This is a genomic window from Methylobacterium sp. (genome assembly GCF_019745455.1).
Lineage (GTDB): Bacteria > Pseudomonadota > Alphaproteobacteria > Rhizobiales > Beijerinckiaceae > Methylobacterium.
In genome coordinates, this window is sequence record NZ_JAIETD010000040.1 from 1 (window position 1) to 114,272 (window position 114,272).

Below are 114,272 nucleotides of genomic sequence, written 5' to 3' on the forward strand. Positions count from 1 at the left end.
TCGGTGGAGCCGAACACCGCCTTGGTGTCCTGGAAGAGCGGCTTCGTCAGGGACGGGAAGTCGACCGAGCGATGGTCGTCTACCGCATCAACATGCGCGACCCCAACAGCCTGTTCCTCACCCAGGCCTTCCGCATGCGGAACCGCGACCTCGTCTACGTCTCAAACGCTCCCTTCACCGAAGTCCAAAAAGTCCTCTCCGTGTTCTCGACGGTGACGGCACCGGTCTCGGCCGCGGCCTCGGTCTACTCCGTCTCTCGCTGAGCCGGTTCAGACCGGCGGCGCCGCCAATGTCATCGGCCGCGATGTCGTCGACCAGGACGTCGCGGGCTTTGTCTCTTGCGTTCTGGCATGCCATCCCTCAGGGGACCGGCGACCGAACGTGCCGCGCGGTCGGTCGCCATGAGCTCCTCTGGCATCTCAGGATGTCAGGCGGCGGATCGTGGGGCTTTCGGACAGGACGGTGATACGGGGCGACATGATCAGACGGGGAGCTCCTCTTCTCGCATTGGCAGGATTGCTCGCCGGTGTCCTATCCAGCGCGGCCAGGGCCGAGGTGGTGATCGGCGTCGCGGTGCCGCGCTCGGGCGCCTATGTCGGGGTCGGCGAACAGGTGCTGCGCGGGGTCGAGGCGGCGGCGCGCGATTTCAACGCCAAGGGCGGACTCGACGGGCAACCCATACGCCTCGATGTCCAGGACGACGCCTGCGACTCGAACAAGGCGGTGGCGGTGGCCAATCACTACGCCAACAGCGGCGTCCGGCTCGTGGTCGGTCACGTCTGCTCGAACGCATCGATCGCCGCCTCCGAAATCTATGCCGCCAACGGCACCACGATGATCACGGCGGCCTCGGTGTCGTCCCGCCTCACCGATCGGGGATTGCCGACCATCTTCCGCGTCTGCGGCCGTGACGACGACCAGGCCAAGCTCTCGGCGACGGTGTTGGCCGAGAGATTCCGGGATCGCAAGATCGCGATCCTGAGCGACCAGACGCCCGGTGCCCGCAACCTCGCGGCCGCCACCAAGGAGAACCTCAACCGCATCGGCACCAACGAGGCGATCAGCACGCAGTTCACGCCCAGCGACGGCGATGACGCGGCGCTCGCCGACCGTCTCAAGGAGGCAGGGATCGCGGTGGTCTATTACGGCGGCGATGCCCGCGAGATGGGCCGCCTCGTGCGGATCTCGGCCGAGCGCGGGTTCAAGCCGCAATGGTTCGGCACGTCCGCCATCGCCACCCAGGAATTCGCCACCTTCGCCGGCCCGGCCAGCAACGGCGCCCTGATGACATTCTACCTCGATCCGCGCCGCAAGCCCGAGGCGGCGCAGGTCGTCCAGGCCTTCAAGGCCGAGGGTACCGAGCCGGAAGGGTCGACCATCTACGGATATGCCGCACTCCAGGCCCTCGTCGCCGCCGGCAACTTCGCCCGCAGCGTGGATTCCCGGCGCATCGCCGCGACGCTGCATTCCGAGCGTTTCGACCTCGTCCTCGGACCCGTCGGCTTCGACGCGAAGGGCGACGTCACAGCGCAGGGCTACGTCCTCTACGTCTGGAAGGACGGCACCTTCACCTACGCCAACTGAGGGACTCACCGGACCCGCTTCAGGGGATCGAATCCGGCCCTGTTCCGTTCGTAATCGGCGCCTTAAGCGTGCAGGAGACCGATCTCCTCGCCACTTTCCGCCCCGACACGTCCCACGGAGTCAGGACAAGCATGACCCCATCGTTCCCGCGACGCGGAGTTCTCGGTGCCGGACTGGCAGGAGCCGCAGCCACCCTGGCGGCACCGGCCGTCGCCCAGCCTGCCCCCGAAATCCGCTGGCGCCTCAGCAGCGGATACCCCAAGGGGCTCGACATCCTGTTCGGTGCCGCTGAGGCCCTGACCCGCATCGTCTCCGAGGCTACCGACAGCCGATTTCAGATTCAGCTCCAGGGTCCGGGCGAGCCCATCGGTCCCGATGCCCTGATCGAGTCGGTGGCCTCGGGCGCCGTCGAGATGGGATACGGGCCGGCCACGCTCTCCAAGGACCCGGTCTTCGCCCTTGCCACTGCCCTGCCCTTCGGCCTCAACGCCCGCGGCCAGAACGCATGGTGGCTCCAAGGCGGGGCGGCCGACCTCTTCGGTGAGGTCTTCGCCAAGCAGGGACTGGTGGCCTTGCCCGCGGGCAATACCGGCGCGCAGATGGGCGGCTGGTTCCGGCGTGAGATCAAGGCGGTCGCGGACCTTCAGGGATTGAAGCTCAGGGTCGGCGGCCTTGGCGCGGGCGTCCTCTCCCGCCTCGGCGTTGTGCCGCAGGCCACGCCGGGTCCGGAGATCTACGGTGCCCTGGAGGCGAGGACGATCGACGCCGCCGAATGGATCGGTCCCTACGATGACGAGAAGCTCGGGCTGCAGAAGGTCGCCCCGATCTATCACTATCCCGGTTTCTGGGAGGGCGGATCGCTGCTCTTCGCCTGGATCAACGCCGAGCGCTGGAAGGCCTTGCCGAAAGCCTATCGCGCGATTCTGCAGGCGGCGGCCGCACAGATCCATGCCGATGTGCAGGCGAGATACGATGCGCGCAATCCCACCGCCCTGCGTCGGCTGGTGGCCGGCGGCGCGCAACTTCGCCCGTTTCCACAGGATGTGATGGAGGCGGCTCTCAAGAACGCCAACGAGTTCTACGTCGAGACCGCGGCGAAGAATGCCGACTTCAAACGTATCCACGACGCTCTCAAGACTTTCCGCAACGAGGAATATCTCTGGTTCCAGGTCGCGGAATACACCTACGACAACTTCATGATCCGCGCCCGCGCCAGAAGCTGAATACGCGCCGGGGGAAGAAAGAAAAAAGGCCGCTCCGAAGAGCGGCCCGAAGTCTAGGGAGGAAACGCCCAAGGAGGGCAGCAGGACCGCGACGCCATCGCGCTCCCGCATCGCACAATCTGATACAGCGCGTAAAAATTGCAAGGGATGTGGGGCAGGACGACTGACGCTTTTTTCGCAGACCAGCTCATTGCCGTCGTCATGTAACCAAAATGTCGCAGGCTCGCTTGAGCAATGTACACAGGACGAGCGGTTGTATTGACGGCAGCTGCCCGAGGTAACGATCGGTTATCATGATGATTTCGCCGGCGGTAGCTGATGCTGCCTGAGCGGCGCGCTACCTTGTTGGCGTTGAATCCGCGGGCTGCACTCCCGATCGCAATGCCTCCCGTCGCCAAGTTCGAGAAGCGCCCGACGAATCGCTGACCTCCTTTCATCGGGACGTTTGCCAGCCCGTGACCAAATCCCGCGCCGGCTGCCCATGGCGATCCGGTATGGGTTCGGTCAGACCCGCCATCGCGCATCGCCGCATGCGGTGTCGCGAGCGAGAATCCTCGATGACGATCCCGGCCCAGCGCATCCGCCTCCTTGCCGACCACCCTCCTCGGCCGAAGGGCGAATACGTCCTCTACCTGATGCAGCAATCCCAGCGCGCGGGCTTCAACCCCGCTTTGGAATTCGCCGTCGAGGAAGGCAATCGGCTCGGGTGCCCGGTGGTGGTCGCCTTCGGACTCCTGGATGGTGCCAGCGGCTTTCCCGAGGCGAACGCCCGGCACTACGCGTTCATGCTTCAGGGTCTGAGCGACGCCAAGGAGGCAGTTGAGGAACGCGGCATCGCCTTCGTGGTCCGCAAGGCCTCTCCCGCCGACCTTGCTCGGGCCCTGTCCGAACGGGCCACCCTCCTCGTCCTCGACCGAGGCTATCTCGCGATCCAGAAACGCTGGTACGACGAGATCGCGGTGATCGAGGGTTTGCGCATCCTGCAGGTCGAGGGCGACGTCGTGGTTCCGGTGGAGACCGCATCGAACAAGCATGAATTCGCTGCCCGCACGCTCCGGCCGAAGATCCAGCGGCTGATGGACGATTACATCGCTCCGCTGGAAGCCCGGGCGGTGACGCATCTGGCCGGCGATCTCGGGCTTTGGAGCGAGGTCGACCTTAGCAACCCGGCCTCGGTTCTCGCGGGTTTGAGCCTCGACCGGTCGGTCGCGCCGGTAAAGCGGTTCAAGGGGGGGCGGGTCGAGGCCTTGAGGCGCCTCGAGGCTTATCTCGCCGGCCCCTTCGGCCGCTACGGCACCGAGCGCAACCGGCCGGAGGCGGGGGCCGCCTCGCACATGAGTCCCTATCTGCATTTCGGGCAGGTCTCGCCCGTCGAAATCGCCCTCGCGGTGAGGACGGCCCAGGCCGGTGGCCCCGAGGACAAGGCGTCGTATCTCGAGGAACTCGTCGTCCGGCGCGAATTGGCGATGAACCATGTCCACTTCACGCCTCGCTACGACAGCTACGAGGGTGCCCTCCCCGACTGGGCGAAGGCGGCGCTTGCCGAGCATGCCGGCGATCCGCGTCCCTACGATTACAGTGAGGAGGACCTCGCCGAGGGTCGCACGCACGACATCTACTGGAACGCGGCACAGGCCGAGATGAGGGTGACGGGCTACATGCACAACCACCTGCGCATGTACTGGGGCAAGAAGATCCTCGAATGGTCGCCGAGCCCCGAGGAGGGTTTCGCCCGGACGCTGAGGCTCAACAACCGCTACTTCCTCGACGGGCGCGACCCGAACTCCTTCACCAACGTCGCCTGGGTCTACGGCCTCCACGACCGTCCCTGGGCCAGGCGCAAGGTGTTCGGAACCATCCGATACCAGAGCGAGAACTCGCTAAAGAAAATCGACGCCAAGGCCTATCTGGCCGAGGTCGGGCGGCTCTGCCGGGCGGAGGGCTGACGGCACTCAAGGGCCGCGGCGAATTACAAGCTTGGCGGAACGCTTTCCCGGCGGGGTTGTTGTCGCTCGTTCGCATCTTCGGAACCCGATCCATGACCTTGCTGAAATGGGCCCTCATCTGCTTCGTGGTTTCGCTGATCGCCGGCGGACTCGGCTTTACCGGGATCGCGTCGGGCGCGGGCTCGCTCGCCCGCATCCTGTTCGGGCTGTTCCTGCTCCTCGCCATCGTCATCGTCGTGATCGCCTTCGCGATCGGCCAGGCGATCTTTTGAGCCGATGAGCGGCGCGGCTACGTCGATGGGAGGAATGACGTGTCTCGTCACCGGTGCCACCTCGGGCATCGGCTACGAGACGGCGCTCGGCCTCGCGCGCGCCGGTGCCAGGGTCGGGATCGTCGGACGAGATCCCCGGAAGGTCTTGGCTTCCGCGGCCTCGATCCGCGAGGCCGTTCCCGGCGCAGGCATCGACGATTTCGTGGCGGACCTGTCGTCGCAAGCCGAGACGAGGCGCCTGATCGACGAGGTCCGCGCCGCCTACGATCGCCTCGACGTCCTCGTGAACAATGCCGGCGCGATCTTCGACCGTCACCAGACTACGGTGGACGGCATCGAGCGGACATGGGCCCTCGACCACCTCGCCTACATGCAGGTGACCCTCGGCCTCCTCGATCTCCTCAAGGCGAGCGCTCCGGCCCGGGTCGTCAACGTCGCCTCTAGGGTGCATATGAACGGCGCCATCGATCTCGACGACATCGATTTGACCCGGTCCTACTCGCCGTTGAAGGCCTATTCCCAAGCCAAGCTCGGCAACGTGGTTTTTACCGCCGCTCTCGCGCGGCGCCTGGCCGGGAGCGGAGTCACCGCCAATTCGCTCCATCCCGGGGTGGTCGCCACCGGTTTTGCCGGGGATACCGGAGGCTGGTTCGGCTTCGGCTGGAAGCTGATTCGCCCCTTCCTTATCGCGCCCTCCGACGGCGCGGCGACGTCGCTGCACCTCGCGACCTCCCCGCAGGTCGACGGCATCTCCGGCCGCTACTTCGCCAAATGCCGTCCGGTCCAGCCCTCGGCAGCGGCCCGCGACGAGGCGCTGCAGGAGAAGGTCTGGGCGCTCAGTCTGCGTCAGCTCGGGCTCGCGGACGCGGCGTGATGCACTGGTCTCGCTGCTACCCGGCCAACTCGGCCACGAAAGCCCCCGACAGCGCCTGAGCGATCAGCGCCCGTGTCTCGGCGACTCCGTAGAGCGCGACGAAGGAGCCGAAGCGCGGCCCGCGCGCCTCGCCGAACAGCACGTTGTAGATCGTAGTGAACCAAGCCTGCGACACGCCGGGCCGCCCGTCCGGGCTCTTCGCCTTGCCCGACAGGTCGGGAAAATGACGGCGGCCGACTTCGTAGACGATGGCCTGCAGCCCCTCCGGATCGGTCGAGCCCTCGTGTCCCGCCAGGGTCTCAGAAAGGTCGGCCAGGGCCGCCCTCTCCTCATCCGTGGGCGCGCGATAGGTCTTGGCCGGCCGCACGAGGTCGCGAAAATAGGCGAGGGCATGGCCGACCAGCCGGTCGAGCACCGGATGGGTCGAAGGACCGACCTCGGGATCGTAGCGGCGGATGAAGCCCCACAGCACGGCCGGGTCCTCGGTATTCGCCACTGCCGCGAGGTTGAGGAGCATCGCGAAGGTCAGCGCACCTCCCTTGCCCACCGCCTCGGCCGCGGGCGGATGGCCGGCATGAAGGTGGAAGACCGGATTGCCGAGCTTCTGCGCCGGTTCCTGGCCCGGATACTTCTCGAGGAAGCTCAGGTAGTCGTCGACCTGCCGCGGGATCATCTCGACGAACAAGCGCTTGGCCTCGCGCGGCTTGTTGTACATGAACAGGGCGAGGCTGTCGGCGGTGCCGTAGACGAGCCAGTCGTCGATCGAGAGGCCGTTGCCCTTCGACTTCGAGATCTTCCGGCCCTCCTTGTCGAGGAAGAGCTCGTAGTTGAAGCCCTCCGGCGGCTCGCCGCCGAGGGCGTGGGCGATCTCGCCCGAGAGCTTCACGGAATCGATAAGATCCTTGCCGGCCATCTCGTAATCGACGCCGAGCGCCACCCAGCGCATCGCCCAGTCGGGCTTCCATTGCAGCTTGGCATGGCCGCCTGTTACCGGCGTCTCGTAGCCCTCGCCCGTCTTCGGGTCGCGCCAGACCAGTGTGCCCTTCGACGGCCTGACCTCGTCGATGGTCACCTGCATCACCTCGCCGGTGGCCGGGTGGAGCGGCAGGAACGGCGAGTAGCTCGCCGAGCGCTCGGCGCGGAGCGAGGGCAGCATGATCGCCATCACCGCCTCATAGCGGTCGAGCACGGTCATCAGCGCATCGTCGAACAGGCCCGAGCGGTAGCAATCGGTTGCCGAGCGGAACTCGTATTCGAACCCGAAGGCGTCGAGGAAGCGGCGAAGCTCCGCATTGTTGTGCGCGCCGAAACTGTCATGGGTGCCGAAGGGGTCGGGCACCTTCGTCAGAGGCTGGTTCAGCGCGCCGATCAGCATCTCCTTGTTCGGGACGTTGTCCGGCACCTTCCTGAGGCCGTCCATGTCGTCCGAGAAAGCGATGAGCCGTGTCGGCACGCTGTCGTTGGTGAGGACGCGGAAGGCGTGGCGCACCATCGAGGTGCGTGCGACCTCGCCGAAGGTGCCGATATGCGGCAGCCCAGAGGGGCCGTAGCCGGTCTCGAACAGAACCTCGTCCTTGGGCTTGCGCTCAAGCCGCGCCACCAGTTTGCGCGCCTCCTCGAACGGCCAGGCGGTGGCCTTGGCGGCGGCCGCGATGAGGTCTGGGTCGAGAGCAAGGGGGGACGGCATGATCTTTAGGAACGCAAGTCTGTCGAGTGTCTTGGAGGACCGGCACCGTACGGAGGGGGGCGGTGCCGGTCAACGCGAAGCGGGACGGCTCTGAATTTTGCTCCGTCTTCTCAGAACGGGCTCACCGGAAAGAACCGCAGGTACAGCTCGGTGTATTTTCCCTCGTCCCAGATACGCTGGAGCGCGTCGTCCAGCGCCCGCGAGAGGGCGGCATCCTCGGGGCGGGTGACGAAGCCGATACCCTCGCCGAAATAGCGGTTCTCGAGATAGTCGCCGCCGATCAGCGCGCAGCAGCCCTCGGATTCGGTGCCGCCGACCCAGAGGGCGAGGTTGAGCCCGTCGGCGAAGACGTAGTCGGTCTCGCCGCGCTTCAGCGCTCCCTCGGCGGCCGCGAGGTCGGTAAACTCGCGTCCCAGCGCTTTGGGGAAGAACGCCTTCAGATACGCCGCGTGGGCGCTTCCGGTGATAACGCCCACAGCCTTCCCGGCCAAGGCCTCGGCCGAGGGCGGCGGCAGGCCTTTTTCCGTGCGCGCGACGAAACGCGCCGGCCAACGAAAATAGGGCCGGGTCGCGAGGAACCGGCTCCGCAGGGTCGCCGTGAGCGGGATCGCCGCCGCGACGACGTCGCCCTGCCGCTCGGCCAGGGCGTCGAGCAGGGTGTCGAAGCGGCGGGCCTGAACCGTGCAGGTGATCGACAGGCGCTCGCAGACGAGGCGGGCCAGCTCCACCGAGAAGCCGGTCGGCGTGCCGTCCGGCCCGGCGAAGTGCAGGGGCGGGAATTCGTCGTCGGTCAGGAAGCGGACCGCCCGTCCGGTCTGAGGCGCCTCCACACGCTCCCCGCGGCTGCGAGGATTCCAGAAGTTCGGAATCGTAACCCCCTGCCCCGGCTGCGCGAGGCTGGGTTCGACCAAGATCATCAGGGCGAGCGCGACGAAAACTGCGCGCAACCCATGCGAGCATATTGACGAATCGGTTGCAGTGATGGCGCGCTGCTGAGGTATGGTGGTGGTTTGGCTCACGCCATTCCCCTAGCACGATCCGCGGCCGCTGGGAGCCGGAGCCGTTGTCGATCCTCGGACTTAGATGGTCGCCGAGCGAGGCCCGTGCGCTCCCTTTGGAGATCGGCTTCCTTGTGGCGCATGGCTTTGCCGCCGCGACCCTGGAAAGGGCCGCCGCACTGGCCGAGGCCAGTGGCACCGACGCTGCGACGGCGCTGATGATGATGGGCCTCGTCGGCGAAGCCAGCTATTACCGGGCACTGGCCCGCGCCCTCGATGCGCCGTTCCTCGAGGCGGCGCTGCCGCTCGGAGCCGGCACGCGATATCCCGAGAGCCTCGTCGCCGGGTTCGCGCCGCTGGCGCCGGGCGCCTGCGCGGCCTTCGTCTTCGCCCCTCGCGGCGGCGCCATCCGGGAACTACTCGCCGGCCGCAACCCGAACGGCCGGATGCCGGCGATCACAACGCCGACCGCTCTACGCCTGGCTGTCTTCGCCGAACATCCAACGGGTATCGCCGCCCATGCGGCCGACGAGCTTATGGTTCGCCGGCCGGACTGGGCCCTGAAGACCCGTCCTGGTTCCCCGGTTTTCGCTTGCGCAGGATTGAGGGTCTGGGCCGCCGTGATCGGCTATGCCAGCCTCCCGGCTTCGCTCCTCACGGCCCTCTGGACGACGCTACAGTTCGGGATCCTCGCCCTCGTGACGTTTCGGGTGGCGGCCGTATCGGTCGATCCGGCGAGCCCGCGGGCGGATCGGGACCTGCCGGATGGCGACCTGCCCATCTACACGGTCCTCGTCGCCCTCCACCGCGAGGCCGCGGTCGTGCCTCGACTGGTCGGGGCGTTGAGCCGGCTCGACTACCCGGCCGCCAAGCTCGACATCAAGTTCCTGATCGAGGCGCATGACGTCGAGACCGCCGCCGCCCTCGCCGTCATTCCGATGCCCGCGCGGTTCGAGACTGTCGTCGTGCCGGAAGGCCTGCCCCGCACGAAGCCGCGGGCGCTCAACGCGGCCCTTCCCCTCGCCCGCGGCGAGCACCTGGTCGTCTACGATGCCGAGGACGTCCCCGATCCCCGGCAGTTGCGCGACGCGGCCGCCATGTTCTCGCGGTCCTCCTCAACCACCGCCTGCCTGCAGGGCCGGCTCGTCATCGACAACGCTCGCGACTCCTTGCTGACGCGCTTCTTCGCCCTCGAATATGCAGCCCTCTTCGATGTGCTCGGGCCGGCTTTGGCCGCCTGGAGGCTGCCGACGCCGCTGGGCGGAACCTCCACCCATTTCCGCACCGCGACCTTGCGCGCGGTCCACGGGTGGGATGCCTGGAACGTCACCGAGGATTGCGACCTCGGCATCCGCCTGGCGCGGGCCGGCTACCATGTCGGCGATTTGCCCAGCGACACGATCGAAGAGGTTCCTGCCCGCCTCGGCGCCTGGCTTGGCCAGCGAACCCGCTGGATGAAGGGTTTCCTTCAGACCAGTCTCACCCACGGCCGGCATCCGATGAAGACCTTTCGCGACCTCGGAATGCTGGGCAGCCTCTGCACGCTTGCCCTGGTACCCGGCACGGTCCTCTCCGCCCTCGCCTATCCGTTCCTGATGCTCCCGGCTCTGGTCGCGCTCTGGCCGAGCCGCCTTGAATCGGCGGGCGGGTTCTGGTCCAACTTGCCGACCGGGACGGCTGTGGTCGTTCTCCTGTCGGGCCTGCTCGCCATGCTTCTTCCCGCCACCCTCGGCGCGATGCGAAGGGGCTGGTGGGACCTCCTGCCCTTCGTGCCGTTGCTGCCCGCCTACTTTTTGCTCATGAGCCTTGCCGCCTGGCTTGGCCTGATCGAACTCGTGACCGCTCCCGACCGCTGGAACAAGACCGAGCACGGCCTCTCGCGAACCTCGCGCAGCGGGGCACTCGGACCGGTCGGGCCTCAAAGGAACTTGGCGAGTTCGGCCGCGCTCTGCTCCGGCGGCCGCGTCAGGTTGAGGGCAGTCACGAAGCGGTTCTTCGCATCCATGATGTAGACCAAAGCCGTGTGGTCCATGGTATAGTCGTCGCCCTTGGTCGGCACCTTGCGGACATAGGCTCGGTAAGCCTTCACCGCCGCGTTCACCTCCTCGGGCGTTCCGGTCAGCCCGACGATGCGCGGGTCGAAGCTCGCGAGATAGGCTTTGAGCGCCTCCGGCGTGTCGCGCTCGGGGTCGACGGCGATGAACAGCGCCTTGGTGTCCCGGCCCTTGTTCCCGAGAGCCTTCAGCACGTCGCCGATCTGCTGAAGGGTCGTCGGGCAGATATCGGGGCAATGGGTGAAGCCGAAGAAGACGAGGTGGGCGGATCCGGTGAAATCGCGTTCGGTGACGCGCTTGCCGTCCTGCGTGGTTAGCGTGAACGGCCCGCCGACGCTGCTCGTCGCGGTCTGCTGTGCACCGGGCACGAGGATGAGTACGGCGGCGGCGACGAGGCCGACGAGGCCGAGCGCGAAGGCGATGAGGGGAAGCGCGCGGCGCAGGGACATCTCTCTCGATCCTAACCCCGAGCCCCGAGGGCCCGTATCGTGCGGGGCCAGACCATATGGCGGCCGTATCGGCAATCCGGCAAACCGTCGCCCACGATCCTATCACCCGGGAACGATACTCGGGACGCGGTCACAGGGATGCCGTAGCGATCCCCTAGACCTCTGATCCATGCCTGCCTTGTCCACCCTCGCGGCGGCGCCCGCCATCGGCCGTGCCGAGATCCTCTCGACGCGCCTCCTCTTCCTCATCGTCGGCTTCGGCGTCGCCGCCTGGGCGCCGCTGGTGCCGTTCGTGAAGGCAAGGGCCGGCCTCGACGACGGCGGGCTCGGCCTCCTTCTTCTGTGCCTCGGTGTCGGCTCGATCGCGGCGATGCCGGTGGCCGGCGTCCTGATCGCGCGGTTGGGATCCCGCCTGGTCCTCCTCACCGCCGTCGCCGCGATCGTCGTCACGCTCCCGATCCTTTCGCTCGCCTCGGACGTGGTGCTGCTCGCCGCCTCCCTGCTCCTGTTCGGGGCCGGGATGGGCGGTCTCGATTGCCTGATGAACCTTCAGGCGGTGGCGGTGGAGCGCTTCTCGGGGCGGCCGATGATGTCGGGCTTCCATGGGCTCTACAGCCTCGGCTGCATCGTCGGCGCCGCCGGCTTCAGCGCGATGCTGAGCCTCGGGGCCTCGCCCTCGACGGCGGCTGTCGCGGTGGTCGCCTGCATCCTTGCCGCCTTGGCCGCCGCCCTGCCCGGCCTCCTTCCCGGCGAAAGGCGCGGCGGCCCCGCCTTCGCGATCCCGCGCGGCCGCGTGCTCGTCCTCGGCCTCCTCTGCTTCGCCGTGTTCCTGACCGAGGGGGCCGCCCTCGACTGGAGCGCGGTGTTCCTGATCCAGGAGCGGGGCCTCGGCGCCTCCCAGGCCGGCCTCGGCTATGCCGCCTTCTCGCTGACCATGACGGTCGGCCGGCTGACGGGCGATGCCATCGTGCGCGAGGTCGGCCGAACCCGCATCGTGGCTCTGGGCGGCCTCATCGCCGCCGCCGGCCTCGTGATCGCGACCCTGGTGCCCTCCTGGCAGGCAACGCTTCTCGGCTACGCGCTGGTCGGGGCAGGCTGCGCGAACATCGTGCCGGTGTTGTTCACGGCGGTCGGGCGCCAGCGGGTCATGCCGGAGCGGCTCGCGATCCCGGCCGTCACCACGCTCGGCTATGCCGGCGTACTCGCGGGGCCGGCGGCGATCGGCTTTGTCGCCCATGCCACCAGCCTGTCGACGGCGCTCCTGATGGTCGCCGCCCTGCTCCTGGGCGTGGCAGCGAGCGCCCGGATGGTTCGGTCCTGAGGCTCAGACCGCGACCTGCCCGAGCTCGCTCGTCTCGGCCGTCGCCTCGGCCTGGCCACGGCTCAGCGCTTCGCCGACCATCAGCAGGGCCGGCCCCTCGAGCCCGGACGCCTCGACCCTGTCGGCGAGGTCTGCGGCCGTGCCGCTGACCACGGCCTGGTCGGGGCGCGTCGCCTTGAAAACGAGGAGCGCGGTCGTCGTCGGCGCCAGCCCTTCGGCCACGGCGCGCTCCAGGAGAACCCGCAGGGTCTTCTTCGGCATGTAGACCACGGTGGTGACGCTCGGATCGGCGAACGCCCCCCAGTTCAGGTCCTCCGGCAGGGCGCCGCGGCGGTCGTGGCCGGTGACGAATTGCAGGCGACGCGCCGCGTCGCGATTGGTCAGCGAGACGGTCAGGGAAGCCGCCGCCCCTTGAGCCGCCGAGATGCCCGGCACGACGCTGACCGGAATGCCGGCTTGGTGGCAAGCGTCGATCTCCTCGCCGGCCCGCCCGAAGACGAGCGGATCGCCGGATTTGAGCCGCACCACCTGCTTGCCGGATCTGGCCAGCGACACCATCAGCGCGTTGATGTCGTCCTGGCGGCAGGACGGGCCGTGGCCGGTCTTGCCGACCAGCATGGTCCGCGCCTCGCGGCGGGCGTAATCGAGGATCTCCGGCGCCACGAGGTCGTCGTAGAGGATGACGTCGGCATTGCGTAGTGCCCTCAGCGCCTTGAGGGTGAGGAGCTCGGCGTCGCCCGGCCCGGCGCCGACGAGCGTCACCGCGCCGCCCTTGGGTGCGGCCTCGGTCTGGCCGAGCAACTCGGCGAGATCGGTCTCGGTCGGTGTCCGGTCGGGCTCCGCGAAGGCGCGATCTGTGAAGCGTTCCCAGAAGGCGCGGCGGTCGGAGAAGGCGTGGAACCGGCCCGTCACCTCCTCGCGCCAGTCGCGGGCGGCGCCGATCCAGGCCTTGAACCCGCGCGGCAGCATGCCCTCGATCCTGGCCCGCACGGTCTGCCCGAAGACCGGAGCGGCACCCTCCGTCGAGATGCCGACCACCATCGGCGAGCGGTTGACGATGGCGCCGAACTTCACGTCGCAGAGATGCGGCCTATCGACGGCGTTGACGATGGCGCCGGCCCTGCGCGCGGCGGCGACGAACTCGATGCAATCGGTCTCGTCCTCCATCGCGCCGATGCAGAAGGCGGCGCCCTTCAGGTCGGCCGGATGCCATTGGCGCTCGTGCAGGGTGACGCTACCGGCGACGATCTCGCCGGGCACGGCACGCAGCTCCTCGCTCGGCTCCGGGGCGTAGACGTCCACATCGGCGCCGGCGGCGGCCAGGAGCTTCACCTTCCAGGGTGCGCCGCCATTGGAGCCCGCGAGCACCGCGCGCTTGCCCTGGAGAGGCACGAAGACCGGCAGGACGGCGAGCGGCTCGAGCCCGGCGACCTCGGCGGTGCGGCCGGTCCCGGCGGCGCGGGTTTCTCGGGGCTGACGGGGTGTACTCATGGCAACGCTCTGGTGTTCAACCCTCTCGCGTCATCCCGGTCTTGCTTCGCGGCAACAGAATGACGGAGGGTCGTCCTTGAAGAACGGATCTCGTTCTTCCGCAAACTGGCCCTAGGCCGCGTCGCGCGCAAGCGCGGCGGGGAGCAGCTTGCGGATCTCCGGGATGCACGAGCCGCAATTCGTGCCCGCCTTGCAGGCCGCGCCCACCGCCTCGACGCTCCCCGCCCCGGCGGCGACCGTCGCCGTGATGATGTCGAGACCGACGCCGTGGCAGGCGCAGACCGTCGGCCCGGCCGAGGCTGTCTCGGCCCTGCCTGAGAGGAGTGCGCGGCGGGCGCTCGCCTCCAGCTCCGGCAGAGCGAAATAGGCCTTCTCGGCCTCCCCGTTCGGCCGAACGGCGCTCGGAGCGAGTGCCAGACAGGCGACGAGGCGGCCCTGGTCGTAAACGGCGCACCGATAATGGCCGCGGCCATGGTCGGCATATTCGGCGAGATCGAGCCCCTGGAACAGGCCGCGCATCATCAGCGCCACTTCGCGCGAACTCTCCTGCGTGGCGAATTGAAGGCCCGAGCCGCCCTGGACCGTCGCCCTGGCCCACCACCAGCCCTCGGGCAAGTTGAGCGCATCGCGGGTCAGGATGAAGCCGCGATTGCGGTAGGGCACGGGGGCGATCGAGGCCGGCGTCGCCTTGAGTTCGGGCTGGCCCGACACGGGGTCCGGCACGCCGCGGACCAGGGCGCCAACGCGGGCATCCGAGGCGGTGGCGTCGCTCCAGTGGAAGGCGGCGAAGAGGGAGCCGGGGCGGATGCCCTCGGTGACCATGGCTTCGAGGATCGCCCTTCCATGGGCGGTCGTGACCTGGGCAAGATCGCCATGCGCGACGCCCATCGCCGACGCGTCGTCCGGATGGATCTCGACGAAGGGGACGGCGCGGTGTGCCGAGAGCCGCTGGCTTTTTCCCGTCCGCGTCATGGTGTGCCAGTGGTCGCGCACACGCCCGGTATTGAGGATGAAGGGCTGCTCGGCGGATGTCGCCAGGGCCAGGGCCGGCGGCGCCACGGCGACGAAGCGGGCGCGCCGGTCCGGCGTGAAGAAGCGGCCGTCGGCGAAGAGGCGGGCGTCCCCGACGGCGCTCTCGCGCATCGGCCATTGCAGCGGCCGCGTCACCGCGTAGGCGCCGTCGCTGATCGCGCTGATGCCGGTGAGGTCGAAATCGCGGCTGCCGTTATTCTCGAAGCCCGAGAGGGAGGCGTGCTCGCGAAACACGGCAGCAGGCCCGTCGAAGGCGAAGGCATGCCCATGCCCGAGCCTGCGTCCGACCTCGCTCAGGACCGCCCAATCCGCCCGCGCTTCGCCCGGAGCTTTCAGGAAGGCGCGCTGGCGCGAGATCCGGCGCTCGGAATTCGTCACCGTGCCGTCCTTCTCACCCCAGGCCAGGGCCGGGAGCAGGACGGTGGTCCGGCCCGTGGCCCTGACGGTGTCGCTGTCGTCGACCGCCTCCGAGACGACATAGAGGTCGAGCTTGGCGATGGCCGATTTCACGCGGTCGGCCCGCGGCATCGAGACGACGGGGTTGGTGCCCATCACCCAGAGCGCCTTGATCGTCCCGGCCTCGATCGCCTCGAACAGGGCGACGGCCTTCCTGCCCTCCCCCGTCACGATGGAGGGCGCGTCCCAGAACCGGCGGACGCGGTCGACCTCTGGGGGAGAGAAATTCATGTGGGCGGCGAGCATGTTGGCGAGCCCGCCGACCTCACGCCCGCCCATGGCGTTGGGCTGGCCCGTGAGAGAGAACGGCCCGGCGCCCGGCTTGCCGATCCGCCCGGTGGCAAGGTGGCAGTTGATGATCGCATTGCCCTTGTCGGTGCCCTGCGCCGACTGGTTGACCCCTTGCGAGAAGGCCGTGACCACCCGCCCGGTCCGGGCGAACAGGTCGAAGAATTCGGCCACATCCGCGGGCGCGAGGCCGGTCGCCTCGGCGGTCGCGGCGATGCTGGGCGCGATGGCGCGGGCGCGCTCCAGTGCTGTCCCGAAGTCGGCCGTGTGTTCGGCGATGAAGTTCCCGTCGAGGGTGCCGGTCTCGGCGAGATGGACGAGGAGGCCTGAGAACAGGGCCGCGTCGGTGCCGGGCTTCAACCCGAGGAAGAGGTCGGCCTCCTCCCCGGTCTGGGTGCGACGGGGATCGACGACGACGAGCTTCGTGCCGCGCTTGCTCCGCGCATCGACCATGCGGCGGAACAGGATCGGGTGGCACCAGGCGGTATTGGAGCCGACGAGCACCATGACGTCGGCCTCGTCGAGGTCCTCATAGCAGCCCGGCACCGTGTCCGAGCCGAAGGCGCGCTTGTGCGCGGCGACCGCGCTCGACATGCAGAGGCGGGAATTGGTGTCGACGTTGGGCGTGCCGATGAAGCCTTTGGCGAGTTTGTTGGCGACGTAATAATCCTCCGTCAGCAACTGGCCCGAGAGGTAGAAGGCAACCGCCTCGGGGCCGTGTTCCCTGACGACCCTGGCGAAGCCCTGCGCCACCGTATCGAGCGCCAGGTCCCAGCTCGCCCGCGCGCCGTCCACCTCCGGATGCAGCAGACGTCCGTCGAGGGACAGCGTCTCGCCGAGGGCGGATCCCTTGGAGCAGAGTCGGCCGAAATTGGCCGGATGCGTAGGGTCGCCCGCGATCTCTGCACCACCCTGCCCGTCAGGCGACGCGAGCACGCCGCAGCCGACGCCGCAATACGGGCAGGTGGTCTTCACGGTGACCGGCGTCGGGTCCGGGACGTGCGCGTCCATGGCGTGATCCTCGGGTTCTTTCTGATCCCTCCCCCGAAGAGGGGGGAGGGTCAGGGGCTAGTACACGTCGGCCTGATAGCGCCCGGTCTTCTTGAGGTGGCCGAGATAGGCGACCGCCTCGTCGGGGTTCTTGCCGCCATGGGCCGCGGCGACGTCGATGATCGCGCGCTCGACGTCCTTGGCCATGCGCTTGGCATCGCCGCAGACGTAGAAATGCGCGCCCTCCTCGAGCCACTTCCACAGCTCGGCGCCGTTCTCGCGCATGCGGTCCTGGACGTAGGTCTTCTCGGTGCCGTCGCGGGACCAGGCCAGCGACAGGCGGGTGAGCACCTTGTCGTCCTTCAGCTGGTTCAGCTCGTCCTTGTAGAAGAAGTCGCTGGCCTGCCGCTGGTGGCCGTAGAACAGCCAGTTGCGGCCGGGCGCCTTGGTGGCGGCGCGCTCGCGCAGGAAGGCCCGGAACGGCGCGATGCCGGTGCCGGGGCCGCACATGATCACGTCCTTCGACAGGTCCTCCGGCAACGCGAAGCCGTGGGCCTTCTGAAGGTAGACCTTGACCTTTGTCGTCTCGGAAATGCGCTCGCCCAGATGGGTCGATGCGACGCCGAGCCGTAGACGCGAGCGGTGGGTGTAGCGGACCGCATCGACGGTGAGAGAGACCCGGCCAGGATCGGCCTTGGGGCTCGACGAGATCGAGTAGAGCCGCGGCTGCAACTCGTCGAGCGCTTCCAAGAAGACTTCGGCATCGGGCCGGGCGCCCGGGAACTTGTGGAGCGCACCGAGTACGTCGAGATAGGCGGCGTCGCCGTCCGGGTCCTCGCCGGCGGCGAGCGCCTGCGCCTTCTTGCGCGCCTCGCCCGAGGTGAGGAGCGAGAGGAGCTGATAGAGGCCGTCCGGCGCGCCGCCCAGGGCGTAATCGGTGAGCAGGCGCTGGCGCAGGGTCTTGCCGCGGATCATCCTCTCGGGCCGGGTGCCGAGCTCGGCGATCACCGCGTCGACGAGGGCGGGAGCGTTCGAGGGAAACAGCCCGAGGGAATCGCCGACCACGTATTCGATCGGCGTATCTGTCAGGTCGATCTCGATATGCCAGGTTTCCTTCTCGCCGCCCGGCGCGTTGAGGCGGCGGCGGAACAGGAAGGTCGCCTCGACCGGATTCTCGCGGCAAAGCCCAAGCGGCCCAAGCTCGGGCTCCTTCTTCGGCGCTGCCTCGCCGGCATCAGCTTTTTTCGTGGCGGCACCGCCACTTACGCCGAACTCCTCCTCCAGTTTCTTGAGCATCCGGAGCGTGTCCTTGCCGCCGGGCTGGCAGAGGTTCAGGCGCTCCTCGTTCTTGAGGAAGATCGCGTTGGCATAGTCCGCGCAATTGTAGCCGCACTGGCCGCAATCCTGCTGGGCCATGGCGGCCATCAGCTTCTGCGGCTCGGTCCGGTCCTTGGCCATCTCCATGCGGTCGGGCAGCGGCAGCGACGGGTCGTGCCAGGGCGCGTCGTCGTTGTCCGCGAGCTTCGGGCCGCCCGGCATCTCGCCCGGGGCGAGCGCCGTGGCGCCCTCGACGGCGGGGCCGAGGAGGGCGGCGAAGTAGCCCGACAGCCAGGAGCGCTGGTCGGCGGAGAACGGCGCGGTCTCGGGGATAAGGATGAGGGGGGGCGTGACGTGCTCGCTCATGCGGCAGCCTTCAGGACGGGTTGCTCTTCGGCAAGGTTGCGTAGGGATTCGGGGCCGGTGCGGGCGGTAAAGGCCTGGAAGCTCTCGGTCATGCCCTGGCGGCTGGCGAGATAGGCGCGGAGCAGCGCCTCGATCCGGCCGGGACAATCCTCGGCCTTGACCGCCTTCCAGATCTCGGTGCCGATCTTCGGATTGTCGCCGAATCCGCCGCCGACGACGATGTCGTAGCCCTCGACGGTATCGCCCTCCTCCGAGACGACGACCTTGGCGCCGATGAGCCCGATATCGCCGATGTAATGCTGGGCGCAGCTATGGTGGCAGCCGGTGAGGTGGACGTTCACCGGCACGTCGAGCTCCTTCAGGTTCGCCTCGATGTAGTCGGCGATCTGGAGCGCATGGCCCTTCGTGTCTGAGGCGGCGAACTTGCAGCCGCGGCTGCCCGTGCAGGCGACCAGGCCGGCGCGGATGCTCGAAGCCTGCGTGGTCAGCCCCAGCGCCTCGACGCGGGCCTCGACCTCCGACACCTTCGCGTCGGGCACCCCGGAGAACAGGAAGTTCTGCCAGACGGTGAGGCGGATGGCGCCGTCGCCGCACTCGGACGCAATCCTGGCGAGCCCCCGCATCTGGTCGCTGGTCATCTTGCCGACGGGCAGGATCACGCCGACCCAGTTGTGACCGGGCTGGACCTGGGCATGCACGCCGACATGGGCGAAGCGTTCCATGGGCTTGCGCGGGGCGACATGGGCCGGATCGACCCGGTCCAGCTTGTAGCCGAGCTCGTCCTCGACGGCGGCGAGGTACTTGTCGAAGCCCCAGGCGTCGAGGACGTACTTCATCCGGCTCTTATTGCGGTTGGTGCGGTCGCCGTTCTTGATGAAGACGCGCAGGATCGCATCGGCGACCTTGTTGCAATCCTCGGGCTTGAGTACGACGCCGGTGTCGCGGGCGAGATCGCGGTGGCCCGAGATGCCGCCCAGAACGAGGCGCATCCAGACGCCCGGCGCCACGGCCGCGCCTTCGAGAACCTCGACCGCCTGGAAGCCGATATCGTTGGTCTCCTCCAGCACCGGCATGACGCCGCCGCCGTCGAAGGCGACGTTGAACTTGCGCGGCAGGCCGTAGAGCGAGCGGTCGTTGAGGATCCAGCTGTGCCAGGATCTGGCGAGCGGGCGCGTGTCGAGGAGTTCCTGCGCGTCGATGCCGGCCACCGGCGAGCCGGTGACGTTGCGGATGTTGTCGGCGCCCGAGCCGCGGGCGGTCAGCCCGAGATCGATCAAGCCGTCGAGGAAGGGCTGGCCGTGCTCGACCCTGATCTCGCGGACCTGGAGGTTGGCGCGGGTGGTGACGTGGGAGTAGCCGCCGCCATGGGCATCGGCGAGATCGGCGATGCCGGCGAACTGCCAATGCTGGAGGATGCCGTTGGGAATGCGCAGGCGGCACATGAAGTCGCTGCTCGCCGGCGAGAGCCAGAACAGGCCGTGATAGCGCCAGCGGAAATTGTCCTCGGGCTTGGGCTGCCTGCCCTCCGCCGCCTCCTTGATCAGGCGGTTATGGCCGTCGAACGGGTTCTCGGCGCGCTTCCACTTTTCCTGCTCGGCGAGCTTGCCGCCGGCCTTCACGGCGGCCTCCTGCGCCTTGATGTGGATCGCGTCCGGCCCCACCGGCTCGGCGGCCGGAGCGGATTGGCCGAGGGCGAGCCCGCCGGTGAGCCGGGCGGCGGCGATGCCCGAGGCGAAGCCTTCGAGGTAGCGCTTCTGCTCGGCGTTGAAGTCGTCAGCCATGGAAGCCTCCATCATGCTGCCAGGGGTTGGGCCTGGGGCGCTGGGCGCCCGAACATCAGGTCGTCGCGGAAAGTCGCGATGGATTCGCCAGAGCGGATCAGGCTCTTGCACCAGCCCTGCTCGGCGATGTCGCCGACGAAGACCGCGCCGAGCAGCCTGTCCTCGGCGATGACGAGCTTGCGGTAGAGGCCGAGGCCGGGGTCGGACATCACCACGGTCTCGGCTCCGTCCGGCGCCTCGATCTGGCCCGCGGAGAAGACCGGAAGCCCCGAGACCTTGAGGCTCGTCGAGAGCGCGGTACCGAGATAAGCCGCCTCCTCGCCGATGAGGTGGCGGCTCAAGGTCTCGGCCTGCTCGTAGGCCGGCTCGACGAGGCCGTAGACCATGCCGCGGTGCTCGGCGCATTCGCCCAGCGCGAAGATGCGGTCGTCGGAACTCTGCATCCGGTCGTCGACCTTGATGCCGCGGCCGACCTCGAGGCCCGCGTTCTGAGCCAGCGCCGCGTTCGGCCGGACACCGACCGACATCACGACGAGATCGGCGGGCAGGACGGTGCCGTCCGAGAGGACGAGACGCTCCACCTTGCCGTCGCCCTCGACGGTCGCGGTGTCGGCCTGGAGGAGGACGCGCACTCCGCGCGCCTCCATCGCTTGTCTCACGAGGTCGGCGGCCGCGTGGTCGAGCTGGCGCTCCATCAGGCGGTCCATGACGTGGAGGAGCGTGGTGTCGACCCCGAGCCGGGCAAGGCCGACGGCGGCCTCCAATCCGAGCAACCCGCCGCCGATCACGATGGCCTTGGCTCCGGTAATGGCCGCTCTGCGGATCGCGGCGACGTCGGCGAGATCGCGGAAAGTGAGAATTCCCGGCAGGTCCATCCCGGGCTTCGACAACCGGATCGGCAGCGAACCGGTGGCGAGGACGAGCTTGTCGAAGGGCAGCACATGGGTCTCGCCGACGACCACAAGGGAGTTCTCGCGATCGACCAGCGTCGCCGGGGCGCCGGTGATGAGCCGGATGCCGTGCTCTTCGTACCAGTCGAGGCCCTTGAAGGCGCAGCCGGCCTCGTCGACCTCGCCGCCGAGAAGCGACGAGAGCAGCACACGGTTGTAGGCGGCCACCGGCTCGGCGCCGACCACGGTGACGTCGTAGAGGCCTCGCGCCCTCTCGGTCAGCCGCTCCAGGAACCGCAGGGAGGCCATGCCGTTGCCGATGACGACGAGACGCTCACGCATGACCCTCTCCCGGCTCTCAGGCTCAGGCCGCGATCGCGGGCTTGGCGTGGCGGGCGTAGAGGAACTCGAGCACCTCGGCGCGGGCATGGGTATAGGTCGGGTCCTCGACGAGTTCGAGGCGGCGACGCGGCCGCTCGAGATCGACCTTGAGGATCTCGCCGACCGTGGCCGAGGGGCCGTTCGTCATCATCACGATGCGGTCGGAGAGCAGCACCGCCTCGTCGACGTCGTGGGTGATCATGATGACGGCGTTGCCGAGCCGGCCATGGATCTCCATCAGCGAATCCTGGAGATGGGCGCGGGTGAGGGCGTCGAGGGCGCCGAAAGGTTCGTCGAGGAGCAGCACCTTCGGCTCCATGGCCAGCGCCCTGGCGATGCCGACGCGCTGCTTCATGCCGCCCGAGATCTCGCTGGGGCGCCGCTCGGCGGCATGGGTCATGTTCACGAGGGCGAGGTTGTGGTCGATCCACTCGTTGCGCTCGGCCTTCGTCTTCTTGCCCTTCATCACCTTGTCGACGGCGAGGGAGACGTTCTCGCGCACCGTGAGCCAGGGCAGGAGCGAATGGTTCTGGAACACCACGGCGCGGTCCGGGCCGGGGCTGTTCACTTCCTTGTTCTCGAGGAGCACCGCGCCGGTTGAGGCCTTGAGCAGGCCGGCGACGATATTCAGCACCGTCGACTTGCCGCAGCCGGAATGGCCGATCAGCGAGACGAACTCGCCCTTGGCGATCTTCACGCTGACGTCGCGCAAAACCTCGTTGGTGCGGCCGTTGCGGGTGAAGCTGATGCCGATATTCTCGATGCTGAGATAGGTCATCGTTGGCTCTCTCGAAGGACGGGGGTGTGGGACCGGCGACGGGGCGCCGCCGGCCCACTTTCATGAGGGCTCAGGCTGCGGCGCCGCGGGTCACGAGATTGCCGATGAAGGCGACGAACCGGTCGAGGATGAAGCCGATGATGCCGACATAGACGAGGGCGACGATGATCTCGGAGATGTGCGAGGAGTTCCACGCATCCCAGATGAAGAACCCGATGCCGACGCCCCCGATCAGCATCTCCGCCGCCACGATGGCGAGCCAGGACAGGCCGACGCCGATGCGGAGCCCCGTGAAGATGTAGGGGGCGGCCGAAGGCAGCATGATCTTGGTGAAGAACTCGATCGGGTTGAGCTGCAGCACCGCCGAGACGTTGCGGTAATCCTGCGGGATGTTGCGGATGCCGACCGCCGTGTTGATGATGATTGGCCAGATCGAGGTGATGAAGATCACGAAGATCGCGCTAGGCTGACCATCGCGGAAGGCGGCCAGGGAGAGTGGCAGCCAGGCGAGCGGCGGGATCGTGCGCAGCACCTGGAAGATCGGGTCGAGCCCGCGCATCGCCCAGTCCGACTGGCCGATCAGCGTCCCGACGAGGATGCCCACGACGGTGGCGAGGGCGAAGCCGAAGGCGACGCGCTGGATGCTCGCCGCGATGTGCCAGAACAGGCCCTTGTCGGTGCCGCCGTTGTCGTAGAACGGGTGGGCGATGATGTCCCAGGCCTCGGTGACAACGCGCGAGGGCGGCGGCAGGCCGGCGCCGGGACGCGAGCACAGCAGCTCCCAGATCACCAGGAAGGCGAGCATCACCACCACGGGCGGTATCAGGTTCGCGGCGATCTGGCGGATCGTCGCCATGGTCACGAGGGGCGCGCGGTGCTTCGGCGCCGACGCGGCCTTTACGACCGCGGGGCCGGTGACGCCGAGGGAGGAGGTGTTGGCCATTAGGCGATCCTCTTGATGCCGAGGCTGGCGAGGTAGGCGGCGGGATCGGCGGGATCGAAGACCTTGCCGTCGAAGAACGTTTCCTTGCCGCGCGAGGTCGAGGCCGAGATCGCGGAGACGCCGAGCGCCTTGGCCGCCTCGCGCCAGAGGTCCTCGCGGTTGACCTTGGCGACGAGCGCCTTGGTGTCGGTCTGCGCGTCGAACTTGCCCCAGCGGATGTCCTCGGTGAGGAACCAGAGGTCGTGGGACTGATAGGGATAGGAGGCGTTGTCGGCGAAGAACTTCATCACGAACGGGCTGTTCTCGACGACGCGGCCATCGCCGTAATCGATCGTGCCCTTCATGCGTCCGGCGACATCGCCGACCGGAATGTTGATCCACTGGCGCTTGGCGACGATGGCGGCGAACTCGTCCCGGTTCTCGGGCTTGTCGCACCACATCTGGGCCTCGATAACCGCCATGAGCAGCGCCTTGGTGGCATTCGGGTACTTCTCGACCCAGCTCGCCCGCATCGCGAACGCCTTCTCGGGATGGTCCTTCCAGAGCTCGCCGGTGGTGAGGGCCGTGTAGCCGAGGCCCTGCTGCACGAGCTGCGCGTTCCACGGCTCGCCGACGCAGAAGCAATCCATCGTGCCGACCTTCATGTTCGCCACCATCTGGGGCGGGGGCACGACGATGGTCTCGATGTCTTTGTCGGGGTCGATGCCGCCGGCCGCCATCCAGTAGCGGATCCAGAGGTCGTGGGTGCCGCCCGGGAAGGTCATGGCGGCCTTCACCGACTTGCCGGCGGCCTTCTTCTTCTCGACGGCGGCCTTGAAGACCTTGGCGTCCAGCGCGACCTTCTGGTCGAGGTACTCCTTGGCCACCGAGATGCACTGGCCGTTGGTGTTGAGCCGGGCCAGGATCTGCATCGGTACGGGCACGTTGTTCTGCGTCACGCGGCCGGCGGTGATGAGGTAGGGCATCGGCGTCAGGATGTGCGCGCCGTCGATGCCGTTGCCCTCCGAGCCCAGGACGAGGTTGTCGCGGGTGGTGCCCCAGGAGGCCTGCTTCAGCACCTCGACGTCGGGCATGCCGTGCTTGGCAAAGAAGCCTTTCTCCTTGGCAACGAAGAGCGGGCCGGCATCGGTCAGCGCGATGAAGCCGAGCTTGGCGCCCTTGACCTCGGGGCCGGCGCTCTGCGCGAAGGCTCCGCCGGGCAGCGCGACGCGGGCGGCGGCTGCGACCGAGAGCGCGGCGGCCGCACCCTTGAGAAGATCGCGCCGGCTATTGTGGAAAGCGTCACCCATCGAACCGCTGACTCCTCATCGTGAGACCGATCAAACAAAAACCGCTGCCCAGCGCCGATCGTCGGCAGCTGCGGATGCGCGCCAACGGAAGACTTGGGTCAGCGGCTCTGCCGACGGATTCGCCCGTCGCCTTTGACGAGCGGAAGGGGCGTTGCAGGTCGCGTGCCAACTCCATGTGGAGGTTTGCGGACGCCCTACCCTCTCTCAAACCCGATGCCGGCAGGTAAGGCTGGGATCGGAGACTGCCGCTGCGCTGCACAAGAGTCGGGCAGTTTGCCGTTGTGCCGTGCAAAAAGGCATCGTCGGCGTCGGGAAGTGCTCAGACGAGGCCGTCGAGGGCGGCTGAGAAGAGATCGGGCCGGTAGATCGCCGCGGCTGCATCGCGAAGGCTCTGGGTGACATCGATTTGTCCCGCCCGCTGCATCGCATCGAGGCACCAGCCCGCATGGGCTGGATCGGGGCGTTCTGCATCTGCGCCGAACACGATGAATCGGGGATCGGTACGCTTCGATCCCTCCAGCCCGGAAAGGGGCGTCCCGTCGAGGGCTTGCCGAACCAGTCCCGCATCGACGCCGAGATAATCCGGTTGCGACAGGATGCCGGCGAGCTCGCCGCGGTTCGCCGGATCCTGACACCAGGCACCAGCGCGATGAAGCGCGCGGACTAGCGGAAGGCTCGCGGCCGTCTCGCTGGCAGGCAAGGCCAGCACCTTTTCCGGGCATTCGGGGATCAGTTGGCTGCCGAGGACGGCGATGCGGCCGTAGCCTTCCGCGACGGCAACGCTGTTCCACGGGCTGCCGACGCAGAAACCATCGATCAGCTTGCGCTCCAGAGCCTCGGCGATCTGGGGCGGGGGGATCACCACCAGGTGGACGCCGTCGTCGAGTTCGAGTCCGCCGAGTTCTCCGAAGCGCCTGAGCTGGTAGGTGTGGCTCGAGAACGGATGCACCGTGCCGATGACGAGGGGGCGGCTCGCACCCGCCCGGCGACGGGCGACCGCCGCGAAGGCCCGGGCGACGATGGCGACATCCTCGTCGCCCGCGAGCTCCATCGCCTCCCAGATGGGGAGCGAGACGGTGATGGCGTTGCCGTTGAGGTTGAGCGCGATCGGAACGATCAGGGGCGTCTCCAGGCCGCTGATCCCGAGCACGCTCGCCACGGCCAGGGGCGCCAGCATATGCGCGCCGTCGAGATGGCCGAGGGCGAGCCGGTCGCGCAATGTCGCCCAGGAGGGCTCTGCCACGAGATCGAGGCTCAGCCCCTCCTCGGCGGCAAAGCCCCGCTCGACAGCGGCGACCAGCGCGGCGGCATCGAGGAGCGGGACGTATCCGATCCGGAGCCTCATCCGAGCATGTCCGCGGCGGTGACGATGGCGAGCGCGATATCCGCGATCCGGCGCTTCTCGTTCATGGCTTTGCGCCGCATCATCTTGTAGGCCTCCTCCTCGCTCAGCCCTCGTGCGCTCATCAGGATGCCCTTGGCGCGCTCGATGAGCTTGCGGTCGGCCAGCTCTTCGCGGGCCTCGGACAATTCGCGTTGCAGCCGCGCGAAGGCGTTGAAGCGCAGGATCGCGATGTCGAGGATCGAGCGGATCCTCTGCGGCTGCAGGCCGTCGACGACGTAGGCCGAGATCCCGGCATCCACCGCCGCCTGCATCATCGGCACGTCCGAGCGGTCGACGAACATCGCCACCGGCCGCTCGACGTGGCGCGACAGGCCCGACATCTGTTCGAGAATGTCCCGGCTCGGGCTCTCCAGATGGATCACCACGACGTCGGGCTTCAAGGCCGCGACCTTGGCCGGTAGGTCGGCCCCGTCCGGGATGATGACGACGTGCTCGACTCCCGCCGCCCGCAAGCCCTCTTCGAGGATCGCGGCGCGGGCGTGGCTCGGGTCGATCACGGCGACGGTGAGCGTGATGTCGGTCATCGCTGCCCATCAGGGGCGGTTGAAGCATATGCGGCCGGAAACCAGCCCTCGCTGCAATCCGAGCAAGCCATGTGCCTGGACGACGGTACGAGAACCGGTCCCTAACCGACACCGTTACGGTCGCGCAAGGAAACGGCCCCGCTTCCGCCGCAAACGATGCCCTATGTGCGCTTTAGGCGCCACCAACGCGGGAGCAGGTCAAGATGGCTGCAAAAAGCCGGTTATGCTCCGAACCCGATGATTTTGCCGGCGCTTCGACGGCAGGCGCAGCCTTGCCTTTCCTGCCGACCCTCGCTTTCGCCGCCATCCTCGGGCTCGGCGCCGTATGCTGGGAAACCGCAGCTCCGCTTCGGGAACCTTCCGCCACGGCCTCCGCGGCGGTCGCGGCTTCGGCCCCGATGCCGCGAATGGCCCGCGCGGACACCGAAGTGGCAAACTCGACGGCGAAACCGGCCTTTGCGGGCGAGGTGACGCATCGCCCGCCCGCCGCGATCGTCTTCGCGCACCAATTTCCGCTCTCCGCCGATACCGTTATTTTGGCGAAGGCACCTGTGACGCGTCCCCTTCACCGGGTCGCACGCAGCGCGCCGTCCTGCACCGGATCTCGCTGCACCGAACCTTCGCAGACGGCATCGGCGGTGCTGCGCCGGCCCCATCCTCTGGCTGCAGCCCCGTCCTCCACGACGCCGGACGATCCCTTCGCGTCGTCGAGACAGGTGGAGAGGGCCGAGGCATCCGTCACTGAGGGTTCCGCGCCGGATCAGGCGCTGCCCTTCGCCCCCGCCATCCGCGCGGTCGGCCAGACAGTCGGCGTTATCGGGTCGCGCGCCGCGATCCTGCGCGGCGAGGCCGTCGCCCTCGGCGGGGTCGTCACCGATCTACTCGACGGCCTCCGCTGAGCGCCCGGCAATCCATCCCGGCCTGACCTGGCTTCGCCCTGGACCGTACCTCGATCGCGACCTAGGTGGAGCGTCGAAGTGGTAACCCGCTCTGGAGCGGGCGGCACCGGGTTTTCTGAATGGCTGGACGGATCGAGGATTACGCCCTCGTCGGCGATGGCCGCACCGCGGCACTGATCGGTCGCGACGGAAGCGTCGACTGGCTGTGCTGGCCGCGTTTCGACTCGTCCGCCTGCTTCGCCTCCCTGCTGGGCACAGAGGATCACGGCTTCTGGAAGCTATCGCCGGCCGGTGAAGCCACCATCCTGCGGCGCTATCGCGGAGGCAGCCTCGTTCTCGAGACCTGCTACGAGACCGCGTCGGGCGAAGTCCGCGTGACCGACTACATGCCGGTCAATGACGGATCGCATCTCGTTCGCATCGTCGAGGGCCTGCACGGGTCGGTGTCGATGCGGATGCGACTCGCCGTGCGGTTCGATTACGGCCTCGCCGTCCCCTGGGTCTCGCGTAACGAGCTCGGCGACCTGCGCGCCATCTCCGGGCCCCACAAGGTAGTGCTGCGGACCCCGGCACCGCTTCACGGCGAGGGCCAGACCACCCTCTCGGACTTCACGGTGTCAGCGGGAGAAAGCGTCGCCTTCACGTTGAGCTACGGCCCGTCCCACGAGGACGATCCGCCTCCGATCGAGCCGCGCAAGGTGCTGTACGAGACCGACCGCTACTGGCGCGACTGGTCGGGGCGATGCGCCCGCCAGACGGCCTGGGACGAGATCCTGCAGCGCTCGCTCCTGACCCTCAAGGCCCTGATCTACCAGCCCACCGGGGGCATCGTCGCGGCTCCCACCACGTCGTTGCCCGAGCAACTCGGCGGCGTGCGCAATTGGGACTACCGCTATTGCTGGCTTCGCGATTCGACCTTCACGCTGATCGCCCTGATGGATGGCGGCTACATCGACGAGGCGCGGGCCTGGCGCGACTGGCTGATCCGAGCGGTGGCCGGCAACCCGGAGCAGGCCCACATCCTCTACGGCATCGGCGGGGAGCGACTGCTGCCGGAGATCGAGCTCGACTGGCTGCCAGGCTACGAGGGCGCCAAGCCGGTCAGGATCGGCAATGCGGCGATCGGACAGTTCCAGCTCGACATCTATGGCGAGATCTTCGACGCGCTCTATCAGGCCCGCCAGCGCGGGCTACTCGGCGACAGCGACGGCTGGCGGGTCGGCCTCGCGCTCCTCGGCCATCTCGAACGAGTCTGGCGCGAGCCCGACGAGGGCATCTGGGAGGTGCGAGGCGGCCGGCGCCACTTCGTCCATTCGAAGGTCATGGCATGGGTCGCCTTCGACCGGGCGATCCGCTCCTTCGAGGAAGGCGCCGCGCCGCCCGTTCCGGTTGATCGCTGGCGCGCCATCCGCGACGAGATCCATACCGAGGTCTGCGAGAAGGGATTCGATCCTGAGCTCGACAGCTTCGTCCAGTCCTACGGGTCGAAGCGCCTCGATGCGAGTGTCCTCCTCATCGCCCATATGGGTTTCCTGCCCCAGGACGACCCACGTGTGGTCGGCACCGTCGCGGCGATCGGCCGATGCCTGATTCGCGACGGCCTGGTGCTGCGCTACGACACCGAGGACCAGGCGACCGATGGCTTGCCGAGCGGCGAAGGCGCTTTCCTGCCCTGCAGCTTCTGGTACGCCGACAACCTCATCGGCCTCGGCCGCCGCGACGAGGCACGGGCGATGATCGACCGCCTCGTCGGGCTCTGCACCGATCTGGGATTGCTGTCGGAGGAATACGATGTCGGAGCCAAGCGCCTCGTCGGGAATTTCCCTCAGGCGTTCAGTCACGTCACGCTGGTGAACACCATCTTGAACTATGCGCGCGCTGAAGGACCTGCCAAGGAGCGCAGCGACGGCGCGTGCATCGCGTCCGCGTCGGGCGGCATTCCGGCGAGGGACCTCGCCATACGAGAGATAGCGGCCGGCGTATCGCGGGCGTGATCCGTTTCGACGGACCGTCGCGGGGCCTCTGACCGGACAACAGGAAGACGAGCATGAGCGGAGCCGATACCAGCCCCAAGGGCACCCTGAGCGAGATCGACAAGCTCTCGATCGACACGATCCGGACCCTGGCGATCGATGCGGTGCAGAAGGCGAATTCCGGCCATGCCGGCGCGCCGATGGCGCTCGCGCCTGTCGCCTACACCCTGTGGAACCGGTATCTCCGCTACGATCCGGCCCATCCACATTGGCCCAACCGCGACCGCTTCGTGCTCTCGGCCGGCCACGCCTCGATGCTGCTCTACGCCTTGATCCACCTCGCAGGCGTCGCCCAGACCGACGGCGGCAACGAGGCGGCGGTGACGATTGACGACATCAAGAGCTTTCGCCAGCTCGACTCGAAGACGCCGGGCCACCCCGAATACCACTTCACCACCGGCGTCGAGACCACCACCGGCCCCCTCGGCCAGGGCGTCGCCAACTCGGTCGGCATGGCGATGGGCGCGCGCTTCCTCGGCGAGACCCTGAACCGGAGCGAGGTGCCGCTCTTCGACTTCAACGTCTATGCGATCTGCTCGGACGGCGACCTCATGGAGGGCGTCGCCGCCGAGGCCGCCTCGATGGCGGGCCACCTGCGCCTGTCGAACCTGTGCTGGATCTACGACAACAACACCATCACCATCGAGGGCCATACCGAGCTCGCCTTCTCGGAGGAGGTGGCGACGCGCTTCCTCGCCTATGGCTGGCAGGTGCTGCGGGTTGCCGACGCCAACGACGTCCATGCGATCTCGGGAGCCCTCGAGACCTTCCTCCAGTCGAGCGACCGCCCGACCCTGATCATCGTCAACTCGATCATCGGGTTCGGCGCGCCGAACAAGCAGAACACCTCGAAGGCCCATTCCGACCCCCTCGGCGATGACGAGGTCAAGGGCGCCAAGCGCGCCTATGGCTGGCCGGAGGATGCGCAGTTCCTCGTCCCGGACGGGGTGCGCGAGAACTTCCAGGCCGGCATCGGCGAGCGGGGTGCCGCCCTCTTCGCCGATTGGGAGAAGGCTCTCGCCGAGGCCAAGGCCTCCGATCCGGCACTCGCCGAGGAGATCGCCGCGTTCCTCGATGGCGGCCTGCCCGAGGGCTGGGACAGGGACATCCCGGTCTTCCCGGCCGATGCAAAGGGCATGGCCACCCGCGAATCCTCCGGCAAGGTCCTCAACGCCATTGCGAAGAACCTGCCGCATCTCCTTGGCGGATCGGCCGATCTCGCGCCCTCGAACAAGACCAAGCTGGAATTCGAGGGCGCCGGCACGCTCTCGCCCTTCGAGCCGGGCGGGCGCAACATCCATTTCGGCGTGCGCGAGCATGCCATGGGCTCGATCGTCAACGGCCTCGGCCTCGTCGGGCTCAGGGCCTACGGCGCCACCTTCCTCGTCTTCGCCGATTACATGCGTCCTCCGATCCGCCTCGCGGCCCTGATGGAGCTGCCGGTCTTCCATGTCTTCACGCATGATTCGATCGGCGTCGGCGAGGACGGCCCGACCCACCAGCCTGTGGAACAGCTCCTGTCGCTCCGCTGCATCCCCGGCCTCGTCACCCTGCGGCCGGCCGACGCCAACGAGGTGGCGGAGGCCTACCGCGTGATTTTGTCGCTCAAGGACCAGCCGGCGGTACTGGCGCTGAGCCGCCAGCCGCTTCCGACCCTCGACCGCTCGAAGTTCGCGAGCGCGGCCGGCGTCGCCAAGGGCGCCTACGTGCTGGCCGGCGGCGACGAGACCCCGGAGGTGATCCTGATCGGAACGGGGAGCGAAGTGCAGCTCTGCCTCGGCGCCTACGAGGCGCTGACGGGCGAGGGCGTCAAGGCGCGGGTCGTCTCGATGCCGTCCTGGGACCTGTTCGAGCGCCAGGACGAAGCCTACCGGAATTCCGTGCTGCCGCCGCAGGTGCTCGCCCGCGTAGCCGTCGAGCAGGGCTCGGTGATCGGCTGGGACCGTTATGCCGGTTCTTCGGGCACGATCATCGGTATGCACACCTTCGGTTCGTCGGCGCCGATCAAGGACCTCCAGACCAAATTCGGGTTCACCCCCGAGAAGGTGCTGCAAGCGGCTCGCGATCAGATCGCGAAACACAAGGGATGATTACGTATTGCTGATCCCACCCTCCGCCTCATCCTGAGGTGCCGAAGCGCAGCGACGGCCTCGAAGGAGGCCTCCATCTCGCTCGGAGGGTTCTGGAGACCTCCTTCGACGCCCGCCGGTGCGGGCACCTCAGGATGAGGTTTCCGTTTTTGGACGACGGAAGACAGACTCGGAGACCGGCATGAACCCGCTCAAGGCACTTTTCCCCGAACAGGGCCAGGCCGTTTGGCTCGACTTCGTGGCGCGCGGCTTCATCGCGCAGGGCAAGCTGAAGGCCCTGGTCGACGAGGACGGCCTGCGCGGCGTCACCTCCAACCCGTCGATCTTCGAGAAGGCGATCGGCGATTCGACCGAGTACGACGGCGCCCTCAAGAGCGTGATGGAGGCCGGGGATGCTCGGGTCATCGACCTCTACGAGGGCCTCGCCATCAATGACATCCGGAACGCGGCCGACGTGCTCAGGCCCGTCTATGACGGGAGCGACGGCGCCGACGGTTACGTCAGCCTCGAAGTCTCGCCCTACCTCGCGCTCAGCACGGAGGACACGCTCGAAGAGGCGAGGCGCCTGCACAAGGCGGTGGCTCGCGACAACCTGATGGTGAAGGTGCCGGCGACGCCCGCCGGCATCCCGGCGATCCAGGCGCTGACGGCGGACGGCATCAGCATCAACGTCACCCTGCTGTTCGGCCAGGATGCCTACGAGGAGGTCGCCCGCGCCTTCATCGCCGGGCTCGAGGAATTCGGCGCCAAGGGCGGCGACGTCTCGAAGGTGGCTAGTGTCGCGAGCTTCTTCATCAGCCGCATCGACGTCGCCGTCGACAAGGCGCTCGACGCCAAGATCGCCGCGGCCAACGACCCCGACGAGAAGGCGGCTCTCGAAGCCCTCAAGGGCAAGGTCGCGATCGCCAACGCCAAGCTCGCCTACCAGCGCTACAGGCGCATCTTCGCGGAAGACAAGTGGCAGGCGCTCGCGGCCAAGGGCGCGAAGGCGCAGCGCCTCCTCTGGGCCTCCACCGGCACCAAGAACAAGGCCTATTCCGACGTGCTCTACGTCGAGGAGCTGATCGGGCCCGACACCGTCAACACCATGCCGCCGGCCACCATGGACGCGTTTCGCGATCACGGCACCGTCCGAGCGGCGATCGAGGAGAATCTCGGCGACGCCGAGGCCGTGATGGCACGCCTCGCCAAGGCCGGCATCGACATCGATGCCATCGCCGAGACTCTCGTCGACGAGGGCGTGCAGCTCTTCGTCGACGCCGCCGACAAGCTGCTCGGCGCGGTGGCGGGCAAGCGCGCCGACCTCCTCGGGGCGAGGCTCAACGGGCAGACTCTGGTGCTCGACGAGGCGCTCGGCAGCCAGGCGAAGAAGGCGGTGGAGGCTTGGCGTGCCTCCGGCTCGATCCGCCGCCTCTGGGCCCGCGACAAGACCCTCTGGACCGGCACCGACGAGGACAAGTGGCTGGCTTGGCTGCGCATCGTCGAAGACGAGCTTGAGCATGTGGCCGATTACGAGGCCTTCGCCGAGGAGGTCCGCCAGGGAGGCTTCACCGATGTCGTCGTGCTCGGCATGGGCGGGTCGAGCCTCGGGCCGGAGGTGCTGGCTGAAACCTACGGTGCGCGCGAGGGGTTCCCGAAGCTGCGCATCCTCGATTCCACGGACCCCGATCAGGTCCGCGCCGTCGAGGCGGCGGTGACACTGGAGACGACGCTGTTCATCGTGGCGAGCAAATCCGGCTCGACCCTCGAGCCCAACGTCTTTCGCGACTACTTTCTCGGCCGGATGAAGGATGTCGTCGGGGAGCGCGCCGGCCAGCATTTCGTCGCCGTGACCGATCCCGGATCGGCGATGGAGGCGGCGGCCAGGGCCGACGGCTTCCGTAAAATCTTCCACGGCGTCAAGGAGATCGGTGGGCGCTACTCCGTGCTCTCGGCCTTCGGCCTCGTGCCGGCGGCGGCCTCAGGCATCGACGTGAAGGCGTTCCTCGATACGGCGCGGATCATGGTGCGCTCCTGCGGGCCGGCGGTGCCACCGGCGCAAAACCCGGGCGTGCTCCTCGGTACCGCCATGGCGGCCGCGGCACTGAACGGTGGGCGGGACAAGGTCACCTTCATCGCCTCGCCGGGAATCGAGACCTTCGGCGGCTGGGCCGAGCAGCTCATCGCCGAATCCACCGGCAAGCAGGGCAAAGGCCTGATCCCGGTCGATGGAGAGACGATCGACGTGCCGGCGGTGTATGACCACCACCGCTTCTTCGTCTATCTGCGCCTCGACGGCCGCGCCGACCCGCGTCAGGACGAGGCGGTACGCAACCTCGAACGCGAGGGGCACCCGGTGGTGCACATCACCCTCGCGAGAGCCGAGCAGCTTCCGCAGGAATTCTTCCGCTTCGAGATCGCCACGGCGGTGGCCGGTGCGCTTCTCGGCATCAATCCCTTCGATCAGCCCGATGTCGAGGCGAGCAAGATCGAAACGAAAAAGCTGTTCGAGGCGGCCGAGCGAGACGGCGCCCTTCCCTCCGAGGCGCCGCTGTTCTCCGACGACACCATCGGGCTCTACGCTGATCCGGCGAATGCCGAAGCCCTGCCCCAGGCGTCGGAGGGGCTCGAGGCCGCGCTGAAGGCCCATCTCGCCCGGGCAAAGGACGGCGATTACGTCGCCCTGCTCGCCTATGTCGCCCGCAACGAGGTTCACCACGCGATTCTGCAGAGTCCCCGCATTGCGCTCCGCGACGCCCGGAAGGTCGCGACATGCCTCGAATTCGGGCCTCGCTTCCTTCACTCGACGGGCCAAGCCTATAAGGGCGGCCCGAACACGGGCGTGTTCCTGCAGATCACCGCCGATCCGTCGCAGGATCTGGCGATCCCCGGCCGCAAGCTCGGCTTCGGCACGGTGGTTGCAGCCCAGGCGCGGGGCGATTTCGCCGTCCTGGCCGAGCGCGGCCGCAAGGCGTTGCGGGTGCATATCAAGGGCGGCGGCGTCGAAGCCGGCTTGAAGCGCATCGCTGCTGCGATCAAAGCGGCGATTTAGCGCCTCTCCTCCCCGCAAGGGGGAGGGAAACGCGAGGGAGACCCCGATGCAACTCGGAATGATAGGCCTGGGCCGAATGGGCGGCAACATCGTCCGGCGGCTCCTCAGGGGCGGCCATACGGCGGTGGTGTTCGACCAGAACCCGGACGCCGTCGCGGCCCTCGTGGCCGAGGGTGCCGTGGGAGCGGAGAGTCTCGAAGACTTCGTCGCCAAGCTCGATGTTCCCCGCTCTGCCTGGGTGATGCTGCCGGCCGGCGCGATCACCGAAGGGACCGTCACGAAGCTCGGCGGCCTGATGGCGGCGGACGACATCGTCATCGACGGCGGTAATTCCTTCTACAAGGACGACATCCGCCGCGCGGCCGAGCTCAAGCCCAAGTGCATTCACTACGTCGATGTCGGCACTTCGGGCGGCGTCTGGGGGATCGACCGGGGCTATTGCATGATGATCGGCGGCGACAAGGCCGCCGTTGAGCGGCTCGACCCGATCTTTCGCACCCTCGCGCCGGGGGAAGGCGCGATCCCCAAGACCCCCGGCCGCGAGGGTCGCGATCCCCGCGCCGAGCAGGGCTACATCCATGCCGGCCCGAGCGGGGCCGGACACTTCGTCAAGATGGTCCATAACGGCATCGAGTACGGGCTGATGCAGGCCTATGCCGAGGGCTTCGACATCCTCAAACACGCGAATTCCGAGGACCTTCCAGAGGCGCAGCGCTTCGAGCTCAATATCGGCGACATCGCCGAGGTCTGGCGCCGCGGCAGCGTGGTCTCGTCCTGGCTCCTCGACCTCACCGCGAGCGCGCTGGCCGGCGACGAAAAGCTCGAAGCCTTCTCCGGTTTCGTCGCCGATTCCGGCGAGGGCCGCTGGACCCTCAATGCCGCGATCGAGGAATCGGTGCCCGCCAACGTGCTCTCGGCTGCCCTCTATGCCCGCTTCCGCTCGCGCGAGGATGCGAGCTACGCCGACAAGCTGCTCTCGGCCATGCGCAAAGGCTTCGGCGGCCACCAGGAGCCGAAATAGGCCAGCCGCGTTCGGACAGGCACGAGGAGAGGCCGATGATCCCGTTGCCCGACAAGTCCCGTCTCCTCCGCGACGGCGAGGCCGTGGCCGAGGCGGCGGCGGAGCATCTGCGGAAGCTTTGCGCCGACGCGCCGAACGAGCGGATCGCCGTCTGCCTCTCGGGCGGCTCGACCCCCAAGCGCCTGTATGAGCGCCTTGCGGGTCCGGACTGTGCCGACCTGCCCTGGCCGCGCCTGCACTGGTTCTTCGGCGACGACAGGGCGGTGCCGTGGGACGATCCTTTGAGCAATGTCCGCATGGTCCGCCAGGCCTTCGGCACGACGACCCGGATTCCGTCCGAAAACTTCCACCCGATGCCGACGCAGGACGGTCCCGATGAGGGAGCGCGCCGCTACGAGGCTTTGCTGAAGCGCTATTATGGGGCCGAAACCCTCGACCCGGCCCGGCCCCTCTTCGACCTCGTCCTTCTCGGGCTCGGCGAGGACGGCCACGTCGCCTCGCTGTTCCCCGGCAAGCCCGCCGTCGACGAGGAACAGGCCTGGGTCGTCGGCGTGCCGGAGGCCGGGATGACGCCCTTCGTGCCCCGCATCAGCCTGACCTTCCCGGCCCTTGCGTCGGCCCGCTCGGTGCTCTTCCTGATCAGCGGCGCGGGCAAGCAGGACCCTCTCTCCCGCCTCGCGGAGGGGGAGGACCTGCCGGTCGGGCGCGTCCGTGGCACGAAGCTCTGGCTCATCGACGAGGCCGCCGCCGGGCGCTGAGACGACCGGCACGGCTGCCTTCAATCCCGCTTCGGCAGGACTCGGCTTAAGGCAAGTGCATTCGCCCTGGCCGGCTCGCTGGTCAGGCGAAGTGCTTGGACAGCTTGAGGCCCTGAGCCTGGTAGTTCGATCCCGCCCCGGCCCCGTAGAGGGTCGCCGGCACCTCGGCCATGCGCTCGTAGACGAGGCGGCCGACGACCTGCCCGTCCTCGAGCAGGAACGGCACGTCGCGCGAGCGGACTTCAAGGACGGCCCGCGCCCCTGCCCCGCCGGCACTCTCATGGCCGAAGCCGGGATCGAAGAAGCCGGCATAATGGACCCGGAACTCGCCGACGAGGGGATCGAACGGCACCATCTCGGCGGCATGGTCGGGCGGCACCTGCACCGATTCCTTCGAGGCCAGGATGTAGAACTGGCCGGGATCGAGGATGAGGGCGCGGGAATCCTCTGCGGGCAGCGGCTCCCAGAAATCGGCGATGCGATGTTTGCCGGGCGCATCGACATCGACGAGGCCGGTATGGCGCCGCGCCCGGTAGCCGATCAGACCATTGAACCCGGCAAGGTCCACCGAGACCGCGACGCCGCCCTGGAACGAGGGCGTCGCGGTGCTGACCAGCGGAGACCGCGCATGCAGCGCCGACAACTCGGTATCGGTGAGGCGAACCTCGCCGCGGCGGAACCGGATCTGCGACAGGCGCGAGCCGGTGCGGACCTTCACCGGGAAGGTTCGGGGCGAGATCTCGGCGTAGAGCGGCCCGCTATAACCGGCCTCGACCTGGTCGAAAGCGCCGCCGCGATCGGTGATGACGCGGGTGAAGACGTCGATGCGCCCCGTCGAGCTCTTCGGGTTGGCTCCTGCCGAGATGTCGGACGGGAGAGCAAGGCTCTCCTGAAGTTCGGCGATGAAGACGCAACCCGTCTCCAGCACCGCGCCCTTCGTCAGGTCGATCTCGTGGAGCGCGAAGGCCTCGATGCAGGCCGAGACGGGGCGGCTTCCCGGCAGGAAGCTGGTGCGCACGCGGTAGGCGCGGGCACCGAGGCGCAGATCGAGGCTCGCGGGCTGGATCTGATCGCTGTCGTAGGGGCTCGCGGGACGAATGCCACCGGCCTCGGTCAGCGCGACGATGCCCCGCGCCGACAGGATGCCGTCCTTGGTTTCGGAAACGAGTCCCATGTCGATTGTCACAATCCTATTCCGTCGTCTCGACCAGCTTTGTTGCATCTTGTCTGGATGGAGGTTCAACGCGAAGTCAAATGGCTGACTTGCCCAGACGCGACGTCGTCCCTTGTTCGGCAGGTCACTCAGCGAGAGCGCTCTATCCAACCCTCGACGTCCTCCTGAGGCGCTGGCGTGCGGCCTCATGATGAGGTCGAGGGCTGGGACGGACCAGCGCCGTCACTCGTCCTCATTCTCCCGGCCCGCCCTGAACAAGGTCCAGGCGATGACGAAGCGGGTGATCCCGCCCATCGCCAGCAGCCCGGCGACGAGACTTGAGAGAACCGGAAACCGGTCTGGCCATGTGAACGCGGCGGCGGCGAACAGGAAGGCAACCGCCATCGTTCCCCGCTCCGATGCGAGCACCATCGAGGGCATAGCGGCGAGGCCAGGACCGCTTGGGCCCCGCAACGCGAGGCGCGAAGCGATCCGGCCGAGGCCGTCGAGGCCGAGGGCGCCGATCAGCACGGCGGCCGACCAGACATTGCCGGCGGGATCGGCGAAGGCGAAGACCAGCGCTAAGGCGGCGAGGCCGATGGCCGCCAGGGCTCCGCCGAGATCGCCCCGGCGGCCGGTTCCGAGGCTCGCAGGGCTGGCCGTCACGATCTCGCGGCGCACGTCAGAACCTCAAGCTTCCTCTGGAACGGCGTGAGCGCCGCCGCGTTCGATGCTCGGTCGCATCCGGCATACAGGGACCCGAGGCGGGTTCGGTCCGCACCGGCGAACGCCCCGTCTACGGTCTTCGCACCGATTGACGTGGTTTTCCGGTGGACGTACCACGGCGCCAACGACCTGTCGCGCGACCGACGACGGTCTGCGGCGCGAGCCCGGACGATGCCGGCGAGGGAGGCTTTCCACGGCGATGTACAAGGCCCAGACGCGCGGTATCAGCGTGACAGTCCAGCCCCGCTTCGTGGAGGAGGAATCCTCCCCGACCGAGAGCCGCTACTTCTTCGCCTACACCGTCGAGATCGTGAATAACGGTCCCGAGCAGGTCCAGCTGCGCGCGCGCCACTGGCGCATCATCGATGGGCGTGGCGCCTGCCAGGAGGTGCGCGGCGCCGGCGTCGTCGGCAAGCAGCCGGTGCTCGAGCCCGGCGAATCGTTCAGCTACACCAGCGGCTGTCCGCTCACGACGCCCGACGGCCTGATGGCCGGCAGCTACACCATGGCGACCGATGACGGCGAGAGCTTCGAGGCCGAGATCCCGGCCTTCTCCCTCGATTCGCCCCACGTCCGCCGCAGCGTCCACTAGGGCGATGTCCGCGCGCGAGCCGCGGCCTTCCTATCTCTCCCTCCTCGAACGGCTCGTCTCGTTCGACACCGAGAGTTCGAAATCGAACCTGGCGCTCATCGACAGCGTCTGCGACTACCTCGATGAACTCGGTGTGCCGTTCGTCCGCGTGCCCAACGCCGAGGGCAACAAGGCCGCGATCTTCGCCACGATCGGCCCCATGGTCGACGGCGGCATCGTCCTGTCAGGCCATACCGACGTTGTCCCGGTCACTGGCCAAGCCTGGACCACCGATCCGTTCACGTTGCGCGTCGCCGACGGGCGGGCCTACGGCCGGGGCACCGTCGACATGAAGGGCTTCTGCGCCCTGGCGCTGGCAGCGGTGCCGGACGCCATGGCTGCGAATTTGAAGCGGCCGATCCACATTCTCCTCTCCTACGACGAGGAGACGACCTGCCTCGGTGTCGCCGACACCATCGCGCGCTTCGGCGCCGATCTGCCCCGGCCGGGCGCGGTGATCGTCGGCGAGCCGACCGACATGGAGGTGGCCGACGCCCATAAGAGCATCGTCACCTACTTCACCACGGTCCATGGCCACGAGGCGCATTCGGCGAAGCCCATGCTCGGGGCCAATGCGGTCATGGCGGCGGCGGATCTCGTCTCTGAGCTCAATCGCATCGCCGACGCGATGATCGCGCGCGGCGACGCCTCGGGCCGGTTCGACCCGCCGGCGACGACCGTGCATGTCGGCACCATCCATGGCGGCACCGCCCGCAACATCCTGCCAAAGAGCTGTACGTTCCACTGGGAGTTCCGCGGCCTCCCCGACCTCGACATGGGAGAGATTCCGGCCCTCTTCGCCGCCAAGGTCGAGACGGTGACGCGCGAGCGCCTCAACCGCTACGGCGATTTCGGACGGATCGAGACCCGAGAGGAGGTGGCGGTGCCGGGCCTCGCACCGGAGCCGGGCTCCGAGGCCGAGCGTCTCGCGCTCAGGTTGGCCGGCCGAAACCATACGATCTCGGTGCCCTACGCCACGGAAGCCGGCCGTTTCCAGGTCGCCGGCATCCCGACTGTTGTCTGCGGGCCAGGCTCGATCGACCAGGCCCACCAGCCCGACGAGTACATCACCCTCGACGCTCTGGAGGCCGGCGCCGCCTTCATGCGCCGCCTGATAGCCGAATGCGGGACCCCGTGAGATCTCGGCCATGAGAACCGTCACCACCCGCACCATCGCCGCCGACGGCCCGGTCAAGCTGAGGCCGCTGGAGCGCGAAGACCTGATGTTCGTGCATCAGCTCAACAACAACGACAGCATCATGCGCTACTGGTTCGAGGAGGCCTACGAGTCCTTCGCCGAGCTGGCGCAGCTCTACGAGCGCAACATCCACAATCAGACCGAGCGGCGCTTCATCATCGCCAATTCCGACGGCGAGCCCGCCGGCCTCGTCGAGCTCGTGGAGATCAACCACCTGCACCGGCGCTGCGAATTCCAGATCGCGATTCACCCGGCCTTCCAGGGCCAGGGCTACGCGCCGCGGGCGACCCGGATCGCCATGGATTACGCCTTCAGCGTGCTCAACATCCACAAGCTCTACCTACATGTGGACCGCGATAATGCCCGAGCGGTGCGGATCTACGAGCGCTGCGGCTTCGAGCCCGAAGGCATCCTCAAGGACGAGTTCTTCGTCAACGGCAAGTACCGCGACGCCGTGCGGATGTGCCTGTTCCAGCCGGCCTATCTCGCCAGGCGCGGCGGCGGCGACATCGCGGAACCCATCCTCAAGACCTGAGGGCGGCGTCGATCAGATCTTCGCCATGGCATCCGGAACGACGAAGGGGCGGCCGATCGGCCGCCCCTCTTTGAGCTCAGGTATCGACCTCAGTTGCGGCCGCCACCAGCCGCCGCACCGCCAGAGGCGCCACCCGCGCCGCCGCCCATGCCGCCGCCCGCGCCCATGCTACCGCCGGCACCGCCGCCGGAACGACCCGAATTGGTCCCGACATTGCGGGTCCCTTCGTTCATGCCGCCCTGGCCGCGCTCGGCGCCGCCACGCTCACCGCGATCGGCGGCGTTGCGGATGCCCGAGGACTCGGTGCCGCGCTCGTTGCGGTTGGCCTCGTTGCGAGTGCCCTCGCCGCGGAGGTTGCGCTCGCTACGGTTCTCGTCGCGGCTAACGCTCCGTTCCTCGGACCGCGTGCTGACGCTGCCGCGCTCGCTCCGCTCACGACGCTCGTTGAAGTTGGCGTTCACGGTGCCGCCGCGGCGCTCGGTGGTGGTGACCGACAGGCGACGATACTCAGGCGAACCGTAGACGACGCGCTGTCCGCGGATCGTCACGTAGCGCTGCCCGCCTTCGCGGACGGTCACGAGACGACGATACTCAGGCGAACCGTAGATCACGCGTTTGCCACGGACGACGACGTAGCGCTTACGACCGCCTTCGACGTAGCGCTCACCGCCACCGCGGCGCTCGATCACGACGAGACGACGATACTCGGGCGAGCCATAGACGACGCGCTTGCCGCTGATGGTGACATAACGGCCGGACCGACCACCACCGAACCGCTCCGAGCGGACGTCGGTGCGGCTCTCGCTGACGCGCCCACGGGTCTCCCCACGGGTCTCGGTGACGCTTCCCCGGTTCTCGCGGCTGGAGACATCGCTGCGGCTGCTGCGCTCGGTGCTCCCGTCCTCACGGCCGCCGCGGCGCTCGGCCCGATCCTCGTTCCCCTGACGGCTGCCGCGCTCGGCGCCGTCGCGGCCAGCGGCCTGACCCTGGCTTGCACCGTCGCTGCGTCCGCCCGAGCGCTGAGCGGATTGCTCGCTGCCCGACGCTCCGCCGCCACGGCTCGCACCCATCTGTCCGCCCGAGGACTCGCCGCCACGGCTCGTACCCATCTGCCCGCCGCTGGTTCCGCCGGCTCCGCCCGCCCCACCAGCGCCTGCCCCGCCAGCACCCTGCGCGTACACAGACGTCGTCATCAACAAAGCAGCTAAGCCAATCGCGTACTTCTTCATCGACGTTCCTCCAATGTGATTGCAGGCTTCGAAACGCCGAAGGTTGCCAAACGGTTTCAAGCCAATTTTGCTTTTATCGCCCACCTTATTGAACTGGTGATTTCATCATGAAGATTGCGAGAGGTGCATCCACGAATGGGTGGCAGCAATGAAAACAAGTGCAATTTTTGATGGTGCCGCTGACTTCGGCCCTTTTACTGCGCAGCTTGCGTGAGGTGCTCACCCTAGACCTCGTCAGCCCAGCCTTAGCATCTGAAAGGCCGAAGTCTTTGGGGCCTCTTACGGCCGCTCCGCCTGCGCATCGATCTCAGCTACCACCTCTGCCGGATCGATATCGTAGCGGCGCGAGCAGAACTCGCAGGTGATGCCGATACGGCCGTCATCGGCGACCATGTCGCGGCGCTCGGCATCAGAGAAGGACCGGATCATGCCGAGCACGCGCTCGCGCGAGCAGCGGCATTCTTCGCGCACGGATTGCGCCTCGAACACCCTGACCCCGCGCTCGTGGAACAGGCGGTACAGCAGGGTCTCGCTCGACACCGTGGGATCCACGAGCTCGTGGTCCTCGATCGTCGAGACCAGCGAGCGGGCCTCCACCCAGGCATCGTCCTCGGGCGTTCCATTCTGGTCGAGGTGGACGTGGCCCTCGGGGATGTCGCCGGGAGGCAGGTCGGCGAGGCGGGCCCGGTCGATCGATTGCGGCAGGAACTGAACCAGGAGACCGCCGGCCCGGTAGGTCGTCGCGCCGTCCTCGAACTTCTCGGCAACCGCGAGTCGTACCTGCGTCGGAATCTGTTCGGACTGGCGAAAATACTGGTGGGCCGCCTCCTCGAAGCTCTGGCCTTCCAGGGCGACGACGCCCTGGTAGCGGCTGCGCTCGGACCCCTGGTCGATGGTCATGGCGAGATGACCTTGGCCGACGAGGTCGGCGGCCTTGGCCGGCGCGCCTTTGAGCGCCGCCACCCGTTCCGCATCGAACCGTGCGGTTGCACGCAGCCGGTCCGGCGCCTCGAAATCGACGACGATCATCTCGACTGGGCCGTCGGTGCGGGTCTGGAGCTGGAAGCGGCCTTCGAACTTCAGCGACGATCCGAGCAGCACCGTCAGCGCCGCCGCCTCGCCGATGAGCCGAGCCACCGGATCTGGATAGCCATGCCGGCGCAGGATCGTATCGATGCAAGGGCCGAGGCGCACCACCCGCCCGCGCACGTCGAGGGTCTCGACGGAGAATGGCAGGACGGCATCATCGCCGCCTTCGATTGCGTGTTCTGAGGTCATTCCGTGTTCTGAGGTCATGGCCTCTCATATAGGGAGGAGCTGCGAACCTCTAAAGCCCGTCTGCGCGCAGGCACCACGCCAGGATGCCCTTCTGCGCGTGAAGGCGATTCTCGGCCTCGTCGAACACCACCGATTGCGGCCCGTCGATGACATCGCCGGTGACCTCCTCTCCGCGGTGGGCCGGCAGGCAGTGCATGAAGACCGCGTCCTTGGCCGCAGCCTTCATCAGCTTGGCATCGACCCGATAGGGCGAGAGCAGGTTGTGGCGATAATGCTCGTCGTCGTCGCCCATCGAGACCCAGCAATCGGTGACGACGGCATCCGCTCCGTCCACCGCCTCGTAGGGATCGGTGGTGACGTTGATGCGCGCGCCCTCAGCCTTCGCCCAGGCGATCAGGTCCGGCGGGGTCGAGAGCTCGGGCGGGGCGGCGACATTGAGGGTGAAGTCGAACCGCGCCGCCGCATGGGCCCAGGAGGCGAGGACGTTGTTGGCGTCCCCGGACCAGGCGACCGTCCGGCCCTTGATCGGCCCGCGATGCTCCTCGAACGTCATCACGTCGGCCATGATCTGGCAGGGATGAGAGACCTTGGTCAGGGCATTGATCACCGGCACCTCGGCATGCTCGGCGAGCTCTCGCATGAGGCCGTGGTCGAGGATGCGGATCATGATCGCATCGATGTAGCGGGACAGCACGCGAGCTGTGTCGCCCACGGTCTCGCCGCGCCCGAGCTGCATTTCCTTGCCGGTGAGCATCAGCGTCTCGCCGCCGAGTTCGCGCATCGCCACGTCGAAGGAGACGCGGGTGCGGGTCGAGGGCCGGTCGAACACCATCGCCAGCATCTTGCCGGTGAGCGGCCGCCCGGCGGCGACCTCGCCCTTGCGGCGGCGGCTCTTCATGGCCGAGCTGGCGTCCAGGATGGCGCGCAAGGTCTCGGCAGGAAAATCCTTGAGGTCGAGGAAGTGGCGGGGACCTGCCGCGGCCCCATTGAGCGTCGTCGTCATCTGTCCGTTCTTCAGCTTGTCCGGCTAAGGGAAGGGGGCCGTTCGATTGGTTGGCCCGGTCCGCCGGATGGAAAACCCGTCCGCCTCCCATCGAGGCGGGCGAGGGTCTTGCGAGGTCTTGCTTTGCTGAGATCCGTGGCCACCCCTACTCGGCGGCGCCGCGCAGCTGGACCTCGAAGCGTGCCGCCGTCGCCTCGATCCGCCCCACGGCCGCGGCGATGTCGGCTTCGGTGAGGATCAGCGGAGGCAACAGCCGGACCACGTTGTCGCCTGCGGGGATCAGCAGGAGGCGCTGGTCCCGCGCCGCCGCGGCGAACTCGGTGTTCACGACATTGAGCTTGAGGCCGAGCAGCAGGCCATCGCCGCGGATCTCGGTGACCACATGCGGATAGCGGTCCCGCACGGCGGCGAGGCGCTGCTTGAGGAGGAGGCCCATCCGCCGGACATGGTCGAGGAAGCCGTCTTCCAGCACCACGTCGAGAACGGCATTGCCCACCGCCATGGCGAGCGGGTTGCCGCCGAAGGTGGTGCCGTGGCTGCCGGGCGTCATGCCGCGGGCGGCTTCCCTGGTGGCGAGGCAGACACCCAGGGGGAAGCCGCCGCCGATGCCCTTGGCGGCGCTCATGATGTCGGGGGCCATGCCGGCCCATTCATGCGCGAAGAGCTTGCCGGTGCGCCCGACCCCGGTCTGGACCTCGTCCATGATGAGGAGGAGGCCGCGCTCGTCGCAGAGCTCGCGCAGGCCGCGCAGGCATTGCGGCGGCACCGAGCGGATGCCGCCCTCTCCCTGGATCGGCTCGATCATCAGGGCGGCGGTCTCCGGGCCGACGGCCGCGAGGAGCGCCTCGTGGTCGCCGAAGGGCACCTGGTCGAATCCGTCGACCTTCGGGCCGAAGCCCTCGATGTATTTCTGCTGGCCGCCGGCCGCGAGCGTCGCGAGGGTCCGGCCATGGAAGGCGCCCTCGAAGGTGACGATCCGGTACCGCTCCGGCTGGCCGCCGGCCGCATGGTACTTGCGCGCCATCTTGATGGCGGCCTCGTTGGCTTCCGCGCCCGAATTGCAGAAGAACGCGACGTCGGCGAAGCTCGCATCGACGAGGCGCTGGCCGAGCCGCTCGCCCTCCGGGATCTGGAACAGGTTCGAGGTGTGCCAGAGCTTGCCCGCCTGGGTCGTCAGCGCGGCGACGAGGTGCGGATGGGCGTGACCGAGTGCGTTCACCGCGATCCCGGCGCCGAAATCGAGGTAGCGCTCGCCCTCTGGCGTGACTAGCCACACGCCCTCGCCGCGCTCGAACGCGACGGGAGCCCGGGCATAGGTCGGCAGCAGGGCGGATGTCACGTGTCCGTCTCCGTCGCTCTCGCGGCCTAACAGGAGCCGCAAATGACAATGCCGCCTCGAAAGGGGGCGGCACGCGCGCGATTACTAGAGAAGCGAGTGGTTCTGTCAATCACGCCGTCGGCATCGGATGGTCTATGCCTCATCAACAGGCAGACATGAACACGGCGGCCGCGTGCAAACCGCAGGACTTGCATCCCGCCACGCCTCCATGCTCAGAGCGCCGGCAATGGCGCGGTGCAGCGCCGGCCGAGAGGACACACCCGCCTATGAGCACCGTCACGGAACGCCTGGCCGAACTCGGCCTCACCCTGCCCAAGGCCGCGGCCCCGGTGGCGAATTACGTCCCCTTCATCCGCAGCGGCAACCTCGTTATCGTTTCCGGCCAGATCTGCTTCGGCCTCGATGGCACCCTTGCGGCTGATCACAAGGGCAAGCTCGGCGCCGAGGTCACGGCCGAGGCGGGGCTGGAAGCGGCCAAGCTCTGTGCCCTCAACGTGCTGGCACAGGTCCAGGCGGCGGTGGGCGACCTCGATCATGGCGTCGTCCAGTGCCTGCGTCTCGGCGGCTTCATCAACGCCGCCCCCGGCTTCCACGCCCTGGCGCCCATCATGAATGGCGCCTCCGACCTGATGGTGGCTGTGCTCGGCGACCGCGGCCGCCACGCCCGTTCCACCGTCGGGGTCGCCGGCCTGCCCCTCGACGCCGCCGTCGAGGTCGAGGCGATGTTCGAGGTGAAGTGAGGCGTGGGATGGGCGTGACCATGAACGCCCCCGCCTGGCTCACGGCGCGGCCGATCGCCCATCGCGGCCTGCACGATCGCGCCGCCGGCATCCCGGAGAACACCTGCGCGGCGGCGCGAGCCGCCATCGCCGGCGGCTACGCGATCGAATGCGACGTCCAGCTCAGCGCCGATGGCGAGGCGATGGTGTTCCACGACGACGCCCTCGGGCGCTTGACCGAGGCCACCGACCCGATCGGAACGCGCAGCGCATCGGATCTCGCCGGCCTCGCCATCGCCGGGACGAGCGAGCGCATCCCGACGCTGGCGGACTTCCTCTCGATCATCGCCGGGCAGGTGCCGATCGTGATCGAGGTGAAGTCGCGCTTCTCCGGTGACCTCCGCCTGACGCGGCGGGTCGTCGACGTGGTCTCCCCGTATGACGGCCCGGCGGCGGTCAAATCCTTCGATCCGGCCGTCGTCGCGGCACTCGCCGAGCTTGCGCCCGCGATCCCGCGCGGGATGGTCGGCGAGTCGAATCAGGACGATGCGTCCTACGCGAGCCTGAGCCCGAGCTTTCGCCGCTCGCTCGCCAACCTCCTGCATCTCGGCGAGACCCGGCCCCACTTTCTGTCCTGGCGCGTCGACGACCTGCCCTGCGCCGCCACCTTCCTCTGCCGCCACCTCGCCGGCATGCCGCTGATGACGTGGACGGTGCGCAACCAGGACCACCGGGCGCTGGCCGCGGCCCATTCCGACCAGATGGTGTTCGAGGGATTCCGGCCTTGAGGCTTCCAGGTCGCCCGTGGCCATAGGCGACCCTATGGCCGCTTGCCCCTCGCCCACCTGCCATTAGATTGCTGGCCATGGAGAAACCGGGCGATGCGGCCAGGGCCGCGCCAGAGTTGCAGGTGCGGCCGCTGACGGGCCTCGCCCAGATCCCAGCCGCGGATTGGGATGCCTGCGCCACCTCGCCCGAGACTCTGGCAGCCGGCGACGAGACCCACAACCCCTTCCTGTCCCATGCGTTTCTCTCCGCATTGGAGGATTCAGGGTGCGTCTCCCGCCGCTCCGGCTGGATGCCGCTGCATGTCCGTGTCGAGTGCGAGGGGAAGCTCGTCGGCGTGGCGCCCTGCTACCTGAAGTCCCACAGCCAGGGCGAGTACGTGTTCGATCACGGCTGGGCCGACGCCTACGAACGGGCCGGCGGCAGCTATTATCCGAAGCTCCAGGTCAGCGTGCCGTTCACGCCGGTGACGGGCCCGCGCTTCCTGATCGCGCCGGGGCAGGATGTCGAGCTGGCGACCTCCGCCCTCGTCGCCGGACTTCGCGCCCTCAGGCAGGAGACGGAGGCCTCCTCGATCCACGTCACCTTCATGCAGGAGCGCGAATGGGCCGCCGCCGGCGCTCTGGGCTTCCTGCAGAGGGTCGACCAGCAATTCCACTGGGACAATGCCGGCTACGCCGGTTTCGAGGATTTCCTCGGGGCTTTGGCATCCCGCAAGCGAAAGGCGATCCGGCGCGAGCGCCGCGACGCGCTGACCAACGGCATCACCATCGAACACCTCACCGGCGCCGACCTCACCGAGGAGGTCTGGGACGCGTTCTACGGCTTCTACGTCGATACCGGCGCCCGCAAATGGGGCAGGCCCTACCTCAACCGGCGGTTCTTCGCGCTCATCGGCGAGCGGATGCCGGAGCGCGTCCTGCTGGTCATGGCGAAACGCGAGGGCCGCTACATCGCCGGCGCGATCAACTTCATCGGCGATGCCGCCCTCTACGGCCGCAACTGGGGCTGCTCGGAGGATCATCCCTTCCTGCATTTCGAGGTCTGCTACTATCAGGCCATCGATTTCGCGATCGCGCGCGGGTTGAGGCGGGTCGAGGCCGGCGCTCAGGGCGAGCACAAGCTCGCCCGCGGCTATCGCCCGGTGATCATGCACTCGGCTCATGATATCGCCGATCCGGGCCTGCGCCGTGCGGTGGCGGATTATTTGGCGCGCGAGCGCGCGCACATCGTCGAGGTGGCCGGCGCCCTCGACACCCTGACGCCGTTCCGCCGCGGCGAGGCGCTTGGATCGTCCAGCGAGGAGAGCGAATGAACACGATCGACCGCATCGGCACCTATGCCGCGGAACTCACCGCCCTGAGGCGCGATCTCCACGCCCATCCCGAACTCGGCTTCGAGGAGGTGCGCACCTCGGGCGTCGTGGCGGAGCAGTTGGAGCGGTTCGGGATCGCGGTGCATCGCGGCATCGGCGGCACCGGGCTCGTCGGCGTGCTGGAGGGGCGCTCCGCCAATGGCCGCCGCATCGGGCTGCGGGCCGACATGGACGCGCTGCCGATCGAGGAGGCGACCAACCTTCCCTATCGCTCGACGATCCCCGGAAAGATGCATGCCTGCGGTCATGACGGCCACACCACCATGCTGGTCGGCGCCGCGCGCTACCTCGCCGAGACCCGCGATTTCGACGGGACCGCGCTCTTCATCTTCCAGCCGGCCGAGGAGGGCTTGGGCGGCGCCCGGGCGATGATCGCCGACGGGTTGTTCGAGCGGTTCCCCTGCGACGAGGTCTACGGCCTTCACAACGCTCCCAACGTTCCGCGCGGTCGCATGCATATGCGCCAGGGCCCGGCGATGGCGGCAGCCGATTTCTTCGACATCCGCGTCATCGGCCGCGGCGCTCACGGCGCCCAGCCCCATCGCGGGATCGACCCGATCCTCGTCGCCACGGCCCTCGCCCAGGCGATGCAGTCGATCGTCTCGCGCAATGCCAACCCGCTCGAGAGCGCGGTCCTTTCGATCACGCAGATCCATGCAGGAGCCGCCTACAACGTCATTCCCGAGGAGGCGCATCTCGCCGGCACCATTCGGACCTTCGATCCGGAGCTGCGCCGACTGATTTCGGCCCGCATCCGCGAACTCGCCGCAGGCCTCGCATCCGCCTATGGCGCGACCATCGAGGTCGAGATCCGCGACGTGTTCTCGGTGCTGGTCAACAGCCCGGCCCAGACCGCGGCGGCCGCGGAGATCGCCCGCGAGCTGTTCGGCGCGGAGTCGGTCGACGATTCCGCCCGCCCCCATATGGGCAGCGAGGATTTCGCCGACATGATCGCGGCGGTACCCGGCGCCTATGCCTGGATCGGCATGGATACCGGGCCGAACCTGCACAATGCGGCCTATGATTTCGACGACCGCATCATTCCACTCGGCAGCGCCTACCTCGCCAGCCTCGTCGAGCGCCGCACCGGAGCCTCGATCGCGTGACATCTCTCTACGACCTCGCGCCGAGGAGCGCCGACGGCGCGCCCTATCCGCTGGCCCAGCATCGCGGAAAGGTTCTGCTCATCGTCAACACCGCCTCGAAATGCGGGTTCACGCCGCAATACGAGGGGCTGGAGGCCTTGTGGCGGCGCCATCGCGCTGATGGGCTCGTGGTGCTCGGCTTTCCCTGCAACCAGTTCGGCGCGCAGGAGCCGGGCGATTCCGAGGAGATCTCGCGATTCTGCAGCCTCACCTACGATGTCAGCTTTCCCCTGATGGCGAAGGTCGCGGTCAACGGGCCTGAGACGGACCCGGTCTTCGGCTATCTGAAGAGCGAGAAGAAGGGCTTGCTCGGCACTGCCGGCATCAAGTGGAACTTCACCAAGTTCCTCGTGGGGCGGGACGGCCGCGTCATCGGCCGCTACCCGCCCCAGACCAAGCCGGCCGACCTCGAAGGCGAGATCGCGAAGGCCCTGGCCGAGCCGGGGCCCTGAGGCTCGTCAGGCGGGCATAGCCAGGGCCTGCTGGCGGGACTGCACCTCGATGAAGATCCGCGTCACGGTGGGATGGCGCTGCTTCAGCCCGGTCTCCAGACGCGAGACCATGGCCTCGATCTCGTCCGCCCGCAGGCTGTCGTCCATGTCGAGGCTGACATTCACCAGGATATCGGCCGGCCCGAGATGCTGCGTCAGCACGGCGTTGACGGCGCAGACCCCGGGCTCGGCATGCATGGCGGCGTGGATGTCGGAGACGAGCTCGGGATCGGCCGCCTCGCCGACGAGAAGGCCGTGCGTCTCGATCATCAGGAAGGCCGCCATGCCCACCAGGATGAGGCCGATCCCGATGGAGGCCCAGCCGTCCAGGGCCGGCGCATCGAGGACATGGGCCAGGACCACGCCGGCAAAGGCGACGATGAGGCCCAGAAGCGCGGCGACATCCTCGACGAGCACCGTGAACAGGGCCGGGTCCTTGCTGCGGCGGATCGCGGTGATGGGAGAGCGGCCGCCCTTCTCGGCCCAGAACGCCCTCATGGCGACGAGGCAGGAATAGCTCTCCGCCGCCAGCGCGAAGCCGAGGATCGCGAGGTTGACCCAGATGCCCGGGACCGTGCGGCCACCGATCACCGCATCCGCCGGGGCTTCCGGATAGTGGATCTTGTGAATGCCCTCGTAGATCGCGAAGGCGCCGCCGCCGAGGAAGATGAACAGCGCGACGATGAAGGCGTAGAAATAGATTTCGCGGCCGTAGCCGTAGGGGTGACGCGCATCCGCCCGGCGCTTGGCGCGCTTGAGGCCCACCAGCAGCAGGATCTGGTTGGCGGTGTCGACGAGGGAATGGACTCCCTCCGCCAGCATCGCCGAGCTTCCGGTGAAAATGGCGCCGAAGAATTTCGCGGCGGCGATGGCGAGGTTGGCGCCGGCCGCGGTGTAGATCGCGGCGTTGCTCTCATGGGCCATGCGGGTGGTCGTCTCCTCGTCCGTCCCGACGCGAACGCATGGCGAGCGGCCATTGTTCGTCAGATCCGAGCCGGAGTGGACGCGGCGGGGCCGCCTGTGCATCGTGCCGGCCCTGGAGCATGCCGGAGCCGCCACATGACCACTGCCTACGATCCCGATAACGTCTTCGCCAAAATCCTGCGCGGCGAGATCCCGGCTCACCGCGTCTTTGAGGATGCCGACACCCTCGCCTTCATGGACGTGATGCCCCAGGCCGAGGGACACACCCTGGTCATCCCCAAAGCCCCCGCCCGTGGGCTCCTCGATGCCGAGTCTGCCTCGCTCGCCTCAACCATGGCGACGGTCCAGCGCGTTGCAAGGGCGGTGAAGACCGCCTTCAGGGCCGACGGCCTGACGATTCTCCAGTATAACGAGCCGGCGGGCGGGCAGACGGTGTTCCACCTTCACGTCCACATCCTGCCCCGCCATACGGGGGTGGCGCTGACCGGCCATACCGGCCGCATGGCAGAGCCTATTCAGCTTGCCGAGCATGCGGCGCGAATTCGGAAGGTGTTGGAGGCGGGATGATTTCCGGCTAGGCGCGCGGTGCAGCGTCGCTGATCTTCGGACCGGGACGTCGCCGTGAGGCGCGGATCGAGGGACCGCGGGTTGGATGTTCTCCAGACGCACAGCCCTTCCAGGTCGACGCTAGGTCGCGCTCGCGTTCTGGACCTTGAGCAGTTCCGACAGCGTCTGCCGAAGGGCGGTGTTCTCGGCCTCGAGTTCGCTGACCCGCCGCTGAAGCTGTAAGATGGTGACGGAATCATCCTTCGCGGGTGCAGGCTCGGGCAGTACCGATGCCGTCGCCGTGGGCGCCGGCACAGCGTTGAAACTCCGCTGGACCGCGCCGGCCGACTCGTCGGCGAACACGATGCCGACGCCGTCGCTGCGCCGCCAGCAGAGGCTCGACCGATAGGTCTTCTCCTTGGCCGGGATCAACAGATCGAAGCTATCAGGCAGGATCGCCGATTGGCTCAAAGCCAGGCGTGCCCCCGACGCGGACATGTCCCGAACGAGACAGTCCATGCTCGAAGCGCCGTTATTGAAGATGATGCGGCCCTTGAGGAACGTCCTCTGGCGCAATTCCCTGCGATGCTCCGACATGGCGTCGGTCTCCGGCTCCGTCGTGACCTGATGAGACACTTGCACAATTCACATTAAGAAAAGTTGGATCGGAATAGCGATTAAGGCTTAAGTCCTTCAGCAAAAGCGCGAGTCCGGCGTCTGGAACAGATAGAAGCCGTTGAATCTAACTCCTGCCAGAGCCGCGACCTCGTCGAAGCCTGTCGGAACCTGATTTCCGGTATCGAGCTTGCCGTCGAAGGTCCAGCGCTCGCCGCTCAGAAAGCGCGGCACCGCCGAGGTCTCTGGGACCGCGCAGCACAGGCCGCGCGCACTCTTCAGGCAGAAGACATTGTAGCTCCGCATCGCGTCCTCTCCGCTCGGCCACCCTCGCGTCGTCGAATCGCTGCTCAATGGGACCGTATCATGATCGTCAGGTTTCGGGGACGTTAAGGTCGAGCTCTTCGAGCCAAGCGCGGGCGTTTCCGTCCGAGGGCGCGCGCCAGTCGCCGCGTGGGGAAAGGGAGCCGCCGGCCGAGACCTTCGGCCCATTGGGAAGCGCGGATCGCTTGAACTGGCTGAAGCCGAAGAACCGCTTCAGGAACACGCCGAGCCAGGCCCGGATCTCGGGCAGGGCGTAGGCCCGACGCTTGTCGGGGGACATGTCCGGCGGCCACTCGCCGCTCGCCGCGTCTCCCCACGCATGGAGCGCCAGGAAAGCGATCTTCGAGGGTCGGAACCCGTGGCGCAGCGTATAGTAGAGGTTGAAGTCCTGAAGCGCGTAGGGGCCGATGGCGCTCTCCGTGCTCTGGGGCGTCGCGCCTTCTTCCACGGGCACGAGTTCGGGCGAGATCTCGGTGTCGAGGATCGCCTGCAGGATGATCCCTGCCTCGACCGAGAACAGCCCCTCGGCGATCACCCAGCGGATGAGATGCTGGATCAGGGTTTTGGGGACGCCGGCATTGACGCCGTAATGGCTCATCTGGTCGCCGACGCCGTAGGTACACCAGCCGAGTGCCAGCTCCGAAAGGTCGCCGGTGCCGATGACGATGGCACCGTTCTGGTTGGCGAGGCGGAACAGGTAGTCGGTGCGCAGGCCCGCCTGCACGTTCTCGAAGGTGACGTCGTAGACGGGCTCTCCGCGACCGAACGGGTGGCCCATGTCGGCGAGCATCTGCCGGGCCGCCGGGCGGATGTCGATCTCCTGGGCGCTGACGCCCAGCGCCGCCATCAGGGCGTGTGCGTTGGCCTTGGTGGCATCCGAGGTGGCGAAGCCCGGCAGCGTGTAGGCGAGGATGCCGCTGCGAGGCAGTCCGAGCCGGTCGAAGGCCCGCGCCACCACGATGAGCGCGTGTGTGGAGTCGAGACCGCCCGAGACGCCGATCACCACCTTCGACAGGCCGATGCTTTCGAGCCGCCGGGCAAGCCCCGCGACCTGGATGTTGTAGGCCTCGTAGCAATCCTGGGCGAGGCGGGTCCGGTCGGCCGGCACGAAGGGAAATCGCTCGATCTGCCGCATCAGGCCGAGGTCGACGGTCGGCGGATCGAGGCGGAAGGCGATCCTCCGCCAGGATCGCGGCTCGGCGCGGGCATTGTCCTCGAAGCTGCCCATCTGGAGCCGCTCCTGGGCGATGAGGTCGAGGTCGATATCGGCCAGCGTCACGACCGGATCGACCGGAAATCGCTCGCCCTCGGCGAGGCGCACGCCGAGCTCGTCGATGCTGGTCTGCCCGTCCCAGGACAGATCGGTAGTGGATTCGCCCGATCCCGCCGCCGCATACGCATAGGCGCAGAGGCAGCGCATCGAGGCCGCACGCGTCAGCATGGCTCGCGATTCCGCCCGGCCCACGGTGATCGGGCTGCCCGACGGGTTGACGATGAGTGTCGCCCCCGCGAGGGCCGCTCCCGTGCCGGGGCTCGAAGGCACCCAGAGGTCCTCGCAGATCTCGATCGCCAGGACGAGGCCGGGCAGGTCCGCGGCCGCGAACAGAAGATTGGTGCCGAACGGCACCTCGATCCCGCCGACGGTGATGATCTGTTCCGTGATGCCGGCGCCGGAGGCGAAGTGGCGCTTCTCGTAGAACTCGCGGTAATTCGGCAGGTAGCTCTTGGGCACGACGCCGAGAATCCTGCCGCGATGGATGGCGAGGGCGCAATTGTAGAGCCGCGAGCCCCAGCGCAGGGGGGCGCCGACGACGAGAACCGGCGTCAGTTCCGACGAGGCGTCGACCAGGCTCAGGATCGCCGTCTCGACGGCATCGAGAAGCGTCGCCTGCAGGAACAGGTCCTCGATGGCATAGGCCGAAATGCCGAGCTCGGGAAACACCGCGACCGCCGCGCCGGCCTCGTGGCAGCGTTGCGCCAGGCCGAGATGGGCCTCGACGTTGCGGCGCGGATCTGCCGGCTCGCTGCGCCCCGTGCAGGCGGCGATCCGGGCGAAGCCCTGACGATAGAGCGACCGGAAGCTCTGCGCGGGAGAGGGCTGTTCCAAGGATGCGGCCTCCTCGACGACGATGGGCGGACCCTAGACCATGATGCAGGGAAGGGGAATCGGAGGTCCCAGGAAGATCATGCGCATCCAATAGCTTGGCGCGCGGCCTTGGTGCTGCGTGGAAGCGGCATCGGCGACAGTCGCGTCGATCGGCGATGCGAGAGGGGTTCGCACAAGCGTCTGTTAACGACGATAGGCCTAACTCAGCGTGAACCGCGCCATCGGGGGCGCGGACAGGTCTGAGTATAACCGGCAATCATGCGTGCATCGGGACGGCCTCCCTATTCCCTTCGTGACCCCTCCCGGCCCGGACGCGGCGTCGATCGCCCGGGTCTCTCGCTCGGCGCCCTGGCGAACCGATTGATGACGTTAAGGGCGAGCCTCGCCCGCCGTCTTGCCGGACCACCACCACGGGCGGGCTACGGCGCTGCCGGCCCGCGCCCCGCCCCCTCCTGGATGGTGCCTCCCGCATCAATGCTCGGGCGCGAGCCCGCGGAGATGAGCCCGAGGCAGGCCCAGGCCTGGCCGATGGAGGTCTTCGACGATCGCGCGACCCTGGACATGCTGGCGCCGCAGCCGCGCTTCGGTGAAAGCCGCATTGACGAGGACGCGTCGGGCCCACGCGTGCTGATCCGCTCGCCGCGCCGTCCTGCCGCAGTCATCGCCGATGGCGAGGTCGAGACTCCGACACTGCCGTCCGTGCAGGCGCCCCCGCAGGCCGTGCGCTATACGCGTACTCCCGATCCGGTTCTGCAGGAGCGCCGGCAGCGCGTGCGCGATGCCGAGCGTGCCGCCGAGGCCGAGGCCGAGGCGCTGGCCGCCGCTCGGGCTGAGGCCGTAATCGCCGCGGAAGCCGAGCGTGCGGTCCAGGCCGCTGCCCTGCCGCCGGAACCGCCGCTGCCGCTGTGGCGCCAGCCCTTCGTCGTCCCCCCCGGCGTGCGCTTCTTCCGGAGCCCGGATCGCAAGCCGGCGCCCCTACCCAAGGCTGCGCTGCCTCGGGGGGCGGAGGCGGAGATCGTCGCCGGCGACTGGTCGGACGTTCCCGACTGGTCGGACATGTGCTCCTGGTTCGACGGCCGCGACAGCGCCGCCCTGGACGCCTGGTCGGCGATCCAGGCCGAGGCGCCTCCCGCTCTCCCCTCAGAGCCGTTGCCAATCCCGGCAGAGGTTGCGACGATCGTTCCCGCGATGGTGACCGCCGCCCCACCGGCCTACGGCCTCGACCGGCTCGTGTGCTTCGCGCCCGCGGCGGTTCCCCGCCCGGCCGACGGTCAGGACAACGCCTTGGGCGCCGTCTTGCCCGCTCCACGTGATATCCGTCGGGCTGGTCTCTCGGCGATGGCGGCCCGCGCCGCCATCCGCTCCGCCGGGACTCCGCAGGACCAGACCCCCTCCCATGCTGCCGAACCCGTCCTCGTCCCCGTCGAGCTGCCGGTGGCGCAGGTGATCCCGTTCGCGGTGCCGCCGCCAATGGATGTGCTGCCGGACGAGGCGGCTTCGCCAGAGTTGCCGGCCTTCGTCCCGACCGCGATTGCGCCGCGGCCCGTGCTGCTGCGCAACCCGAAGCCTGTCGTGGTCGTGCCGCAAGAGCCTGAAGTGCCGGCTCAGCCGGTTCTCGCCCTCGTCGAGCCGGTGGCGGAGGTGGTGCCGGAGCCTGCCCCTCTCCAGGCGCCGCGCGCGATCCTGCCCGAGCCGCGGCAGACCCTCATTCCCGCAGGCCGGCATGTGCCGATGTCGGTGGTGGAGAATGCCGATTACGAGCTGCCCGCCCTCGAGCTCCTGGCCGAACCGCCGGCCACCGGGACCGAGGAGGTCGATGCCGACGTGCTGGAGCAGAACGCGCTCAACCTGCAGCAGACGGTCCAGGATTTCGGCGTTCGCGGCGACATCCTCGCGGTGCGGCCGGGCCCCGTCGTCACCCTCTACGAACTCGAGCCGGCGCCGGGGACGAAGTCGAGCCGCGTGATCGGCCTCTCGGACGACATCGCGCGGTCGATGTCGGCGGTCTCCGCCCGCGTCGCCGTCGTGCCTGGCCGAAACGTCATCGGCATCGAGTTGCCGAACGAGAAGCGCGAGACCGTGTACCTGCGCGAGCTCCTCGCTTCGGAGGATTTCGGGGTCAGCAAGCACAAGCTCGCTCTGTGCCTCGGCAAGAACATCGGCGGCGAGCCGATCATCGCCGACTTGGCCAAGATGCCCCACCTGCTGGTCGCCGGCACCACCGGCTCGGGCAAGTCGGTGGCCATCAACACCATGATCCTGTCTCTCCTCTACCGGCTGAAGCCGGAGGAGTGCCGCCTGATCATGGTCGACCCCAAGATGCTGGAGCTGTCGGTCTATGACGGCATTCCGCACCTGCTCTCCCCCGTCGTCATCGACCCGAAGAAGGCGGTCATCGCCTTGAAGTGGGCCGTGCGCGAGATGGAGGAGCGCTACAAGAAGATGTCCAAGATCGCCGTCAGGAACATCGACGGCTACAACGCCCGGATGGCGGAAGCCCGCGCGAAGGGCGAGGTCATCACCCGCGAGATCCATACCGGCTTCAACCGCGAGACCGGCCAGCCGGTCTTCGAGACCGAGGAGATGGATCTTTCGGCCCTGCCCTACATCGTGATCGTGGTCGACGAGATGGCCGACCTGATGATGGTGGCCGGCAAGGACATCGAAGGGGCGATCCAGCGCCTCGCTCAGATGGCGAGAGCGGCCGGCATCCACCTGATCATGGCGACCCAGCGCCCGAGCGTCGACGTGATCACCGGCACGATCAAGGCGAACTTCCCGACCCGGATCTCCTTCCAGGTCACGAGCAAGATCGACTCGCGCACGATCTTAGGGGAGATGGGCGCCGAGCAGCTCCTGGGTCAAGGCGACATGCTGTTCATGGCCGGCGGCGGGCGCACCACGCGCGTGCACGGGCCGTTCTGCTCGGACTCGGAGGTCGAGAGCGTGGTGGCGCATCTCAAGCGCCAGGGCCGGCCTTCCTACCTCGATGCCGTCACCGCCGATGACGGCTCGGGCGATGAGAAGCCTGCCAAGGGCGCCAAGGCCGACAAGGCCGCGGCTTCGGAAGCGGAAGACGTCGATGCCCCGATCTTCGACGCGGGCGCCTATGCGGGCAGCGGCGGCATCGATCCGGGCGCCGAGCTCTACGACCAGGCGGTGCAGGTCGTGATGCGCGACCGAAAGGCCTCGACGAGCTACATCCAGCGCCGCCTTCAGATCGGCTACAACCGCGCCGCCTCGCTGATGGAGCGGATGGAGATCGAGGGCATCGTCGGGCCGGCGAACCATGCCGGAAAGCGCGAGATCCTGATGGAGAGCGCCGCCGGAATGATGCATGGCCACATGATGGACGACGACGACTGATCGAGGCCTCGGCTCGCCACGTCCCATAATCGCCACAGGGCGGGGTTCTAAGCGGGATCCCGCCCTTCATTTCAGGAGCACGCCGCACGATGACCGGCCGACGCCCTTCCCTCGCCGCCGGCTCGCTCCTCGTCCTGGCCGCCCTCCTCCCGTCAAAGCCGGCAGAGGCCCAGCTCGGCGCCTTCATCGACGGCCTTCTCGGGCGCCAGGAACAGCCCGCGCCCGCGCCCGAGGCGCCCGCGACCACCGCGCCGGCCGCTCCGAAGAAGCCACCTGCCCCGGCCGTAAAGCCTCAGAAGGATGCCAGGCCGGCCACGACGCCCGAGAAGCCTGCTGCCGCCAAGAGCGCCGCCAAGCCGACTGACGCGCCCCCCAAGGCCGGCGCCGCCAGTCCGGCGGGCGAGACCGACCCGGCGACCCTGCTCGCCCAGGCCAACGCCTATTTCAACGGCATCACCACGCTCACCGGCAGCTTCATCCAGATCGGCGCTGACGGTCGCCGGATCGGCGGGAAGCTCACCCTGTCGAAGCCCGGCCGGCTGCGCTTCGACTACGACCAGCCCTCCCCGCTCGAAGTCGTCGCCGATGGCACCTCGGTGGCGGTCCGCGACCGCAAGCTCGGGACGCAGGACCTCTACTTCATCTCGCAGACGCCGCTGAAATTCCTGCTCCGCGAGAAGATCGACCTAGGCCGCGACCTGACGGTGACCGATGTCGGCACCGATCCGGGCGGCGTACGCATCGTCATGGAGGACCGCGCGACCTTGGGCGGCACCTCCAAGATCCAACTCTTCTTCGACGCGGAGATGAAGACCCTGAGCCAGTGGCGGATCACCGACCCGCAGGGCTACCAGACCACCGTGCAGCTCTCGAACCTGCAGAAGGGCCGCACGGTCGACGCGAGCGCGTTCTTCATCAATTACGGCCGCGCCGAGGACAAGGCGATGCAGGAGAAGCTTCAGCGGCAATAGGCGGTCGAACGCTTCAGCTCGAGTATCCCGCCCGCGACCTCATCCTGAGAGCTTGCCCCGGACTTGATCCGGGGTGCCGTGTCAGCGGCCTCGGAGCCCTCCAGCAGCGATGCGGTCCCTGGAGCCCTCCTTCGAGGGCACAGCTGCGCTGCGCCGCCTCAGGATGAGGTCTTGGAGTGGGACAGGAGACGATTGAGGTCTTTCCTCACCACCACGTGCGCGGGCGGTTCGGCGCGGGCGTCCACAAGCCGGGTTCCCCGAAATCCGCGGGCGGCCTGTCGGCGTTGGCGCGCGCAGCAGTGCTCGCCGACGTGCTCGCCGAGCGGCGGGTCGGTGCCGGCTCGGCCGGGCGGACCATCTGCACGGGCTTGCGCTGCGGCTCGGGCGAGACGTTGACCATCGCAGGACCCGACGAACCGAGGCCCAGCGCCGCCTTCATCCGGGGATCGTAGCCGTAGAGATCGGGCAGGCTGCGATAGACCCCGCCATCATCCACGTAAGCGGTGAAGTAGGCGAGGTGGACGGGCAGCTTCTGCGTCAGCCGGACCGTGCGCTCGCCCTTGCCGATCATCTTCTTCAGCCGCTCGCTCGACCATTCCTCGGGGAGAACCGCGTCGGCGAAGCGGAACGGGTCGTCGACGCGCACGCAGCCATGGCTCATCGCCCGGTGGGAGGCGGAGAACAGCGAGCGGTTCGGTGTGTCGTGCAGGTAGACCGCGTGGTTGTTCGGGAACATGAACTTGATGAAGCCGAGCGCGTTGCGCTCGCCCGGCGGCTGGCGCACCGAGACATTACCGTTCCGGTAGACGACCTCGTAGCCCTTGCGCGCCGCGTAGTTCGGGTCGCGGGCGAGAGCGGGCAGGAACTCGTTCTTCATGATCGAGGGCGGCACGTTCCAGGACGGGTTGACCACCGCGTATTCCATCGCGCCGGAGAAGATCGGCGTCGGCGATTCCGTCTTGCCGACGATGACCCGCGCCTCGTCGCGCGGCCGCCCTTCGCGCACCACCCGCAGCCTGAACTCGGGGATGTTGACCATCACGTAATCCGGCCCGAGATCGGACGGCAGCCAGCGCCAGCGCTCCATGTTGACGAGGAGCGCGGCCTCGTCTGCATTGCCCCGCGAAGCGCCGTCGGCCTGGGCAAGGGCCGCCACCGTCTGAAGCGTGAGCGTGCCCGTGGCGGGCAGGCCGCGCCGCTTCTGGAATCCCGCCACTGCGTCAGCCACGGCGGCATCGTAGGCATCGGGCTCGCCTGGGCCCGAATCCAGCGTGCCCGCTGTGCGGCTCTCGAGATCGAAATGCGCCCGGATCAGCGGCACCCGCGCATCGCGCATGCCGAGCTTGAGCACCGGCCCGGCCGGGAGCCTGAGGATCGTTCCCGAAATCGGCTGGGCACGGCCGCGCATCGTGGCGAGGCGGGCCTTGAGGGCGCGGTACCCCGGCTGGTCGGGGTTGAAGCGCTGCAACAGGGTGCCGGCCTCCGGCCCGGCCGAGGCGAGCCGGCCGAGGACGGCGTCGGGTGCGGGCAAGTCGAGGGTCGGGGTGATGAGCTTGGAAAGGTTGGCGAGGTTGATGCGGCCCCCGCGGGCGTCGCGGGCGTAGAGGACCACCGCCGCCGAGAGCCTGAGGTCGGCATTTGCCACCTCGGCATCCGAGAGTTTCGCGGTGCCGAGCACCGGAGCCGGATAGGCGAGCGGATCGAGGCCGTCCTCGGCAGCAAGGGCGAGCTGTGCCATCGCGGCCTTCGCCGCAGGTGTGAAGGCACCGTCCACGATCCAGACAGGCTTGAACGCCCCGAGGGCGTAGAAAGCCTGCATCGCCTCGCGGTCCTTCGTCGTCAGCCGCGAGAGCAACGGCGCCGGATCCGCGAGGCGCGCCGCCAATGCGGTGCCGAGCGGATCGGCCGGCGCCACGGGTGTCGGTGCGGCGGCTTCGGACGTCACGGGAGTAACGGCTTTCACTGCCCCCTCCGCGGGCGAGGTGGCCTGCGCGGCTGACTCTTGCGAGGGAACGGCGGGAGCCTCGACTGACGGGGCGCTCGTCTGCGCGTAAGCCGAGGGCGCGATCAAGGCCGTCTGCGCGACGGACGTCGCCAGGGCCATGGCCAGGGCGATGGAGGCGGTGCGCGACGCGCCTTTTGAACCGCCCATGCAAGCGCCCATGATCGTCATCTCCTCGGAGGCGGGTTCATCCCGGTCCAGGTTTGCCGGAAACCATTGTCCCAAGCGCGGCCTCGCGCAAGTCCGTCCGCGCAGGGCCGTGCGTAAGTGCACGCGCCTCAACCGCTTTTCGGTTCCGACACCCGCGTCGTCATAAGTCTTCCCGCCCTCAGGCAGCGGCGTCGTCGATCTTGTCGTCCGCGTCGAGACCGAGGTCCTTGAGCTTTCGATACAGGGTCGAGCGCCCGATGCCGAGCCGGCGCGACACCTCTGACATCCGACCGCGGTAGAATTGCAACGCGAAGCGGATCACCTCGCTCTCGACGACGTCCATCGTCTTCATCTCGCCGGTCTCGTCGAGGACGAGCGACATCGCATGCGGATCGCGCACCTCGACGCGGACGATCTCACGGACCGGGTCCGGCATGCCGGCATGAACCATCGGCTGGCTCGGTGCGGCCGGAATGCGCACGTCGAAGCCGTCGACCTGGGCCGCGATCTGCGGGAACTCGGCGATGGTGAGTTCGTCGCTGTCGGCGAGCACCACGGCGCGAAAGAGGGCGTTCTCCAATTGGCGGACATTCCCCGGCCAGCCGTAGCGGGTCAGCAGCGCCATCGCCTCGGGGGTCACGGCGCGGACGCGCTTGCCCTCCTCCGCGGCGAAGCGGGCGCAGAACGAGCGCACGAGGTCCGGGATGTCCTCGCGACGGGCCCGCAGGGGCGGGAGGGTCATCGGGAAGACGTTGAGGCGGTAATAGAGGTCCTCGCGGAACCGGCCCTGCTTCACGAGGTCGAGGAGGGACCGGTTCGTCGCCGAGATCAGGCGGATGTCGACCCGGACGCTGCGCTTGCCGCCGACCGGATCGACCTCCCCCTCCTGCAGCGCGCGCAGGAGCTTCACCTGCGCATCGAGCGGCAACTCGCCGATCTCGTCGAGGAAGAGCGTGCCTCCCGAGGCCTCGACGAACTTGCCGGTGTGGCGCTCGGTGGCACCGGTGAAGGCGCCCTTCTCGTGGCCGAAAAGGGTCGATTCGACGAGGTTGTCGGGGATCGCGCCGCAATTGACGGTGACGAAGGGTTTGCCGCGCCGGTCGCCCGATCCCTGGATCGCACGGGCGAGGACCTCCTTGCCGACGCCCGACTCGCCCTCGATGAGGACGGGGATGTTGGATTTCGCTGCGCGCTCTGCGAGGCGCGTGACCCGGTCCATGTCCGGGCTCTTCGAGGCGAGATCCTTGAAGCTCAGGGAGCCGGAGGCGCGCCGGCGCATGCGCCGCACTTCCTCTTCGAGCTGATCGACCTTGAGCGCGTTCTTGATCGAGACCTGGAGCCGCTCGGCGCCCGCCGGTTTCACCACGAAATCGACAGCGCCTGCTCGCATGGCGGTGACCACCGCGTCGATGGAGCCGTTGGCGGTCTGCACGATCACCGGCGTGTCGATGCCGGCCTTGCGCAGTTCCGCCATCACGCCGAGGCCATCGAGGCCACCCGGCATGACGAGATCGAGGAGCACCACGTCGATCGAATCGCCGGCACGCAGGGCTTCGACCGCCTGCTCGCCGTTCTCGGCAATGCGGGCATCGAAGCCGAGGCGGCGGACCATGGCTTCTGCGAGACGCCGCTGCACCGGATCGTCGTCGACGATGAGGATTGTTGTCGACATACGGTGGAACCTCGGATCCGCCATGCCGCATGGGTCAAGGGAGTCGAAGGTGACTCCCTGCAACCGCCAGCCGCTGTTTCGTTTCGAGGCGTACCGTGCGCCAAGACCGTAAAGCTGCGCTTAACGACGATTGCACTTATTGGCGTCGCTACGCCGATGGGGACCCTGCGACTGCTTGACCCGGCAACGGTCATGGGTGCGCTCGGTTGATCCCGGAGGCCTGGCGTTCGATATCAGCGTGAGCGGCGCAGCACCGCCGACACGAAGCGGTGAGCACCTGCCGCACGAGGATCCTGCACAGCATGTCGAGCCGTTTCGTCGCGAACACCACGGCGTCGATCCCGACGCGGTCTCCCGAGGGTGCGAACCAGGCACGTGCGGCGGCCCTCGCCGTCGGCCTCGGCGCCCTGCCCGAATGGGATCTGTCCGATCTCTACTCGGGTATCGATTCGGAGGATTTCACGGCCGACCTCGCCCGGGCCGAGGCCGAGTGCCGAGAGTTCTCGCAACGCTATGCCGGACGCGTGGCGGCATTGGCGGAGTCCCAGCAGGCTTCGGTGGAACTCGGCGCCGCAGTCGCGGCCTACGAGGGCATCGAGGATAGACTTGGGAGGCTCATGTCCTTCGCCGGGCTCGTCTATTCCGGTGACACCACCGACGAGCGCCGCGAGAAGTTCTACGGCGACACCCAGGAGCGGCTCACCACGGCCTCCGGCGATCTCCTGTTTTTCACCCTCGAACTCAACCGGGTCGACGACGCGCTGATGGACCGGGCGCTCACCAGGGAGCCGCTGAGTCATTATCGTCCCTGGATCGAGGACCTGCGCCGGGAGAAGCCGTTCCAGCTCGACGATCGTACCGAGAAGCTGTTTCTGGAGAAGTCGGTCACCGGCCGGGCCGCCTGGAACCGGCTGTTCGACGGCACCATCGCGAGCCTGCGTTTCCCCGTGCAGGGCGAACAGCTCACCCTCGAGCCGACCCTCAACAAGCTGCAGGATTCCGACGGCGAGGTCCGCAAGGCTGCGGCCGGCGCGCTGAGCGAGGTGTTCCGCGCAAATCTCCGCACCTTCACGCTGATCACCAACACGCTCGCCAAGGACAAGGAGATCGCCGACCGCTGGCGCGGGTTCAAGGACGTCGCGGATTCGCGCCACCTCGCCAACCGGGTCGAACCCGAGGTGGTCTCAGCCATGGTCGAGGCCGTGCAGGCGGCCTATCCGCGCCTGTCGCACCGCTATTACCGGCTGAAGGCGCGCTGGTTCGGTATCGAGGCGATGCCGTACTGGGACCGCAACGCGCCGTTGCCGCGGGTCGAGCAACGCACGATCTCCTGGGCGGAGGCGCGCGATACCGTGCTCGATGCCTACGGCGCGTTCTCGCCGCGGATGGCCGACATCGCCCGGACTTTCTTCGACCGGCGCTGGATCGACGCCCCGACCCGGCCCGGCAAGGCGCCGGGTGCCTTCGCCCATCCCACCGTGCCGTCGGCCCACCCCTATGTGCTGGTGAACTACCAGGGCAAGCCACGGGACGTGATGACCCTGGCGCACGAACTCGGGCACGGCGTCCACCAAGTGCTGGCGGCGCCGAACGGCGCCCTCATGGCCCCGACCCCCCTCACCCTCGCCGAGACCGCGAGCGTGTTCGGCGAGATGCTGACCTTCCGCCGCCTGCTCGCCGGCATCACCGACCCGTCCCAGCGGCGCGCCATGTTGGCCGCAAAGGTCGAGGACATGATCAACACGGTGGTGCGCCAGATCGCGTTCTACTCCTTCGAACGCAAGGTCCACCTTGCACGTGCGGACGGCGAGCTCACCGCCGACCAGATCAATGCGCTCTGGATCTCGGTGCAGGCGGAGAGCCTCGGACCGGCCATCGCCCTCGACCCGAGCTACGAGCCGTTCTGGGCCTACATCCCGCACTTCATCCACTCCCCGTTCTACGTCTACGCCTATGCCTTCGGCGATTGCCTCGTGAACTCCCTCTACGGCGTCTACGCCAAGGCCGAGCCCGGCTTCGTCGAGCGCTACTTCGCCCTCCTCTCGGCCGGCGGCGCCAAGCCCTACGGCGAACTCCTCGAGCCCTTCGGCCTCGACGCCCGCGACCCGGCCTTCTGGCAGATCGGGCTCAACATGATCGAGGGCATGATCGTGGAGTTGGAGGCGATGGAGAGCTGAGGGCTCTAGGTGGCGCAAGCTTCTCGTTGTACGTCACGTATAACGAGAGGTGCCCATCATGAAGCTCGAAGTGAAGAAGATCGGCAATTCCACTGGGCTCATCCTGCCTAGAGAACTGCTCTCCAAGCTCAACCTCGCCCAAGGCGATTGGGTCTCGGTGACGGAGAACGCCGATGGCTCGGTGCGGCTCTCGCCTCTCGATCCTACATTCGAGAGGGGCATGGAGATCGCCGAGAAGGCGATGAAGACCTATCGCAACGCCCTCTCTGAACTCGCGAAGTGAGCGAGTTCGTCTGGCTGACGAGCGATCTCGTCCAGGGTATCCATGCCCGTCAGCTCAAGCTCTTTGGAGGGCCGACAGGCCTTCGCGATGAGGGCGCACTCGAATCCGCGCTCGGGCGCCCGATGAATAGGGCAGTTTATGGCGACGTTGACCTCGCCGAGCTGGCCGCGGCCTATGCCTTCGGGATTGCGAAGAATCATCCCTTCATCGACGGGAACAAGCGTGCGGCTCTGCTGGCACTCATCACCTTCCTCGGCCTCAACGGCATCGACTTCGTCGCCGACGAAGCCGAAGCCGTCGTGATGATCCGGGGGCTCGCCGCCGGCGATGTCGACGAGGGCGGCCCCACCCGCTGGATCCGGGACAACTGCCCGGCGGCCTGACGCCCGCGACCCGCGGCCTCATTGCCCTGGCATCGCAGTGGCCGGTGCTTATCTCTGAGTCATCCACTCAGACCCGGAACCCTCCCGATGGCCGACTACGACAGCGAAGCCAATCGCTTCTCCGCACGCGCGAGCCGCTACGCCCGCGTCGGCGCCAATGTCGGCGGCGTGGCGGCGCGCATGGCCGGTGCCAAGCTCTTCGGGGGCAAGGGCGGTGAGGCGCCGACCAACGCGGCGGCCCTGGCGCAGGCCCTCGGCGGTCTTAAGGGGCCGATCATGAAGGTGGCTCAGCTCCTTGCCACCGTGCCGGACCTGCTACCTCCGGAATACGCCAGCGAGCTGCAGAAGCTCCAGGCCGACGCGCCTCCCATGGGCGCGGCCTTCGTCAAGCGCCGGATGATGGCCGAGCTCGGTCCCGACTGGCCGTCGCGCTTTTCGAGCTTCGACCTGAAGCCGGCCGCGGCGGCCTCCCTCGGCCAGGTGCACAAGGCCGTCGGCCTTGATGGGACGCCCTTCGCCTGCAAGCTCCAGTACCCGGACATGCAGTCGGCCGTCGAGGCCGACCTCAAGCAATTGGAGGTCGCTTTCGCGCTCCACCGCCGCCTGAGTTCCTGGCTCGACACCCGAGAGATCGCCAAGGAGATCGGCGCCAGGGTGCGCGAGGAACTCGACTACGAGCGCGAGGCCAAGCACGCGGTGCTGTACGGCAACGTCCTTCGCGATATCGACGCCGTGCGCGTGCCCGCCATTCACAAGGATCTCTCGACGAAGCGTCTGCTCACCCTCGGCTGGCTCGAAGGGGAGAAGATCCTGAGTTTCGCCGATGCGCCCCTCGAGGTCCGGAATCATCTGGCCCAATCGATGTTCAAGGCGTGGTGGCACCCCTTCAGCCGGGCCGCTGTCATCCACGGTGACCCCCATCTCGGCAACTACACCGTCTTCTCGGAGGGTGGTGATCCGATGGGCATCAACCTCCTCGATTACGGATGCGTGCGCATCTTCCACCCGCGCTTCGTCGGCGGCGTGGTCGACCTCTATCGCGGGCTCCTCACCGGGGATCAGGCCCGCATCGTCCACGCCTACGAAACTTGGGGCTTCAAGAACCTCAATCGCGAGCTCATCGACATCCTCAACATCTGGGCCCGCTTCATTTACGGCCCGCTCCTGGAGGATCGCACCCGCACCGTGGCGGACGGGGTCAAGCCCGGCGAGTATGGAAGGCGGCAGGCTTTCGAGGTCCATCAGGCGCTCAAGGAACGCGGCCCCGTCACCGTCCCTCAGGAATTCGTGTTCATGGACCGTGCGGCGGTGGGCCTCGGGGCCGTTTTCCTGCACCTGCGTTCGGAGCTGAACTATCACCGTCTCTTCGAAGCGGAGATCGACCGCTTCAGCCTCGACGAACTGGCCGCGCGACAGGGCGATGCCCTCGCGGTCGCGGGGTTGCCCCCGCCGGTCTGATCGCGGGCGGGGCCGCCCGCCCGTCCCCCGCGAAACGAGCGATAAGGAATCCGTCCGCTCGCAACTCGATTGCGGGCCGCCGAAGCTTGCGCTAGATCCCCTTGGAACCAAGCAAGATGACGTCATGGGGACGACCGCACGATGGCCGACACGAAGACCACGCCCGGCTTGAGCTACAGCCCGGCGATGGACGATAAAACCCACGAACAGACCTACCGTGGCTTCGTCCGTTTCGTAGAAATCGGCACCGGTGTGGTGCTGTGTTGGGTGCTCGCCCTCGCCGTCGGCGGCATTCGTGAAGCCTGGCTTCTGGCAATCTTCGGCGTCTTCCTGTCGGGCGCCGCCGGGGCCGCTGGCGCACTCCTGCCGGCCATCGGCTGGAAGGGACCCTTGGTCGTCGGCATCTTCCTCTTCCTCTATCTCGCCTTCGCCTGACCGTCCAAGGGCCGCTTCGCGGCTTCCAAGAAAAGCCCAATCCCAGGGGGAATCGTCGAATGCGCGTCGCTGTCCTGTCCGAGACGGATCCCGCCGAGCCGCGGGTCGCGGCGGTCCCCGAGACGGTCAAGAAGTTCAAGGCCCTGGGCGCCGACGTCGTGGTTCAGGCCGGGGCCGGCTCGAAGGCTGGTGTTCCCGATGCCGAGTACGAGGCGGCGGGCGCCACGATCGCGGGCTCTGCTCGGGACGCTGCTGACGGTGCCGACCTCGTGCTGAAGGTGCGTCGTCCGGCCGAGGACGAGCTCCATCACCTCAAGAGCGGCACGACCGTCGTGGCGATCATGGACCCCTACGGCAACGAGCAGGCCTTGAAGGCGATGGCCGATGCGGGCCTCGCGACCTTCTCCATGGAACTGATGCCGCGCATCACCCGCGCCCAGGTGATGGACGTGCTCTCGAGCCAGGCCAACCTAGCCGGCTATCGCGCGGTGGTGGACGGCGCCGCCGAATATGGTCGCGCCATGCCGATGATGATGACCGCCGCCGGCACGGTACCGGCCGCCCGCGTCTTCGTGATGGGCGTCGGCGTTGCCGGACTCCAGGCGATCGCAACGGCCCGTCGCATGGGTGCGGTCGTCACCGCAACCGACGTTCGCCCCGCGACCAAGGAGCAGGTCGAGTCTCTCGGGGCGAAGTTCGTCGCCGTCGAGGACGAGGAATTCAAACAGGCGGAAACCTCTGGCGGCTACGCCAAGGAGATGTCGGCCGAGTACCAGAAGAAGCAGGCCGAGCTCGTCGCCACCCACATTGCCAAGCAGGACATCGTCATCACGACGGCTTTGATCCCGGGGCGCCCTGCCCCGAAGTTGATTTCCGAGGCGATGGTCGCCTCGATGAAGCCCGGCTCGGTTCTCATCGACCTCGCGGTTGAGCGCGGCGGCAACGTCGAGGGTGCCAAGGCGGGCGAGATCGTGACAACGGCGAACGGCGCCAAGATCGTCGGCCACCTCAACGTGCCTGGACGCCTCGCCGCCACCGCCTCGAGCCTCTACGCGCGCAATCTCTACGCCTTCGTCGAAACGCTGGTCGACAAGGAAGCCAAGACCCTGGCCATCAAATGGGACGACGAGCTCGTCAAGGCCACGAACCTGACCCGCGACGGCCAGGTGGTGCACGCCGCCTTCCAGCCCAAAGCCTGATCCCGCCGGAGGACCCTAGATGGCCACGCTTCCCCCCGAACTGGCGGCCGAGCAGGCGCGCGCCGCCGCCGCCGCCGCCCGCACCGCGGCCGACATCGCGCGCCAGAACGCCGATCAGGCGCAGAGCATCGCCGACGGCCTCGGCCACGGGCTCTCGGCTATCACACACGGCGCCGTCGATCCGACGGTTTTCCAGCTCGCGATCTTCGTGCTGGCGATCGCCGTCGGCTACTACGTCGTGTGGTCGGTGACCCCAGCGCTGCATACGCCGCTGATGTCGGTGACCAACGCGATCTCCTCGGTGATCATCGTCGGCGCCATCCTCGCTGCCGGCGTGCCGTTCATCGAGAACGGCACGGGCTGGGCCCGCTTCTTCGGGTTCCTCGGCATCGTCTTTGCCAGCGTGAACATCTTCGGCGGCTTCCTCGTCACCCAGCGCATGCTCGCCATGTACAAGAAGAAGGCCTGAGACGATGTCCCAGAACGTCTCATCCCTTCTCTACATCGTCGCCGGCGTCCTGTTCATCATGGCGCTGAGGGGGCTCTCGCACCCCACGACGTCGCGACAGGGTAACCTCTACGGCATGGTCGGTATGGGCCTCGCCGTGCTTACGACGCTTGTCGGGCATCCGCCGTCGGGCCTCGGCGCATGGGTCATCGTGCTCCTCGGCCTCGCCATCGGCGGCGGAGCCGGCGCGGTGATCGCCAAGCGCGTGCCGATGACCGCGATGCCCGAGCTCGTGGCAGCCTTCCACTCGCTCGTCGGTCTCGCGGCGGTGGCAGGCGCGGCGGGGACTCTCTACGCGCCGCAGGCCGTCGGCATCCTCGAGAACGGCCATATCCATAAGGAATCGCTGTTCGAGATGGCGCTCGGCGTCGCGATCGGCGCAATCACCTTCACAGGCTCGGTCATCGCCTTCGCCAAGCTATCAGGACGGATGTCGGGGAAGCCGATCATCCTGCCGCAGCGCCATGCCATCAACATCGCTCTTGGCATCGCCCTCGTCGGCCTCATCGCCGTCTTCATCGGTACGGAGAGCAAGCTGCTCTTCTGGCTGATCGTGATCCTGTCCTTCGTCCTCGGCGGGCTCCTGATCATCCCGATCGGCGGCGCAGACATGCCCGTCGTGGTGTCGATGCTGAACTCGTACTCCGGTTGGGCGGCGGCCGGAATCGGCTTCACCCTGGGCAACCTTGCCCTGATCATCACCGGAGCGCTCGTCGGCTCGTCTGGTGCGATTCTGTCCTACATCATGTGCAAGGCGATGAACCGGTCGTTCATCTCCGTCATACTCGGCGGCTTCGGCGGCGATAGCGCCGCTGCGGGAGTCGGCGGGGCCGTCGAGACCCGGCCGGTGAAGCAGGGTTCGGCGGACGATGCCGCCTACATCATGAAGAACGCCGAGCGCGTCATCATCGTGCCGGGCTACGGCATGGCGGTGGCCCAGGCCCAGCATTCGCTGCGCGAGATGGCGGACCTGCTCAAGAAGGAGGGCGTCGACGTCAAATACGCCATCCACCCTGTGGCCGGCCGTATGCCTGGCCACATGAACGTGCTGCTCGCCGAGGCCAACGTGCCCTACGACGAGGTATTCGAGCTCGAGGACATCAACGGCGAGTTCCCGCAGGCGGACGTCGCCTTCGTCATCGGCGCCAACGACGTCACCAACCCCGCCGCCAAGACCGACAAAGCCTCGCCGATCTACGGCATGCCGATCCTGGACGTCGAGCGGGCCAAGACCGTACTGTTCATCAAGCGCGGCATGGGCTCGGGCTATGCGGGCGTCGAGAACGAGGTGTTCTTCCGCGACAACACCATGATGCTGTTCGGAGACGCCAAGAAGGTCGTGGATTCGATCCTCAAGAATCTCTGACCCGCCGGACACCGACGGATCCGATCGGGGCCGGCGTTCTTCGCCGGCCCCTTTTTCGTGACGACGGCTTCGCCGGCGAACGGGACGGTGGCGCCCGAAGGCCTTGACCGGCTAGAACCACCCGGTGTCATCCGCATCTATCATCGCTCGACCCCGTGCGTTCCTCGGCGTCGAGGCCTCGCTTCTCGGCCGCCCCTGGCGCGATCGCTGTGCTGATTCAGCCGTACAGGCTTACGCCGCCACCATGACCCAGGCGCACGGCCTGCCGGACCTCCTCGCCCGCGTGCTGGCCGGCCGCGGCGTCCGCCCGGCGGAGGCGCAAGCCTTCCTCGAACCGCGCCTGCGCGACCTCCTGCCCGATCCGTACTGCCTCGTGGACATGGAGGCGGCGGCCGACCGTCTTGCCAGGGCTTGCCGCGAGGCCGAGAGCGTCGCGGTCTTCGGCGATTACGACGTGGACGGTGCCGCCAGCGCCAGCCTTCTGGCCGGGTATCTCGGCGCCTTCGGCTGCCCAACCCGCATCCACATCCCCGATCGGATCACCGAGGGCTACGGTCCGAACGTCGCCGCCATCACCGAGCTGGCGAGGGGCGGGGCGACCCTGCTCGTCACCGTGGATTGCGGCACGGCCGGCCACGAGCCGCTGGCGGCCGCGGCAACGCTCGGCCTCGACGTCATCGTCCTCGACCATCACGGCGCCCCCGAGCACCTGCCGCTGGCAAAGGCGGTCGTGAATCCTAACCGCCTCGACGACCTCTCCGGCCTCGGTCATCTCTGCGCCGCCGGCGTGGTGTTCCTGACGCTCGTCGCCCTGAACCGGTGCCTACGTGCGAGCGGCATGCCCTCCGAGAGGTTGCCGAATCTCCAGGACGGGCTCGACCTCGTGGCCCTGGCGACGATCGCAGACGTGGTGCCGCTACACGGCCTGAACCGTGCTTTCGTGGTCCAGGGGCTCACCGTGATGCGAGCCCGGGGCCGTCCGGGCCTCGCGGCCCTCCTCGATGCCGCTGCCCTGAGCGAGCCGCCGCAAGCATGGCATCTCGGCTATCTCCTGGGTCCACGCATCAATGCAGGCGGCCGTATCGGCGACGCCGCCCTCGGCGCTCGGCTGCTCGGCACCGACGATCCCGCAGAAGCGGTCCGCATCGCGGCCGAGCTCGACCGGCTCAACCGCGAGCGCCAGGCGATCGAGGCCGAGGCCGTTGCCGAGGCAGAGGCCGAGATGGACCGGGCCCTGACCCTCGATCCCGATCAGCCCGTTCTCGTCACCGGCTCAGCGGAGTGGCATCCCGGCATCGTCGGCCTCATCGCGGCGCGTCTCAAGGAGCGCTTTGGCCGGCCTGCCTTCGCCTTCGCCTTCAAGCCAGACGGTAGCGCCGTCGGCTCCGGGCGCTCCATTCCGGGCGCCGACCTCGGGGCAGCCGTGCGCGAGGCCGTGGAGGCCGGCCTCGCGGTCAAGGGCGGCGGCCATGCCATGGCTGCCGGAGTGACCCTGGCGGGAACAGAGGTCGCAGCCTTCCGCGACGCTCTGGCGAAAAGGCTCGACGGCGCGGTGGCGCAAGCCCGCGCCGTCGATGCGCTCCTCCTCGATGGCAGCGTCAGCGCGGGCGGCGCCAGCGCCGAGATGGTCAGGCTCATCCACAGGGCCGGCCCTTTCGGGCAGGGCGCGCCGGAGCCGGTCTTCGCCCTTCCACGCCACCGCATCGTCGATGCCGGAATCGTCGGCAGCGGCCATGTCCGCGCCAGGCTCCGCAGCCGCGACGGACAGGCGATCGGGGCAATCTGCTTCCGTGCCGCGCAGTCGCCGCTGGGAACCGCCCTCCTCTCCGGAATCGGGCAGGAATTCCATGTGGCCGGGACCCTCTCCTGCGATAATTGGCGCGGCGCCGAGCGGGCCCAGCTCCGGATCTGCGATCTTGCTGATATCGCGGGCGGCCAAGACCCGTGATTCGGTTGACACCCGGCAGAGGCCTCACCATAAGGACCGCCGCGGCCCGATGGGACGCGGTTTGGGGGAATGTCCCGAGCGGCAAAGGGGGCGGACTGTAAATCCGCTGCGTAAGCTTCGTAGGTTCGAGTCCTACTTCCCCCACCAAACACGTTATCAGAACTTCGTCTCGCCCGATTGCAGGCGCTTCCGGCGCTGAGCGGACGGCCGGCCTCAGCCACTCGATCTTCGTCTGACATGCCGATAGCGCGCGCAGATCAGGCGCGAGCGAGCGTTGCCCCCTGGGGGACCCCATCCCATTTCGATCCTCGTAGTCGGCGGAGTGACGGGCCGCCGCAACCCGCGAGGATCACATGGAATATCGGCAATTCGGACGATCCGGCCTGAAGGTACCGGTTCTCAGCTTCGGCACGGGGACGTTCGGCGGGACGGACGAGTTCTTCCAGCGCTGGGGCCAGACGGATGTCGCCGGGGCCACGCGCCTCGTCGACCTGTGCCTCGATACGGGCGCCAATTTGTTCGACACCGCCGACATCTACTCGCAGGGTGCCTCGGAGGAGATCCTGGGCCAAGCCCTCAAGGGCAAGCGGAACCGGGCATTGATCTCGACGAAGGCGACCTTCCCGTTCGGCGAGGGGCCGAACGACATGGGTTCCTCACGCTACCACCTCGTGCGCGCCTGCGAAGCGAGCCTCAAGCGCCTCGGCACGGACCATATCGACGTCTATTTCATGCATGGCTTCGACGCGCTGACCCCCGTCGACGAAACCCTGCGGGCCCTCGACGACCTCGTGACCGCCGGCAAGATCGGTTACATCGGCGCCTCTAACTTCTCGGGCTGGCACCTGATGAAGGCACTTGCGACCTCGGAGCGCTACGGGCTCGCCCGCTATGTCGCCTACCAGGGCTATTACTCGCTGATCGGCCGGCACTACGAATGGGAGCTGATGCCGCTCGGGATCGACCAGGGCGTCGGCCTCATGGTCTGGAGCCCCCTCGGCTGGGGACGGCTCACGGGCAAGATCCGGCGCGGCCAGGGACCTCAGGGCGGACGTATAGCCGCCGGCGGCGCTGAGGGCGGTCCGATCGTGTCGGACGAGTACCTGTACGGCGTCGTCGACGCCCTCGACGCGGTAGCGGCGGAAACGGGCAAGACCGTGCCGCAGGTGGCGCTTAACTGGCTCCTCAGCCGGCCGACCGTGGTCAACATCGTGATCGGTGCCCGCAACGAGGAGCAGCTTAAGCAGAATCTCGGCGCCGTCGGCTGGTCTCTCAACGAGGACCAGATCGGCCGCCTCGATGCGGCGAGCCAGGAGGTGCCGATCTATCCCTATTGGCACCAGAAGGGGTTCGACATCCGCAACCCGAAACCGACGACCTGGTGAGGGGGGCGTTCGCATCGCCTTCTCAAGCCGGCTGGAGCGTGCTATCCGGCCGGCAGCGCGGGTGTAGCTCAATGGTAGAGCAGCAGCCTTCCAAGCTGAATACCCGGGTTCGATTCCCGGTACCCGCTCCAATTACGACCCTTCGGCGGCATCGATCGCGCTCGCATCGCGTCGGTTTTGTGGATGACGGTCGGCGTTGTGCCTGTCGCTGCGCATGCCTACCCGGATACTGTGAGACCGAGTGCAGGGCCGCCAGACGGGGCCGACCAACTCATAGTTTCTTGGCCAAGGCCGAGCGTGAGGGCCGCGCTGCCGAGGGCAGCTCCGGTGGCATTGCCGAGATTGAACTCCCCGATCGGGGGCGAGACGAGATTTCGCGCAACGCTGTCCGCTTCCACCGCCCAGATCTGCGACGGCAGAACCAGGGGGAAGACGACAGGTCCCCAGAGCGGCAGTGTCGAAACCGCAGGCAGGTCAACTCGGCTCGCGAACAGCACAATCGGCTACGTGGCCGAGGAGCCCTTCGATGATCGTCGTGGCCATCCGTCGGCCGGCGAGGCGCCCGCGTGCGAGGTTGCCCGCGCGGTAGCCAGATCCCGAATATGAGAAGCGCCCTGGCCACCTCGTCAGGCGCGGGCCGCAGCAGCAAGGCCGATGCCGAGCACGGCGAGGAAGGCGACGCGCCATCCGTGCGCCTGGCCGGGTGCCGTCCCGAAGGGCACGCCGAGCACGTTGGCGAGCGTCAGGCCGGCGAACGTGAGCGCGCCGGACCGGGTCCGCTGGTGATGGGGTCCCAGCGAGCGCGCTACCACTCCGCCGAGACCGAGGAACGCGCCATGGGCAAAGGCGATGACGACCCGTGCGAGCATCATCAGGGGGTCGTCTGGCGCCAGCGTGCAGACGGGATTCCCAACAGCGAGAACCGCCATCGGCGCGAGAAGTTCTACCTCTTGCCGGAGTCGTGCGTTGGCGATGGCGACGATCGGCGTATCCACGCCGACGCCGGGTGCATAGCTGGATACGAGAAGCTTTCCTTTCGGAAATCCTGCGCCAAGGCTGTCGGCGACCTCGGAAGAAGCCTCATGTTCACGAAAGCTGGTGGTTCCGATCGCGAAGGACACCGCCGCGAGGACGACAAGCGGACCGGACGGTATGCGAGCCCGTCTAGTGGCCGCACCGATCAGGCGCCCTCGCCATATTGCGTTGCAACCCAGCCGAAGAAGTTCCCCCTCATGGCCAATAGCTCGTAGCTGTCCGATGGGTTTGACGCACCAAATGCAAGCGCCCGCCCGACGGCTGTCGAGCGGGCGCACCAGCGGCGTAGATGCGATTAGGTCTATCGCTGAAGCGACGTTTCGGCCGACGGGCCGCCCTCGCGGCCTTCAAGAGGCTTAAGCCGCTTCCTTCTTGCTCGAAGCACGGCGCTTTTTCTCAGGTACTTTTTGAGCGGGCGCCTCGGACACGCTCGCTGCAGGCTCGGCGGCAACCAGTTTGGGGCTACTCTTGCGACGCTGCTGGCCGAGACCGAGGGCGCGTGCAAGCTCGGAACGCTGCTCCGAATAAGCGGCCGACGTCATCGGGTAATCGGGCGGAAGGCCCCACTTCGTGCGGTACTGCTCCGGGCTAAGCCCACGCAGAGTCAGGTGGCGGCGCAAGGTCTTGTACTGCTTTCCGTCTTCGAAGCTGATCAGATACTCGTTCGAGATCGAACGGCGAATTTCCTGCGGCGTCGCCTTCGGAGGCCCAGCTTCGACGGCAGGTGCGCCCTTGCCGCTCATGTTGCGTACGGATTCGTAGACATCGCTAAGCAGCTTAGGGAGCTCGCCGCTTTGAACATGGTTGTTGCTGACATAAGCGGAGACGATATCGGCCGTCAGCGTAATCAGGCGGCTCTCGTCGCTATCGAAATCGGTCATAAGGATTAGTCCATTACCACGTTGCAGATTCAATGTTCGGAAGATTAAGCTCAGTGAGCGATATTAGCAAGATCTAACCCAGAACCTTACGCGAAATTGGCGATTATTTCTCGACAAAGCAGCATTTTTTCGCGCTCAGCCTGCACGGCGCGGGCTGATCGCTCTCAGGTTGCCGTGACCCAAAAGCCGATTTCGCGTGTAAAGGACACAATGGTTGACAGGCGGAGCCTTTGCGCCGACCGATGAGATCGGCAGCTCTACTGTCTCGCGAAGTGAAGTTCGGATCTCGCGACAAGACGCGTGTCAGACGTCGACGCGCATCGATCACTTGGCAAGACCGAGTTGAATGCCTCGCTACAACCTCGGGGAGTGCGCCGGTGCCGCACGACCGAGTTCGATCCATATGTGTGTGATAGTGACCGAAAACCGGTGGCGGAGCCCTTCAATGTGCGACGCCAGTCGAGTTGGTTGGCTGAACAACATCTTTGCCTGCCCGGCGTGAGCAGTTCCCGTCTGATAGGGACAATAAGAACGCCAGTGACGGGCCTCCTTGGAGCCACTTTGAGTGACTATCGCATTTTTGAAACGCCTGGGCAGAAACCAAGCTGAATTCTAAAGCCCGAGATCCGATAAACCAGGATGGTCCGCAGGCCGTGGACCCTGTTCCCAGTGGAACTTGCGCTGCGATTCCTGGATCGCGACGTCGTTGATGCTCGCTTCACGCCGACGCATCAGACCAGTTTCGGTGAACTCCCATTGCTCGTTACCGTGCGAGCGGAACCACTGGCCGTCGTCGTCGTGCCATTCATAGGCGAAGCGCGCGGCGATCCGGTTCTCGTGGAAGGCCCAGACTTCCTTGATGAGGCGGTACTGGCGCTCGCGCTCCCACTTGCGGGTGAGGAACATCACGATAGCCTCGCGGCCAATCAGGAACTCCGATCGATTCCGCCACCACGAATCGGGGGTGTAGGCGAGCGAGACTCTTTGCGGATCCCGGGTGTTCCAAGCATCCTCCGCCCCACGCGCCTTCTTGGCAGCAGTCTCCGCAGTAAAGGGCGGAGTTGGCGGGCGGGTCTCGGACATGTTTTCTAACTCCCGAATGATCGGGAAGCTTTGCCTTTGTAAGTCGTATGGCGTCAATAGATCGCAAGCGGAAGACCACCCGCGGCGGCTGTCATAGCCGCCGCCTTCTCATCCGATGTCTTGGGGCTTTCAATCCAGTCCGAGCATCAATCCGATATTCTGAACCGCCGCGCCGGAGGCGCCCTTGCCGAGGTTGTCGAGGCGGGCGACGAGGAGGGCCTGGCGGGCGCTCTCCGAGCCGAAGATGCGCAATTCGAGCCGGTCTGTGTCGTTGAGCGCTTCCGGTTCGATGCGGGTGGAGCCGGCCGTGGGAACGACCGCGACGAGATGGCTGCCCGCGTAGTAGGCGCTCAAGGCTGCCTCGAGGTCGGCGACCTTCGGGCGGGCCGGGAGGGTGTCGAGGTGGAGCGGCACGCTCACCAGCATGCCCTGGCGGAAATTCCCGACCGAGGGGATGAAGATCGGCCTGCGGGTGAGCAGGCTGTAGGCCTGCGTCTCGGGCAGGTGCTTGTGATCGAGGCCGAGGCCGTAGAGTAGGAACGGCTCGCCGCTGCCTGTCTCGTAGCTCTCGATCATGGTCTTGCCGCCGCCGCTATAGCCGCTCACCGCGTTGATGCTGAGCGCATAGTCGGATGGGATCAGCCCGGCCTCCACCAGGGGACGGATCAACCCGATGGCGCCGGTGGGATAGCAGCCGGGATTGGCGACTCGCCGCGAGCCGCGGATCGCGTCGGCTTGGCCTCCATGGAGCTCGGCGAAGCCGTAGACCCAGTCGGGATCGACCCGGTGGGCGGTGCTGGCGTCGAGGATGCGCGGCCCGCCCCCTGGCATCGCGTCGGCCAATGCCACGGTTTCGCGGGCGGCGTCGTCGGGCAGGCACAGGACGACGAGATCCACGCTCTCCATCAGGGTGCGCTTGGCCGCGACATCCTTGCGCTGCTCGTGCGGAATGCTCCTGAGCGTGACGCGTCCCTCGCGCTCCAGGCGCTCGCGGATGCCGAGTCCCGTAGTGCCGGCCTCGCCGTCGATGAAGACCGTGGGTTGGCCGGTAAGGGTCTCGCTCATCGCCTCGTATCCCGTGATGTGCGGCGCCTGTGATCTGTGCTGCTTGGCTGCCGCGTCCCGCCAAGTGGCGGGGCTAACCTGTCGAGTCAACGATTAGGCGCGGCGTTGCGCATTCTGATGACAGGAACAGCTCCCGCCGAGTGCCCGTTATCGCTCGAATGTCATGAGAAGGTTCGAGCCGATGACGCAGAGCGCCGAGAAATCCGACCCGAAGCTCTGGGACAAGGTGAAGGCCGAGGTCACCGCCTCGTCGAAGGGCGGCAAGCCGGGGCAGTGGTCGGCCCGCAAGGCGCAAGCCGCCACGAAGGCCTACAAGGATGCCGGCGGCGGCTACGAGGGCAAGAAGTCGAAGGACAACAGCCTCGCCCGCTGGACCGACGAGGAGTGGGATACGAAGTCGGGCAAGGAAAGCGGCAAGACCGGCGAGCGCTACTTGCCGAAGAAGGCACGCGAATCCCTCTCGGACGAGGAATACGCCCGCTCGACCAAGGCCAAGCGGGCCGACAGCGCCAAGGGCCGCCAGTTCTCGAAGCAGCCGGCTGATATCTCCAAGAAAGCCGCCGCGGCGCGGAAGGGCTCGGCGACCAAGGCCGATTTGATGAAACGAGCCAGGACCAAGAAGATCCCCGGTCGCTCGTCGATGTCGAAGGCCGAGCTGGAAAAGGCTCTGGCCGCGGCCTGAGCTTTCCGGGCGGCGCCTGTCAGGCCGCCGGCTCCCAGTCGATCGACCGGCGCAGGAACGCCATCCCGAGCGCCAGGAAGGCGGCCTTCTCGGCATTGTCCTTGCCGTAGCCGTGGCCGCCCGCGGCCGGCTCGTAGAAGGCCGGATCGTAGCCGAGCGCCCTGAGCTTCTCTGCCATCTTGCGGGCATGACCGGGATGAACCCGGTCATCCCGGCGCGTCGTAGCAATGAGGATCGGCGGATAGGGCCGTCCGGCTTCGGCCATGTGATAGGCTGAGATCGGCCCAAGGAAATCCCAATCCTCCGCAATATCGGGGTCGCCGTATTCGGCGATCCAGCTCGCTCCGGCCAGGAGCTTCGCGTAGCGGCGCATGTCGATGAGCGGGATCGTGCAGAACAGGGCGCCGAAGCGCTCCGGGTAGCGGGTCAGCATGTTGGCAATCAGCAAGCCGCCATTGGAGCCGCCTTGCGCCGCGATCCGCCCCGGACGTGTGACGCCGCGAGCGACGAGATCGGCCGCAACCGCGGCGAAGTCGTCGTGGGCGAGCGCCTTGCCCTCGCGCCTTCCGGCCTGGTGCCAATGGGTGCCGAACTCGCCGCCGCCCCGGATATTGGCGACCACTCCGGTGCCGCCCTTCTCCAGCCAGAGCTTGCCCAGAACCGCGTCATAGGTCGGCAACAGGGAGATCTGGAATCCGCCATAGGCGGTGAGGTGGACCGGCGCCTCGCCACTCGCATCAGCCGGCCCGGTCTGGACGTAGGGAATGGGTGTCCCATCCGCCGAGATCGCCTCGTGGCGAGTGACCCTCAAACCTGCGGGATCGAAGGAGGGCGCGGTGGTGCGCAGGATCGCTGGCGCCGAGAGATCGGGTGGGATCGACAGCAGCGTCGGCGGGGTCAGCGGGTCCTGCGTCAGCGCCAGGAGCGTGCCGTCCGCCTCGCTCGGCTCGGCGTCGAGGGGCCAGACCGAGACGCTGCCGATCGCCGGCAGGCCGGGCAGGTCGCGGGGCTTCCAGCCCGAGCCGTCGCGCCCGAAGGCGATGTAGCCCGGCCGCAGGTCGTCGAGGGCGTCGACTACGAGCCGGGAGCCGGACCAGAACACGTTCTGCAACGCGCGGCGGACGGACGGCTCCCACAGCACCGCGAAATCCCGGTCGCCGGCCAGGAATGCCGACAAGGACATTGCCAGCACCGTATCCGCCGCATGGGTCAGGCCGCCGACCTCCCATTCCGACCGCGTCCGAACCGCGAGGCCGTCGCCCTGCACCGAGACCTCGGCGTCGGAGGGGATGTCGAGCCTGTGCTTTGGTCCGGTGCGGTCGCCGAGATGGATGAACCCGTCGAAGAAGCCCGTCCGCTCGGCGAAGACGACGCGCTCGGGGCCCGCATCGTGCTCGACACCGCCCCAGAGGCCCATATTCTCTGGTGCCGTCTCGAACAGCACCGTGGCCTCGCTCGGATCGGTGCCGCGCCGCCACAGGCGCACGGTGCGCGAATAGCCCGCCCGCGTCGCCATCCCCTCGCCGAAGGCGCTGGACAGGATCACCGTGTCGCGGTCGAGCCAGTCGCCTGATCCCTTGGCTTCGGGCAGAACGAAGCCGTCCGCGACGAACCGGCGGGTCGACAGGTCGAACTCGCGGATCACGACGGCGTCGCCGCCGCCGCGGCTGAGCTTGATCAGGACAAGGTGGCTTCCAGGCAGGCCGTTCGCGCCGCCCCAGACCCATTCCTCGCCCTCGGCGGCGGCCAGGGCATCGATGTCGAGGAGGATATCCCATTCGGGCGTGCCGGCCCGGTATGAGGCCTCGTCGGTGCGCCGCCACAGGCCGAGGGGATGCTCGGCATCGCGCCAGAGATTGTAGAGAAGGCCGCCGCGGCGGGCCACCATGGGGATACGGTCCGGCCGATCGAGGATCGCGAGAGCCGCGTCGCGATCCCTCCCCATGATTGCGTCGGAGACCCGGGCCACCGTCTCGGCATTTCGGGCCTCGACCCAGGCCAGGGCCTCGGCGCCGTCGATCTCCTCGAGCCAGAGATGCGGGTCGTCGTCGGGCTGCTGAAGGGTCGGGCGTGGGTCGAGGAGCGGCTGATTCATGCCGTCAGGGTACGTGATTTCGCTCGCGCGTGCAGGTCTTCAGCGCCGCAAGCTGCTCGGCGAGTTCGGTGCGCACGAATTCCCGGAAAAGCCGCACGCGGGCCGGCAATTCCCGTCCGGCGAGGCTGACGGCGCGCAGGGTCCCGTCCCGGCCCTGCCAGTCGGGCAGCACCGGGACGAGGTCCCCGGCGAGGACCGAACGCGCGGCGACGAGGCTGGGGATCACGCCGATGCCGATGCCGGCTAGCGTGAGCCGCAGAACGGTGGCGAAATCGGTGGCCCGGACGACGGGGGGCAGCCCGAGAGCGAAGGTCCGCCCCTCCCCGTCGGTCAGTCGCGAATGCGGCGCATTCGGGTGCTCGCGCGACAGGACGAGATCGTGATCGGCGAGGCCATCGACATCATGCGGAGCTGGATGCCGGGCGAGGTAAGCGGGCGCCGCGTAGAAGCCGATGGTGAGGCCGGCGAGGATCGGGGCCCTGTATCCGCTATCGGGCGCGTCCCGCCCGAGGCGCAGGGCAAGATCGATGCGGTTGGCGGCGAGGTCGAGCCGGGTATCGGTGACGATCAGGTCGAGGGTGATCTGGGGGTAGAGGGTCCTGAAGCCCGCGACGAGGTCGGGCATCACCTCGATTCCGAAATCCACCGAGGTCGTCACCCGTAGCTGGCCGCGCGGGACGTGGCGGGCGTCGCGCGCCGTTTCCAGCGCCTCGTCGAGGATCGCGAGGCTCTCCTGCGCCCGCGCATGGAAGACGAGACCCTCGGCCGTAGGCGAGACGGCGCGTGAGGTGCGGGCGAGCAGGGTCGTCCCCAGGGCTGACTCGAGCCGCGAGATGCGGCGGCTGATGCTACCCTTCGTTTCCGCCATGGCCTCGGCAGCGCGGGTGACGATGCCGAAATCGACCACCGCGCAGAAGGCGCGGACATCGTCGAGACGGCCGTGGAAGGTTTCCGAACGAGCAACCATGAGTCACCCGATACCCGTCTTTTGTTCGGGCGAGAACGTCCTACCTGCAATGCCCAAGCTATGTTCGTCCAAGCGATCGCGGCGGTGCGCCCGCCCGGTTCGTGCTCATCGTCGGAGATTGCCCGTGACCCGTTTCGCCTATCCAGGCCTCCTCGCCGCCGCTCTCGTCTTCGCGGCCCCGGCCCTCGCCCAGACGCCGCCGACCCGTGATCCGGCCCAGGTCCAGGGCGGCAGCTACGCCGTCGATCCCGGCCACACCCAGGTGACCTTCATGGTCTCGCATTTCGGCTTCTCGAACTATTCCGGCACCTTCTCCGATGTGTCGGGAACACTCAATCTCGATCCCAAGAACCCCGGTGCCTCCAAGCTGAACATCAAGCTGCCCGTCGCCTCGGTCGCGACCACCAGCGCCCACCTCACCAATTCCCTCAAGGGCGACCAGTGGCTCGATGCCGCCAAGTATCCCGAGATGACCTTCGTCTCGACCAAGGTCGCTCCAGAAGGCCGGGACAAGGCCAAGGTCACCGGGGACCTTACCCTCCACGGCGTGACGAAGCCCGTTACTCTCGACGTGACCTTCTTCGGAGCCGGCAGCAACCCGATGAACAAGAAGTACACCGTCGGTTTCTCCGCCACCGGCACGGTCAAGCGCTCGGAGTTCGGCGTGAAGACCTACATTCCGGCGATCGGCGACGACCTTCAGCTCAGGATCGACGCCGCCTTCGAGCGCACCGAGTAGTCGCGGAGCTCGATCGATGCCGAGTGCACGGCGCTATTCCCTCGTCGCCATCGTCCTGCACTGGCTGAGTGCGCTCGGTATCCTGGCGCTCGTCGCCATGGGGCTCGCCATGACGCAGCTCGAACTCGCTCCGATGCGCAAGTTCGAGCTTTACCAGTGGCACAAATCCCTCGGGATCACGGTGCTGCTGCTCACCCTTCTGTGCCTCGGCTGGCGGCTCCTTCGACCGCCGCCGGCCCTGCCGCCCGGGATGACGAAGGTCGAGCGCCGGGCGGCCAATGGCGCGCACATCCTGCTCTACGGGCTGCTGATCGGCATGCCGCTCACCGGGTGGGCCGTGGTCTCGGCCTCGCCCTTCAATATCCCGACCCTGCTCTATGGAACGATCCCGTGGCCGCACCTGCCGGTGATCGCGACGCTTGTCGACAAGGCCAGTGCCGAGAAGCTGCTGGCCGTGGTCCATGCGGGCGGCGCCTGGATCCTGATCGCGCTGCTCATGCTGCATGTCGGCGCGGCTCTGCGCCACCACTTCATCCTGCGCGACGATACCCTGCGGCGGATGCTTCCCCTCGTCGCCCGACGCCCTGGAGCCGTTCGATGATCCTTGCTCGCCTCGGCCTCGCCGCGTGCCTCCTCCTGCCATTCACGGCCGAGGCGGCGGATTGGGCCATCGCTCCATCGAAAAGCCGGATCGGCTTCTCGGGGGTGCAGGTCGGCGCTCCGTTCAGCGGCCGGTTCACCCGCTTCGAAGGGCAGATCAGCTTCGATCCGGATAAGCCCGAGGCTGGCCGCGCCGTGATCCTCATCGATCTCGCCAGCGCGCAGACCGGCGACGCTCAGCGCGACAGCGCCCTGCCTCAGGCCGAATGGTTCGACGCCAAGACGAACCCGAAGGCCCGCTTCGAGGCGACGCGCTTCGTACACAAGGGTAACGACGCCTATGAGGCGTCGGGTACCCTGACGATCCGCGGAATCGCCAAGGACGTCATCCTGCCCTTCCGGCTGGCGCGCGACGGGAACATCGCCCGCGCTACCGGCCATCTCGACCTCGTGCGGAGCCAGTTCGGCGTCGGACAGGGTGCATGGGCCACGGGCCAGTGGGTCGGCCTGGAGGTCGGCGTCGACATCGACGTCACAGCGACGGCGCGCTGAGGCGGCTTCAGCCCTCCAGCTCGCCCCAGCTCGGCTTCCACACCCCTTGCGGGTCCATCACGACGATCTCCAGCCCGCCGGTATTGGCGATGTGGACGGCGATGCCGAAGGCCTGGGCGATCGGCAGCTCGCCGGTCGTGCTGAAGGTTTTGCCGTCGGCGAGCTTGACCTCCCCCACCACGTCCGATCCCGAACGCGCGAGGCTCAACGTCACCGCCGTGACCACGGGCGCGACGACGCGCCGGAACCTGTTGGCCATTCTGCGATCTCCCGCACACGAAACGTTTCAAACGAAAAGGGCGGGCCCTCGCGGACCCGCCCATCTGAATGGCCTGAGGCCAATGGCTTTTAGCGCTTCGAGAACTGGAAGCTGCGGCGGGCCTTCTTGCGGCCGTACTTCTTGCGCTCGACGACGCGGGCGTCGCGGGTGAGGAAGCCCTCGCGCTTGAGCGGCGCCCGAAGCTCGGGCTCGTAGTAGGTCAGGGCCTTCGACAGACCGTGGCGCACCGCGCCGGCCTGGCCGGAGAGACCGCCGCCATGGACGCTGACCATGATGTCGTACTGGTCGACGCGGTTGGCGATCTGCAGCGGCTGGCGCAGGATCATGCGCAGCACCGGACGGGCGAAGTAGACTTCGATCGTGCGGCCGTTGACGACGACCTGGCCGGTACCGGGCTTGATCCAAACGCGGGCGACCGCGTCCTTGCGCTTGCCCGTGGCATAGGCACGGCCCTGCGCATCGAGCTTCTGCACATGGACGGGCGCCGCATTCTCGGGCGATTCGACGTTCGACCGGTTGAGGTCGGCGAGGGACTGGAGGGTCGCCATGATCAAGCGCTCACGTTCTTGCGGTTGAGGCTGCCGACGTCGAGCGCCTGCGGCTGCTGGGCGGTGTGGGGATGCTCGGTGCCCTTGTAGACCCGGAGGTTGCCCATGATCTGGCGGAAGAGCGGGCCGCGCGGCAGCATGCGCTCGACGGCCTTCTCGACGACGCGCTCGGGGAACCGGCCGTCCAAGATGTACTTGGCAGTCCGCTCCTTGATGCCGCCCGGATAGCCGGTGTGGTGGTAGTACACCTTCTGCTCACGCTTGCGGCCGGTGAACTTCACTTTCTCGGCGTTGATGACGATGACGTTGTCGCCGCAATCGACGTGGGGCGTGTAGGCGGGCTTGTGCTTGCCGCGCAAACGCATGGCGACGATGGAGGCGAGCCGGCCGACGACCAGGCCCTCCGCATCGACGACGATCCACTTCTTGTCGACGTCGGCGGGTTTCAGCGAAGTAGTGCTCATCGCGCTGCTCATCCCGTGGCGTTCCGTATGATCGAATCAACAAAATGATGCGCCGCCGCGTTCAGGACGCGACGGCGTTAGGCGGTGAATAAAAGCGGGCGCGTCCGGCGTCAAGTGCATTTCGGCGGACGAAACGGGCAAAAATCCAATTAACTGAGGGGGTTCGGTATTGCGGTATCAAGATACCGCAATACCGACATGAACTTGTCCCTCCCGCAGATCTGGACGCCGGTCATCCGGTTATGTCTGCAGGAAGGGGTTCGTCAGCCTCTCCTCGCCGAGCGTCCCCGTCGGGCCATGACCGGGGATGAAGGCGACGTCGTCGCCGAGAGGCAGGACCTTCTCCTTGATCGCGCGGATGAGTTGGTCGTGGTTGCCGCCGGGAAGATCGGTGCGGCCGACCGAACCCTTGAACACCACGTCGCCGACGAGGGCGAAGCGCGCGTCGCGGCTCACGAACACCACGCTGCCCGGCGAGTGGCCGGGAGCGTGAAGGATGTCGAACACGAGGCCCCCGACCTCGACGGCGTCGCCATCCACGAGCCAGCGGTCCGGTGTGACGGAGCGCGCGCCTTCGAGGCCGTAATTGGCTCCAGTCTCGGGCAGGCTGTCGAGGAGGTAGCGGTCGGCCTCGTGCGGGCCTTCGATCGGCACGCCGAGCCGCTCGCGCAGCTCTTCGGCCCCGCCGGCATGGTCGATATGGCCGTGGGTCAACAGGATCTTCTCGATCCTGATGCCCTGGTCGGCGATCGCTGCCTCGATCCGGTCGAGGTCGCCGCCGGGATCGACTACGGCGCCGACCTTGGTCTCGTCTGACCAGATCAGGGTGCAGTTCTGCTGAAAGGGTGTCACCGGGATGATTCCGGCACGGGGCGTTCCAGGCATCGGGACCGTTTTTGAAAGCGGCGCGGTATCGCGCGGGAGCGGTGAGCTCTAGCGCGCTGGGCGCGAAGGTGCGACTCCCCGCGCCGGGCACAGCGGCTCCGCTCGCCAAATTTCGGCCTCGCAGTCAAACTACTGAGGCTTGGCCTTAAAATCTTCCCGATCTTCACGCCACCCGGGGCAGCCCCTTGCACACATGCTGAAAACCGCCTTCGTCGCCGCGCGCGACCGGCAGCGTCTCGGGGAGATTGCCGTCGTCCTCATCGGCTACGGCGTCAACAAGGCCGTCGACCGCCTCGGCCTTGCCACGGTCGCACGCTTCGCCAAGCGCAAGGCCCCGCAGGTCGACGTGACCCGCCTGTCGCAGCCGCAGAGAGTGCGGCGCGCGATCGAGGCCCTGGGGCCGACCTTCGTCAAGCTCGGCCAGATCCTGGCGAGCCGTCCCGACCTCCTGACGCCGGAATGGACCGAGGAACTCGAGAAGCTCCACAGCCAGGTCTCGCCGATCCCGTGGGAGAAGATCCGGCCGCAGCTCGAAGCCGATCTCGGCGCCTCGCCGCACGAGGTCTTCGCCGAGTTCGACACGACGCCGCTCGCCGCCGCCTCGATCGCCCAGGTCTACAAGGCGCGGCTGCAGACCGGCGAGGAGGTCATCGTCAAGGTCCTGCGCCCGGGCCTGCGCAAGATCATCGAGGCGGACCTGCGGCTCCTCGCCCACGCGACTCGCATCGTCGTCGACGAATGGCCCGAATTCGCCCGCTACCAGCCGCACGAGCAGATGCGCCACCTCTCGGGGGGACTCTACGGCGAGCTCGACCTCGTCAACGAGGCGCGCAATTGCGAGACCATCGCGGCGATCTTCTCCGACCGCGACGACATCGTCATCCCGAAGATCCATTGGGAATGGACCTCCGAGCGCGTCCTCGTACAGGAGTTCATCCACGGCATCCCGCCCAACGACCACGCCCGTCTCGATGCGGCCGGTGTCGACAAGGTGGCGGTCGCCCAGAAGGGCACCGACGCCTTCCTCAACATGACCCTGATCGAGGGCGTGTTCCACGCCGACCCGCATCCGGGCAACATGCTGATCCTGGAGGGCAACAGGATCGGCTTCATCGATTTCGGGATCATCGGGCGCCTGTCCGGACGGCGGCGAACCCAGCTCCTGATGCTGATCGGCGCCATGCTCAAGGAGGATGCCGACGGCCTCATGGCGGTGCTCCTCGACTGGACCGGATCGAGCAACCCGGATCTGACCAAGCTCGAGACCTCCTCCCAGGCCTTCATCACCCGCCATGCCGGCGCGGTGCTCAACTTCGCGGACCTCCTCACCGACTTCATGACCATGGCCCGCGAGAACGACCTCGCGATGCCCACCGACCTCGCGATCCTGTTCAAGGGCCTCGTCACGGCGGACGGCGTGATGCGCCACCTCGACCCGAAATTCGATCTCTTCACCGCGGCCGGACCCACGGTGAAGAGCAAGCTCGCCTCGCAATTCTCGATCAAGGGCATCACCCGCAAGGTCGAGGCGGTGGGCGCGGGCCTATTCGGCGCCGCCTCCGAACTGCCGACCCTGATCCACCTCATGCTGGTGCGGCTGAAGCAGGGCCGCGTCACCGTCGAGATCGAGGTGAAGGGGATCGACAAGCTGACCCGGGGCATCGAGCGCGCCGCCGCCCGCGTCGCCGTCGCCCTCATCGTCGCCGCCTTCGCGACGCAGCTCGCGCCGCGCTTCATGGACCTCGGCACGCCTGCCTTCGTGACGGTCGGCTTCGGCGTCTTCGTCATCGGGATCGGCTGGCTGGTACTGCTGGGGCGGAATAAGTAGGCGATTCGGGCTCTTGCGCGGGGTCGAACGGCTAGAAGTCCACCGATCCGCTATTGCGTCGGCACCGTCTGCAATTCCGGACTGCGGATTGTCGAGTAGTCGCCGGTCGCGCGCGCCCTGGACAGGTCGTGCGCGTTCTGGAGGTTGAGCCAGAACTGAGCCGACGTGCCGAACCGGACACCGAGCCGGATCGCGGTGTCGGCCGTCATTCCCCGTCGCTCGCGGATGATGTCCGACAACCGGTTGGAGGGCACGCCGATCTCCGCCGCCACCCGCCGGGCGCTGAGGCCGAGCGGCTTCATGTAGTCCTCCAGAAGGACTGCACCGGGATGGGTACGAACGCGTGGCATCTCCGATCTCCTTGTTATCGCTGTAGGTTTTGGTGCCTGATCAAGAGGTGAAGCATCACGCCTTAGTGGTAGTCGAGGATTCCGACGTCCTCCGGACCCTGCGCGGTCCATCGGAAGCAAATACGCCACTGATCGTTGATCTGGATGCTGTACATCCCCGCGCGGTCGCCTCTGAGAAGCTCGAGGCGATTTGCAGGTGGCGAGCGAAGATCGTCCAAGTCCGTGGCGGCGTCGAGAAGATCGAGCTTTCGCCCGGCGACGGCTTCGAATGAGTGCCATTGCCGATGACATTCGCCATCCTCGAAAAACGCCTTGGTGCGCTTGTCTGCGAAGCTCTGAATCATGATCGTGCTACGTGATACGCTTCACGTAACAACTCGCATTGGGGGGCCAAGGGACTGATGAGGGGCCTCCTTCGGTTATTCCATATATGAAGGAGTGGCCGCGTATCATGCGCGACAGGATTCAGGCCGCCGGACGTCGCCGGGTACGCGTGCGATCTTAAAACAGCCGCCTTGTGCATCGCATATTCATCCTCTCAGGCGCACGGTCCCGGCGCCTCCTGACAGGCCTGGTCCCGCGCGCCCTCGATGAACATCATTCTGATCAAGCTGTTCGCGACGGCCCTGACGCTGAGCCAGGTGACGACCCGGCCGGACGCCGTGAAGACGCAGTTCGACCCGGCGACTGACGGGCCGCAGGTGGTGCAGATCCTGCGCGACGGCTGCGCCCATATGCGCAAGGCCTTCGACATCGAGGACATCAACCTCGACGACCTCATCTCCACCGCCATGGAGGACCCCACCGCCGTGGCGGGAGCGGGGGCGCCCAAGCTCCTGCACGGGCTCGATATCGGGGAGCTCAACACGAGCTACCGGCAGTTCTGCAAGGGCGAGAGCCCGGCGAACTCGCCCTTCGACGCCGCGGCGGTCATCGCCTTCTACAACAAGGCTGCCGCCGACCTCCCGGCGGCCGAGACGTGGAAGGACCCCAAGCTCCCCGGCGTCAGCCTCATCCTCGACCGGGCAGGCAAGCGCTTCTCGGAGACCTTCGAGCCGAACGGTCGCCGCCTCGTCGTGCCCATCGCCACCGTCCCCGTGCGCGTTCAGAAGGCCTTCGTCGCCGCCGAGGACAAGCGCTTCGAGACCCATAAGGGCATCGACGAGCGCGGCGTCATCCGCGCCTTCATCGGCAATCTCGCCTCGCCGGGGCGCCCGGCCGGCGGTTCGACCATCACCCAGCAGGTGGTCAAGAACCTCATGGTGGGCGACGACGTCACCTACGAGCGCAAGATCCGCGAGATGATCGTGGCGGCACGCCTCGAGCGCATCCTCTCCAAGCCCGAGATCCTCGGGCTCTACCTCAACGCGATCTATCTCGGCCGCGGCGCCTACGGCATCGAGATGGCGGCGCGCAGCTATTTCGGCAAATCGGTGGGCCAGCTCAGCCTCACCGAGGCGGCCCTCCTCGCCGGAATGCCCAAGGGGCCGAATTACTACAGCCCCGACAAGTACCCCGACCGCGCCCGCGAGCGCCGCGCCTATGTGCTGGCCCGGATGAAGGACGAGGGCGTCATCACCGAGGCCGAGCTGACCCAGGCCGCCAACGCGCCGCTGGGCCTGGTGACGCCCGAGGCGAGCCGGCGCGATTCGGGCTTCTACGTCGTCGATTACCTCGCCCGCGAGGCGCGCACCTTCGCGGGCCTCGAATCCCTCACCGCCGCCTCCTACACGCTGCGCTCGACCATCAATGCCGGCCTGCAACGGGCGGCCGAGACGGCATTGCAGGATGGGCTTTCGGCCTACGAGCGCAGCACTGGGCGACAGGCCTACGAGGGGCCGGAATTCAACCTCGCCGAGGCGATCCGCAAGCTCGAAGGTGGTCCCGCGCCGGTGCCCGCGTCGCCGGCCGCGCCCGGGCCGAAACCCGCGGAGCCGTCCCAGCCCGCGCTGGTCAACGGCGTGCCGCTCCTCGTCGGCGGCGAAGCCAGGACCGCGACGATGACGCCGTCGCCGAAGCCGGTCGAGGTCGCCAAACCCGCCGAGGAGAAGACTGCCGCGAAGCCCGTGGAGGCGAAGGCGACCGTCCGCGCCAAGGCCGGCGATCCGAAAGTACCGGCCGAGAAACCGACTTGGCTTCGTGCCTTGCAGGCCGCTCGCCCGGTTCTCTACGACGTCCACTGGCCCCTGGCGGTGGTGCTCGATAACGGACGCAACGGCGTGAAGGTCGGGCTTGCCGACGGGCGCATCGCCAGCCTCGATCCCGGCCCGGCGCGGGGGCGGCTCCAGACCTACGACGTGGTCCGGGTCAAGCTGCGCGACGCCAAGGCCAAGACGCCGCGTGCCGAGATCCGGGTCCGCCCCGTCGTACAGGGCGCAGCCCTGGTCCTGGAGAACCGCACCGGCGCGATCCTCGCCATGGCGGGCGGCTTCTCCTATCCGGTGAGCCAGCTCAACCGGGTGACGCAGACCGTGCGCCAGCCGGGCTCGACCCTGAAGCCCCTCACCTATCTCGCCGCGCTGAACGCAGGGCTCCAGCCCAACACCCTCATTCTCGACACCGCCGTCACCCTCCCGCCGATCGGAGGCGCCGGCGATTCCTGGAGCCCGAAGAACTACGATGGCGGCGGCTCGGGCGTGACGACCCTGCGCCGCGGCCTCGAATTCTCGAAGAACCTCGTCACCGCTCGGCTGCTTCAGGGCGGCATCGCGCCGACGGCGCCCGCGAGCCTGCAGCGGATTTGTGACCTCGCCCTCGAAGCGCAGCTTTATGCGGAGTGCGAGCGCTACTATCCCTTCGTGCTGGGCTCGCAGCCGGTGCGGATGCTCGATCTCGCCGCCTTCTACGCTGCCATCGCCAATGAGGGTGCGAGGCCCGCGCCTCACGTGCTCGAAGGCGTCGAGCGCGACGGCAAGGCCCTCTACCAGCGCGGCCTGCGCGAGCCGGCGCGGATCGGATCGGCCGACCGCGTCGCCTTCTACCAGCTCAAGACCATGCTTCAGGGGGTGACCCATCATGGCACCGCCGCGGCCCTGGCTCGTATCTCCGGCATGGTGGCGGGCAAGACTGGTACCTCCGAGAACGAGAACGACGCCTGGTTCGCCGGGTTCTCCAACGAGGTCACCGTCGTCGTTTGGATCGGCTACGACAATGCCGACGGGACCCGGCGGACCCTGGGCCGCGGCCAGACCGGCGGCCATGTGGCGGTGCCGATCGCCGGCAGCATCTTCCAGGCTGCCTGGGCCAACGGCGTGTCCAAGAGCCCCTTGGCGCCGCCCAGCACGGAGGCCCGTCCCTATCTCGTCGACCTGCCGATCGATCCGCGCTCCGGCGAGCGGATCTCAGATGGCGGGTTCATGGAGCATTTCCGGCTCAAGGACGGACGCATGGCCGATACCCGCACGCGGCTCCTGCCCGGCGAGACCCGAACCGCAATGCGGCCGGATGCCGAGGACGGCGATCTTGAGGGCGTCGACCCCGATACGGAATCCCGGACAGACCCCGATCTCGACATCCTCGATACGCTCAGGCGCCGACGCGCCGAGGTCGAACCGCTCGACCCCTTCGGCGGCCGAGGCTCGGTTCAACGTGGCCGGCGCGACGCCGACGTCTACCAGCCCTGGCCGGGCGCCCAGCGCTCGCCCTTCGGCGACGAGGAGAGCTATCCGCGCGCGCGCCGCCGGGATCCGGACTATCTCTTCGGCGACGACCCGCGCTACTGAGCGCCCTTCCCCACCATCGAAGGCACAGACGTGCAAACGCAGATTCCGGCGACCCTTCTTCTCGGCCTCGTTCTGGCCACGCCTGCCGCCGCGCAGACCCCTGCCGCGCTCACCGAGCGGGTCAAGGACGTGCCGTCGATCACGGCGGCCGGGCTCTCCAGCCTCAAGCCCGGGACGATCCTGTTCACCGACCACCGCGATAACCCGTCGAACCCGGAAAGCGGCCTGATTCCCTATCTCGATTGGGGCAAGGCGCGACCGGCCGAGCGCGCGGCCCTGGCGCCCTATGCCAGCTACGCCGAGCCCGACTACACCATCACGGTCAACGGCGTGTCGAAGCCGCGCCACGAGACCCTCAAGGTCTATGTCGCGCAGGGGCGGTTCGTGTTGCCGAAAGCCCCTGGGGCCGTCGACCTCTCGTCCTACGCGACGCTCGCCTTCGTCGCGAAGATGGATCCGGTGATCAAGCACAAGGCGCTCACCCCTGCCGACGTCACCCCGACCAAAGACCCGGCCGCGGCCTTCGCCAAGCGCCCCGACCGCCCCTGGTGCGATGCCGGCACCGTCTGCATCGAGTCCCGCTACGATCTCGAGGGCAAGCTACCGCTGGGCGTCAAGCTCGCCAACAAGCTCGAGGATGGCGCGACCAAGAAGGTCGCCGAGTTCGTTTCGTTCCAGAGCGAACTACGAACCCTTCCCGCCGCCGAAGCGGCCGGATTGTCGGCCCTCACGGGCATCGAGACGCCGGTGACCGGCGGGCTCGAACAGACGATCTTCTGGGTCAACCAGATCCTGCGTTTCGGCAAGTTCCTGGCGGTGGTCCAGCCGCTGCCGGGCGACGCGGGCAAGAGCGTCGTCACCACCTACATGGCGCTGGCGATCAAGGCGGATGTGCTCGAGCGCAAGCAGGAATATGCCCGCGTGCCGGTGCTCAAGAACCTGCTGCCGGCGCAGGTGCTGATGGGCAACTCGTCCTTCAACACCGGCACCTCGATCAGCGCCGGCCTTCCGGTCTATGCCCGCAACCGCTTGGCTGCCTTCGCCGAGGCGCTGGCCAAGAACTAAGTCCCGGAAAGAACCGATTTAGTTCCCGCGGAACATGATCGATGGCAGGCTCGGCGCCGTGTACTGGCGGTTGACGTCGCGGCGGGTCTGGGTGCCGTTGGTGTTGCTCGACTGCTTGTAATTGCTCGCGTCGAAGGTTTCCGAGAAGGCGCTGCGCCCGCTCGGGCCGGTATCGGCGCTGTTGCAGGCGGCAAGGCCGCCGCACAGGGCGGCGACGAGGAGGAGGCGCAGTCGCATGACGGTAATTCCCGGCTGATCCGTTCCTCGCCGTGGTGGTGCCGCTTGGTACCCGCCGTCAACGCATGATGAACGAGGCGTCGACGGTTCCTGCGCAAGTGATGTCGCCCGGCCACGCAAAAAGAGACCAAACCACGACATCGCCGAACCGAACTGGCAGTATTCGTTGGACAGGAAGCGCTCGCCGTCTGGCGTTCTGTCCGGATTTGCGTGCAGATGGACGCAATGAGCAACGTTCTTCAATTCCGGCGTCCAACGCCCGCCGTCGCAGAGACCGACGTCGTAGCTGTCGCAGACGATCTGTTCGGGCTCCTGGACCAACTCCAGGCCCTTAGCGCCCGCGCGGCACTTATGGGGCGTCCAACCCGCGAGGTCGAGCGGACGGTTCAGAACCTGCTCGATGCCGTGACCGCAGTGGAACGTGCCCTCGATTGCCTAGGCGAGGGCGAAGAGGCGGGACAGGGCTGAACCGCCGGACGGCCTAATCCGAACGCACCATGAGGATGGCTGAATTCTTTCAGCCATTGTCTACAATAAGACTGACGGACCGCAGGCTCTGCAGTAGATCGGAGGTCATCCCTGGCCGTCTCTCATCCGATCATTCCCATCCTCATGTCCACGATTTCCCGCTTCGCCTCCGATCATGTGCCGTTCGAAGGCAACCTCCTCCTGAGGTCACTACGCGAGGATGACCGTGCCCTGATCGTCCCTCATCTCGAGGTCCGCACCTGCGAGCGCGGTGAGGTGCTGTTCGCGGCGGGGGAGGAGGTCTCGTCGATCTCGTTTCCCTGCGATCAGGCGGTGGTGACCCTGATCGTCGCCATGCGCGACGGGCGCAGCGCCGAGACGGCCACGATCGGCCGCGAGGGCGCCGTCGGCGGCGTCGTCAGTGCCGGTTGCCTCCCCGCCTCCACTTCAGCCGTGATCCAGATACCCGGCAGGGTCCTGCGCATCGATGCGGTCAAGCTGCAGGAGGCGAAGCGACGCTCCCCCGCGGTCGCCAACCTGTTCACCCGCTACGCCGACTGCCTCCTCGCCCAGGTCCTTCAATCCGTCGCCTGCAATGCCCTACATCCGATCGAGGGGCGTTGCCTGCGCTGGCTCCTGACCCTGCAGGACAGGATCGGCACTCCGGTCCTGCCGGTGACCCATGAGTTGCTGGCCGCGATGCTCGGCGTCCAGAGGACCTACCTGACCCGCATCCTCCGCAGTCTGCAGCAGCAGGGCCTGATCGAGGTCGGGCGCGGCCGAATCACCATCCTGAATCGCCCGGCCGTGGCTGAAGTAGCCTGCGAATGTCACGGCGTCGTGGTGCGGCATTACGAGGATGTGCTTGGGGCGGTCTACGGCTCGTCAGGACGGCTTATTGCCGTAGGTCCGCCTAACGAAGCCACCGCCTCGGCTGGGCTTTGATCCTGACCGACGTTCGTTTCGTCCCTGCCGCCCGCGTCCGATCGGCCGGCTTTGCCTTCAGTGAGCCAAGACGCGGACCGCTTCCTTGGTGACCGAGATCGCCTGCGAGACGCTGCAGACCGAGCCGGAGATGCCGCGGATGTTACGCGCGATGTCCGACACGGCCCCCGCAGCCACCTGCATGTTCTGGGACATGTCCTGCGTGACTACGCTCTGTTCCTCGACCGCTGCTGCGGTCGCCACCACGTGGCCCTGCATCGTCTCGACGGCTGCCCCGATCGTTCCGAGCGCCCCAACAACCTGCTTGGCAAGGGTCTGCACGCTATCGATCTCGCCTGAGATCTGCTGCGTCGCCTGCGCTGCCTGGTTCGCGAGGTTTTTCACCTCCTGCGCCACCACCGCAAAACCTCGTCCGGCATCGCCGGCCCGCGCCGATTCGATGGTAGCGTTGAGCGCCAGCAGGTTGATCTGTCCGGCGATGGTCTGGATCAACCCGACGATGCCCCCCATGGCGGCGGCGGCTTGGGAGAGTTCATGCGTGAACTGCCCGGCGGCATGGACCTGGGCGTTGGCATCATCGGTCGCCGACCGGGACTTGGACATGCTCTGAGAAATCTCGCTGACCGAGGCCGCGAGCTCCTCGGCGGCCGCCGCCATGGTCTGCACGTTCATCGCCGTCGATTCCGCTGCGCCGGAGGCGGCCAATGATTCCTCGTTGGAGCGGGCGATGGCACCGTCGATATCGCCGAAGTTCTTCTCGACCAGGCGTTGCAGGTCCGTCAGCAGCTTGACCTGTGCAGTAACGTCGGTCGCGAACTTGACGACCTTATAGGGACGTCCCTTCGCATCCAGGATTGGATTGTAGGAGGCTTCGATCCAGACCTCCCGTCCATCTTTGCTGAGGCGCTTGAACTGGCCGGCCTGGAACTCTCCGCGGCGTAGCGCAGCCCAGAATTCCTCGTATTGGGTGCTCTCCCGCATCGACGGCTCGACGAACTGGCTGTGGTGGTGCCCTACGATCTCAGAAGATGCGTAGCCCAGGACGTTCAGAAAGTTGTCGTTCGCTTCCAGGATCTGGCCATCGAGATCGAAAGCGATGACTGCCTGCGACTTGCGGATTGCGTCGATCTGCCCCTGCAGGTCCGCGTCGCGCATCCGACGGGCAGTGACGTCGGTGGCGAGTTTCACGACTTTGACGGCCTTGCCGTTTCGGTCGAGCACAGGGTTGTAGGACGCCTCGATCCACACCTCCCGGCCATCCTTGCCCAGTCGCATGAACTCCCCGGCTTGGAAGCGCCCTGCGCGCAGGTTCGCCCAGAAATCCCGATACTCTGTGCTCGCTTTGTAGGTGGGATCGACGAAGAGGCTGTGATGTTGGTCCCGGATCTCGTCGAGACGATAGCCCATCCCTTCGAGGAAACGATCGTTCGCCGTCAGGATGACGCCGTCGAGATCGAACTCGATGATCCCGCTCGACCGCGACAGAGCCTCCAGCTTGGCTTGCGTCTCTCTCGACGAATTACCCCATCCCTGAATCATGACGTCACCTAGCCTTGATTGTCGAAACGCGCCTCTGAACGTATCCATCTCTCGTTTACGCGCAGCCGACGTCGCTTTTGGCGTTCTGAGAGAAAGTTTTGAACGCCGCGACAATGATCGATAGATCGTCTACAAAAGATTGCTGAACTAGAACCATTTTTTTGCCGAACGATTGCCATGCAGGGCGGCCCGTTCTTGTACCAGCAGTGTATAGATCGGTTGGCTTAATTCAGGTCTGTCGTCTTTTCTGGAGCGCTGTCAGATCGGCGCAGCTCGAAGCGATAAGTCCAGCCTTGCCACGCTCTCCCAAGCAAGGCTTCAGACGGTCCCACCCTGTCGTGAGGCCCACCTGCCTAATCCGCGTCGATGGTTCGGCTAGACAGAATGTCCTCGGAAAGCATGGCGGTGGAGGCTTAGGGCCGATGCCTTGCCGAGGTCGAAGCCCCATGGATGATCGGCGACACCGATACTCAGAACTCGCCGTTAGCCCTCTGCACGCTCCCCGATCCGCTCGATGGTCGACGGGGCTCGACCGCTAACGTGACGTTTCTCTGTCGGATTCTGCTGAAGCCTTCCGCCCGGTCCGTATCCGTGCTCGTGCGGGCGCGTTTGTTCGCCGGGATCGGTCCGCTCGTGATGTGGTTTTATAGGTTCTTCGGCCGAACGCTGGGCTGCTGAAGTCCCGGTACCCGATATTGCCGCTGTACGCTTTTTGTTCTAGCTGAAACGCTAGCGAGCCTGGCGTGTCCCTTGCCCGCGAACAGTTGCCGACCGACATGCTGCGGCGGTGAGCACAAGCCCTTCCCATCGGCCGATACGACAGCGAAGAGACCTGCGATCCCATGGCCAAAGCCAAAGCCGCTGCGAAACAGGCCGCGGAGATCGAGAAGCTTTTCGATGGCGCTCGAGATGCGCGCGTCATCTCCGTGCGCGGCGCCCGCGAGCACAATCTCAAGAATATCGACCTGACGATCCCGCGCGATCGCCTCGTCGTCTTCACGGGCCTGTCCGGTTCTGGCAAGTCCTCGCTCGCCTTCGACACGATCTACGCGGAGGGCCAGCGCCGCTACGTGGAATCGCTCTCGGCCTATGCCCGCCAGTTCCTCGAGATGATGTCGAAGCCCGATGTCGATCAGATCGACGGGCTATCGCCGGCGATCTCGATCGAGCAGAAGACCACGTCGAAGAACCCGCGTTCGACGGTCGGCACCGTGACCGAGATCTACGACTACATGCGCCTGCTCTGGGCGCGGATCGGCATCCCGTATTCTCCCGCCACCGGCCTGCCGATCGAAAGCCAGACCGTCAGCCAGATGGTCGACCGTGTACTGGCGCTGCCCGAGAAGACTAGGCTCTACCTGCTCGCGCCGGTGGTGCGCGGCCGCAAGGGCGAGTACCGCAAGGAGATCGCGGAGTTCCAGAAGAAGGGCTTCCAGCGCCTGCGGGTCGACGGCGAGTACTATCCGATCGACGAGGCGCCGAAGCTCGACAAGAAGCTCAAGCACGACATCGACGTGGTGGTCGACCGTATCGTCGTGCGCGCCGACATCGCCAGCCGGCTCGCCGATTCCTTCGAGACTGCGCTCGAACTCGCGGATGGGATCGCCCTGCTCGCCTTCGCCGATCCTGCAGACGGCGAGGAGATCACCTTCTCGTCCCGCTTCGCCTGCCCGGTCTCCGGCTTCACCATCGCGGAGATCGAGCCGCGCCTGTTTTCGTTCAACAATCCCTTCGGCGCCTGCCCAACCTGCGGCGGCATCGGACACGAGATGCGCATCGACCCCGAGCTCGTGATCTCGGACCCAAAGCTCAGCCTGAAGCGCGGTGCCGTCGGCCCTTGGGCGAAATCGACCTCGCCCTATTACGGCCAGACACTCGACGCGCTTGCCGAGCATTACGGCTTCAAGACGACGGTTGCCTGGTCGGCCCTGCCCGAGAGTGCCCGCCAGATCGTCCTCTACGGCTCGGGCCGGGATTCGATCCGGTTCGCCTATAATGACGGCCTGCGTGCCTATACGGTGAACAAACCGTTCGAAGGCGTGATTCCGAATCTCGAGCGCCGGTACAAGGAGACCGAGAGCGACGCCGCCCGCGAGGACATCTCGCGCTTCATGAGCGAGACGCCCTGTGCCGCTTGTGCCGGCAAGCGCCTCAAGCCGGAGGCGCTGGCAGTCAAGGTCACCATGCAGGATATCGGCGAGGTCACCTCTCTCGCGGTGAGAGAAGCGCATCGTTGGTTCTCCGAACTCTCGGGCAAGCTGACGGACAAGCAGAACGAGATCGCCGCGCGCATCCTCAAGGAGATCCGCGACCGCCTCACCTTCCTCGTCGATGTCGGGCTGGACTATCTCACCCTCGCCCGCGGCTCGGGATCGCTGTCAGGTGGCGAGAGTCAGCGCATCCGCCTCGCGTCGCAGATCGGCTCCGGACTGACGGGGGTTCTCTATGTCCTCGACGAGCCCTCGATCGGCCTGCACCAGCGCGACAACGAGCGCCTGCTCGGCACCCTCAAGCGCCTTCGCGACCTCGGCAACTCGGTCATCGTTGTCGAGCACGACGAAGATGCGATTCTGCAGGCCGATTACGTCGTCGATGTCGGGCCTGGAGCCGGCATCCATGGTGGCCGCATCATCGCCCAGGGGACACCCGCCGAGGTTTTGAAGAACCCCGCCTCGATCACCGCCAAGTACCTCACCGGCGAGATGAGCGTGCGCACGCCCACTGCGCGCCGCAAGGCCCTCAAGGGCCGGCTGACGCTGGCAGGCGCGCGCGGCAACAACCTCAAGGACGTCACCGCCCATATCCCGCTCGGCACCTTCACCTGCGTTTCCGGCGTCTCCGGCGGCGGTAAGTCCACCCTCATCATCGACACGCTCTACAAGGCGGTGGCCAAAAGCCTGAACGGGGCGATGGAGCACCCGGCGCCCTTCGACCGGCTGGAGGGGCTGGAGAACCTCGATAAGGTCATCGATATCGACCAGTCGCCGATCGGACGCACGCCGCGCTCGAACCCGGCGACCTATACGGGCGCATTCACGCCGATTCGCGATTGGTTCGCAGGCCTGCCCGAGGCGAAAGCGCGAGGCTACCAGGCGGGGCGGTTCTCGTTCAACGTCAAGGGCGGCCGCTGTGAAGCCTGTTCGGGCGATGGCGTCATCAAGATCGAGATGCACTTCCTTCCCGACGTCTACGTGACCTGCGACGTCTGCAAGGGACGCCGCTACGATCGCGAGACGCTCGAGGTGAAGTATCGCGACCGCTCAATCGCCGATGTCCTCGACATGACCGTCGAGGAGGCTGCCGACCTCTTCAAGGCGGTGCCTTCGATTCGCGAGAAGATGGAGACGCTGGCACGGGTCGGCCTCGGCTACGTCAAGGTCGGCCAGCAGGCGACGACTCTGTCGGGCGGCGAGGCGCAGCGGGTGAAGCTCTCGAAAGAACTCTCGAAACGCGCCACGGGGCGCACCCTCTATATCCTCGATGAGCCGACGACCGGCCTGCACTTCCACGACGTGGCGAAACTCATGGAGGTGCTCCACGAGCTCGTCGACCAAGGCAACACCGTGGTGGTGATCGAGCACAACCTCGAAGTCATCAAGACGGCCGATTGGGTCATCGACATGGGTCCCGAGGGCGGCGACGGCGGCGGCCGTGTCGTGGCCGAAGGCACCCCGGAGCAGATCGCGGCATCGAAGGCGAGCCATACGGGTCGGTTCCTGCGAGACGTGTTGGCCCGTCGGCCCCTCCTTGAGCCCCCACGGAAGGTTCGCGGCACCGCCCGGCGCGGATGACCGCGCTGCGTCCGCTCGAGTCCGGTGGCCTCTGATTCGGGCGGGATGAGCGGTTTTTCGCCTTTCAGGGCGTCGTCCGCGGCCAAGAGGTGCTTTCGCGACGCGAGGGGGACATGCCCGACCCTCCCGCCTGGTTTGCGCAATTCTCCCGCCTCGAGGCTTAGGCAAGCGATTGAAAGCTTTGTGGTATTCTGTCGAAGACCATATGCGGTACATTGCACAACATAGGTTGCGACTTCCTCTAGATCTTAACAAGACCTTTCACTGCAGTGCATCCAAATTGCGGCTTTTGCGCAACGGTCGATTTGGAACTGCCCCGCTGGCGAGCATCCCTCTGTCTTTCGGGGCGAACCTGTAGAATAGTTCCCAGCGTTGAGACGCGACTTGGGGCCGCAAATGGGGGGCCGCATGTCAGACCGACGATCACGTCGCGACCAAGCGGCGGACGTTCGGGCCGATATGCAAGGCTGCGTCGCGGACGCTACCTGAAATCCTTGGGAAGGACAGAGAAAATGTTGAAGAACTGACTCGCCGCAGGAGCGGTGGCGCTCTCCGTCGGCATGACGGCGACGGCGTCTTTCGCCCAGACGACCACTGTTCCTGGTGAGCAGGTCGGCTTGGCCACCGGCGCTCCGCTGCCGGAGGGCATCTACGCCCTGAACACCTTCGTCTACCGTATTAACGAGAACACCGGTCCGGGCAGCGTCGACGTCGGCGTCAACATTCCGGTGCTGGTCTGGTCGACGCCGCTGGTTCCGCTCGGCGGCCGTATCGAACTGCTCGTCGCTCCTATTACCGTCTTCGCCTTCGGCAAGAACGGTGGTCCGCAGGGCGCTCGTGACCTGTCCATCAACGTCGGCACCTTCGTCGGTGGTATCTGGGCCTTCGATCTCGGCGGCAATGTCGGCGTCAGCTTGCTCGGTGGTGTCTACCTCAACGAGCTGAACGGTGACCGCGGCGTTCTCGTGAACAACGCTGGCGCTCGCATCGGCTCGCCGGTACTTCCGCAGCTCGCGTCGAACACCTACCGCGCCGGCATCGCGATCAGCTACACTGGCGACGGCTATAACCTGACCGCCAACCTGACCGGCAACTTCTACGACTCGCCGGCCACCTTCGGCGGCAACAACTTCGCCGGGACCCGTGGTCCGTTCATCATCTCCGACTCGCTCAACCTTGACCTGACCGCGACCAAGAAGTTCGGCAAGTTCGAGATCGGCGCCATCGGCTACGGTACCGTCAACCTCGACACCAGCGCCCGCAGCCTCGCCTTCAACAACCGCGGCAACTTCTCGCTCGGCGGCCTCATCGGCTACGACTTCGGACCGTTCACGGCCCAGGTTTACGCTGCTCGTACCGTCGCGACCGCCGTTCGTCGCGGTGAGACCACCGAAGTCTGGGGCCGTCTGATCGTGCCGCTGTACTCGCCGACCCCGGTCGCCGCCGTCGCTCCGGCTCCGATCATCCGCAAGTACTGATACGGCCGACCGGAGCGCTAATCTGCTCCGGCTATTTCGAAAGCTCTCTCGCCGCCGGATCCTTCAGGGTCCGGCGGTTTTCGTTTGCGTGCTGCCCACCTTCGCCGAACAGAATCTTAATGCGTGTGAAACTTTCCTCCGAGCCCCGCCGTAGAGCAGCCCATCGCCCCAAATTGGGGTCGAACACGAGGATATGTTCACGATGACCAATGCACGCCGTTCTTGGACGTCAACTGCTGCCGCTGCCGCCCTCGCCTTCTCCTTCGGTGCCGCCCTTCCGGTCGCCGCACTCGCCAAGAATCCGATGGTCGGCGGCGCGCCGATGTACGCTTCGAAGACTATCGTCGAGAACGCGGTCAACTCGAAAGATCACACCACGCTCGTCGCCGCCGTAAAGGCGGCCGGCCTGGTCGAGACGCTTTCTGGCCCCGGTCCCTTCACCGTGTTCGCGCCGACCAACGCCGCCTTCGCGAAGCTCCCGCCCGGCACGGTCGATACGCTGGTCAAGCCGGAGAACAAAGGTACTCTGACCTCTATCCTGACCTACCACGTGGTGCCCGGCACCTACACTGCCAAGGACCTGATGGCCGAGGTCAAGAAGGGTAACGGCGAGGCCCTGCTCAAGACCGCCAATGGCGGCCAGCTTCTGGTGACGTCGAAGGGCAAGAAGGTTTTCGTGACCGATGCCAAGGGCAACACCGCGACGGTGACCACCGCCAACGTGATGCAGTCGAACGGTGTCATCCACGTGGTCAACGGCGTCCTGCAGCCCTGATCACCATAATCTAAACCGCGGATATCCTGCAGACCCGATATCCGCACCACCGGTGCTCAGGTCGTAACTACGCGACTTGAGCACTTTCGATTCGGATTAGCGGCGAGCTTGGGCTGTGCGGAGAGACCTAGCAATTTCTAGCCCGCACGACTCAGCCGCTTGGCGCCGTCGAACCTGTTGAGAAAGCGCGGCTCCTTCTCGGGAGCGACCCGGATGGCGAGGTGGATGGTTCCGCCCTCCTCCTCCCGGCGGTCGAGAACCTCCGCGTTCTCGTAGAGCCAGTGAAGAGCACCGCCATCCTCGGGAGGTAGCGTTACCGCGAAGGTCGAGCGACGACGGGCGATCCGGGCCTCGATCCGGCCGGTCAGCGCGGCGAGCCCCTCACCCGTCAGAGCCGAGACCAGCACGGGAGCGTCGCTATCTCGATCGCTGCGGCCCGTGCCGCTGAGATTGAGCAGCCGCGTGCGCTCGTCGGCATCGAGCAGATCCGCCTTGTTCCAGACCTCGATGATCCGGTCGGCATGCGATTCGATGCCGAGCTCGCGCAGGACTCCCCCCACATCCTCGGCCTGCGCTTCCGTGTCGCCATGCGAGATGTCACGCACGTGCAGGAGGATGTCGGCCTCGATCACGTCCTCCAGGGTCGCCCGGAAGGCAGCGATCAGCGAGGTCGGAAGATCCGAGATGAAACCGACGGTATCGGACAGGATCACCGTCTCGCCATGCGGGAGCTTCGTCGCCCGGGCCGTTGGGTCGAGGGTGGCGAAAAGCATGTCCTCCGCCTTCACCGTCGCGTTGGTGAGGGTATTGAACAGGGTCGACTTGCCGGCATTCGTGTACCCAACAAGTGCCACGATCGGGTAGGGCACGCGGGCGCGGCTCTCGCGATGCAGGCCGCGTGTGCGCGTGACGCTGTCGAGGTCGCGCTCGATCCGGGTCATCCGCTCCTGGATCATGCGGCGGTCGGCCTCGATCTGGGTCTCTCCCGGGCCGCCAAGAAAGCCGAAGCCGCCGCGCTGCCGCTCGAGGTGGGTCCAGGACCGCACGAGTCGGCTCTTCTGATAAGCGAGATGGGCATGCTCCACTTGGAGCCGCCCCTCGCGGGTCGAAGCGCGACGCCCGAAGATCTCGAGGATCAATCCGGTGCGATCGATGACCTTGGCGCCCCATTCCTTTTCGAGATTACGCTGCTGCACCGGCGACAGCGCGCAATCCATGACGACAAGCCCGATCTCCCGGGCTTTGATCACGCCGGCCAGCTCCTCGACTCGGCCCTTGCCGAGATAGGTTGCCGGCCTGATGCGCGGCAGGGCGATGCTGATCGCCTCGACGACATCGAGCTCGATAGCGGCAGCGAGGCCCACCGCTTCGTCGAGCCGCGCATCCGTGGCCCGAGACGCGTCACTCCGGCTGCCGCTCGAAGCCGCCCGTGCAAGGTAGGGTCCCACCACGAGAGTATGGGTCGCGGCGGCGATCTCGCCTTCGGGAGCCGCCATCGCCTGGAGCCGTGCCTCGCCCGGCGTCAATATCTCTGTCATCGAGTCTTCGCGAACCTCGTCCTGCCTCAAGAGACAATGGGCCTTTACCGGCCACAGACAAGGGTTGGAGAACGACACGCGCGCACAGAGGACTCAACGGCCATCATCGCCCTGCGTCAGAGTTCGGAAGGCGACGAACCGGTATTGGCTTTATCAGCCTTCACGCCTTCTCGGGAGCAACCTCGTCCGGCTCGAACAGTTGAACGGGATGCCCGGGCATGATCGTCGAGATCGCGTGCTTATAGACGAGCTGCGAATGGCCGTCTCGGCGCAGGAGCACGCAGAAATTATCGAACCATGTCACCACGCCCTGCAGCTTGACGCCGTTGACGAGGAAGATGGTGAGCGGAATCTTGTTCTTGCGGACGTGGTTGAGAAACGTGTCCTGCAGGTTCTGAGAGCGTTCAGCCGCCATTTTTCTTGTCCTTGTTTAACCATGCAGCCCGCCGCCTGGGACGGGTTCTCTTCAATCGGGACCGCCGCGAGTCGCCCCCACGACTTTACGACAGTATCGGCAGGCGTTGCTATTACACGTGCAATGCTGGCGCGATGCAAGAGGAGGATGAGCCGATCCGAAGGGATCGGTCCCCTGCCTCATCACGAGCCGATGCCGAGGGACTTCAGCTTGCGATGGAGAGCGGACCGCTCCATGCCGATGAATTCGGCGGTGCGCGAGATGTTGCCCGAGAACCGCGCGATCTGGGCGATGAGGTACTCGCGTTCGAAGATCTCGCGCGCTTCCCGCAGAGCGAGGCTCATCAGTTTCTCACCCCCGGCTCCATTCGGCGTCGTCGGCACCAGGGCGCCGATTTCGGTCGGCAGCATCTCCGAGCTGACCTCCTGATCCGGGTCGGTATGGGTGAGGATCATCAGGCGTTCGACGTTGTTGCGCAATTGGCGGACGTTGCCGGGCCAGTCATGCGATTGCAGGACCGCCATCGCATCCTCGGCGATGCGGCGGCGCGGCAGGCCGGTTGCGCCGGAGATCTGATCCATGAAGAACGAGATCAGTTCCGGTACGTCCTCGCGGCGCTCGGATAGCGAGGGAACGCGGATCGGCACGACCGAGAGCCGGTGGAACAGGTCTTCGCGGAAGCGGCCCGATGCGATCTCCTCGGCGAGATCGCGCGAGGAGGACGAGATGATGCGCACGTCCACATGCACCCGCGTGGTGCCGCCGACGCGCTGAAAGTTCTGGTCCACCAGGACCCGCAGGATCCGGTTCTGGGTCTCGCGCGGCATGTCGGCGACTTCGTCGATGTAGAGCGAGCCGCCATGGGCCTCTTCGAGGGCGCCGACGCGCCGCACGCGGCCCTCCCCGGCTTCGACGCCGAAAAGCTCCGCTTCCATCGTCTCCGGCGTGATCGTGGCGGCGTTGATGACGACGAACGGGCCGTTCGCGCGGCTCGACGCGGCATGGAGCGTTCGCGCCGAGAGCTCCTTGCCGGAGCCGGGTGCCCCGAGGATCATGACGCGGGCATTGGTCGGGGCGACGCGGTCGACGGTCTGGCGGAGCTGGTTCACCGCCACCGATCCGCCGACCATCCGGCTCGCTTGGCCCGAGCGGGTCTTGAGGTCCCGCACCTCGCGCCGGAGCCGGGAGGTCTCGAGCGCCCGCTCGGCGACGAGGATCAGCCTGTCGGCCTTGAACGGCTTCTCGATGAAGTCGTAGGCGCCCGCCTTGATCGCCGCCACGGCGGTCTCGATGTTGCCGTGGCCCGAGATCATCACGACCGGCAGGTCGGGATGGCCGGCCTTGATCTGGTCGAGCACCTGCAGTCCGTCGAGGCGCGAGCCCTGCAGCCAGATGTCGAGGAAGACGAGGTGGGGCCGTCGCGATTCAATGGCGGCCAGTGCCTCGTCGGAGCCGCCGGCGGTGCGGGTGCGGTGGCCTTCGTCGTCGAGGATGCCGGCGACGAGGTCGCGGATGTCGGCCTCGTCGTCGACGATCAGGATGTCGGCGCTCATGTCAGGATCTCCGCGATTTCGGGGCCCGTCCGTGCGGCGCCCTTCTCATCCGTTGCGGCGGCGTGGCGCCCCCGCGTCTCATCGATGGTCTCGGCGGGTGCGATTTCGCGCGGGATGCGCATGCGCACCTGCCCGCCGCGCCCCGCCGGATTGTCGTTCAGCTCAATCCCGCCGCCATGCTCTTCCAGCACCTTGCTCACGATGGCGAGGCCAAGCCCGGTGCCGCCCTCGCGGGTCGTCATATAGGGCTCGAGGAGGCGCTGGCGTCCCTCGGCAGGGAAGCCTTTCCCGGTGTCTGTGACCTCGATCACCGCGAATCCGTCTTCTTCGACGAGGGCGACGTCGACACGCCCCTGACCGCGCTCGGCCTCGGGTACCGCCATCACCGCCTCGACGGCGTTCTTGAGGATGTTGGTGATGGCCTGCGACAGGAGCCTGATGTCGAAGGCGGCGGTGAGCGGCTGGCTGCCCTCCTCCTCGCCCTTGAAGCCGAAGGCGATGTCGGGGTGGGCCACTCGCATCATGAAGAGGTTCTGGCGCGCGATCTCGCCGAGGTCGTTCCGGGCGATGGCGGGCTTGGGCATGCGCGCGAAGGACGAGAACTCGTCGACCATCCGCTTGATCTCGTCGACCTGGCGCACGATCGTCGCGGTGCACTGATCGAAGACGTCGCGATCCTCGACGATCACCTTGCCGTATTTGCGCCGGATCCGCTCCGCCGAGAGCTGGATCGGGGTCAGCGGGTTCTTGATCTCGTGGGCGATGCGACGGGCGACATCCGCCCAGGCCGAGGTGCGCTGGGCCGAGACGAGATCGGTGATGTCGTCGAGGGTCACGACGAAGCCGCGCGCACCGCCTTGCGCCTGTTCGCTCGTGACCCGCACCGTCACCGTGCGCTCGCGCCCGTCGCGGGTCAGCTGGATCTGCTGCTGAAGGGCGCGCTGGCGGCCCTCCACGCCGTCCGGGAACAGGCTCTGCAGCTCTGGAACGACCTGCGTCAGGGACTGCCCGATGATGGCCTCGGCCTTGACACCGAGGGTGCGCTCCACGGCCGGGTTCGCGATCGTCACGAGTCCGGCCGCATCGACCCCGATGACGCCGGGCGAGACGCCCGAGAGCACCGCTTCCGTGAAGCGGCGCCGGCGGTCGATGAGATCGCTCGCCGCCATCAGGCCATCGTGCTGGCGGCGCAGCTCCTGCGTCATCTTGTTGAAGCTCTCGCCGAGATGGGCGAGGTCGCCATCGGTCTTCTTGGCCGGCACCTGCGCGTAGAAATTCCCCGACGCGACCTGGTCGGCGGCATTGATGAGCCGCCGGATCGGCGCCACGAAGCGGTTCGCGAAATTGAGCCCGAACCACACCGCCGAGAGAAGCGCGATGAGCGCGATCAGCACGAAGACCGAGGCGAAAGTGATCTGGATCGATCGCTTGAGGGAATCGTAGGTGAGGTACTCGGCCGCCGCTGCCCGCGACACGCCGGGGAACTCGATGGCGAGCTGGCTGACCTCGCGCTGTACCAGGAGCACGGCCCCGTCATAGGCGGGCATCCGCAGGAGCGCGGCGAAAACGCGGCCCTCGCTCGGCACGAGGCAGATCGGGTCACTTGATTTCGCCGCCTCCTCGAAGGCGGCGGCGGAGGGCAGGCGCCGCTCCTTGATGATGTCGATCTTGGCCCTCGCCACCACTTCGGTGGGGCCGCGCATGATCTCGGCGACCGGCAGTCCGAGCGCCGTCGCCCGGGTCGTCAGAAAAGTCTGGAACCACTCGCGGTTCACGTCGAAATTCGGTCGTGCCCGGGTGAGGTCGTCTGTGAGGATGCGGATCTCCCGTGCCAAGCTCTGGCACTGGTTCTCCTGGTAGGCGTCGGCGACCTCGACCGATTTCAGGACCACGTCGCGGACGCGGTCGGTGAAGCCGAGGGACAGTCCACGATCGATCGTCACGGCCGCCACCACCGCCAGAAGTACGGTCGGGAGGATCGCGATGAGGCTGAACAGCCCGACGATGCGGGTGTGAAGCCGCGCCACCGCCGCGTTCGCCTTGCGGGCGTGGAAGAAGACCCGCGCCTCCCACACGATGATGACGACGAGGCCGAGCACCAGGGCGACGTTGATGCCGAGAAGGGTGACGCCGACCGTGGGCGTGGGGGTCACGCGGATCACGCCCGCCAGGATCAGGAAGGTCGCAATGGCCGAGACCAAAGCCGTGGCGACGACGATCGCACCGATCCAGCCCGGCCCGCGCGGTGGGGCCTTGATCGCCGGAGCCTGCTCGGCGGCCGAACCCGCCCCCTCGCTGGAAGGCTCCGTCGGCTCGGACCGCCTGGTTTTTCGAAGCCACGCCATCCCTGATGCGTCGCCACAACAGTGTGGCGAAATTAATACGAATCAAGGTGCCGGACCGCGAAGGTCATGGGAATGGAATTCCAGCATCTGCCGTCAAACCCCACTGAATCATGCCGAAACCCGCTTCTTCGAATGGGGGGCGGTATCGGCCATAACGGACATGTGACCTGCGAGGCGCTCGATCGTGCGCCAACCTTTGCAAGGCCGAAGCGCGCCCGCTAGCGTGGCGATAATTCAAGCTGTCGATCGTCATTGGAATTCCATGCCCGATACACCCGTCTACGCCTCCGCCGCCGTCGCCGCTCCGCACCACCTCGCGGCCAAGGCTGGCCAATCGATCCTGGCGCAGGGCGGGAACGCCATCGAGGCGATGGCGGCGATGGCGGCGACGATCGCGGTGGTCTACCCGCACATGAACGGGATCGGCGGCGACGGCTTCTGGCTGGTGCGTGAGCCCGGCGGCCGGGTGCGAGGCATCGAGGCCTGCGGCCCGGCGGGCTCCCTCGCCACGATTCCGCGCTATCGCGAGATGGGCCACGAGATCATCCCCTCGCGCGGGCCCGATGCCGCCGTGACCGTGGCCGGGGCCATCGGCGGCTGGCGCCTCGCCCTCGATCTCGCGACGGCACTGGGCGGCCGGCTCCCGCTGCCCGCGCTCCTCGCCGATGCGATCCGCCATGCCCGCGATGGTGTCGAGGTCTCGCCCTCCGAGGCGCGCTACGTCCCCAAGGAGCTCGATACCCTCCACGACCAGCCGGGTTTCGCCGACGCCTTCCTCGATGCCGGCAAGCCCTGCGCGGCTGGCGTCCTGCGCCGCCTGCCGGCTCTGGCCGCGACCCTCGACCAGCTCGCCCATGCCGGGCTCGACGACTTCTACCAGGGCGACATCGCCCGCGAGATCGCCGCCGACCTCGACCGGCTCGGCGCGCCGGTGACGCGGGCCGACCTGAAATCCTATGCGGCCCGCGAGCGCGCGCCGCTCATCCTGCGCCGGCGGGATGCGGTGCTCTACAACTTTCCGCCGCCGACCCAGGGGCTCGCCGCGCTCATCATCCTCGGCCTGTTCGACCGGCTCAAGATCGACCGGGCCGAGACCACGGCTCACTACCACGGGCTGATCGAGGCGACGAAGCGGGCCTTTGCCGTACGCGACCGTTTCGTCACCGATTTCGACCGGCTCGACGGCGACCCGTCGCGCTTCCTCGATGCCGGCTTCCTCGACCGGGAGGCGGCCCGGATCGACATGGGCCGCGCGGCGAGCGTTCCCCTGCGCAATCCCGGCGAGGGCGACACCGTCTGGATGGGCGCCATCGACCACAATGGACTCGCCGTCTCCTACATCCAGTCGATCTACTGGGAATACGGCTCCGGGGTGGTGCTGCCCAGGACCGGCATCCACTGGCAGAATCGCGGCACCTCGTTCTCCCTCGACCCGAAGGCCGTGAACCCGCTGGAGCCGGGCCGGCGCCCCTTCCACACCCTGATCCCTGCCCTCGCCGCCTTCGACGACGGCCGTGTGATGTCCTACGGCAGCATGGGCGGCGACGGGCAGCCTCAGTTCCAGGCCCAGATCTTCTCCCGCTACGCCGATTACGGAATGGGCGTCGCCGATGCGGTGGACGCCCCCCGCCTCCTCTACGGCCGGACCTGGGGCGCGGAATCGCTCAGCGTGAAGGTCGAGGACCGGTTCGATCCGGCCTGCATCGCGGCCTTGCGCTCCATGGGCCACGAGATCGAGGAGCTAGGGGGCGCCTATATCGACTCGCTGGGCCATGCCGGCATGCTGGTGCGCCATTCCGGCAACGGCCGCATCGAGGCGACCCACGATCCGCGCTCGGATGGCGGCGCCGAAGGGCTCTGAGGGAATCGACCATGGCCGAGACCACCACGCAGCGCGAGTACTGGAACGGCGATGCGGGTGAGCGCTGGGCTCGCAACCAGCGCAGCATCGACGCGGTGTTCGCGCCCTTGACCGAGATCCTGTTCACGGGTGCGGCCCTGCGGCCGGACGCTCCTGTCCTCGATGTCGGCTGCGGCGCCGGCGATTGCGCGATCAGGGCGTCCCGCGTTCTCGGCGGCCGCGGCCGAGTGGTCGCCGCAGACGTTTCGGGGCCGCTGCTTGCCGTGGCGCGGGAGCGCGCCGCGCTGGAAGCCCTCGGCGGCGCGCCCATCGGGTTCATCGAGGCGGATGCTCAGACGCACGCCTTCGACAGCGCCGTATTCGAGCATGTCATCTCGCGCTTCGGTGTGATGTTCTTCGACGATTCGGTGGCGGCCTTCGCCAATCTCCGTCGCGCCCTGGTACCGGGCGGGCGCCTGACCTTCCTGTGCTGGCGGCCTTTGGCGGAGAACGCCTGGATCACGGTACCGCGGGCTGTCGTGCTGCCCCTGGTGCCCGAGCCGGAGCCCTCGCCGCCGGACGGGCCGGGCCCGTTCCGCTTCGCCGATCCGGAGGTCATCGGCGGCATCCTCGCGGCGGCGGGTTTCCTCGATATCACCGTGGAGCCGATCGATCGCGACCTGCGTCTCGGCCTCTCGGGCGGGGCGGCCACCGGCGAAGCGGCGGACTCGGCCGCGCGCTTCGTCCTCGAACTCGGGCCGGTCTCGCGCCTCCTCCGCGACCAGGACGACGAGGTCCGCGAGCGGGCACGTACCGCGGTGGCGGCGGATTTCGCGAGACGGGCCGAGGCCGGCGGGGTTCAACTCGGGGCGGCGTGCTGGCTGGTCTCCGCCATGCGGTGACGATCAGGTTCCGCGCGTCGACGCAGAGACGTCCCCGCGCGCTTTTCGGCGCCGGGGGCATGGCCCGGAAGACAGGGGGACGCGGGACGCCGCGGAACCCGGTGTCGATGTCAGCGCCGAAGGAGGTGGGCTCCCCGGCGTCCCGCGGTCGATAGCCCCGTCGCCGGGACGCCCGACCGATTTGTCGTCGCGATCTCTTTTCGCCCGTGTCCGGCCTCGACTTCTACGGCGGTGATCCGGATCTGAGCCGGTCCGTATGCGGCAGGGCGCCCGCGCCCTGCGCCTGCGCCTCCTAGTGGGCGCCTGGCATCGGTTTCTCCTTGGGGCCGCGCGGACAAGGACCATCTCCTGCCGCGTGACCTTGCGCCGGATGACGGCGCCCGGGGCGGCGGCCGACCGAGCCACCGACGCAGGAACCGCCCCGCCCCCCGAAACCCCGCCCTGGTCAGAGACGAGGCTCCCTGTCGAGACATCCCAAGGGATGCCGGGAGCGGATGGCGGGGTTGTAGGTGGGAATGAACCCACGTGTCAAGCTTTTTTTCCTATCCCTGTGCGTTGCGTCGTGTTCAGGGCGCCGACCCCCGATGGTGCGTCCCACTCGAAGGACGGCCGGCGCCCTTGCCTCAGCGGTTTGCGAGTTGTTCCACGAGGCGCGTGGCGGTCGGTCCGGACGAGGCTGGGTTCTGACCCGTGATGAGGAGGCCGTCGCTCAACACGTAAGGCTCGAAGTCTCCTGCCTTCGAGAAATGGCCGCCGTTCCGCTTGAGTTCGTCCTCGACCAGGAAGGGCACCACCTCTGTCAGGCCCACGGCCTCCTCCTCGGTGTTCGTGAAGCCGGTGACCTTCCGGCCCTCGACGAGCGGCTTGCCGTCCGGTGCCTTCGCACGGCGCAGCACGCCGGGTGCGTGACAGACGAGGGCAACGGGCTTGCCCGCTCCAAGCGTCGCCTCGATCAGGCGGATCGAGATCCGGTCTTCGGCGAGGTCCCAGAGCGGACCATGACCGCCGGGATAGAAGACGGCGTCGTAATCGCCAGGATCGACGGCATCGAGCCGAGCCGTGTTCGACAGCAGGGACGTCGCCTCCTCATCGGCTTCGAAGCGGCGGGTCTCGTCCGTCTGTGAGCCCGGCTCGTTGCTCTTGGGGTCGAGCGGTGGCTGACCTCCCTGGGGCGATGCCAGGACGATCTCCGCCCCGGCATCCTTGAACACGTAGTAGGGGGCGGCCAGTTCCTCCAGCCAGAAGCCGGTCTTACGACCTGTGTTTCCGAGCGTGTCGTGCGAGGTCAGTACCATCAGGATCTTCATTGTCGCTGTTCCTCATCAGGGGGTCCGAAAAGGCCGGCGTGCTGCGCGTCTCTTCGGTTGAACCCACCATATGGCCGCTCGACATATACAAGAAATTTATCTATCGAATTTCAGATATGCGTTCAGCAGCATAACCCGTGCGGTACGACCTCAACCTGCTGCCGATCTTCACCGCCCTCATGGAAGAGCGCAGCGTCACCCGCGCGGCCGAGCGCTTGGGAATGACGCAGCCGGCGCTCTCGAACGCCCTGGCGCGGCTGCGGACGACGATGCAGGACCAGTTGTTCATCCGCACGCGCTACGGGATCCAGCCCACGCCGATCGCGCTCGAACTCGCGCCGGTGGTCGCCGATGCGCTGGCGAGGATCGACGATGCGGTGCTCGGTCAGCAGGGCTTCGACCCCGCCGCGGCCGAGCGGCTGCTGACCATCGCGCCGAACGGTTACGCGGAGTTCGTCCTCGCTCCGGCCATCGTCGCCAGGCTCGGCGAGGTCGCTCCCGGCATCCAGCTTCGCCTCACGCCCTACGGCAACGACCTGGTCGAGACCGGAATCGTATCCGGCACGACCGCATTGGTTCTGGGTCGTGTCATCGACCCGCCGGACAATCTCGTCGTCCAGCATCTGATGGATGATGGCTTCGCCTGCGTGGTGCGGGCGCACCACCCAACGATCGGCGATACTCTCTCGCGGAAGCAGTTCGAGCAACTGAAGCACGTGAACGTGCTGCCGCCCGGCCGGCTGCGCGCCGGTCTGTTCGAGGCCCTGGATCGGCAGGAACTCCGGCGTGACGTCGCGGTGTCCGTCAGCAGTTTCCTGGCGGTGCCAGAGGTGATCGCCGTCACCGATTATTGCGCGACGCTGCCGCGCCTGATCTGCCGGCGCCTTGCGAACGACCCGCGCCTGAGGGTCGTGCCGGCACCGGTCGATCTGGGGACCTTCCCCGTCGAGATGGCATGGCATGTCCGCTATCGCCACGATCCAGCCCATCGTTGGCTGCGGGCTCTCATCGCCGACGTCGCGAAGAATTCTTCAATGGCGCATTCCTGATCTCATGGCGTGGGACCGATCTTCGGCTCTCTGGATGGGCTGCCGCGGCTCTATTTCCCTCGTCCAGGCATATGCTCTCGCAGGACCTCGTTCAGCGCGTCCGCCATCCCTCGCCTTCGCGCCGATAGGCCTCCAGCATTTCGACATCGAGGCGCAGGGTCTGGTTCACCTTCCGGTCCGGCTCGCGGGACCGGCTTGGCCGTCGGCGCGACGTCTCGGCCGCGTCCGTTCCGAACACGGACTCGATCACGGCGAGCGCCGATCCTGGCTTGCCCACCTCGTCCCGCGCCCATTCGGGAGCCTCGTCGTCCGGCCGGGACGCGACGTCATCCTCGATGCTGCTCATCTCGTTTCATAGCATTGTCGAGTGATCGGCTTAGATCTGCCGAGGCTCGCTCTTTCTCACCGCGCCGTGCGGAACACCTGAAGGTCCAGGTCCCGCACCTTCTTGCGCAGGGTGTTGCGGTTCACCCCCAACAGTTCCGCCGCGCGGATCTGGTTGCCGCGCGTTGCCGCAAGCGCCGCGCCGATCAGCGGGCCTTCGATCTCGCGCAGGATGCGGTGATAGAGACCGGGCGGGGGGAGCGTGTCGCGGTAGCCGCTGAAATAGTCGGCGAGATGCCGCTCGACGGCGCCCGAGAGGGTCTCGTTCTCGCCGGATGCCTGGCGGCGGCCGTTGGTGCCGGCCGGGGCGCTCTGGGCGAGCGGCAACGTATCGAGCTCGGCTTCGATCACCGGGCCCGTGATGGTCTCCTGCGGGTAGAGGGCCGCGAGGCGCCGGACAAGGTTCTCGAGCTCGCGCACGTTGCCCGGCCAGCGATAGCGCTTGAGCTTCTCCATCGCTTCGCCGTCGAGCTGCTTGCGGCTGAGGCCCTCCTTCTCGACGAGGACGAAGAAGTGGCGGATGAGGTCGGGCACGTCCTCGGAACGCTCGCGCAGGGCCGGCAGGCGCAGTGGCACCACGTTGAGGCGGAAGAACAGGTCCTCGCGAAAGATCCCCTGCTGGATCGAGATGCGCAGGTCCTTGTTGGTGGCCGCGATGATGCGGACATTGGTCTTGATCGGCACCCGGCCGCCCACCGTGGTGTATTCGCCCTGTTGCAGCACGCGCAGGAGGCGGGTCTGCGCCTCCATCGGCATGTCGCCGATCTCGTCGAGGAAGAGCGTGCCGCCCTCGGCCTGCTCGAAGCGGCCGGCTGAGCGGGCGAGCGCGCCGGTGAAGGAGCCCTTCTCATGGCCGAAGAGCTCGGATTCGATGAGGTCGCGCGGGATGGCCGCCATGTTGACGGGCACGAACGGGCCGGTGCGGCGACGGCCGTAATCGTGGAGCGCGCGCGCCACCAGCTCCTTGCCGGTGCCGGATTCGCCGGTGATCATCACGGTGAGGTCGGTGGGCATCAGACGGGCAAGTGCCCGGTAGATCTCCTGCATGGCCGGCGAGCGGCCCACCAGCGGAATGTCCTCGTTGCCCGGCTCCGCCCCCGCTGCGGGCGTGCCGCGGGGGCGAGAGAGCGCGCGCCCGACGATGGCGATGAGCTCCTTCAGGTCGAAGGGTTTGGGCAGGTACTCGTATGCGCCGCGCTCCGAGGCGCGGATCGCGGTCATGAAGGTGTTCTGCGCGCTCATGACGATGATCGGCAATTCGGGCCGC

At 67.3% G+C, this 114,272-nt stretch carries 96 protein-coding genes, 2 tRNA genes and 1 pseudogene (1 of these 99 running past the window's edge); 53 read left to right on the forward strand and 46 right to left on the reverse strand.

Annotation, left to right across the window (positions count from 1 at the left end; genetic code table 11):
• The 6 genes and pseudogenes from K2Y56_RS08910 to K2Y56_RS08935 all read left to right on the forward strand — a co-directional run.
• A pseudogene (locus K2Y56_RS08910) lies at positions 1-263 on the forward strand (hypothetical protein); the annotation flags it as partial.
• 214 nt (positions 264-477) lie between these two features.
• A complete protein-coding gene (locus K2Y56_RS08915) occupies positions 478-1,584 on the forward strand; it encodes a branched-chain amino acid ABC transporter substrate-binding protein (RefSeq protein WP_292507019.1) in 1,107 nt (368 codons plus the stop codon).
• A gap of 131 nt (positions 1,585-1,715) precedes the next feature.
• A complete protein-coding gene (locus K2Y56_RS08920; protein ID WP_292507020.1) occupies positions 1,716-2,807 on the forward strand; it encodes an ABC transporter substrate-binding protein in 1,092 nt (363 codons plus the stop codon).
• 557 nt (positions 2,808-3,364) lie between these two features.
• A complete protein-coding gene (locus K2Y56_RS08925; protein WP_292507021.1) occupies positions 3,365-4,753 on the forward strand; it encodes a deoxyribodipyrimidine photo-lyase in 1,389 nt (462 codons plus the stop codon).
• Between the two features lie 92 nt (positions 4,754-4,845).
• Positions 4,846-5,025: a DUF1328 domain-containing protein gene (locus tag K2Y56_RS08930; protein WP_292507022.1), complete on the forward strand. Its 180-nt coding sequence runs from the start codon at positions 4,846-4,848 to the stop codon at positions 5,023-5,025.
• Positions 5,026-5,050: 25 nt separating this feature from the next.
• Positions 5,051-5,899 carry an SDR family oxidoreductase gene (locus tag K2Y56_RS08935; RefSeq protein ID WP_292507131.1) on the forward strand — a complete coding sequence of 283 codons (849 nt, stop codon included), beginning with the start codon at positions 5,051-5,053 and terminating at the stop codon, positions 5,897-5,899.
• A 16-nt stretch (positions 5,900-5,915) separates the two neighbouring features.
• Here K2Y56_RS08935 and K2Y56_RS08940 read toward each other — a convergent pair whose 3' ends face one another.
• Positions 5,916-7,586, reverse strand: coding sequence for a lysine--tRNA ligase (locus tag K2Y56_RS08940; protein WP_292507023.1), 1,671 nt, complete (start codon positions 7,584-7,586; stop codon positions 5,916-5,918).
• 110 nt (positions 7,587-7,696) lie between these two features.
• Positions 7,697-8,503 carry a transporter substrate-binding domain-containing protein gene (locus K2Y56_RS08945; RefSeq protein ID WP_292507132.1) on the reverse strand — a complete coding sequence of 269 codons (807 nt, stop codon included), beginning with the start codon at positions 8,501-8,503 and terminating at the stop codon, positions 7,697-7,699.
• 146 nt (positions 8,504-8,649) lie between these two features.
• On the opposite strand from K2Y56_RS08945, the gene K2Y56_RS08950 reads away from it, so the two are divergent.
• The gene (locus K2Y56_RS08950; protein ID WP_292507024.1) at positions 8,650-10,596 is read left to right on the forward strand and encodes a glycosyltransferase family 2 protein; all 1,947 of its coding nucleotides are present in this window, start codon (positions 8,650-8,652) and stop codon (positions 10,594-10,596) included.
• Here the strand turns inward: K2Y56_RS08950 and K2Y56_RS08955 are convergent.
• On the reverse strand, positions 10,503-11,087 hold the full coding sequence (locus K2Y56_RS08955) for an SCO family protein (protein ID WP_292507025.1): 585 nt from the start codon (positions 11,085-11,087) through the stop codon (positions 10,503-10,505). The genes K2Y56_RS08950 and K2Y56_RS08955 overlap by 94 nt on opposite strands.
• A gap of 169 nt (positions 11,088-11,256) precedes the next feature.
• On the opposite strand from K2Y56_RS08955, the gene K2Y56_RS08960 reads away from it, so the two are divergent.
• Complete coding sequence (locus K2Y56_RS08960; RefSeq protein ID WP_292507026.1) at positions 11,257-12,408, forward strand: MFS transporter; 1,152 nt, start codon at positions 11,257-11,259, stop codon at positions 12,406-12,408.
• A gap of 3 nt (positions 12,409-12,411) precedes the next feature.
• Here K2Y56_RS08960 and cysG read toward each other — a convergent pair whose 3' ends face one another.
• The 10 genes from cysG to K2Y56_RS09010 form a co-directional block, all read right to left on the reverse strand.
• Positions 12,412-13,899, reverse strand: a complete 1,488-nt coding sequence (gene cysG, locus K2Y56_RS08965) for a siroheme synthase CysG (RefSeq protein WP_292507027.1) — start codon at positions 13,897-13,899, stop codon at positions 12,412-12,414.
• A 111-nt stretch (positions 13,900-14,010) separates the two neighbouring features.
• Positions 14,011-16,686 (reverse strand): nitrate reductase, encoded by a 2,676-nt coding sequence (locus tag K2Y56_RS08970; protein ID WP_292507028.1) that lies wholly within the window; start codon positions 16,684-16,686, stop codon positions 14,011-14,013.
• A gap of 57 nt (positions 16,687-16,743) precedes the next feature.
• Entirely contained in the window at positions 16,744-18,348 is a 1,605-nt protein-coding gene (locus tag K2Y56_RS08975; protein ID WP_292507029.1) for a sulfite reductase subunit alpha, read from the reverse strand.
• Positions 18,345-20,129 carry a NirA family protein gene (locus K2Y56_RS08980; RefSeq protein WP_292507030.1) on the reverse strand — a complete coding sequence of 595 codons (1,785 nt, stop codon included), beginning with the start codon at positions 20,127-20,129 and terminating at the stop codon, positions 18,345-18,347. The genes K2Y56_RS08975 and K2Y56_RS08980 overlap by 4 nt, the downstream gene beginning before the upstream one ends.
• A gap of 11 nt (positions 20,130-20,140) precedes the next feature.
• On the reverse strand, positions 20,141-21,361 hold the full coding sequence (locus tag K2Y56_RS08985; RefSeq protein WP_292507031.1) for an FAD-dependent oxidoreductase: 1,221 nt from the start codon (positions 21,359-21,361) through the stop codon (positions 20,141-20,143).
• A gap of 22 nt (positions 21,362-21,383) precedes the next feature.
• Positions 21,384-22,178 carry an ABC transporter ATP-binding protein gene (locus tag K2Y56_RS08990; RefSeq protein WP_292507032.1) on the reverse strand — a complete coding sequence of 265 codons (795 nt, stop codon included), beginning with the start codon at positions 22,176-22,178 and terminating at the stop codon, positions 21,384-21,386.
• Between the two features lie 70 nt (positions 22,179-22,248).
• Positions 22,249-23,121, reverse strand: coding sequence for a nitrate ABC transporter permease (ntrB, locus tag K2Y56_RS08995; RefSeq protein WP_292507033.1), 873 nt, complete (start codon positions 23,119-23,121; stop codon positions 22,249-22,251).
• A complete protein-coding gene (locus tag K2Y56_RS09000) occupies positions 23,121-24,410 on the reverse strand; it encodes a CmpA/NrtA family ABC transporter substrate-binding protein (protein WP_292507034.1) in 1,290 nt (429 codons plus the stop codon). Before K2Y56_RS09000 ends, ntrB begins: the two co-directional genes overlap by 1 nt.
• Before the next feature lie 319 nt (positions 24,411-24,729).
• A complete protein-coding gene (locus K2Y56_RS09005; RefSeq protein WP_292507035.1) occupies positions 24,730-25,755 on the reverse strand; it encodes a CmpA/NrtA family ABC transporter substrate-binding protein in 1,026 nt (341 codons plus the stop codon).
• The gene (locus tag K2Y56_RS09010) at positions 25,752-26,339 is read right to left on the reverse strand and encodes an ANTAR domain-containing protein (protein ID WP_292507036.1); all 588 of its coding nucleotides are present in this window, start codon (positions 26,337-26,339) and stop codon (positions 25,752-25,754) included. The genes K2Y56_RS09005 and K2Y56_RS09010 overlap by 4 nt, the downstream gene beginning before the upstream one ends.
• A 407-nt stretch (positions 26,340-26,746) precedes the next feature.
• Between K2Y56_RS09010 and K2Y56_RS09015 the strand changes: the two genes are divergently transcribed.
• The 6 genes from K2Y56_RS09015 (at position 26,747) to pgl (ending at position 36,171) form a co-directional block, all read left to right on the forward strand.
• The gene (locus tag K2Y56_RS09015; protein WP_292507037.1) at positions 26,747-27,238 is read left to right on the forward strand and encodes a hypothetical protein; all 492 of its coding nucleotides are present in this window, start codon (positions 26,747-26,749) and stop codon (positions 27,236-27,238) included.
• Positions 27,239-27,357: 119 nt separating this feature from the next.
• Positions 27,358-29,232, forward strand: a complete 1,875-nt coding sequence (locus tag K2Y56_RS09020) for a glycoside hydrolase family 15 protein (RefSeq protein ID WP_292507038.1) — start codon at positions 27,358-27,360, stop codon at positions 29,230-29,232.
• 53 nt (positions 29,233-29,285) lie between these two features.
• Entirely contained in the window at positions 29,286-31,361 is a 2,076-nt protein-coding gene (gene tkt, locus K2Y56_RS09025; protein WP_292507039.1) for a transketolase, read from the forward strand.
• Between the two features lie 181 nt (positions 31,362-31,542).
• Complete coding sequence (locus tag K2Y56_RS09030) at positions 31,543-34,392, forward strand: bifunctional transaldolase/phosoglucose isomerase (RefSeq protein WP_292507040.1); 2,850 nt, start codon at positions 31,543-31,545, stop codon at positions 34,390-34,392.
• A gap of 46 nt (positions 34,393-34,438) precedes the next feature.
• Positions 34,439-35,413, forward strand: a complete 975-nt coding sequence (gene gnd / locus K2Y56_RS09035) for a phosphogluconate dehydrogenase (NAD(+)-dependent, decarboxylating) (RefSeq protein ID WP_292507041.1) — start codon at positions 34,439-34,441, stop codon at positions 35,411-35,413.
• Between the two features lie 35 nt (positions 35,414-35,448).
• Positions 35,449-36,171: a 6-phosphogluconolactonase gene (pgl, locus tag K2Y56_RS09040; protein WP_292507042.1), complete on the forward strand. Its 723-nt coding sequence runs from the start codon at positions 35,449-35,451 to the stop codon at positions 36,169-36,171.
• A gap of 82 nt (positions 36,172-36,253) precedes the next feature.
• On the opposite strand, the gene K2Y56_RS09045 is transcribed toward pgl, so the two are convergent.
• A complete protein-coding gene (locus tag K2Y56_RS09045; RefSeq protein WP_292507043.1) occupies positions 36,254-37,345 on the reverse strand; it encodes a 2'-deoxycytidine 5'-triphosphate deaminase in 1,092 nt (363 codons plus the stop codon).
• Positions 37,346-37,567: 222 nt separating this feature from the next.
• A complete protein-coding gene (locus K2Y56_RS09050) occupies positions 37,568-38,005 on the reverse strand; it encodes a hypothetical protein (RefSeq protein ID WP_292507044.1) in 438 nt (145 codons plus the stop codon).
• 244 nt (positions 38,006-38,249) lie between these two features.
• On the opposite strand from K2Y56_RS09050, the gene apaG reads away from it, so the two are divergent.
• From apaG to speG, 3 genes are read left to right on the forward strand one after another with little or no spacing between them, the layout of a single operon-like run.
• The gene (apaG, locus tag K2Y56_RS09055; protein ID WP_292507045.1) at positions 38,250-38,642 is read left to right on the forward strand and encodes a Co2+/Mg2+ efflux protein ApaG; all 393 of its coding nucleotides are present in this window, start codon (positions 38,250-38,252) and stop codon (positions 38,640-38,642) included.
• 4 nt (positions 38,643-38,646) lie between these two features.
• Positions 38,647-39,819, forward strand: coding sequence for an acetylornithine deacetylase (gene argE, locus K2Y56_RS09060; RefSeq protein ID WP_292507046.1), 1,173 nt, complete (start codon positions 38,647-38,649; stop codon positions 39,817-39,819).
• Between the two features lie 10 nt (positions 39,820-39,829).
• Positions 39,830-40,414 carry a spermidine N1-acetyltransferase gene (gene speG, locus K2Y56_RS09065; protein WP_292507047.1) on the forward strand — a complete coding sequence of 195 codons (585 nt, stop codon included), beginning with the start codon at positions 39,830-39,832 and terminating at the stop codon, positions 40,412-40,414.
• Positions 40,415-40,503: 89 nt separating this feature from the next.
• On the opposite strand, the gene K2Y56_RS09070 is transcribed toward speG, so the two are convergent.
• From K2Y56_RS09070 to K2Y56_RS09085, 4 genes are all read right to left on the reverse strand, one after another.
• Positions 40,504-41,643 carry a hypothetical protein gene (locus K2Y56_RS09070; protein ID WP_292507048.1) on the reverse strand — a complete coding sequence of 380 codons (1,140 nt, stop codon included), beginning with the start codon at positions 41,641-41,643 and terminating at the stop codon, positions 40,504-40,506.
• A gap of 279 nt (positions 41,644-41,922) precedes the next feature.
• A complete protein-coding gene (locus K2Y56_RS09075) occupies positions 41,923-42,939 on the reverse strand; it encodes an Hsp33 family molecular chaperone (protein WP_292507049.1) in 1,017 nt (338 codons plus the stop codon).
• A 31-nt stretch (positions 42,940-42,970) separates the two neighbouring features.
• Entirely contained in the window at positions 42,971-43,924 is a 954-nt protein-coding gene (gene argF / locus K2Y56_RS09080) for an ornithine carbamoyltransferase (protein WP_292507050.1), read from the reverse strand.
• Between the two features lie 145 nt (positions 43,925-44,069).
• The gene (locus K2Y56_RS09085; RefSeq protein ID WP_292507051.1) at positions 44,070-45,263 is read right to left on the reverse strand and encodes an aspartate aminotransferase family protein; all 1,194 of its coding nucleotides are present in this window, start codon (positions 45,261-45,263) and stop codon (positions 44,070-44,072) included.
• Between the two features lie 266 nt (positions 45,264-45,529).
• On the opposite strand from K2Y56_RS09085, the gene K2Y56_RS09090 reads away from it, so the two are divergent.
• The 5 genes from K2Y56_RS09090 (at position 45,530) to K2Y56_RS09110 (ending at position 49,740) form a co-directional block, all read left to right on the forward strand.
• Entirely contained in the window at positions 45,530-46,003 is a 474-nt protein-coding gene (locus tag K2Y56_RS09090) for a RidA family protein (protein ID WP_292507052.1), read from the forward strand.
• 8 nt (positions 46,004-46,011) lie between these two features.
• Entirely contained in the window at positions 46,012-46,770 is a 759-nt protein-coding gene (locus K2Y56_RS09095) for a glycerophosphodiester phosphodiesterase family protein (protein WP_292507053.1), read from the forward strand.
• A gap of 77 nt (positions 46,771-46,847) precedes the next feature.
• A complete protein-coding gene (locus tag K2Y56_RS09100; protein WP_292507054.1) occupies positions 46,848-48,083 on the forward strand; it encodes a GNAT family N-acetyltransferase in 1,236 nt (411 codons plus the stop codon).
• On the forward strand, positions 48,080-49,249 hold the full coding sequence (locus K2Y56_RS09105; RefSeq protein ID WP_292507055.1) for a M20 aminoacylase family protein: 1,170 nt from the start codon (positions 48,080-48,082) through the stop codon (positions 49,247-49,249). The genes K2Y56_RS09100 and K2Y56_RS09105 overlap by 4 nt, the downstream gene beginning before the upstream one ends.
• The gene (locus K2Y56_RS09110; RefSeq protein WP_292507056.1) at positions 49,246-49,740 is read left to right on the forward strand and encodes a glutathione peroxidase; all 495 of its coding nucleotides are present in this window, start codon (positions 49,246-49,248) and stop codon (positions 49,738-49,740) included. Before K2Y56_RS09105 ends, K2Y56_RS09110 begins: the two co-directional genes overlap by 4 nt.
• Before the next feature lie 6 nt (positions 49,741-49,746).
• Here the strand turns inward: K2Y56_RS09110 and K2Y56_RS09115 are convergent, their stop codons facing one another.
• Complete coding sequence (locus K2Y56_RS09115; protein ID WP_292507057.1) at positions 49,747-50,703, reverse strand: cation diffusion facilitator family transporter; 957 nt, start codon at positions 50,701-50,703, stop codon at positions 49,747-49,749.
• Between the two features lie 135 nt (positions 50,704-50,838).
• Here K2Y56_RS09115 and K2Y56_RS09120 point away from each other — a divergent pair, with 135 nt between their 5' ends.
• A complete protein-coding gene (locus K2Y56_RS09120) occupies positions 50,839-51,270 on the forward strand; it encodes an HIT family protein (protein WP_292507058.1) in 432 nt (143 codons plus the stop codon).
• A 120-nt stretch (positions 51,271-51,390) separates the two neighbouring features.
• Here K2Y56_RS09120 and K2Y56_RS09125 read toward each other — a convergent pair whose 3' ends face one another.
• The 3 genes from K2Y56_RS09125 to K2Y56_RS09135 form a co-directional block, all read right to left on the reverse strand.
• Positions 51,391-51,846 carry a PilZ domain-containing protein gene (locus K2Y56_RS09125; RefSeq protein WP_292507059.1) on the reverse strand — a complete coding sequence of 152 codons (456 nt, stop codon included), beginning with the start codon at positions 51,844-51,846 and terminating at the stop codon, positions 51,391-51,393.
• A gap of 96 nt (positions 51,847-51,942) precedes the next feature.
• A complete protein-coding gene (locus K2Y56_RS09130) occupies positions 51,943-52,170 on the reverse strand; it encodes a hypothetical protein (protein WP_292507060.1) in 228 nt (75 codons plus the stop codon).
• A 67-nt stretch (positions 52,171-52,237) separates the two neighbouring features.
• Complete coding sequence (locus K2Y56_RS09135; RefSeq protein WP_292507061.1) at positions 52,238-54,295, reverse strand: NAD(+) synthase; 2,058 nt, start codon at positions 54,293-54,295, stop codon at positions 52,238-52,240.
• 363 nt (positions 54,296-54,658) lie between these two features.
• Here K2Y56_RS09135 and K2Y56_RS09140 point away from each other — a divergent pair, with 363 nt between their 5' ends.
• Both K2Y56_RS09140 and K2Y56_RS09145 read left to right on the forward strand, forming a co-directional pair.
• Complete coding sequence (locus K2Y56_RS09140) at positions 54,659-57,661, forward strand: DNA translocase FtsK (protein WP_292507062.1); 3,003 nt, start codon at positions 54,659-54,661, stop codon at positions 57,659-57,661.
• Between the two features lie 89 nt (positions 57,662-57,750).
• Positions 57,751-58,632, forward strand: a complete 882-nt coding sequence (locus K2Y56_RS09145; protein ID WP_292507063.1) for an outer-membrane lipoprotein carrier protein LolA — start codon at positions 57,751-57,753, stop codon at positions 58,630-58,632.
• A gap of 205 nt (positions 58,633-58,837) precedes the next feature.
• Here the strand turns inward: K2Y56_RS09145 and K2Y56_RS09150 are convergent, their stop codons facing one another.
• Both K2Y56_RS09150 and K2Y56_RS09155 read right to left on the reverse strand, forming a co-directional pair.
• The gene (locus K2Y56_RS09150; protein WP_292507064.1) at positions 58,838-60,796 is read right to left on the reverse strand and encodes a L,D-transpeptidase family protein; all 1,959 of its coding nucleotides are present in this window, start codon (positions 60,794-60,796) and stop codon (positions 58,838-58,840) included.
• Positions 60,797-60,962: 166 nt separating this feature from the next.
• Positions 60,963-62,456 (reverse strand): sigma-54 dependent transcriptional regulator, encoded by a 1,494-nt coding sequence (locus K2Y56_RS09155; RefSeq protein ID WP_292507065.1) that lies wholly within the window; start codon positions 62,454-62,456, stop codon positions 60,963-60,965.
• A 302-nt stretch (positions 62,457-62,758) separates the two neighbouring features.
• Here K2Y56_RS09155 and K2Y56_RS09160 point away from each other — a divergent pair, with 302 nt between their 5' ends.
• The 12 genes from K2Y56_RS09160 (at position 62,759) to K2Y56_RS09215 (ending at position 73,729) form a co-directional block, all read left to right on the forward strand.
• Positions 62,759-64,633, forward strand: a complete 1,875-nt coding sequence (locus K2Y56_RS09160) for a M3 family oligoendopeptidase (RefSeq protein WP_292507066.1) — start codon at positions 62,759-62,761, stop codon at positions 64,631-64,633.
• A gap of 58 nt (positions 64,634-64,691) precedes the next feature.
• On the forward strand, positions 64,692-64,916 hold the full coding sequence (locus K2Y56_RS09165; RefSeq protein WP_292507067.1) for an AbrB/MazE/SpoVT family DNA-binding domain-containing protein: 225 nt from the start codon (positions 64,692-64,694) through the stop codon (positions 64,914-64,916).
• The gene (locus K2Y56_RS09170; RefSeq protein WP_292507068.1) at positions 64,913-65,299 is read left to right on the forward strand and encodes a type II toxin-antitoxin system death-on-curing family toxin; all 387 of its coding nucleotides are present in this window, start codon (positions 64,913-64,915) and stop codon (positions 65,297-65,299) included. Before K2Y56_RS09165 ends, K2Y56_RS09170 begins: the two co-directional genes overlap by 4 nt.
• Before the next feature lie 87 nt (positions 65,300-65,386).
• Positions 65,387-66,757: an AarF/ABC1/UbiB kinase family protein gene (locus K2Y56_RS09175; RefSeq protein ID WP_292507069.1), complete on the forward strand. Its 1,371-nt coding sequence runs from the start codon at positions 65,387-65,389 to the stop codon at positions 66,755-66,757.
• A 141-nt stretch (positions 66,758-66,898) separates the two neighbouring features.
• Positions 66,899-67,192, forward strand: coding sequence for an aa3-type cytochrome c oxidase subunit IV (locus tag K2Y56_RS09180; RefSeq protein ID WP_292507070.1), 294 nt, complete (start codon positions 66,899-66,901; stop codon positions 67,190-67,192).
• Positions 67,193-67,251: 59 nt separating this feature from the next.
• Positions 67,252-68,391, forward strand: coding sequence for a Re/Si-specific NAD(P)(+) transhydrogenase subunit alpha (locus K2Y56_RS09185; protein ID WP_292507071.1), 1,140 nt, complete (start codon positions 67,252-67,254; stop codon positions 68,389-68,391).
• Positions 68,392-68,410: 19 nt separating this feature from the next.
• Entirely contained in the window at positions 68,411-68,860 is a 450-nt protein-coding gene (locus K2Y56_RS09190; protein WP_292507072.1) for a proton-translocating transhydrogenase family protein, read from the forward strand.
• 4 nt (positions 68,861-68,864) lie between these two features.
• Positions 68,865-70,265 carry an NAD(P)(+) transhydrogenase (Re/Si-specific) subunit beta gene (locus tag K2Y56_RS09195; protein ID WP_292507073.1) on the forward strand — a complete coding sequence of 467 codons (1,401 nt, stop codon included), beginning with the start codon at positions 68,865-68,867 and terminating at the stop codon, positions 70,263-70,265.
• Between the two features lie 124 nt (positions 70,266-70,389).
• Positions 70,390-72,213 carry a single-stranded-DNA-specific exonuclease RecJ gene (gene recJ / locus K2Y56_RS09200; protein ID WP_292507074.1) on the forward strand — a complete coding sequence of 608 codons (1,824 nt, stop codon included), beginning with the start codon at positions 70,390-70,392 and terminating at the stop codon, positions 72,211-72,213.
• 63 nt (positions 72,214-72,276) lie between these two features.
• Positions 72,277-72,360: transfer RNA gene (locus tag K2Y56_RS09205), tRNA-Tyr, on the forward strand.
• A 206-nt stretch (positions 72,361-72,566) separates the two neighbouring features.
• Entirely contained in the window at positions 72,567-73,598 is a 1,032-nt protein-coding gene (locus K2Y56_RS09210) for an aldo/keto reductase (protein WP_292507075.1), read from the forward strand.
• 57 nt (positions 73,599-73,655) lie between these two features.
• Positions 73,656-73,729 (forward strand) — tRNA-Gly (locus tag K2Y56_RS09215).
• 495 nt (positions 73,730-74,224) lie between these two features.
• On the opposite strand, the gene K2Y56_RS09220 is transcribed toward K2Y56_RS09215, so the two are convergent.
• The 4 genes from K2Y56_RS09220 to argC all read right to left on the reverse strand — a co-directional run bounded on the left by K2Y56_RS09220 (position 74,225) and on the right by argC (position 77,662).
• The gene (locus tag K2Y56_RS09220) at positions 74,225-74,911 is read right to left on the reverse strand and encodes an MFS transporter (RefSeq protein WP_366848529.1); all 687 of its coding nucleotides are present in this window, start codon (positions 74,909-74,911) and stop codon (positions 74,225-74,227) included.
• A gap of 78 nt (positions 74,912-74,989) precedes the next feature.
• Positions 74,990-75,514 (reverse strand): MucR family transcriptional regulator, encoded by a 525-nt coding sequence (locus K2Y56_RS09225; RefSeq protein WP_292507077.1) that lies wholly within the window; start codon positions 75,512-75,514, stop codon positions 74,990-74,992.
• Positions 75,515-76,126: 612 nt separating this feature from the next.
• Positions 76,127-76,597, reverse strand: coding sequence for a nuclear transport factor 2 family protein (locus K2Y56_RS09230; RefSeq protein ID WP_292507078.1), 471 nt, complete (start codon positions 76,595-76,597; stop codon positions 76,127-76,129).
• A gap of 129 nt (positions 76,598-76,726) precedes the next feature.
• Positions 76,727-77,662, reverse strand: coding sequence for an N-acetyl-gamma-glutamyl-phosphate reductase (gene argC / locus K2Y56_RS09235; RefSeq protein ID WP_292507079.1), 936 nt, complete (start codon positions 77,660-77,662; stop codon positions 76,727-76,729).
• Between the two features lie 181 nt (positions 77,663-77,843).
• Here argC and K2Y56_RS09240 point away from each other — a divergent pair, with 181 nt between their 5' ends.
• Positions 77,844-78,344 carry a DUF5872 domain-containing protein gene (locus tag K2Y56_RS09240; protein WP_292507080.1) on the forward strand — a complete coding sequence of 167 codons (501 nt, stop codon included), beginning with the start codon at positions 77,844-77,846 and terminating at the stop codon, positions 78,342-78,344.
• A gap of 19 nt (positions 78,345-78,363) precedes the next feature.
• Here K2Y56_RS09240 and K2Y56_RS09245 read toward each other — a convergent pair whose 3' ends face one another.
• Positions 78,364-80,439 carry a prolyl oligopeptidase family serine peptidase gene (locus K2Y56_RS09245; RefSeq protein ID WP_292507081.1) on the reverse strand — a complete coding sequence of 692 codons (2,076 nt, stop codon included), beginning with the start codon at positions 80,437-80,439 and terminating at the stop codon, positions 78,364-78,366.
• A 4-nt stretch (positions 80,440-80,443) separates the two neighbouring features.
• Positions 80,444-81,406, reverse strand: a complete 963-nt coding sequence (locus K2Y56_RS09250; RefSeq protein ID WP_292507082.1) for a LysR family transcriptional regulator — start codon at positions 81,404-81,406, stop codon at positions 80,444-80,446.
• A gap of 124 nt (positions 81,407-81,530) precedes the next feature.
• Here K2Y56_RS09250 and K2Y56_RS09255 point away from each other — a divergent pair, with 124 nt between their 5' ends.
• Genes K2Y56_RS09255 through K2Y56_RS09265 form a run of 3 tightly spaced genes read left to right on the forward strand, consistent with a single transcriptional unit; the run spans position 81,531 to position 83,297 of the window.
• The gene (locus K2Y56_RS09255) at positions 81,531-82,145 is read left to right on the forward strand and encodes a YceI family protein (RefSeq protein WP_292507083.1); all 615 of its coding nucleotides are present in this window, start codon (positions 81,531-81,533) and stop codon (positions 82,143-82,145) included.
• A 16-nt stretch (positions 82,146-82,161) separates the two neighbouring features.
• Positions 82,162-82,746, forward strand: coding sequence for a cytochrome b (locus K2Y56_RS09260; RefSeq protein ID WP_292507084.1), 585 nt, complete (start codon positions 82,162-82,164; stop codon positions 82,744-82,746).
• Positions 82,743-83,297, forward strand: a complete 555-nt coding sequence (locus K2Y56_RS09265) for a YceI family protein (protein ID WP_292507085.1) — start codon at positions 82,743-82,745, stop codon at positions 83,295-83,297. The genes K2Y56_RS09260 and K2Y56_RS09265 overlap by 4 nt, the downstream gene beginning before the upstream one ends.
• A 7-nt stretch (positions 83,298-83,304) precedes the next feature.
• Here K2Y56_RS09265 and K2Y56_RS09270 read toward each other — a convergent pair whose 3' ends face one another.
• The 4 genes from K2Y56_RS09270 to K2Y56_RS09285 all read right to left on the reverse strand — a co-directional run bounded on the left by K2Y56_RS09270 (position 83,305) and on the right by K2Y56_RS09285 (position 85,474).
• The gene (locus K2Y56_RS09270) at positions 83,305-83,556 is read right to left on the reverse strand and encodes a hypothetical protein (RefSeq protein ID WP_292507086.1); all 252 of its coding nucleotides are present in this window, start codon (positions 83,554-83,556) and stop codon (positions 83,305-83,307) included.
• Positions 83,557-83,645: 89 nt separating this feature from the next.
• Positions 83,646-84,125, reverse strand: coding sequence for a 30S ribosomal protein S9 (rpsI, locus tag K2Y56_RS09275; protein ID WP_292507087.1), 480 nt, complete (start codon positions 84,123-84,125; stop codon positions 83,646-83,648).
• A 2-nt stretch (positions 84,126-84,127) separates the two neighbouring features.
• Positions 84,128-84,589, reverse strand: coding sequence for a 50S ribosomal protein L13 (rplM, locus tag K2Y56_RS09280; protein ID WP_292507088.1), 462 nt, complete (start codon positions 84,587-84,589; stop codon positions 84,128-84,130).
• Between the two features lie 240 nt (positions 84,590-84,829).
• Positions 84,830-85,474 (reverse strand): MBL fold metallo-hydrolase, encoded by a 645-nt coding sequence (locus tag K2Y56_RS09285; RefSeq protein ID WP_292507089.1) that lies wholly within the window; start codon positions 85,472-85,474, stop codon positions 84,830-84,832.
• A 193-nt stretch (positions 85,475-85,667) separates the two neighbouring features.
• On the opposite strand from K2Y56_RS09285, the gene K2Y56_RS09290 reads away from it, so the two are divergent.
• Complete coding sequence (locus K2Y56_RS09290; RefSeq protein WP_292507090.1) at positions 85,668-87,302, forward strand: AarF/UbiB family protein; 1,635 nt, start codon at positions 85,668-85,670, stop codon at positions 87,300-87,302.
• Between the two features lie 50 nt (positions 87,303-87,352).
• Here the strand turns inward: K2Y56_RS09290 and K2Y56_RS09295 are convergent, their stop codons facing one another.
• Both K2Y56_RS09295 and K2Y56_RS09300 read right to left on the reverse strand, forming a co-directional pair.
• Positions 87,353-87,652: a HigA family addiction module antitoxin gene (locus K2Y56_RS09295; protein ID WP_292507091.1), complete on the reverse strand. Its 300-nt coding sequence runs from the start codon at positions 87,650-87,652 to the stop codon at positions 87,353-87,355.
• A 62-nt stretch (positions 87,653-87,714) separates the two neighbouring features.
• On the reverse strand, positions 87,715-87,996 hold the full coding sequence (locus K2Y56_RS09300; protein ID WP_292507092.1) for a type II toxin-antitoxin system RelE/ParE family toxin: 282 nt from the start codon (positions 87,994-87,996) through the stop codon (positions 87,715-87,717).
• Between the two features lie 246 nt (positions 87,997-88,242).
• Here K2Y56_RS09300 and K2Y56_RS09305 point away from each other — a divergent pair, with 246 nt between their 5' ends.
• Both K2Y56_RS09305 and K2Y56_RS09310 read left to right on the forward strand, forming a co-directional pair.
• The gene (locus K2Y56_RS09305) at positions 88,243-91,374 is read left to right on the forward strand and encodes a transglycosylase domain-containing protein (protein ID WP_292507093.1); all 3,132 of its coding nucleotides are present in this window, start codon (positions 88,243-88,245) and stop codon (positions 91,372-91,374) included.
• A gap of 30 nt (positions 91,375-91,404) precedes the next feature.
• Positions 91,405-92,439 carry a hypothetical protein gene (locus K2Y56_RS09310; RefSeq protein ID WP_292507094.1) on the forward strand — a complete coding sequence of 345 codons (1,035 nt, stop codon included), beginning with the start codon at positions 91,405-91,407 and terminating at the stop codon, positions 92,437-92,439.
• 18 nt (positions 92,440-92,457) lie between these two features.
• On the opposite strand, the gene K2Y56_RS09315 is transcribed toward K2Y56_RS09310, so the two are convergent.
• Positions 92,458-92,676 carry a hypothetical protein gene (locus K2Y56_RS09315; RefSeq protein WP_292507095.1) on the reverse strand — a complete coding sequence of 73 codons (219 nt, stop codon included), beginning with the start codon at positions 92,674-92,676 and terminating at the stop codon, positions 92,458-92,460.
• Between the two features lie 225 nt (positions 92,677-92,901).
• On the opposite strand from K2Y56_RS09315, the gene K2Y56_RS09320 reads away from it, so the two are divergent.
• Entirely contained in the window at positions 92,902-93,144 is a 243-nt protein-coding gene (locus tag K2Y56_RS09320) for a hypothetical protein (protein WP_292507096.1), read from the forward strand.
• A 144-nt stretch (positions 93,145-93,288) separates the two neighbouring features.
• On the forward strand, positions 93,289-94,089 hold the full coding sequence (locus K2Y56_RS09325) for a Crp/Fnr family transcriptional regulator (protein ID WP_292507097.1): 801 nt from the start codon (positions 93,289-93,291) through the stop codon (positions 94,087-94,089).
• A gap of 57 nt (positions 94,090-94,146) precedes the next feature.
• Here K2Y56_RS09325 and K2Y56_RS09330 read toward each other — a convergent pair whose 3' ends face one another.
• Positions 94,147-95,628, reverse strand: a complete 1,482-nt coding sequence (locus K2Y56_RS09330; RefSeq protein ID WP_292507098.1) for a PAS domain-containing methyl-accepting chemotaxis protein — start codon at positions 95,626-95,628, stop codon at positions 94,147-94,149.
• 450 nt (positions 95,629-96,078) lie between these two features.
• Between K2Y56_RS09330 and K2Y56_RS09335 the strand changes: the two genes are divergently transcribed.
• The 4 genes from K2Y56_RS09335 to K2Y56_RS09350 all read left to right on the forward strand — a co-directional run bounded on the left by K2Y56_RS09335 (position 96,079) and on the right by K2Y56_RS09350 (position 101,672).
• Entirely contained in the window at positions 96,079-96,306 is a 228-nt protein-coding gene (locus tag K2Y56_RS09335) for a hypothetical protein (protein ID WP_292507099.1), read from the forward strand.
• A 164-nt stretch (positions 96,307-96,470) separates the two neighbouring features.
• Positions 96,471-99,419: an excinuclease ABC subunit UvrA gene (uvrA, locus tag K2Y56_RS09340; protein ID WP_292507100.1), complete on the forward strand. Its 2,949-nt coding sequence runs from the start codon at positions 96,471-96,473 to the stop codon at positions 99,417-99,419.
• Between the two features lie 560 nt (positions 99,420-99,979).
• Entirely contained in the window at positions 99,980-100,897 is a 918-nt protein-coding gene (locus K2Y56_RS09345) for a transporter (RefSeq protein ID WP_292507133.1), read from the forward strand.
• A gap of 202 nt (positions 100,898-101,099) precedes the next feature.
• Positions 101,100-101,672 (forward strand): fasciclin domain-containing protein, encoded by a 573-nt coding sequence (locus tag K2Y56_RS09350; protein ID WP_292507101.1) that lies wholly within the window; start codon positions 101,100-101,102, stop codon positions 101,670-101,672.
• A 137-nt stretch (positions 101,673-101,809) separates the two neighbouring features.
• On the opposite strand, the gene hflX is transcribed toward K2Y56_RS09350, so the two are convergent.
• The 4 genes from hflX to K2Y56_RS09370 form a co-directional block, all read right to left on the reverse strand.
• The gene (hflX, locus tag K2Y56_RS09355; protein ID WP_292507102.1) at positions 101,810-103,210 is read right to left on the reverse strand and encodes a GTPase HflX; all 1,401 of its coding nucleotides are present in this window, start codon (positions 103,208-103,210) and stop codon (positions 101,810-101,812) included.
• Positions 103,211-103,370: 160 nt separating this feature from the next.
• Positions 103,371-103,625, reverse strand: coding sequence for an RNA chaperone Hfq (gene hfq, locus K2Y56_RS09360; protein WP_292507103.1), 255 nt, complete (start codon positions 103,623-103,625; stop codon positions 103,371-103,373).
• A 182-nt stretch (positions 103,626-103,807) separates the two neighbouring features.
• The gene (locus K2Y56_RS09365; protein ID WP_292507104.1) at positions 103,808-105,178 is read right to left on the reverse strand and encodes a sigma-54 dependent transcriptional regulator; all 1,371 of its coding nucleotides are present in this window, start codon (positions 105,176-105,178) and stop codon (positions 103,808-103,810) included.
• The gene (locus tag K2Y56_RS09370) at positions 105,175-107,523 is read right to left on the reverse strand and encodes a PAS domain-containing sensor histidine kinase (RefSeq protein ID WP_292507105.1); all 2,349 of its coding nucleotides are present in this window, start codon (positions 107,521-107,523) and stop codon (positions 105,175-105,177) included. The genes K2Y56_RS09365 and K2Y56_RS09370 overlap by 4 nt, the downstream gene beginning before the upstream one ends.
• 262 nt (positions 107,524-107,785) lie before the next feature.
• On the opposite strand from K2Y56_RS09370, the gene K2Y56_RS09375 reads away from it, so the two are divergent.
• Together K2Y56_RS09375 and K2Y56_RS09380 are read left to right on the forward strand one after the other, a co-directional pair.
• Positions 107,786-109,384 carry a gamma-glutamyltransferase family protein gene (locus tag K2Y56_RS09375; RefSeq protein WP_292507106.1) on the forward strand — a complete coding sequence of 533 codons (1,599 nt, stop codon included), beginning with the start codon at positions 107,786-107,788 and terminating at the stop codon, positions 109,382-109,384.
• Positions 109,385-109,395: 11 nt separating this feature from the next.
• On the forward strand, positions 109,396-110,265 hold the full coding sequence (locus tag K2Y56_RS09380; protein WP_292507107.1) for a class I SAM-dependent methyltransferase: 870 nt from the start codon (positions 109,396-109,398) through the stop codon (positions 110,263-110,265).
• 623 nt (positions 110,266-110,888) lie between these two features.
• On the opposite strand, the gene K2Y56_RS09385 is transcribed toward K2Y56_RS09380, so the two are convergent.
• Positions 110,889-111,572 (reverse strand): type 1 glutamine amidotransferase domain-containing protein, encoded by a 684-nt coding sequence (locus K2Y56_RS09385; RefSeq protein ID WP_292507108.1) that lies wholly within the window; start codon positions 111,570-111,572, stop codon positions 110,889-110,891.
• Positions 111,573-111,709: 137 nt separating this feature from the next.
• On the opposite strand from K2Y56_RS09385, the gene K2Y56_RS09390 reads away from it, so the two are divergent.
• Positions 111,710-112,621, forward strand: a complete 912-nt coding sequence (locus K2Y56_RS09390; protein WP_292507109.1) for a LysR substrate-binding domain-containing protein — start codon at positions 111,710-111,712, stop codon at positions 112,619-112,621.
• Between the two features lie 91 nt (positions 112,622-112,712).
• Here K2Y56_RS09390 and K2Y56_RS09395 read toward each other — a convergent pair whose 3' ends face one another.
• Positions 112,713-112,967, reverse strand: coding sequence for a BrnA antitoxin family protein (locus K2Y56_RS09395; protein WP_292507110.1), 255 nt, complete (start codon positions 112,965-112,967; stop codon positions 112,713-112,715).
• 56 nt (positions 112,968-113,023) lie between these two features.
• Positions 113,024-114,272, reverse strand: partial view of a nitrogen regulation protein NR(I) gene (gene ntrC / locus K2Y56_RS09400; RefSeq protein WP_292507111.1) — the 3' portion only. It continues 215 nt past the right edge of the window; the window shows 1,249 of its 1,464 coding nt (coding positions 216-1,464); its start codon lies beyond the right edge, outside the window — the gene reads right to left on this strand; it ends in the stop codon at positions 113,024-113,026.

Coding starts and splice junctions, on each gene's coding strand:
- K2Y56_RS08975 (WP_292507029.1), bottom strand. CDS start 18,348: ATGAGCGAGCACGTCACGCCCCCCCTCATCCTTATCCCCGAGACCGCG.
- K2Y56_RS08970 (WP_292507028.1), bottom strand. CDS start 16,686: ATGGACGCGCACGTCCCGGACCCGACGCCGGTCACCGTGAAGACCACC.
- speG (WP_292507047.1), top strand. CDS start 39,830: ATGAGAACCGTCACCACCCGCACCATCGCCGCCGACGGCCCGGTCAAG.
- K2Y56_RS09240 (WP_292507080.1), top strand. CDS start 77,844: ATGACGCAGAGCGCCGAGAAATCCGACCCGAAGCTCTGGGACAAGGTG.
- K2Y56_RS08935 (WP_292507131.1), top strand. CDS start 5,051: ATGGGAGGAATGACGTGTCTCGTCACCGGTGCCACCTCGGGCATCGGC.
- K2Y56_RS09300 (WP_292507092.1), bottom strand. CDS start 87,996: ATGATTCAGAGCTTCGCAGACAAGCGCACCAAGGCGTTTTTCGAGGAT.
- K2Y56_RS09365 (WP_292507104.1), bottom strand. CDS start 105,178: ATGAGCGCCGACATCCTGATCGTCGACGACGAGGCCGACATCCGCGAC.
- K2Y56_RS09290 (WP_292507090.1), top strand. CDS start 85,668: ATGCTGAAAACCGCCTTCGTCGCCGCGCGCGACCGGCAGCGTCTCGGG.
- rplM (WP_292507088.1), bottom strand. CDS start 84,589: ATGAGCACTACTTCGCTGAAACCCGCCGACGTCGACAAGAAGTGGATC.
- K2Y56_RS09330 (WP_292507098.1), bottom strand. CDS start 95,628: ATGATTCAGGGATGGGGTAATTCGTCGAGAGAGACGCAAGCCAAGCTG.
- K2Y56_RS09350 (WP_292507101.1), top strand. CDS start 101,100: ATGACCAATGCACGCCGTTCTTGGACGTCAACTGCTGCCGCTGCCGCC.
- K2Y56_RS09305 (WP_292507093.1), top strand. CDS start 88,243: ATGAACATCATTCTGATCAAGCTGTTCGCGACGGCCCTGACGCTGAGC.
- K2Y56_RS09160 (WP_292507066.1), top strand. CDS start 62,759: ATGTCGAGCCGTTTCGTCGCGAACACCACGGCGTCGATCCCGACGCGG.
- K2Y56_RS09150 (WP_292507064.1), bottom strand. CDS start 60,796: ATGGGCGCTTGCATGGGCGGTTCAAAAGGCGCGTCGCGCACCGCCTCC.
- K2Y56_RS09210 (WP_292507075.1), top strand. CDS start 72,567: ATGGAATATCGGCAATTCGGACGATCCGGCCTGAAGGTACCGGTTCTC.
- K2Y56_RS08920 (WP_292507020.1), top strand. CDS start 1,716: ATGACCCCATCGTTCCCGCGACGCGGAGTTCTCGGTGCCGGACTGGCA.
- K2Y56_RS09075 (WP_292507049.1), bottom strand. CDS start 42,939: ATGACCTCAGAACACGGAATGACCTCAGAACACGCAATCGAAGGCGGC.
- K2Y56_RS09030 (WP_292507040.1), top strand. CDS start 31,543: ATGAACCCGCTCAAGGCACTTTTCCCCGAACAGGGCCAGGCCGTTTGG.
- K2Y56_RS09175 (WP_292507069.1), top strand. CDS start 65,387: ATGGCCGACTACGACAGCGAAGCCAATCGCTTCTCCGCACGCGCGAGC.
- K2Y56_RS09100 (WP_292507054.1), top strand. CDS start 46,848: ATGGAGAAACCGGGCGATGCGGCCAGGGCCGCGCCAGAGTTGCAGGTG.
- ntrB (WP_292507033.1), bottom strand. CDS start 23,121: ATGGCCAACACCTCCTCCCTCGGCGTCACCGGCCCCGCGGTCGTAAAG.
- argC (WP_292507079.1), bottom strand. CDS start 77,662: ATGAGCGAGACCCTTACCGGCCAACCCACGGTCTTCATCGACGGCGAG.
- K2Y56_RS08930 (WP_292507022.1), top strand. CDS start 4,846: ATGACCTTGCTGAAATGGGCCCTCATCTGCTTCGTGGTTTCGCTGATC.
- K2Y56_RS09185 (WP_292507071.1), top strand. CDS start 67,252: ATGCGCGTCGCTGTCCTGTCCGAGACGGATCCCGCCGAGCCGCGGGTC.
- K2Y56_RS09105 (WP_292507055.1), top strand. CDS start 48,080: ATGAACACGATCGACCGCATCGGCACCTATGCCGCGGAACTCACCGCC.
- K2Y56_RS09385 (WP_292507108.1), bottom strand. CDS start 111,572: ATGAAGATCCTGATGGTACTGACCTCGCACGACACGCTCGGAAACACA.
- pgl (WP_292507042.1), top strand. CDS start 35,449: ATGATCCCGTTGCCCGACAAGTCCCGTCTCCTCCGCGACGGCGAGGCC.
- K2Y56_RS08990 (WP_292507032.1), bottom strand. CDS start 22,178: ATGACCTATCTCAGCATCGAGAATATCGGCATCAGCTTCACCCGCAAC.
- K2Y56_RS09130 (WP_292507060.1), bottom strand. CDS start 52,170: ATGCGGAGCTACAATGTCTTCTGCCTGAAGAGTGCGCGCGGCCTGTGC.
- K2Y56_RS09225 (WP_292507077.1), bottom strand. CDS start 75,514: ATGACCGATTTCGATAGCGACGAGAGCCGCCTGATTACGCTGACGGCC.
- K2Y56_RS09190 (WP_292507072.1), top strand. CDS start 68,411: ATGGCCACGCTTCCCCCCGAACTGGCGGCCGAGCAGGCGCGCGCCGCC.
- K2Y56_RS09120 (WP_292507058.1), top strand. CDS start 50,839: ATGACCACTGCCTACGATCCCGATAACGTCTTCGCCAAAATCCTGCGC.
- hfq (WP_292507103.1), bottom strand. CDS start 103,625: ATGGCGGCTGAACGCTCTCAGAACCTGCAGGACACGTTTCTCAACCAC.
- K2Y56_RS09260 (WP_292507084.1), top strand. CDS start 82,162: ATGCCGAGTGCACGGCGCTATTCCCTCGTCGCCATCGTCCTGCACTGG.
- K2Y56_RS09295 (WP_292507091.1), bottom strand. CDS start 87,652: ATGCCACGCGTTCGTACCCATCCCGGTGCAGTCCTTCTGGAGGACTAC.
- K2Y56_RS09125 (WP_292507059.1), bottom strand. CDS start 51,846: ATGTCGGAGCATCGCAGGGAATTGCGCCAGAGGACGTTCCTCAAGGGC.
- K2Y56_RS08960 (WP_292507026.1), top strand. CDS start 11,257: ATGCCTGCCTTGTCCACCCTCGCGGCGGCGCCCGCCATCGGCCGTGCC.
- K2Y56_RS08955 (WP_292507025.1), bottom strand. CDS start 11,087: ATGTCCCTGCGCCGCGCGCTTCCCCTCATCGCCTTCGCGCTCGGCCTC.
- K2Y56_RS09020 (WP_292507038.1), top strand. CDS start 27,358: ATGGCTGGACGGATCGAGGATTACGCCCTCGTCGGCGATGGCCGCACC.
- hflX (WP_292507102.1), bottom strand. CDS start 103,210: ATGACAGAGATATTGACGCCGGGCGAGGCACGGCTCCAGGCGATGGCG.
- K2Y56_RS08945 (WP_292507132.1), bottom strand. CDS start 8,503: ATGATCTTGGTCGAACCCAGCCTCGCGCAGCCGGGGCAGGGGGTTACG.
- K2Y56_RS08940 (WP_292507023.1), bottom strand. CDS start 7,586: ATGCCGTCCCCCCTTGCTCTCGACCCAGACCTCATCGCGGCCGCCGCC.
- K2Y56_RS09270 (WP_292507086.1), bottom strand. CDS start 83,556: ATGGCCAACAGGTTCCGGCGCGTCGTCGCGCCCGTGGTCACGGCGGTG.
- K2Y56_RS08925 (WP_292507021.1), top strand. CDS start 3,365: ATGACGATCCCGGCCCAGCGCATCCGCCTCCTTGCCGACCACCCTCCT.
- K2Y56_RS09090 (WP_292507052.1), top strand. CDS start 45,530: ATGAGCACCGTCACGGAACGCCTGGCCGAACTCGGCCTCACCCTGCCC.
- K2Y56_RS09320 (WP_292507096.1), top strand. CDS start 92,902: ATGAGCAACGTTCTTCAATTCCGGCGTCCAACGCCCGCCGTCGCAGAG.
- K2Y56_RS09155 (WP_292507065.1), bottom strand. CDS start 62,456: ATGTCGACAACAATCCTCATCGTCGACGACGATCCGGTGCAGCGGCGT.
- K2Y56_RS08980 (WP_292507030.1), bottom strand. CDS start 20,129: ATGGCTGACGACTTCAACGCCGAGCAGAAGCGCTACCTCGAAGGCTTC.
- K2Y56_RS09315 (WP_292507095.1), bottom strand. CDS start 92,676: ATGCGACTGCGCCTCCTCCTCGTCGCCGCCCTGTGCGGCGGCCTTGCC.
- K2Y56_RS09375 (WP_292507106.1), top strand. CDS start 107,786: ATGCCCGATACACCCGTCTACGCCTCCGCCGCCGTCGCCGCTCCGCAC.
- K2Y56_RS09010 (WP_292507036.1), bottom strand. CDS start 26,339: ATGACCGACATCACGCTCACCGTCGCCGTGATCGACCCGAGCCACGCC.
- tkt (WP_292507039.1), top strand. CDS start 29,286: ATGAGCGGAGCCGATACCAGCCCCAAGGGCACCCTGAGCGAGATCGAC.
- K2Y56_RS08985 (WP_292507031.1), bottom strand. CDS start 21,361: ATGCGTGAGCGTCTCGTCGTCATCGGCAACGGCATGGCCTCCCTGCGG.
- K2Y56_RS09015 (WP_292507037.1), top strand. CDS start 26,747: ATGGCCCGCGCGGACACCGAAGTGGCAAACTCGACGGCGAAACCGGCC.
- K2Y56_RS09115 (WP_292507057.1), bottom strand. CDS start 50,703: ATGGCCCATGAGAGCAACGCCGCGATCTACACCGCGGCCGGCGCCAAC.
- argE (WP_292507046.1), top strand. CDS start 38,647: ATGTCCGCGCGCGAGCCGCGGCCTTCCTATCTCTCCCTCCTCGAACGG.
- rpsI (WP_292507087.1), bottom strand. CDS start 84,125: ATGGCGACCCTCCAGTCCCTCGCCGACCTCAACCGGTCGAACGTCGAA.
- apaG (WP_292507045.1), top strand. CDS start 38,250: ATGTACAAGGCCCAGACGCGCGGTATCAGCGTGACAGTCCAGCCCCGC.
- gnd (WP_292507041.1), top strand. CDS start 34,439: ATGCAACTCGGAATGATAGGCCTGGGCCGAATGGGCGGCAACATCGTC.
- K2Y56_RS09005 (WP_292507035.1), bottom strand. CDS start 25,755: ATGAGGCTCCGGATCGGATACGTCCCGCTCCTCGATGCCGCCGCGCTG.
- K2Y56_RS09000 (WP_292507034.1), bottom strand. CDS start 24,410: ATGGGTGACGCTTTCCACAATAGCCGGCGCGATCTTCTCAAGGGTGCG.
- K2Y56_RS09265 (WP_292507085.1), top strand. CDS start 82,743: ATGATCCTTGCTCGCCTCGGCCTCGCCGCGTGCCTCCTCCTGCCATTC.
- uvrA (WP_292507100.1), top strand. CDS start 96,471: ATGGCCAAAGCCAAAGCCGCTGCGAAACAGGCCGCGGAGATCGAGAAG.
- K2Y56_RS09285 (WP_292507089.1), bottom strand. CDS start 85,474: ATGCCTGGAACGCCCCGTGCCGGAATCATCCCGGTGACACCCTTTCAG.
- K2Y56_RS09230 (WP_292507078.1), bottom strand. CDS start 76,597: ATGTCCGAGACCCGCCCGCCAACTCCGCCCTTTACTGCGGAGACTGCT.
- K2Y56_RS09335 (WP_292507099.1), top strand. CDS start 96,079: ATGATCGGCGACACCGATACTCAGAACTCGCCGTTAGCCCTCTGCACG.
- K2Y56_RS09250 (WP_292507082.1), bottom strand. CDS start 81,406: ATGGTTGCTCGTTCGGAAACCTTCCACGGCCGTCTCGACGATGTCCGC.
- K2Y56_RS09045 (WP_292507043.1), bottom strand. CDS start 37,345: ATGGGACTCGTTTCCGAAACCAAGGACGGCATCCTGTCGGCGCGGGGC.
- K2Y56_RS09245 (WP_292507081.1), bottom strand. CDS start 80,439: ATGAATCAGCCGCTCCTCGACCCACGCCCGACCCTTCAGCAGCCCGAC.
- argF (WP_292507050.1), bottom strand. CDS start 43,924: ATGACGACGACGCTCAATGGGGCCGCGGCAGGTCCCCGCCACTTCCTC.
- K2Y56_RS09165 (WP_292507067.1), top strand. CDS start 64,692: ATGAAGCTCGAAGTGAAGAAGATCGGCAATTCCACTGGGCTCATCCTG.
- K2Y56_RS09395 (WP_292507110.1), bottom strand. CDS start 112,967: ATGAGCAGCATCGAGGATGACGTCGCGTCCCGGCCGGACGACGAGGCT.
- K2Y56_RS08915 (WP_292507019.1), top strand. CDS start 478: ATGATCAGACGGGGAGCTCCTCTTCTCGCATTGGCAGGATTGCTCGCC.
- K2Y56_RS09180 (WP_292507070.1), top strand. CDS start 66,899: ATGGCCGACACGAAGACCACGCCCGGCTTGAGCTACAGCCCGGCGATG.
- K2Y56_RS09195 (WP_292507073.1), top strand. CDS start 68,865: ATGTCCCAGAACGTCTCATCCCTTCTCTACATCGTCGCCGGCGTCCTG.
- K2Y56_RS09140 (WP_292507062.1), top strand. CDS start 54,659: ATGACGTTAAGGGCGAGCCTCGCCCGCCGTCTTGCCGGACCACCACCA.
- K2Y56_RS09070 (WP_292507048.1), bottom strand. CDS start 41,643: ATGAAGAAGTACGCGATTGGCTTAGCTGCTTTGTTGATGACGACGTCT.
- K2Y56_RS09145 (WP_292507063.1), top strand. CDS start 57,751: ATGACCGGCCGACGCCCTTCCCTCGCCGCCGGCTCGCTCCTCGTCCTG.
- K2Y56_RS09345 (WP_292507133.1), top strand. CDS start 99,980: ATGACGGCGACGGCGTCTTTCGCCCAGACGACCACTGTTCCTGGTGAG.
- K2Y56_RS09380 (WP_292507107.1), top strand. CDS start 109,396: ATGGCCGAGACCACCACGCAGCGCGAGTACTGGAACGGCGATGCGGGT.
- K2Y56_RS09370 (WP_292507105.1), bottom strand. CDS start 107,523: ATGGCGTGGCTTCGAAAAACCAGGCGGTCCGAGCCGACGGAGCCTTCC.
- K2Y56_RS09325 (WP_292507097.1), top strand. CDS start 93,289: ATGTCCACGATTTCCCGCTTCGCCTCCGATCATGTGCCGTTCGAAGGC.
- cysG (WP_292507027.1), bottom strand. CDS start 13,899: ATGAGTACACCCCGTCAGCCCCGAGAAACCCGCGCCGCCGGGACCGGC.
- K2Y56_RS09095 (WP_292507053.1), top strand. CDS start 46,012: ATGGGCGTGACCATGAACGCCCCCGCCTGGCTCACGGCGCGGCCGATC.